Source organism: Achromobacter ruhlandii, from assembly GCF_902859695.1.
GTDB lineage: Bacteria > Pseudomonadota > Gammaproteobacteria > Burkholderiales > Burkholderiaceae_B > Achromobacter > Achromobacter ruhlandii.
Window position 1 is genome coordinate 113752 of record NZ_CADIJL010000001.1, and the last position, 113910, is coordinate 227661.

General features: G+C 67.0%; 97 protein-coding genes (1 of these 97 only partly in view). 55 read left to right on the forward strand and 42 right to left on the reverse strand.

The genetic code is table 11. The features are described 5' to 3' along the window. The 3 genes from HV742_RS00495 to HV742_RS00505 form a co-directional block, all read left to right on the forward strand. Window positions 1-1133: the 3' portion of an ABC transporter ATP-binding protein gene (locus HV742_RS00495; protein ID WP_175144285.1), read on the forward strand. The gene continues 523 nt to the left of window position 1, outside the view; 1133 of the gene's 1656 nt are visible here — the last part of the coding sequence; the start codon falls outside the window, past its left edge; its stop codon occupies window positions 1131-1133. A gap of 90 nt (window positions 1134-1223) precedes the next feature. After that, window positions 1224-1844, forward strand: a complete 621-nt coding sequence (locus tag HV742_RS00500; RefSeq protein WP_049071990.1) for a GntR family transcriptional regulator — start codon at window positions 1224-1226, stop codon at window positions 1842-1844. Window positions 1845-2033: 189 nt separating this feature from the next. After that, window positions 2034-3593, forward strand: a complete 1560-nt coding sequence (locus HV742_RS00505) for an ABC transporter substrate-binding protein (RefSeq protein WP_049071993.1) — start codon at window positions 2034-2036, stop codon at window positions 3591-3593. Between the two features lie 439 nt (window positions 3594-4032). Here the strand turns inward: HV742_RS00505 and HV742_RS00510 are convergent, their stop codons facing one another. The 5 genes from HV742_RS00510 to HV742_RS00530 form a co-directional block, all read right to left on the reverse strand. Continuing rightward, entirely contained in the window at window positions 4033-5595 is a 1563-nt protein-coding gene (locus tag HV742_RS00510; protein ID WP_175144286.1) for an ABC transporter substrate-binding protein, read from the reverse strand. Between the two features lie 73 nt (window positions 5596-5668). After that, window positions 5669-6805 carry a C45 family autoproteolytic acyltransferase/hydrolase gene (locus HV742_RS00515; protein WP_175144287.1) on the reverse strand — a complete coding sequence of 379 codons (1137 nt, stop codon included), beginning with the start codon at window positions 6803-6805 and terminating at the stop codon, window positions 5669-5671. Window positions 6806-7188: 383 nt separating this feature from the next. Continuing rightward, entirely contained in the window at window positions 7189-8712 is a 1524-nt protein-coding gene (locus tag HV742_RS00520; protein ID WP_175144288.1) for an efflux transporter outer membrane subunit, read from the reverse strand. A gap of 2 nt (window positions 8713-8714) precedes the next feature. After that, a complete protein-coding gene (locus tag HV742_RS00525) occupies window positions 8715-11888 on the reverse strand; it encodes an efflux RND transporter permease subunit (RefSeq protein WP_175144289.1) in 3174 nt (1057 codons plus the stop codon). Continuing rightward, the gene (locus HV742_RS00530; protein ID WP_081330254.1) at window positions 11885-13060 is read right to left on the reverse strand and encodes an efflux RND transporter periplasmic adaptor subunit; all 1176 of its coding nucleotides are present in this window, start codon (window positions 13058-13060) and stop codon (window positions 11885-11887) included. Before HV742_RS00530 ends, HV742_RS00525 begins: the two co-directional genes overlap by 4 nt. A gap of 165 nt (window positions 13061-13225) precedes the next feature. Between HV742_RS00530 and HV742_RS00535 the strand changes: the two genes are divergently transcribed. The 6 genes from HV742_RS00535 to HV742_RS00560 all read left to right on the forward strand — a co-directional run bounded on the left by HV742_RS00535 (window position 13226) and on the right by HV742_RS00560 (window position 22703). Beyond that, complete coding sequence (locus HV742_RS00535; protein WP_175144290.1) at window positions 13226-13849, forward strand: TetR/AcrR family transcriptional regulator; 624 nt, start codon at window positions 13226-13228, stop codon at window positions 13847-13849. A 187-nt stretch (window positions 13850-14036) separates the two neighbouring features. Beyond that, complete coding sequence (locus tag HV742_RS00540) at window positions 14037-16007, forward strand: BCCT family transporter (protein ID WP_063581973.1); 1971 nt, start codon at window positions 14037-14039, stop codon at window positions 16005-16007. Between the two features lie 234 nt (window positions 16008-16241). Continuing rightward, window positions 16242-17372: an efflux RND transporter periplasmic adaptor subunit gene (locus HV742_RS00545; protein ID WP_175144291.1), complete on the forward strand. Its 1131-nt coding sequence runs from the start codon at window positions 16242-16244 to the stop codon at window positions 17370-17372. Window positions 17373-17388: 16 nt separating this feature from the next. Further along, complete coding sequence (locus tag HV742_RS00550) at window positions 17389-20508, forward strand: MexW/MexI family multidrug efflux RND transporter permease subunit (RefSeq protein ID WP_175144292.1); 3120 nt, start codon at window positions 17389-17391, stop codon at window positions 20506-20508. Window positions 20509-20517: 9 nt separating this feature from the next. Continuing rightward, window positions 20518-21987, forward strand: a complete 1470-nt coding sequence (locus HV742_RS00555; protein WP_175144293.1) for an efflux transporter outer membrane subunit — start codon at window positions 20518-20520, stop codon at window positions 21985-21987. A 53-nt stretch (window positions 21988-22040) separates the two neighbouring features. Next, a complete protein-coding gene (locus tag HV742_RS00560) occupies window positions 22041-22703 on the forward strand; it encodes a helix-turn-helix transcriptional regulator (protein WP_175144294.1) in 663 nt (220 codons plus the stop codon). 43 nt (window positions 22704-22746) lie between these two features. On the opposite strand, the gene oprZ is transcribed toward HV742_RS00560, so the two are convergent. Genes oprZ through HV742_RS00575 form a run of 3 tightly spaced genes read right to left on the reverse strand, consistent with a single transcriptional unit; the run spans window position 22747 to window position 28454 of the window. After that, window positions 22747-24138: a multidrug efflux RND transporter outer membrane subunit OprZ gene (gene oprZ / locus HV742_RS00565; RefSeq protein WP_049072014.1), complete on the reverse strand. Its 1392-nt coding sequence runs from the start codon at window positions 24136-24138 to the stop codon at window positions 22747-22749. Further along, the gene (axyY, locus tag HV742_RS00570) at window positions 24135-27272 is read right to left on the reverse strand and encodes a multidrug efflux RND transporter permease subunit AxyY (RefSeq protein WP_068949909.1); all 3138 of its coding nucleotides are present in this window, start codon (window positions 27270-27272) and stop codon (window positions 24135-24137) included. Before axyY ends, oprZ begins: the two co-directional genes overlap by 4 nt. Before the next feature lie 6 nt (window positions 27273-27278). Then, entirely contained in the window at window positions 27279-28454 is a 1176-nt protein-coding gene (locus HV742_RS00575; protein WP_175144295.1) for a MexX/AxyX family multidrug efflux RND transporter periplasmic adaptor subunit, read from the reverse strand. 233 nt (window positions 28455-28687) lie between these two features. Here HV742_RS00575 and axyZ point away from each other — a divergent pair, with 233 nt between their 5' ends. From axyZ to HV742_RS00610, 7 genes are all read left to right on the forward strand, one after another. Then, a complete protein-coding gene (gene axyZ / locus HV742_RS00580; protein WP_059269501.1) occupies window positions 28688-29326 on the forward strand; it encodes a multidrug efflux transcriptional repressor AxyZ in 639 nt (212 codons plus the stop codon). An 83-nt stretch (window positions 29327-29409) separates the two neighbouring features. Then, on the forward strand, window positions 29410-30306 hold the full coding sequence (locus HV742_RS00585; protein WP_049072021.1) for a LysR family transcriptional regulator: 897 nt from the start codon (window positions 29410-29412) through the stop codon (window positions 30304-30306). Window positions 30307-30550: 244 nt separating this feature from the next. Then, window positions 30551-32053, forward strand: a complete 1503-nt coding sequence (locus tag HV742_RS00590) for an ABC transporter substrate-binding protein (RefSeq protein ID WP_175144296.1) — start codon at window positions 30551-30553, stop codon at window positions 32051-32053. A gap of 96 nt (window positions 32054-32149) precedes the next feature. Then, on the forward strand, window positions 32150-33949 hold the full coding sequence (locus HV742_RS00595; RefSeq protein ID WP_175144378.1) for a gamma-glutamyltransferase family protein: 1800 nt from the start codon (window positions 32150-32152) through the stop codon (window positions 33947-33949). A 76-nt stretch (window positions 33950-34025) separates the two neighbouring features. Next, window positions 34026-34997 carry a diacylglycerol/lipid kinase family protein gene (locus HV742_RS00600; protein ID WP_054419758.1) on the forward strand — a complete coding sequence of 324 codons (972 nt, stop codon included), beginning with the start codon at window positions 34026-34028 and terminating at the stop codon, window positions 34995-34997. After that, window positions 34994-35788, forward strand: coding sequence for a metallophosphoesterase family protein (locus tag HV742_RS00605; RefSeq protein WP_100505139.1), 795 nt, complete (start codon window positions 34994-34996; stop codon window positions 35786-35788). The genes HV742_RS00600 and HV742_RS00605 overlap by 4 nt, the downstream gene beginning before the upstream one ends. Window positions 35789-35818: 30 nt before the next feature. Then, entirely contained in the window at window positions 35819-36586 is a 768-nt protein-coding gene (locus tag HV742_RS00610; RefSeq protein ID WP_059269502.1) for a phosphatase PAP2 family protein, read from the forward strand. On the opposite strand, the gene HV742_RS00615 is transcribed toward HV742_RS00610, so the two are convergent. From HV742_RS00615 to HV742_RS00625, 3 genes are read right to left on the reverse strand one after another with little or no spacing between them, the layout of a single operon-like run. Further along, the gene (locus HV742_RS00615) at window positions 36557-36991 is read right to left on the reverse strand and encodes an NAD(P)-binding domain-containing protein (RefSeq protein ID WP_049072030.1); all 435 of its coding nucleotides are present in this window, start codon (window positions 36989-36991) and stop codon (window positions 36557-36559) included. The two genes, HV742_RS00610 and HV742_RS00615, sit on opposite strands and share 30 nt — an antisense overlap. After that, window positions 36988-37434, reverse strand: a complete 447-nt coding sequence (locus tag HV742_RS00620) for a PaaI family thioesterase (protein WP_175144297.1) — start codon at window positions 37432-37434, stop codon at window positions 36988-36990. Before HV742_RS00620 ends, HV742_RS00615 begins: the two co-directional genes overlap by 4 nt. Further along, complete coding sequence (locus HV742_RS00625; RefSeq protein ID WP_175144298.1) at window positions 37431-38045, reverse strand: TetR/AcrR family transcriptional regulator; 615 nt, start codon at window positions 38043-38045, stop codon at window positions 37431-37433. Before HV742_RS00625 ends, HV742_RS00620 begins: the two co-directional genes overlap by 4 nt. Before the next feature lie 443 nt (window positions 38046-38488). On the opposite strand from HV742_RS00625, the gene HV742_RS00630 reads away from it, so the two are divergent. From HV742_RS00630 to HV742_RS00710, 17 genes are all read left to right on the forward strand, one after another. Next, window positions 38489-39652 (forward strand): porin, encoded by a 1164-nt coding sequence (locus tag HV742_RS00630; protein WP_175144299.1) that lies wholly within the window; start codon window positions 38489-38491, stop codon window positions 39650-39652. A gap of 325 nt (window positions 39653-39977) precedes the next feature. Continuing rightward, window positions 39978-40337 (forward strand): NADH-quinone oxidoreductase subunit A, encoded by a 360-nt coding sequence (locus HV742_RS00635; protein ID WP_006217959.1) that lies wholly within the window; start codon window positions 39978-39980, stop codon window positions 40335-40337. Between the two features lie 42 nt (window positions 40338-40379). Further along, complete coding sequence (locus tag HV742_RS00640) at window positions 40380-40856, forward strand: NuoB/complex I 20 kDa subunit family protein (RefSeq protein ID WP_006217960.1); 477 nt, start codon at window positions 40380-40382, stop codon at window positions 40854-40856. Window positions 40857-40938: 82 nt separating this feature from the next. Next, on the forward strand, window positions 40939-41565 hold the full coding sequence (locus HV742_RS00645; RefSeq protein WP_175144300.1) for an NADH-quinone oxidoreductase subunit C: 627 nt from the start codon (window positions 40939-40941) through the stop codon (window positions 41563-41565). 3 nt (window positions 41566-41568) lie between these two features. After that, window positions 41569-42825 (forward strand): NADH-quinone oxidoreductase subunit D, encoded by a 1257-nt coding sequence (locus HV742_RS00650; RefSeq protein ID WP_049072040.1) that lies wholly within the window; start codon window positions 41569-41571, stop codon window positions 42823-42825. Between the two features lie 48 nt (window positions 42826-42873). Next, window positions 42874-43368 (forward strand): NADH-quinone oxidoreductase subunit NuoE, encoded by a 495-nt coding sequence (nuoE, locus tag HV742_RS00655; protein WP_006389212.1) that lies wholly within the window; start codon window positions 42874-42876, stop codon window positions 43366-43368. Next, window positions 43365-44732 (forward strand): NADH-quinone oxidoreductase subunit NuoF, encoded by a 1368-nt coding sequence (nuoF, locus tag HV742_RS00660; protein WP_006393405.1) that lies wholly within the window; start codon window positions 43365-43367, stop codon window positions 44730-44732. Before nuoE ends, nuoF begins: the two co-directional genes overlap by 4 nt. Before the next feature lie 15 nt (window positions 44733-44747). Then, window positions 44748-47075, forward strand: coding sequence for an NADH-quinone oxidoreductase subunit NuoG (nuoG, locus tag HV742_RS00665; RefSeq protein WP_054419747.1), 2328 nt, complete (start codon window positions 44748-44750; stop codon window positions 47073-47075). Further along, window positions 47075-48148: an NADH-quinone oxidoreductase subunit NuoH gene (gene nuoH / locus HV742_RS00670; RefSeq protein WP_049072044.1), complete on the forward strand. Its 1074-nt coding sequence runs from the start codon at window positions 47075-47077 to the stop codon at window positions 48146-48148. The genes nuoG and nuoH overlap by 1 nt, the downstream gene beginning before the upstream one ends. A 21-nt stretch (window positions 48149-48169) precedes the next feature. Further along, the gene (nuoI, locus tag HV742_RS00675; protein ID WP_006389216.1) at window positions 48170-48658 is read left to right on the forward strand and encodes an NADH-quinone oxidoreductase subunit NuoI; all 489 of its coding nucleotides are present in this window, start codon (window positions 48170-48172) and stop codon (window positions 48656-48658) included. Between the two features lie 17 nt (window positions 48659-48675). After that, a complete protein-coding gene (locus HV742_RS00680; RefSeq protein ID WP_049072046.1) occupies window positions 48676-49317 on the forward strand; it encodes an NADH-quinone oxidoreductase subunit J in 642 nt (213 codons plus the stop codon). After that, window positions 49314-49622: an NADH-quinone oxidoreductase subunit NuoK gene (gene nuoK, locus HV742_RS00685; RefSeq protein WP_006217969.1), complete on the forward strand. Its 309-nt coding sequence runs from the start codon at window positions 49314-49316 to the stop codon at window positions 49620-49622. The genes HV742_RS00680 and nuoK overlap by 4 nt, the downstream gene beginning before the upstream one ends. A 17-nt stretch (window positions 49623-49639) precedes the next feature. Continuing rightward, a complete protein-coding gene (nuoL, locus tag HV742_RS00690; RefSeq protein WP_049072048.1) occupies window positions 49640-51682 on the forward strand; it encodes an NADH-quinone oxidoreductase subunit L in 2043 nt (680 codons plus the stop codon). Further along, window positions 51679-53181 carry an NADH-quinone oxidoreductase subunit M gene (locus HV742_RS00695; protein WP_059269506.1) on the forward strand — a complete coding sequence of 501 codons (1503 nt, stop codon included), beginning with the start codon at window positions 51679-51681 and terminating at the stop codon, window positions 53179-53181. Before nuoL ends, HV742_RS00695 begins: the two co-directional genes overlap by 4 nt. Window positions 53182-53190: 9 nt before the next feature. Continuing rightward, on the forward strand, window positions 53191-54675 hold the full coding sequence (nuoN, locus tag HV742_RS00700; protein ID WP_049072054.1) for an NADH-quinone oxidoreductase subunit NuoN: 1485 nt from the start codon (window positions 53191-53193) through the stop codon (window positions 54673-54675). A gap of 12 nt (window positions 54676-54687) precedes the next feature. Continuing rightward, a complete protein-coding gene (locus HV742_RS00705; protein ID WP_049072056.1) occupies window positions 54688-55017 on the forward strand; it encodes a DUF2818 family protein in 330 nt (109 codons plus the stop codon). A gap of 194 nt (window positions 55018-55211) precedes the next feature. Beyond that, window positions 55212-57461 carry a TonB-dependent receptor gene (locus HV742_RS00710; RefSeq protein ID WP_175144301.1) on the forward strand — a complete coding sequence of 750 codons (2250 nt, stop codon included), beginning with the start codon at window positions 55212-55214 and terminating at the stop codon, window positions 57459-57461. A gap of 66 nt (window positions 57462-57527) precedes the next feature. Here HV742_RS00710 and serB read toward each other — a convergent pair whose 3' ends face one another. After that, on the reverse strand, window positions 57528-58385 hold the full coding sequence (serB, locus tag HV742_RS00715) for a phosphoserine phosphatase SerB (RefSeq protein WP_049072061.1): 858 nt from the start codon (window positions 58383-58385) through the stop codon (window positions 57528-57530). A gap of 23 nt (window positions 58386-58408) precedes the next feature. Continuing rightward, window positions 58409-61891: a transcription-repair coupling factor gene (gene mfd, locus HV742_RS00720; RefSeq protein WP_175144302.1), complete on the reverse strand. Its 3483-nt coding sequence runs from the start codon at window positions 61889-61891 to the stop codon at window positions 58409-58411. A gap of 29 nt (window positions 61892-61920) precedes the next feature. On the opposite strand from mfd, the gene ispD reads away from it, so the two are divergent. From ispD to HV742_RS00735, 3 genes are all read left to right on the forward strand, one after another. Beyond that, a complete protein-coding gene (ispD, locus tag HV742_RS00725; protein WP_049072066.1) occupies window positions 61921-62604 on the forward strand; it encodes a 2-C-methyl-D-erythritol 4-phosphate cytidylyltransferase in 684 nt (227 codons plus the stop codon). Then, complete coding sequence (ispF, locus tag HV742_RS00730) at window positions 62595-63089, forward strand: 2-C-methyl-D-erythritol 2,4-cyclodiphosphate synthase (protein WP_049072068.1); 495 nt, start codon at window positions 62595-62597, stop codon at window positions 63087-63089. Before ispD ends, ispF begins: the two co-directional genes overlap by 10 nt. Window positions 63090-63391: 302 nt before the next feature. After that, window positions 63392-65443, forward strand: a complete 2052-nt coding sequence (locus tag HV742_RS00735; RefSeq protein ID WP_236749521.1) for a DUF4344 domain-containing metallopeptidase — start codon at window positions 63392-63394, stop codon at window positions 65441-65443. Between the two features lie 101 nt (window positions 65444-65544). On the opposite strand, the gene HV742_RS00740 is transcribed toward HV742_RS00735, so the two are convergent. From HV742_RS00740 to risA, 4 genes are all read right to left on the reverse strand, one after another. Then, complete coding sequence (locus HV742_RS00740) at window positions 65545-66063, reverse strand: carboxymuconolactone decarboxylase family protein (RefSeq protein WP_049072072.1); 519 nt, start codon at window positions 66061-66063, stop codon at window positions 65545-65547. A gap of 74 nt (window positions 66064-66137) precedes the next feature. Beyond that, window positions 66138-66686, reverse strand: a complete 549-nt coding sequence (locus HV742_RS00745) for a peroxiredoxin (protein ID WP_006389231.1) — start codon at window positions 66684-66686, stop codon at window positions 66138-66140. A 59-nt stretch (window positions 66687-66745) separates the two neighbouring features. Further along, a complete protein-coding gene (risS, locus tag HV742_RS00750) occupies window positions 66746-68140 on the reverse strand; it encodes a sensor histidine kinase RisS (protein WP_054419436.1) in 1395 nt (464 codons plus the stop codon). 34 nt (window positions 68141-68174) lie between these two features. Next, complete coding sequence (gene risA, locus HV742_RS00755) at window positions 68175-68909, reverse strand: response regulator transcription factor RisA (protein WP_003813882.1); 735 nt, start codon at window positions 68907-68909, stop codon at window positions 68175-68177. 131 nt (window positions 68910-69040) lie between these two features. Between risA and tsaB the strand changes: the two genes are divergently transcribed. Both tsaB and HV742_RS00765 read left to right on the forward strand, forming a co-directional pair. Beyond that, window positions 69041-70309 (forward strand): tRNA (adenosine(37)-N6)-threonylcarbamoyltransferase complex dimerization subunit type 1 TsaB, encoded by a 1269-nt coding sequence (gene tsaB, locus HV742_RS00760; RefSeq protein ID WP_054419440.1) that lies wholly within the window; start codon window positions 69041-69043, stop codon window positions 70307-70309. Then, on the forward strand, window positions 70306-71250 hold the full coding sequence (locus HV742_RS00765; protein WP_175144303.1) for a uracil-DNA glycosylase: 945 nt from the start codon (window positions 70306-70308) through the stop codon (window positions 71248-71250). The genes tsaB and HV742_RS00765 overlap by 4 nt, the downstream gene beginning before the upstream one ends. Before the next feature lie 63 nt (window positions 71251-71313). Here the strand turns inward: HV742_RS00765 and lplT are convergent, their stop codons facing one another. After that, complete coding sequence (gene lplT / locus HV742_RS00770) at window positions 71314-72630, reverse strand: lysophospholipid transporter LplT (protein WP_049072079.1); 1317 nt, start codon at window positions 72628-72630, stop codon at window positions 71314-71316. 312 nt (window positions 72631-72942) lie between these two features. Here lplT and smc point away from each other — a divergent pair, with 312 nt between their 5' ends. From smc to ligA, 3 genes are read left to right on the forward strand one after another with little or no spacing between them, the layout of a single operon-like run. Then, the gene (gene smc, locus HV742_RS00775) at window positions 72943-76476 is read left to right on the forward strand and encodes a chromosome segregation protein SMC (RefSeq protein ID WP_059269513.1); all 3534 of its coding nucleotides are present in this window, start codon (window positions 72943-72945) and stop codon (window positions 76474-76476) included. A gap of 46 nt (window positions 76477-76522) precedes the next feature. Continuing rightward, the gene (locus HV742_RS00780) at window positions 76523-77587 is read left to right on the forward strand and encodes a cell division protein ZipA C-terminal FtsZ-binding domain-containing protein (protein WP_049072083.1); all 1065 of its coding nucleotides are present in this window, start codon (window positions 76523-76525) and stop codon (window positions 77585-77587) included. Then, window positions 77587-79686 (forward strand): NAD-dependent DNA ligase LigA, encoded by a 2100-nt coding sequence (ligA, locus tag HV742_RS00785; RefSeq protein ID WP_175144304.1) that lies wholly within the window; start codon window positions 77587-77589, stop codon window positions 79684-79686. Before HV742_RS00780 ends, ligA begins: the two co-directional genes overlap by 1 nt. A gap of 171 nt (window positions 79687-79857) precedes the next feature. On the opposite strand, the gene HV742_RS00790 is transcribed toward ligA, so the two are convergent. The 4 genes from HV742_RS00790 to msrB all read right to left on the reverse strand — a co-directional run bounded on the left by HV742_RS00790 (window position 79858) and on the right by msrB (window position 81964). Beyond that, complete coding sequence (locus HV742_RS00790; RefSeq protein ID WP_006389239.1) at window positions 79858-80634, reverse strand: peptidylprolyl isomerase; 777 nt, start codon at window positions 80632-80634, stop codon at window positions 79858-79860. 17 nt (window positions 80635-80651) lie between these two features. Beyond that, entirely contained in the window at window positions 80652-80921 is a 270-nt protein-coding gene (locus HV742_RS00795) for a BolA family protein (RefSeq protein ID WP_054419473.1), read from the reverse strand. A gap of 81 nt (window positions 80922-81002) precedes the next feature. Next, entirely contained in the window at window positions 81003-81569 is a 567-nt protein-coding gene (locus tag HV742_RS00800) for a septation protein A (protein WP_049072089.1), read from the reverse strand. Then, entirely contained in the window at window positions 81566-81964 is a 399-nt protein-coding gene (gene msrB, locus HV742_RS00805; RefSeq protein WP_054419447.1) for a peptide-methionine (R)-S-oxide reductase MsrB, read from the reverse strand. Before msrB ends, HV742_RS00800 begins: the two co-directional genes overlap by 4 nt. A 52-nt stretch (window positions 81965-82016) precedes the next feature. Here msrB and HV742_RS00810 point away from each other — a divergent pair, with 52 nt between their 5' ends. From HV742_RS00810 to HV742_RS00840, 7 genes are all read left to right on the forward strand, one after another. Next, complete coding sequence (locus HV742_RS00810) at window positions 82017-82694, forward strand: energy-coupling factor ABC transporter ATP-binding protein (RefSeq protein ID WP_063584795.1); 678 nt, start codon at window positions 82017-82019, stop codon at window positions 82692-82694. Then, window positions 82691-83287, forward strand: a complete 597-nt coding sequence (locus HV742_RS00815) for an energy-coupling factor transporter transmembrane component T family protein (protein WP_054474946.1) — start codon at window positions 82691-82693, stop codon at window positions 83285-83287. The genes HV742_RS00810 and HV742_RS00815 overlap by 4 nt, the downstream gene beginning before the upstream one ends. Window positions 83288-83340: 53 nt before the next feature. Beyond that, a complete protein-coding gene (locus tag HV742_RS00820; RefSeq protein ID WP_175144305.1) occupies window positions 83341-83898 on the forward strand; it encodes a biotin transporter BioY in 558 nt (185 codons plus the stop codon). Window positions 83899-84143: 245 nt separating this feature from the next. Next, window positions 84144-85307, forward strand: coding sequence for an ABC transporter substrate-binding protein (locus HV742_RS00825; RefSeq protein ID WP_049072095.1), 1164 nt, complete (start codon window positions 84144-84146; stop codon window positions 85305-85307). A gap of 130 nt (window positions 85308-85437) precedes the next feature. Next, entirely contained in the window at window positions 85438-86475 is a 1038-nt protein-coding gene (locus HV742_RS00830; RefSeq protein ID WP_026382592.1) for a branched-chain amino acid ABC transporter permease, read from the forward strand. 5 nt (window positions 86476-86480) lie between these two features. Beyond that, window positions 86481-88319 (forward strand): branched-chain amino acid ABC transporter ATP-binding protein/permease, encoded by a 1839-nt coding sequence (locus tag HV742_RS00835; protein WP_006389248.1) that lies wholly within the window; start codon window positions 86481-86483, stop codon window positions 88317-88319. Next, the gene (locus HV742_RS00840) at window positions 88316-89080 is read left to right on the forward strand and encodes an ABC transporter ATP-binding protein (protein ID WP_006389249.1); all 765 of its coding nucleotides are present in this window, start codon (window positions 88316-88318) and stop codon (window positions 89078-89080) included. The genes HV742_RS00835 and HV742_RS00840 overlap by 4 nt, the downstream gene beginning before the upstream one ends. A 22-nt stretch (window positions 89081-89102) precedes the next feature. On the opposite strand, the gene HV742_RS00845 is transcribed toward HV742_RS00840, so the two are convergent. The 14 genes from HV742_RS00845 to fdxA form a co-directional block, all read right to left on the reverse strand. Next, window positions 89103-89510 carry an ASCH domain-containing protein gene (locus HV742_RS00845; protein ID WP_054419457.1) on the reverse strand — a complete coding sequence of 136 codons (408 nt, stop codon included), beginning with the start codon at window positions 89508-89510 and terminating at the stop codon, window positions 89103-89105. Beyond that, window positions 89507-91657, reverse strand: coding sequence for a phosphocholine-specific phospholipase C (locus HV742_RS00850; RefSeq protein ID WP_059269520.1), 2151 nt, complete (start codon window positions 91655-91657; stop codon window positions 89507-89509). Before HV742_RS00850 ends, HV742_RS00845 begins: the two co-directional genes overlap by 4 nt. 71 nt (window positions 91658-91728) lie before the next feature. After that, complete coding sequence (locus HV742_RS00855) at window positions 91729-92574, reverse strand: branched-chain amino acid aminotransferase (protein ID WP_175144306.1); 846 nt, start codon at window positions 92572-92574, stop codon at window positions 91729-91731. Window positions 92575-92649: 75 nt separating this feature from the next. Beyond that, window positions 92650-93660 (reverse strand): ABC transporter substrate-binding protein, encoded by a 1011-nt coding sequence (locus HV742_RS00860; protein ID WP_175144307.1) that lies wholly within the window; start codon window positions 93658-93660, stop codon window positions 92650-92652. A gap of 112 nt (window positions 93661-93772) precedes the next feature. Next, on the reverse strand, window positions 93773-94756 hold the full coding sequence (locus tag HV742_RS00865; RefSeq protein WP_049072110.1) for a branched-chain amino acid ABC transporter permease: 984 nt from the start codon (window positions 94754-94756) through the stop codon (window positions 93773-93775). Further along, window positions 94753-95640 carry a branched-chain amino acid ABC transporter permease gene (locus tag HV742_RS00870; protein WP_049072112.1) on the reverse strand — a complete coding sequence of 296 codons (888 nt, stop codon included), beginning with the start codon at window positions 95638-95640 and terminating at the stop codon, window positions 94753-94755. The genes HV742_RS00865 and HV742_RS00870 overlap by 4 nt, the downstream gene beginning before the upstream one ends. A 98-nt stretch (window positions 95641-95738) precedes the next feature. After that, entirely contained in the window at window positions 95739-96953 is a 1215-nt protein-coding gene (locus HV742_RS00875) for an ABC transporter substrate-binding protein (protein ID WP_059269523.1), read from the reverse strand. 61 nt (window positions 96954-97014) lie between these two features. After that, window positions 97015-97725 (reverse strand): ABC transporter ATP-binding protein, encoded by a 711-nt coding sequence (locus HV742_RS00880; protein WP_006389258.1) that lies wholly within the window; start codon window positions 97723-97725, stop codon window positions 97015-97017. After that, complete coding sequence (locus HV742_RS00885) at window positions 97722-98495, reverse strand: ABC transporter ATP-binding protein (RefSeq protein ID WP_049072117.1); 774 nt, start codon at window positions 98493-98495, stop codon at window positions 97722-97724. The genes HV742_RS00880 and HV742_RS00885 overlap by 4 nt, the downstream gene beginning before the upstream one ends. A 366-nt stretch (window positions 98496-98861) precedes the next feature. Next, on the reverse strand, window positions 98862-99497 hold the full coding sequence (nth, locus tag HV742_RS00890; RefSeq protein WP_049072120.1) for an endonuclease III: 636 nt from the start codon (window positions 99495-99497) through the stop codon (window positions 98862-98864). Beyond that, complete coding sequence (rsxB, locus tag HV742_RS00895) at window positions 99494-100135, reverse strand: electron transport complex subunit RsxB (RefSeq protein WP_175144308.1); 642 nt, start codon at window positions 100133-100135, stop codon at window positions 99494-99496. The genes nth and rsxB overlap by 4 nt, the downstream gene beginning before the upstream one ends. A gap of 63 nt (window positions 100136-100198) precedes the next feature. Next, window positions 100199-101425: a polyhydroxyalkanoate depolymerase gene (locus HV742_RS00900; RefSeq protein WP_049072123.1), complete on the reverse strand. Its 1227-nt coding sequence runs from the start codon at window positions 101423-101425 to the stop codon at window positions 100199-100201. A gap of 232 nt (window positions 101426-101657) precedes the next feature. Next, window positions 101658-102458, reverse strand: coding sequence for a ferredoxin--NADP reductase (locus tag HV742_RS00905; RefSeq protein ID WP_049072126.1), 801 nt, complete (start codon window positions 102456-102458; stop codon window positions 101658-101660). Window positions 102459-102504: 46 nt separating this feature from the next. Then, window positions 102505-102828, reverse strand: coding sequence for a ferredoxin FdxA (fdxA, locus tag HV742_RS00910; RefSeq protein ID WP_006389264.1), 324 nt, complete (start codon window positions 102826-102828; stop codon window positions 102505-102507). Between the two features lie 157 nt (window positions 102829-102985). Between fdxA and pncB the strand changes: the two genes are divergently transcribed. The 4 genes from pncB (at window position 102986) to HV742_RS00930 (ending at window position 107082) form a co-directional block, all read left to right on the forward strand. Further along, window positions 102986-104161, forward strand: a complete 1176-nt coding sequence (pncB, locus tag HV742_RS00915) for a nicotinate phosphoribosyltransferase (RefSeq protein WP_049072128.1) — start codon at window positions 102986-102988, stop codon at window positions 104159-104161. A gap of 78 nt (window positions 104162-104239) precedes the next feature. Continuing rightward, a complete protein-coding gene (locus HV742_RS00920) occupies window positions 104240-104593 on the forward strand; it encodes a RidA family protein (RefSeq protein ID WP_006389266.1) in 354 nt (117 codons plus the stop codon). A gap of 228 nt (window positions 104594-104821) precedes the next feature. Next, window positions 104822-106021, forward strand: a complete 1200-nt coding sequence (locus tag HV742_RS00925) for a tyrosine-type recombinase/integrase (protein ID WP_023121658.1) — start codon at window positions 104822-104824, stop codon at window positions 106019-106021. Continuing rightward, the gene (locus HV742_RS00930) at window positions 106018-107082 is read left to right on the forward strand and encodes a PDDEXK nuclease domain-containing protein (protein ID WP_023121657.1); all 1065 of its coding nucleotides are present in this window, start codon (window positions 106018-106020) and stop codon (window positions 107080-107082) included. The genes HV742_RS00925 and HV742_RS00930 overlap by 4 nt, the downstream gene beginning before the upstream one ends. Before the next feature lie 161 nt (window positions 107083-107243). Here HV742_RS00930 and chrA read toward each other — a convergent pair whose 3' ends face one another. Genes chrA through HV742_RS00960 form a run of 6 tightly spaced genes read right to left on the reverse strand, consistent with a single transcriptional unit; the run spans window position 107244 to window position 111499 of the window. Beyond that, window positions 107244-108446, reverse strand: coding sequence for a chromate efflux transporter (gene chrA, locus HV742_RS00935; protein ID WP_023121656.1), 1203 nt, complete (start codon window positions 108444-108446; stop codon window positions 107244-107246). Then, entirely contained in the window at window positions 108446-109183 is a 738-nt protein-coding gene (gene arsH / locus HV742_RS00940; RefSeq protein WP_023121655.1) for an arsenical resistance protein ArsH, read from the reverse strand. Before arsH ends, chrA begins: the two co-directional genes overlap by 1 nt. After that, window positions 109161-109583, reverse strand: coding sequence for an arsenate reductase (glutaredoxin) (gene arsC / locus HV742_RS00945; RefSeq protein WP_023121654.1), 423 nt, complete (start codon window positions 109581-109583; stop codon window positions 109161-109163). Before arsC ends, arsH begins: the two co-directional genes overlap by 23 nt. A gap of 9 nt (window positions 109584-109592) precedes the next feature. Beyond that, complete coding sequence (arsB, locus tag HV742_RS00950) at window positions 109593-110669, reverse strand: ACR3 family arsenite efflux transporter (protein WP_023121653.1); 1077 nt, start codon at window positions 110667-110669, stop codon at window positions 109593-109595. Between the two features lie 7 nt (window positions 110670-110676). Further along, entirely contained in the window at window positions 110677-111171 is a 495-nt protein-coding gene (locus HV742_RS00955) for an arsenate reductase ArsC (protein WP_023121652.1), read from the reverse strand. Between the two features lie 4 nt (window positions 111172-111175). Beyond that, complete coding sequence (locus tag HV742_RS00960; protein WP_023121651.1) at window positions 111176-111499, reverse strand: ArsR/SmtB family transcription factor; 324 nt, start codon at window positions 111497-111499, stop codon at window positions 111176-111178. Window positions 111500-111878: 379 nt separating this feature from the next. Here HV742_RS00960 and radC point away from each other — a divergent pair, with 379 nt between their 5' ends. The 3 genes from radC to HV742_RS00975 all read left to right on the forward strand — a co-directional run bounded on the left by radC (window position 111879) and on the right by HV742_RS00975 (window position 113359). Next, window positions 111879-112388: a RadC family protein gene (radC, locus tag HV742_RS00965; protein ID WP_023121650.1), complete on the forward strand. Its 510-nt coding sequence runs from the start codon at window positions 111879-111881 to the stop codon at window positions 112386-112388. Window positions 112389-112664: 276 nt separating this feature from the next. Next, complete coding sequence (locus HV742_RS00970) at window positions 112665-113015, forward strand: DUF2958 domain-containing protein (RefSeq protein ID WP_023121649.1); 351 nt, start codon at window positions 112665-112667, stop codon at window positions 113013-113015. 65 nt (window positions 113016-113080) lie between these two features. Then, complete coding sequence (locus tag HV742_RS00975) at window positions 113081-113359, forward strand: hypothetical protein (RefSeq protein ID WP_023121648.1); 279 nt, start codon at window positions 113081-113083, stop codon at window positions 113357-113359. The last annotated feature ends 551 nt before the right edge of the window (window positions 113360-113910 follow it).

Sequence of the window (113910 nt, forward strand, 5' to 3'; positions counted from 1 at the left end):
TGATCGCCGACGAGCCCACCACCGCGCTCGACGCGGTGGTGCAGCGCGACGTGCTGGAACTGATGGTCGACCTGACGCGCGAGCACAACACCGCCGTGCTGATGATCAGCCACGACCTGCCGATGGTGGCGCGCTATACCGAACGCATGGTGGTGATGCAGCATGGCAAGGTGCTGGAAACCGGCACCACCGCCGGCATCCTCGAGCGCCCGCGGCATCCCTACACCCGCAAGCTGCTGGACGCCATGCCGCGCCGCCTGCCGGCGCGTCCGCCGATCCAGGAAGCGCCGATCGTCGAGGTCAGGAACCTGGTGGTCGACTACGCCGGCCACCAGCGCCTGTTCTCGCGCACCGGCGCCAAGCGCGCCCTCAATGGCATCGACCTGCAGGTCAAGCCGCGCGAAGTGGTGGCGGTGGTGGGCGGCTCGGGGTCGGGCAAGACCACGCTGGGCCGCGCCATCGCCGGCCTGCTGGCGCCGACCTCCGGGCAGATCCTGTTCCGTGACCAGCCGGTCAGCCGCCGTTCGCCGGCCTGGCGCGACTACCGCCTGAACTGCCAGATGGTGTTCCAGGACCCGTATTCGTCGCTCGACCCGCGGATGACCATCGGCGAGCTGGTGGGCGAGGGCCTGCGCATGCTGGTCGACATGCCGGCCGCCGACAAGCGCCGTCGCGTCGACGAAGTGCTGGCCGAAGTCGGCCTGGGCTCGGAATACGCCAAGCGCTTTCCGCACGAACTGTCCGGCGGCCAGCGCCAGCGCGTGGCCATCGCCCGCGCGGTGGTGCGGCGGCCGTCCTTCGTCATCGCCGACGAGCCGGTGTCGGCGCTGGACGTGACGGTGCGGGCGCAGGTGCTGGACCTGTTCGCCGACCTGCAGGAACGCCACGGATTCTCGTGCCTCTTCATCAGCCACGACCTGGGCGTGGTGGAGCAGGTGGCCGACCGCGTGGTGGTGATGCGCGACGGCGGCATCGTCGAGCAGGGCACGCGCGACACGGTGTTCGACCAGCCACGCGAGGAATACACCCGCAGCCTGCTGTCGGCGATTCCCGCGCTGGAGTCGACCGAAACCGGCGGCGTGCGCCTGCGCTGGCGGCTGGACCAGCCGGAGCCGACGCGGGCCACCGCTTGAGGGGACGGGTCCACGCCGGGCGGGAGTTCCGTTGCGGCGCGGACTTATGCATAAAATACGCGGTTTGGATTTGATTCACGGGAGTGGTCCATGCCGAAAGCGGCGGCGACACAGCCGGGCCTGGTTGACCGTATTGCCCTGGATATTCAGTCGGGGGTATACGGCCCCGGCGCGTGGCTGAAACAGATCGATCTGCAGGAACGTTACGGCGCCAAGCGCCTGGACGTGCGGCGGGCGCTTGACCAATTGACCGCCAAGCGACTGATCGCACACATCCCGAACCGGGGCTATCACGTCTATACGATGGACCCCGATCAGCACCTGCAGATCCGCGACATCCGCGTGCTGCTGGAAACCGGCGCGGCGGCCGACCTGATGCCCAACGTCACGGCGGCCAAGGTGCGCGCCCTGCGCGCGCTGGCCGAGCGGTTTTCCAAGCTGCTGCAGGACGGCACCCTGCTGGAGCAGTACGAGGTCAACCTGGCGTTCCACGCCGGGATGTACGACATGTGTTCCAACCGCGAATTGGCGGCGCTGATCCAGGAAACCCGGGCGCGCGGCCCGGCGGCCCCCGCCAAGGAATGGGTGACGCGTTCGCGCATCGAGATCTCGGCGCGCGAGCACTTCGACATGGTCGAGGCGCTGGAAGCGCGCGACGTCAAACGCCTGCAGAAGATCATCGCCCAGCACGTCGGGCAGGACATTTCCTGACTCGCCCCGCCTGATCGTCACCCCCCACGCGGCGGCCTTCCTGAAAAGGAGGCCGCCGCGGTCATTTCGGGGCCGCTTTCAGGGATACCCCGGATACCGCCCCAGCCGCAAGTCTTCATAATGGGCGGCTATTTTTGGCGCCAATATAGTTATGAATCCGGCGCCGCATGCCCCCGGGGGATTTCCACAATGCACCACCTTCCTGTTTCCCGAGCGCTCGCGCTCAGCCTGGCCCTGGCCGCCGCGGGCGCGGCCCAGGCCGCCACCCTGACCATCGCCCAGCCGGCCGACATTCGCTCGACCAATCCCGGCGTGAACCGCGACAACACCACCGACGGCGTGGTGCTGAACATGGTCGAGGGCCTGGTTGGTTACCGGGAGAACGGCACGGTGGCGCCGCTGCTGGCCAAGTCGGTCGACCTGTCCGAAGACGGCCTGACCTATACCTTCAAGCTGCGCGACGGCGTCAAGTTCCACAATGGCGCCACGCTGACATCGGCCGACGTGCTGTGGAGCTGGCAGCGCTACATGGATCCGAAGACGGACTGGCGCTGCCGCAGCGACTTCGACGGCCGCAACGGCCTGAAGGTCACGGACGTGACCGCGCCGGACGCGCAAACGGTCGTCATCAAGATCGACCGCAAGTCGGCGGTGTTTCTCGATTCGCTGGCGCGCACCGACTGTGGCATGACGGCGATCCTGAGCAAGGATTCGGTCAACGCCGATGGCTCCTGGAAGCAGCCGGTCGGCACCGGCCCGTACCAGTTCAAGGAGTGGAAGCGCGGCGAGTACGTGTTGTTGACGGCGTTCAAGGACTACGTGTCGCCCGGCGCGGGCGACAAGCCGGACGGCTACGTCGGCGCCAAGCGTCCGCTGGCCGACGAGGTCCGCTTCCTGGTGGTGCCGGACCCGTCGACCGCCAAGGCCGGCCTGGTGTCGGGCGCGATTGACGCGAGCCAGATCACCATCACCGACGTGGCCGAGCTGAAGAACAATGCGGCGGTGTCGGTGATGAGCCCGCACGACGCCACCAAGCACACGCTGCTGTTCCAGACGCAGGATCCGGTGCTCAAGAACGTCAAGCTGCGCCAGGCGATCGCGGCGGCGCTGGATATTCCGCAGGTGGTGGCGGCGGCTTCCGAGGGCCTGGGGCAGTTGAACAACTCCGCGGTGTACGCGGGGTCGGCCTACTACCAGGAGGCCGAGAAGCGCACCTACAAGTACGATCCGGCGCGCGCGCAGCAGTTGCTCAAGGAAGCGGGCTACAAGGGCGAGCCGATCGTGATCTACGCCAACAAGCGCGCGCATGTGCCGAGCTATCAGGTGGCGGTGATCGCGCAGGCGATGATGCAGGCGGTGGGCATCAACGCCAAGATCGAGGTGCTGGAGTGGGCCACGCAGCTGGACCGCTACAACACGGGCAAGTACCAGATCAGTTCGTTCACGTTCTCGTCGCGGATCGATCCGGCGTTGAGTTTCGAGCAGTTCGCGGGCGACAAGAGCAAGCAGCCGCGCAAGGTCTGGGATGATCCCGAGGCGCAGAAGCTGATCGACGAGAGCTTCCTGGAGTCGGATCCGGCGAAGCGGCAGAAGCTGTTTGACCAGCTGCATGCGTTGATGCTGGAGCAGACGCCTTTGTTGGTGCTTTATAACGGGGCGGATGCTTGGGCGACCAACAAGCGGGTGCAGGGGTTTTCGGTTTGGGAGGGGAAGCCGCGGGCTTGGGAGACTAAGATCGTTGGCAAGTAAGTCGCTTTTTTCGGGCGGTCTCTTTTTGGTGCCGTCCGGGGCGGCGTTGGCCTGGCGTGCGCGGGGCTACGATTGCGGTCCGGAGCGTTCGCTCCGGACTTCCCCGTTGTCATCTTCGTCACAGCCTGCGGCTGTTCCTTCAGATTCCCTCGGGCGCATCTACACGCCCCGCGCACGCCAGGCCAACGCCGCCCCGGACTCGACCGTTGAAGCTTGACGGTTGCCGGGGCGGTTTTTTTTGCTTGGGGTACCTGGATGCAACGGAGGGTGGGGGCGAGTCTTGCGGGGCCCGCGCAAAGGCGGCCGCGCGGGCGGCCTTTTTGAGCTTGCGTGGTGTCTTGCGGTTGGGGTTGGCGCTGCGCGTGGGCTGGGGCTGCCGCTGTTTATTTGCAATGCAAAGAGGCCGCTTTCGCGGCCTCTTTGCTTGGCGTTGCGCGGGTTACTTCGCCACGCGCTCCACTTCCCAGGCGCGCGGCTTCTTCACGGCCCAGGGGGTGTAGCCCTTGATATCGCTGCGGAAGGCGCCGATGTCCAGGCCGTTGTAGAGCGGGATGCTGGGGACGTCGGCCAGGAACAGCTTGTGCAGCTGGTCGAAGGCGGCCTGGCGCTTGGCGTGGTCGGTGTCGACCGAGGCGGCGTCCAGGAGCTTCTGGGCGTCGGGGTTGTCCCAGACCTTGCGCGGCTGCTTGGCCTTGTCGCCGGTGACCATTTCGTAGTTCAGCGCCGCGTCCAGGCGGGCGGAGTACGGGAAGGTCATCATCTGGTAGGTGCCGGCGTTGTAGCGGTCGAGCTGGGTGGCCCATTCGGACACGGACAGCTTGGCGTTGATGCCGACGGCCTGCAGCATGGCCTGGATGATGACGGCGGAGTTGTACGACTGCGGGTAGCGCTTGGTGGTGATGAGCTCGATCTCCTGGCCCTTGTAGCCGGCTTCCTTGAGCAGCTTCTGGGCCAGCGCCGGGTCGTATTTCCAGCCTTCCTTCTGGGTGGCGTCGTGGTACGGCGAGACCAGCGGGACGATGGAGTTGTTGGGCTTGGCCAGGCCTTCGGTGACGGCGGCGGCCAACTGGTCGTAGTCGATGGCGTGGGCCAGGGCCTGGCGGATCTTGGGATTGGACAGCAGCGGGTCCCTGGTCTGCAGCAGCAGCGCGGTCATGCTCATGACGGGCGCGTAGGCGACCTTGACGTTGGGGGTGCCTTGCAACACCGGCACGTCGTTGTTGGAGACGTCCTCGATGATGTCGATGTTGCCGCGTTGCAGGGCGGCCTTGGCGGTGGAGTCGTCGGGCACGATGACGAAGCGCACTTCATCGACCAGGGGGCGCTTGGAGCCGGTGTAGCCGTCGCGCTTGCCGTCGCGGTTGGCGTAGTCGGCGAACCTGGTCAGGCGCACGTATTCGCCGCGCTTCCATTCGGCGAAGGCGAAGGGGCCGGTGCCGATGGGTTTGTCCCAGCTGCCGTCGGCCTTGACCGAGGCCTTCTGCAGGATGCCCGTGCCGCCACAGTCGGCGCGCGCCAGCGAGGCCAGGAACAGGCTGCTGGGTTTTTCCAGGTGGTAGACCACGGTCTGGGCGTCGGGCGCCTCGACGCCGGTGACCTTGACGGTGCCGCGGCCATCGAATTCGCTGGCGCAGCGCCAGCCGGCGTTGGCGGCGGTGTAGTGCTGCCAGGTCCAGAGCACGTCGGCCGAGGTCAGCGGCGCGCCGTTGTGGAACTTGACGCCCTGGCGCAGCTTGAAGGTGTAGGTCTTGCCATCGGGGCTGATGTCGATGGACTCGGCCAGCAGCGGGCGGACCTCGGCATCCTCGCCGTAGGCCACCAGGCCCTCGACGACGTGCAGCACCACCGCGTCGCTGTTGCTGTCGCGGTTCACGCCGGGTTCGGTCGAGCGGATGTCGGCGGTGAACGAGATGCGCAGCGGCGCGGGCGCCTGGGCCCAGGCTGATCCGCTCAGCGCGCCCAGCGCCAGGGCAATCGCGGTGTTCAGGAGTTTGATTGTCATCGATGCGTTTCCAGGGAGGGCGCGGGCGGCCGGGCATCCGGCCGCCGCCAACAGTTCAGGGGACTGGCAGAGATCAGGCCGCGGCCAGCAGTTCGGGCTCGGCGTCCAGGCTGTAGCGGGTAAACGTGCGATTCAGCGCCGGCAGCGGCGCCACTTCCATCAGGCCGGCGGCCGGCTCCATGACGACCATGGCGACGGTGGCCGACAGGTTGTCGTGGCTGCCCGGGCGCGGCGGGCGGCAGACCGAGTAGGGCGTGCCGAAGTCGTCGAACAGCGCGCGCTTGAGGTCTTCGCGCGTCAGCTTGTCCTTCTCGTTCAGCAGGCGGCGCACGCGCCAGTCGCGGTAGGCGCTTTCCGGGGTGCTGGCGCGGCCGGTGTCGCGCAGCTTGCCCAGCGCGACTTCGCTGACCCAGTGGTTGGCGTGCACGATCAGGTCGTCGGCGCCCGGGTAGATCGGGAAGGCTTCATCGGTGGTGCACTCGTAGTCCACGCCGAAGCCGGCGGCCATGCCGATCATGATGTTGTTCGAGCACGACTTCTGGGTGGTGCTGACGGCCTTGATGGCCAGCGCGAAGTGTTCCTGCTCCAGCACCTTGCGGCGGATCAGCGACAGCGGCACGCCCAACTGGCGGAAGTCGCGGTCGGATTCCAGGTAGTTGGCGGTGATCGACACGCCGGCGCTGTTCAGGCCGCTGCGGGCCAGTCCGCCGGCCTCGACGAAGGTCAGGATGTCCGGGCCGTTGTCGTTGCGCACGCGCAGCACGATGGCGGTCTCGGCGCATTCGGCGCGCCAGTCCCAGTTCTGCCCATGGATCAGGCGGCCGTTGGCCGAGCGGGTCGGCAGGATCAGGGCGCCGGTGCAGCCGTCGCCCGGTTCGAGTTCGGCGGCTTTCTTCTTTTCGGCGCGGGCCTTGGCGATGACTTCGGTGCGGGCGTTGACCATCACGATGTCTTCGAAGGGCACCTTGGCGCCGGCGGCGATGCCGCGCATTTCCTCTAGATAGTGCGGTGCGAAGTTCTCGATCTCGCGGGCGAAGCTTTCGATGAGGCGGGTGCGCGCCATGGCGTCGTAACCCAGATCGACCAGCGTCTGGCCGTACATGGCGGCGCTCTTGCGCACGCGGTCGGCGGCCTGCTGGCCATAGGCGCGGCCACGGGCCTCGGGGGTACCGGAGACCGATACGAACGGGAATTGGGTGATCTGGGTCATGGACGGATAGCGGCGCGCGGCGCCGTGAGGTCGGGGAAGGGGAGAATGTTGCAAAAATATTAGCTTATTTTGGCGCCAATATTACCGAGGGTTTGCCCGGAGATGGAGCGCAGACGCGGACCTGGCTCGCGGCGGCTGCCCGGCACGGACACCGTCCGCGTCCGGTGGGACACTCGGGGGCTTCGGGGGGCGCCTTGGGCGCGCTGCCGGTGACCTTCCCGGCGATCGGGCTCAACAAGACCGGGCAAGGACGGGTACGGCGCTGTTGCGGGGGAGAGCGGCGCATCGACCCCGTGGTGCTCGCTTCCCGCATCAAGGAACAGGCCCCCGCGCCGTAGGCGTCGGGGGCCTGTGGGCGCCGCGCGGGCAGCGCGGCGTAGCGGTCACTGCTGCTGCTGAGCTTGAGCCGCTTGCGGACTGGCCGCCGCACCTTCGTTGGCCCGGTGCCCCGGCGCCTGCGGCGCGCGCACCGGCGAACCCATCGCCTGGAACAGCGCCGCCGTCTCGGTCAGGCGGGCATTGGCGTATTCCACTTCCCGCACCCGCGCCGCGACGTAATGCTGTTCGCTGGCGTACGCGGTGTAGGGCGCCAGCGCGCCCAGGCGCACGCGGTTGGCGGTGTTGCGGTGCGACTGCTCCGCGGCCCGGCGCGAGGCCTCTGCCGAGGCCAGCGCCTGCCCGTCCGCCTCCAGTTGCGCCAGGGTGTCGGCCACGTCGCGGAAGGCGGTCAGCACGGTCTGCTTGTATTGCAGCACCGCCGCCTCATAGCGCTCCTTGGCGGCGCTGCGTTCGGCCAGCAGCGCGCCGCCGTGGAAGATCGGCTGCGTCAGCGACGCGCCCACCGCCCAGATCGAGCCCGCGCCCGACAGCGCCGTTGGCCAACTGAAGCCGCCTTTGCCCATCGACGCCGACAGCGACAGGCTGGGGAACAACTGCGCCGTGGCCACGCCGACGTCGGCCGCCGCCGCGCGCAGCACGGCCTCGGCGACGTGGATGTCGGGCCGCGCCGCCAGCAGTTCGGACGGCACCAGCACCGGCACCTCCTCGGGCACCGCGATCATGGCGAAGGCCAGGTCCGGCGGGGCCTGATCCGGGCTGCGGCCCATCAGCACCGCCAGCGCGTGGCGCGTGGCCTGCCATTGCGCGCGCAGGCCCGGTAGCGAGGCTTCCAGCGTGGCGGCGTCCTGGTCGGCCTGCAGCGCGTCGTTCTGCGAGGCCGAGCCCAGTTCGTAGCGGCGCTGGGTGTCGCGCGCCACCTGGCGCGCCAGCACCACCTGCTTTTCGGTCAACGCCACCCGCTCGGCCAGCGACGCCGAGGTGATGGCGCCGGTGACGATGTTGCCGGCCAGGGAACGGCGCGCCGATTCGAGCTGATAGGCCTGCTGTTCCACCTGGGCCGCGCGCGACACGTTCTCGAAGCGCGCCGCGCCGAACAGGTCGAGGTCGTACTTGGCCTGGACCTGGCCGGTGAAGACGTTGTAGAGCGCCGTGGGTTGCGGCAGGTTCGGCATGGTCAGCGCGCGCTTGCGCGAAACGTCGGCGCCGGCATCCACCGATGGCAGCAGCGACGAATTGACCTGTCCGCGCAACTGTTCGCGCGCGCCGGCCAGATTGCGCTCGGCCGCGGCCAGGTCCGGGCTGTTGGCCAGGCCTTCTTCCACCATGGCGTTGAGCGCGTCCGAGCCAAAGCGTTTCCACCATTCGGGCACCGGACGGCCGTCGCGCGCATAACGCTGCGCCACGCCCTGCGCCGGCGCGCCGGCGGCGGGCAGCGCTTCGACGCCGTATTGCGCGGGCTGCGCCATCGCCGGCGGCTTGCTATCGGGGGCGAAGGCGCAGGCGCCCAGCGCCAGCAACAGCGGCAGGGTGGCCAGGCGCCAGGCCGGGGTCGGGAGACGGAGGGACATCGTCAGGCTCCTCGTTCTACGTTGTCGCCGGCGTGGGCGCCGGGCGGCACGCCTTCGGGTTCCTCGCGCTCGTCGTGGCGCACGCGGAACCAGGCCGCGTACAGCGCGGGCAAAAAGAACAGCGTCAGCACCGTGGCGCTGGTGATGCCGCCCATCAGGGCCGTGGCCATGGGACCGAAGAAGTTGCTGCGCAGCAGCGGGATCAGCGCCAGCACCGCGGCCGCGGCCGTCAACGTGATGGGGCGGAAGCGCCGCACCGTGGCGCCGACGATGGCGTCCACGCGCTTGTGCCCGGCGCTGATGTCCTGCTCGATCTGGTCGACCAGGATCACCGAGTTGCGCATGATGATGCCGAACATCGCGATCACGCCCAGCATGGCGACAAAGCCGAACGGCTTGCCGAACAGCAGCAGCGCGGCCACCACGCCGATCAGGCCGAGCGGCGCGGTCAGCACCACCATCAGCACGCGGGCGAAGCTCTGCAACTGCACCATCAGCAGCGTCAGCACCGCCACGATCATGATGGGCATCTGCGCGTTGATGGACGACTGGCCCTTGGCGCTTTCCTCGACCGGGCCGCCGACCTCGATGCGGTAGCCCACCGGCAGTTCGGCGCGCAGCGCGTCCAGCTTCTTGTCGATGGCGTGGGTCACGTCAATGCCCTGCGCGCCGGCCTTGACGTCGGCCTGCACGGTGATGGTGGGCTGGCGGTCGCGTTCCCAGATCACGCCGTATTCCAGGCCGTAGCGCACCTGGCCCAGGCTGCCCAGCGGCACCGGGCCGTTGGGCGTGGGCATGGCCAGCGTGGCCAGGCGGCCCGGATCGACGCGCTCGCTGTCGGGGGCGCGCAGGCTGACGTTGATCAGCTTGTCGCGCTCGCGGTACTGCGTCACGGTGTAGCCGGACAGCGTCATCGCCAGGAAGCTGGAGATGTCGTTGGAGCTTACGCCGACCTCGCGGGCCTTCTGCTGGTCGATGTCAAAGCGCACCGAGCGCTCGGACGGTTCGTCCCAGTCGAACTGCACGTTGACCGAGCGGCTGTCGGCGCGCACTTCGGCGGCCACCTTCTCGGCCACCTGGCGCACCTCGGGGATCTTGTCGCCGCTGACGCGGAACTGCACCTGGAAGCCCACGGGCGGGCCATTTTCCAGCCGCGACAGGCGGCTGCGGATCGCCGGGAACTGCTCGCGCAGCACCGGCTCCAGCCAGTGCGCCAGCTTCTCGCGGTCTTCCACCGAGTTGGCGGTGATGACGATCTGCGCGAAGTTGGGCGTGGCCAGCTGCTGGTCCAGCGGCAGGTAGAAGCGCGGCGCGCCAGTGCCGACGAAGCTCACCGAATGGGCGATCTCGGGCCGGCCGTCCAGCACTTTTTCAAGCCGCTCGACCTGGCGCAGCGTGGCCGCGAACGAGGCGCCTTCCTGCAGCCGCACGTCCACCAGCAGCTCGGTGCGGTCCGAGCTGGGGAAGAATTGCTGCGGCACCAGGCCGAAGCCGGCCATCGACAGGATGAACACCAGCACCGTTGCCAGCAGCACGCGCCAGCGGCGGTCCACGCACCACGCCACCCAGCCGCGCAGGCGCTGGTAGAAGCGGGTGTTGTAGATGTCGTGCTCGTGGTCATCGGGCAGGTGCGCCTCGCGCTTGCGCTCGGGCAGCATGCGGTAGCCCAGCAGCGGGATCAGCACCACCGCGGCGAACCACGAGGTGATCAGCGCGATCGCCGACACCTGGAAGATCGAGCGGGTGTATTCGCCGGTGCTGGACTTGGCCAGCGCGATCGGCAGGAAGCCGGCCACCGTCACCAGCGTGCCGGTCAGCATCGGGAAGGCGGTGCTGGTGTAGGCGAAGGCGGCGGCGCGCGCGCGGCTCCAGCCCTGTTCCAGCTTCACCGCCATCATCTCGACCGCGATGATGGCGTCGTCCACCAGCAGGCCCAGCGCCAGCACCAGCGTGCCCAGCGAGACCTTGTGCAGGCCGATGCCGAACATGTCCATGAACAGCGCGGTCACCGCCAGCACCACCGGAATCGAGATCACCACCACCATGCCGGTGCGCAGCCCCAGCGACACCAGGCTGACGATCAGCACGATGGCCACGGCCTCGGCCACCGAGCGCAGGAATTCGTCCACCGAGAACGACACCGCCTTGGGCATGCTCGACACCTCGGTCAGCGTCAGGCCGGCCGGCAGCCGCGCCTTGAGCTCGCCGAACTTGGCCTCCAGGGCCTTGCCCAGGTGCACCACGTCCTGACCTGGCTGCATTGTGATGCCGATGCCCAGCACCGGCTGGCCGCGCGTGCGCATCTGCTCGGCCGGGGGATCGTCGTAGCCGCGATGGATGGTGGCGATATCGCCCAGCCTGATCGACTTGCCGTTGACGCGGATCAGCGTCTCGGCCAGCGCCCGGGTGTCCTGGAACTGGCCGCTGGGCCGCACGAAGATACGGTCGTCGGCGGTGGTCAGGGTGCCGGCGCTGGACACCGCGTTCTGGCTGTTGATGGCCTCGGCGATCTGCTGCGGCGACACGCCCAGGCGCGTGAGCTGCGTGTTGCTGATCTCGATGTAGACGTGCTCGGGCTGTTCGCCGAAGTAGTCGACCTTGGCCACGCCCGGCACGCGCAGCAGCACCGTGCGCAGATTGTCGGCGTAGTCGCGCAACTGCGCCGGCGAGAAACCGTCGCCGGCCAGGGTGTAGATGTTGGTGTAGACGTCGCCGAACTCGTCATTGAAGAATGGCCCCTGCACGCCTTGCGGCAGGGTGGCGCCGATGTCGCCGACCTTCTTGCGCACCTGGTACCACTCGTTGGCCACCTCGCTGGCCGGGGCCGAGTCCTTCATGGTGAAGAAGATCAGCGATTCGCCCGGGCGCGAGTAGCTGCGCAGGAAGTCCGTGGATGGCGTTTCCTGCAGCTTCTTGGCGATGCGGTCGGTGACCTGTTCCTGCACCTGCTGCGAGGTGGCGCCGGGCCACAGGGTCTTGATGACCATCACGCGGAAGGTGAAGGGCGGGTCTTCCGACTGCGCCAGGCGCGAATACGACAGCACGCCGAACAGCGTCACCAGCGTGATCAGGAAGATCACCAGCGGCTGGTGCCGCAGGGCCCAGGCCGACAGGTTGAACTTGCCTTCCTCGTGGCGGTGCGCGGCGTTCTGATTCTCGGGAACCGGCGCGCTCATGATGCGAAGTCCTCGGGGTGCAGCGGCGGCACCGCGCGGACCTTTTCGCCGGCCGACACGGCGTGCACGCCTTGCCACACCACGCGCTCGCCGGCTTGCACGCCCTGCGACAGGGTGACGCTGCGCGCGTCATAGCGCAGCACCTGCACGCGGCGCAGCTCCAGCGTGTCTTCCTGCGGCTTGACGATCCAGACGGCGGGCTCGGTGCCGTCATGGAACAGCGCCGTCGCCGGCACCGTGTAAGTGGTGGCGCCGTTGGCCTGGCGGTTGTCGAAGCTGATGTTGGCGGTCATGCCCAGCCGCACCTCGGGCGAGGGCGACTCCAGCGTCAGCTTGGCGCGATAGGTGCGGCTCTGCGGATCGGCGGCCGGCGCGATCTCGCGCAGCACGGCGCTGAAGGTCTTGCCGGGCAGCGGCGCCAGGGTGACGGTGGCGCGCTGGCCGATGGCCAGTCCCGCCAGCACGCTTTCAGGCACGTCGCAGAGCGCGTCGACGTCGCCCGACCAGGCCAGGTTGTAGACCGCCTGGCCGGCCGCCACGTTCTGGCCGGTGTCGGCCTGTTCGGCGGTGATGACGCCGGCATGGTCGGCCACGAGGGTGGTGTAGTTGAGCTGGTCGGCCGACAGCGCGGCTTGTTGCGCCGCCTGGTCGCGTTGCGCCAGCGCCGAGGCGTAGGCGTTGCGCGTCTGTTCGAGCTGGTTGGCGGCGATCAGGTTTTCGCGGGCCTGGGCGCGGTCGCGGTCCAGTTGCTGCTTGGCGTAGTCCAGCTGGTGCTGGGCGGCCGACAGCTGGGCGCGGGCGGCGGCGGCGTTCTTGGTGGCGTCGGCGGGATCGAGCCGGGCGACCACCTGGCCGGGCTTGACCGTGTCGCCCAGGCGCACCTTGCGTTCGATGATCTTGCCGCCCACGCGGAACGACAGCGGCGTGCTGTAGCGCGCCTGCACTTCGCCCGGCAGGGTCCAGGCCGGCAGCGCGGCGTCGGCCTTGGCCGGCATGGCCACCACCGGGCGCGGCGGCGGCGCCTCGGCTTCCTTGCTGCCGCAGCCGGCCAGCGCCAGCGTCAGCGCCAGGGCGAGCGCCGGCCAGCGGCGGCGCGGGGAAAGGCGGGAAGACGCCGCGGCGGCGGCGGGATTGCGCGCGGCGACGGGCGCGCAAGAACCTGAAGAATTCACGAAACACCTCGCGACGCGGGCAGGAGGAGGGGGCGGGACGCGAGGGGGCAGGCCGTTCCAGGCCGGCGGTCACCCTGGCAATCCGATACGGGATGGATTCTAATGCGGCCATGTATTCAAATACAAGTGTGAATCTGAAATCGTTCCAGATGATAGAATCGGCGCATGTCAAAAGTCCGCCTTACCCGAGAGCAAAGCCGTGACCAGACGCGCCAGCGTCTGCTCGATGCCGCGCAATCGATCTTCCTGACCAAGGGCTTCGTGGCGGCCAGCGTCGAGGACATCGCCGAGCTGGCCGGCTATACCCGCGGCGCTTTCTATTCCAATTTCGCAAGCAAGTCCGAACTCTTCCTGCAGCTGCTCAAGCGCGACCACGAAAACGTCATGGGCGACATGCGCGCCATCTTCGAGGCCGGCGAAACCCGCCAGCAGATGGAAGACAGCGTGCTGCACTACTACAGCAACCATTTCCGCGACAACGAGTGCTTCCTGCTGTGGATGGAAGCCAAGCTGCAGGCCGCCCGCGACCCCGAGTTCCGGGTCGGGTTCATTGCCTGCATGGGCGAGCTGCGCGACGCCACCACCGAATACATCCGCCAGTTTTCCGAGCGCGTCGGCACGCCACTGCCGATGCCCGCGCGTGAACTGGCCATCGGCCTCTTGGCGCTGTCCGACGGCATGCAGTTCAGCTTCGCCTTCGACCCGCAGAACGTCAGCGCCGAGACCACCGAATCGGTGCTGGCGGGCTTTTTCCGCCGCGTGGTGTTCGGCGAACGCGACCCCGGCTAGGGCCGCCCGGCCCGACGACGACCCGCGCGGCCGGTCCGGGACCGAATGCCGGGCGCCGCGCGCTCAGGGCCATGCGGGCATTGTCACCGCCAGCGGCGGCATGATAGTAATAACGGCGGCGCGCCGGCTGGACTGAGGGGGCCAGCGCCGTTGCCTTCGGCATCCCTCGGGCGAAAGGAGCGGCAGCATGTCTTCAGAAACCCGACCATCCACCATCAATCGCCCGGTCTTTTATACGGCGGCGCTGTTCACGCTGCTGCTGGTGGGCTTCGCCATCGCGACGCCCAGGACCGCGCAGAACCTGTTCGAATCGATCCAGGCCTGGATCCTGGGCAACGCCAGCTGGTTCTACATCCTGGTGGTCGCCATCATCCTGCTGTCGGTGGCGTTCCTGGCCATCAGCCGCTATGGCGACATCAAGCTGGGGCCCGACCACAGCGAGCCCGACTACCGCAACTTCACCTGGTTCGCCATGCTGTTCTCGGCGGGCATGGGCATCGGCCTGATGTTCTTCGGCGTGGCCGAGCCGGTCATGCACTTCATGTCGCCGCCGGTGGGCGAGGGCGCCACCGCGGCCGCCGCGCGCGAATCCATGAAGATCACCTTCTTCCACTGGGGCCTGCACGCCTGGGCCATTTACGCCGTGGTGGCGCTGACGCTGGCGTTCTTCAGCTTCCGCCACGGGCTGCCTCTGACGCTGCGGTCGGCGTTGTATCCGCTGATCGGCAACCGCATCCACGGCCCCATCGGCCACGCGGTCGACGTGTTCGCCATCATCGGCACGGTGCTGGGCGTGGCCACCTCGCTGGGGCTGGGCGTGGCGCAGATGAACAGCGGCCTGAACCATCTGTTCGGCATTCCCGTGGGCGTGATGCCGCAGATCATCCTGATCGTCATCACCTGCGGACTGGCCACGCTGTCGGTGGCCAGCGGCCTGGACAAGGGCATCCGCATCCTGTCCGAAGCCAACATGGTGCTGGCGGTGATCCTGCTGCTGTTCGTGCTGGTGGCCGGCCCCACCGTGTTCCTGCTGCAGACCTTCGTGCAGAACACCGGCGCCTACCTGTCGGACATCGTCAACAAGACCTTCAACCTGTATGCGTATGAGCCGACCGACTGGATCGGCGGCTGGACCCTGTTCTACTGGGGCTGGTGGATCGCCTGGTCGCCGTTCGTGGGCCTGTTCATCGCCCGCATCTCGCGTGGCCGCACCATCCGCGAATTCGTCAGCGGCGTGCTGCTGGTGCCGGCCGGGTTCACGCTGTTCTGGATGACCGTATTCGGCGACACCGCCATCCACTTCATCCTGGTCGACGGCATCAAGGGGTTCGCCGACACCGTCAAGGACGACAACTCCCTGGCCCTGTTCGCGTTCTTCGAGCTGTTGCCGTGGAGCGGTGTGATATCGATCTTCGCCATTGCCATGGTGGCGGTGTTCTTCGTCACTTCGGCGGATTCGGGCGCGCTGGTGGTGGACCTGCTGGCCTCGGGCGGCGCCGACCGCACGCCCGTGTGGCAGCGCATCTTCTGGTCACTGTCGATGGGCGCCGTGGCCATCGCGCTGCTGCTGGCCGATGGCCTGACGGCGCTGCAGACGGCGACCATCGCCAGCGCGCTGCCGTTCTCGGTCATCCTGCTGCTGTCGCTGTGGGGGTTGTTCAAGGCCCTCAAGCTCGATGCCACCAAGCGCGGCATCCGCTACCAGTCGCTGACGCTGTCGCGCCCGGCGCGCGGCGGCCAGTCGTGGGAACGGCGGCTGCGCAACATGGTCATGATGCCGCGCCGCGCCCATGTGCTGCGCTTCATCGCGGACGTGGTGACCCCGGCCCTGGAAGACGTGGCCGATGAACTGCGCAAGCAGGGCTACGCGGTGGCGGTCAAGGAAGGCGACGGCGAGGGCGGCGTGGTGCTGGAAGTTAACCACGGCGAACACCTGGACTTCTTCTATTCGGTGCAGCCGCAGGCCTTCGTGCGGCCCAGCCTGACGCCCGAGGAGGCCGCCGACGAAGAGGAGCGCAAGTACTTCCGCGCCGAGGTCCACCTGCGCGAGGGCGGGCAGGACTACGACATCATGGGCTGGAGCCGTGATGCCGTGATCGGCGACATCCTCGACCAGTACGAGCGCCACCGCCACTACCTGCACATGGTGCGCACGTAGACATAGCGCCCGCCTGTCACGTGGCGCCGATCCCTGGCGCTGGCGGTGCGCGATACCCCGCGCCCCAGGCGCCAACCCGTTTTCCCGCAAACCGCCGGCTTTCGCCGGCGGTTTTTTCTTGCCCGTTTGCGTCGATAGATTTCCTCAATCCTCAACATTACTTTAGGTTTTTTGACTTCGTCTGATTTTTCTAGGATTATCCAAGCCATTCCTTTGATAAATAGCGAGAGAATCATGAAGGCGAAATCGGGTGCATGGGTCGCCGGGGTGCTGGCCCTGGCGGTGGTGGCGGGGGGCGGGCTGTACTGGAAATTCGGCGGCGCGCAGCACAAGGGTGGCTGGGCCATGGCGCCGGCCAAGGTGGCGGTGGCGCCCGTGTTGCAGGCCGACTTCCCGGCGGCGCTGTCGGGCATCGGCTCGATCGAGGCGACGCGGCAGGTGCTGGTGCCGGCCGAAGTCGATGGCAGGGTGGCGCAGATCCTGTTCACGCCCGGCGAGCGGGTACGCGCGGGGCAACTGCTGGTCCAACTGAACGACGCGCCCGAGCAGGGCGAACTGGCGCGCCTGCAGGCCCAGGCCAGGAACGCCCGGGCGTTGCTGGAGCGCACCCGCCGCCTGGTGCCGCTGCAGGCCGCGACCCGCGAACAACTGGACCAGGCCCAGGCCGACTACGACCAGGCCGCCGGCGAAATCAAGCGCATCCAGGCGCTGATCGAACAGAAGCGCGTCAAGGCCCCGTTCGACGGCGTGCTCGGCGTGCGCCGCATCAATCTGGGCCAGTTCGCCCGCGCCGGCGATCCGCTGGTGTCGCTGACCGACGCGGCCAGCGTCTACGCCAACATCACCCTGCCGGAACAGGCGCTGGGCGCGCTGCGCGTCGGCCAGCCGGTGACCGTGACGGTCGACGCCCACGCCGGACGGGTTTTCGAAGGCGCCGTCACCACCATCGAGCCGCAGGTGGATCCTGGCTCGCGCACCGTGCGCGTGCAGGCCACGCTGGCCAATGCCGACGGCGCGCTGGCGGCGGGCATGTTCGCCCACGGCCAGGTGGTGCTGCCGCCGCGGCCCGGCGTGCTGACCGTGCCGGAAACCGCAGTCAGCTACAGCGCCTATGGCGACTCGGTCTATGTGGTGACGCCGCCCAAGGCCGGCGACGCATCGGCGCCGCCGACCGTGACCCAGGCCTACGTGCAGACCGCCGAGCGCGCCAGCGGTCGGGTGGTGGTGACCAAGGGCCTCAAGCCCGGCGACCGCGTGGTGACCTCGGGCCAGTTGCGCCTGCACAACGGCGCGCCGGTCGAGATCAGCGCCCAGGACACCGTGGCGCTGGACGCCGCGCCGCACTCCGTGGCGCAAGCCCGCTGAACCCACGGAGCCGATCATGAAGTTCACCGATCTGTTCGTGCGCCGGCCGGTGCTGGCGCTGGTGGTCAGCACACTGCTGCTGCTGATGGGGCTGCGCGCCCTGAGCGGCCTGCCGATCCGCCAGTACCCGCTGACCGAAAGCACCACCATCACCATCACCACGCAGTACCCGGGCGCCTCGCCCGACCTGATGCAGGGCTTCGTCACCCAGCCCATCGCGCAATCCGTCGCCACGGTCGAAGGCATCGACTACCTGTCGTCGTCCTCGACCCAGGGCCGCAGCGTGATCACGGTGCGCATGAAGCTCAACGCCGATTCCAACAAGGCTATGACCGAGGTCATGGCCAAGGTCAACGAAGTCAAATACCGCCTGCCGCAGGACGCCTACGACCCGGTGCTGGTCAAGTCCGCCGGCGAGGCGACGGCTGTGGCCTACGTGGGGTTCTCCAGCTCGACCATGTCGCTGCCGGCGCTGACCGACTACCTGTCGCGCGTGGTGCAGCCGCAGCTGTCGTCGATCGACGGCGTGGCCAGCGTGGAACTGTACGGCGGCCAGAAGCTGGCGATGCGGGTCTGGCTCGATCCCGACCGGCTGGCCGCGCGCGGCCTCTCGGCCGGCGAACTGGCCGAGGCCCTGCGCCAGAACAACGTGCAGGCCGCGCCCGGCCAGGCCAAGGGCCTGTACGTGGTGTCCAACATCAACGTCAACACCGACCTGGTCAACGTGGCCGAGTTCCGCGACATGGTCATCAAGCGCGAGGGCGACGCCATCGTGCGCCTGGGCGACGTGGCGACCGTGGAGTTGGGCGCGGCCTCGACCGACTCCAGCGGCCTGATGGACGGCGAGCCGGCCGTGTATTTCGGCCTGAACGCCACGCCGGTCGGCAACCCGCTGGTGATCGTCAAGCGCCTGAACGAACTGCTGCCCAACATCAAGCAGAACCTGCCGCCGGGCACCAGCGTGCAGGTGCCGTTCGAGCTGGCGCGCTTCATCAGCGCCTCGATCGACGGCGTGGTGCACACGCTGTTGGAAGCCATCGTCATCGTGGTGGCGGTGATCTTCCTGTGCCTGGGCTCGCTGCGCGCGGTGCTGATCCCGGTGGTCACCATTCCGCTGTCGATGCTCGGGGGCGCTGCCATCATGGCGCTGTTCGGCTTCAGCGTGAACCTGCTGACGCTGCTGGCCATGGTGCTGGCCATCGGCCTGGTGGTGGACGACGCCATCGTGGTGGTCGAGAACGTGCACCGCCACATCGAGGAAGGCAAGTCGCCGGTGCGTGCGGCGCTGATCGGCGCGCGCGAAGTGGCCGGCCCGGTCATCGCCATGACCATCACGCTGGCGGCGGTGTACGCGCCGATCGGCCTGATGGGCGGCCTGACCGGGTCGCTGTTCAAGGAATTCGCCTTCACGCTGGCGGGGGCGGTGGTGGTGTCGGGCGTGATCGCGCTGACGCTGTCGCCGGTGATGAGTTCGTTCCTGCTCAACAGCCACGTCTCCGAGGGCTGGATGGCGCGCCGCGCCGAACACTTCTTCAATCGCCTGGGCCAGGCCTACGGCCGGCTGCTGGATGTGTCGCTGCATCACCGCTGGGTCACCGGCCTGCTGGCGGTGGCGGTGATGGCCAGCCTGCCGTTCCTGTACAACGCCGCCCAGCGCGAACTGGCGCCGGTCGAGGACCAGTCCACCGTGCTCACCGCGATCAAGTCGCCGCAGCAGGCCAACATCGACTACGTCGAGAAGTTCGGCAAGAAGTGGGACGACGTGATGGCGACGCTGCCCGAGCAGAAGGGCCGCTGGCTCATCAACGGCTCGGACGGCGTCTCCAACAGCATCGGCGGCGTCAATTTCGTCGACTGGCACGAGCGCAAGCGCTCGGCCGACCAGATCCAGGCCGACATGCAGTCGATGGTCAACCAGATCGAGGGCAGCAACATCTTCGCCTTCCAGTTGCCGCCGCTGCCGGGCTCGACCGGCGGCCTGCCGGTGCAGATGGTCATCATGAGCGCGGCCGACTACCCGGTGGTGTACGAGGCCATGGAAAACCTGAAGCAGGCGGCGCGCGCCAGCGGCCTGTTCATGGTGGTCGACAGCGACCTGGACTACAACAACCCGGTGGTGCAACTGAAGGTGGACCGCGCCAAGGCCAACAGCCTGGGCGTCACCATGAAGGCGGTGGGCGACACGCTGGCGGTGCTGGTGGGCGAGAACTACGTCAACCGCTTCGGCATGGACGGCCGCTCGTACGACGTGATCCCACAGAGCCTGCGCCAGCAGCGCATCTCGCCCGAGTCGCTGGCGCGGTATTACGTCAAGAGCGCCAGCGGCGCGCAGGTGCCGCTGTCGAACTTCGTGTCGGTGTCGATGGGCGTCGAGCCCAACAAGCTGACCCAGTTCAACCAGCTCAACGCCGCCACCTTCCAGGCCATCCCGATGCCGGGCGTGACCATGGGCGACGCGGTCCAGTTCCTGACGCGCCAGGCGCAGCAGCTGCCGGCCGGCTTCAGCTACGACTGGCAATCGGACGCGCGCCAGTTCAGCCAGGAGGGCTCGGCGCTGATGATCACTTTCATCTTCGCCATTATCGTCATCTACCTGGTGCTTGCGGCGCAGTACGAAAGCCTGCGCGACCCGTTCATCATCCTGGTGAGCGTGCCGTTGTCGATCTGCGGCGCGCTGATCCCGCTGGCGCTGGGCATGGCGACCATCAACATCTACACGCAGATCGGGCTGGTGACGCTGATCGGGCTGATCAGCAAGCACGGCATCCTGATGGTGGAATTCGCCAACGAGATGCAGGTCAGCCACGGCCTGGACCGGCGCAGCGCCATGGAGCACGCCGCCCGCATCCGCCTGCGCCCGATCCTGATGACCACCGCGGCCATGGTGGTGGGCCTGATTCCACTGCTGTTCGCCAGCGGCGCCGGCGCCCACAGCCGCTACAGCCTGGGGTTGGTGATCGTGGTCGGCATGCTGGTCGGCACGCTGTTCACGCTGTTCGTGCTGCCCACCGTCTACACCGTGCTGGCGCGCGACCACCGCGCCGCCAACGACACGCCGCGCGCCCGCGAACTGGCGCAGGCCCAGGCCGAGGACACGTTGCCGGTCGCGACCTCGCGGCCTGCCGCCACGCATTGAGGAACCATCATGAAACATCCTGACCTCTCCAAACGCCTGCGCCGCGGCGCCACGGCGCTGCTGGCCGCGCTGGCCACAGCCGGCTGCGCGGTGGGCCCCGACTATCAGAAACCCCAGGCCGCGCCGGTGGCGCTGGCCAGTCCCGAGCAGGCGCTGTTCTCCACCGACCGGCTGCAGCAGGACTGGTGGAAGCAGCTGCAGGACCCGCAGCTGGACCGGCTGATCACGCTGGCGCTGCAACGCAACCACGACATCCGCATCGCCCAGGCCCGCCTGGCCGAGTCGCGCGCGGTGCTGGACGAGAAGGAACTCGACCAGCTCCCCACCGTGACGCTGGGCGGGCGCTTCGAGCGCAGCCTGTCGCAGGCCAACCCCGGCATCGCGGGCGAGCGCAACCTCGCCAAGAGCTACCGCGCCGGCTTTGACGCCACCTGGGAGATCGACCTGTTCGGCCGCCTGCGGCGCGCGGCCGAGGGCGCGGCGGCGCGCAGCGAGGCCCAGGCCGCCGACCTGGCGCAGGCCCGCATCGTGGTGGTGGCCGAGGTGGCGCGCAACTATTTCGAGCTGCGCGGCGCCGAACAACGCCTGGCGGTGGCGCGCGCCAACCTGGACAGCCAGCGCGACAGCCTGCGCGTGATCCAGGCCATGGTGTCGGCGGGCCGGGGCGACGAGGGCGATCTTGCCAGCGCCCGCGCCGACCTGGAAACCGTGCAGGCCAGCGTACCGCTGCAGGAAACCGCGCGGCGCCTGGCGCTGTACCGCCTGGCGGTGCTGGCAGGCCTGCGGCCGGTGGAGCTGGGCGAACTGGACGCGGCCACGCCGCGGCCGCCGCTGGCGGCGCGCCTGCCGATCGGCGACGTCGGCGCCTTGCTGTCGCGCCGTCCCGACATCCGGGCGGCCGAGCGCAACATGGCGGCGGCCAATGCCGACGTGGGCGTGGCCACCGCCGAGCTGTACCCGCGCATCGACCTGGGCGGCTTCCTCGGCTTCGTGGCCTTGCGCGGCGCCGATTTCGGCAGCGCTTCCAGCCGCGCCTTCAGCGTGGCGCCCGGCGTCAACTGGCCGGCCTTGCACCTGCCCACCGCGCTGGCGCGTAAGCGCGCCGCCCAGGCGCGTTCGCAGGGCGAGGTGGCGCGCTATGAACAGACCGTGCTGCAGGCGGTGGAGGAACTGGAGGGCGCGCTGACGCAGTACGGCCAGACCCAGCAGCGGCTCGGCAACCTGGCGCAGGCGGCCGCCCACAGCGCCCGGGCGGCGGAACTGGCGCGCCTGCGCTACCGCGAAGGCGGCACGCCGTACCTGACGGTGCTGGACGCGCAGCGCACGCAGCTGCGGGCGCAGGACGCGGTGGCGCAGGCCGAAACGGCCTCCTACACCAGCCTGGTCGCGCTCTACAAGGCGCTGGGCGGCGGCTGGGAGGCGCCTTCGGAAACGGAGACCCCGCGAGCGCAGTCGCCCGCGCCCGAGCCGGCCGGCTGACTGACGGGCCCGGTTCGTGGCACCATAAGGGCCTGGCGCCTTTCCGACCTTCCATGTCCGACGACACCCTGTCCCATCCCATTTCCTGGCAACCGCACCAGCCGGCGGACCGCGTGCTCATGACGCTCAAGACGCGCGGGCCGCAGTCGGTGGCGGTCATCGCCAAGGCGCTCGAGGTCACGGCCGAGGCGGTGCGCCAGCAGATGGCGCGCCTGCACGCGGACGGCCTGGTGGATTCGGAAAGCCGCAGCGCGGGGCGCGGCCGGCCGACGCAGATCTGGTTCCTGACCGATGCCGGCCAGCGCCGCTTCCCCGACACGCACGCCGACATGACGGTGCAGATGATCAACGCCGTGCGCCAGGTGTTCGGCGAGGACGGCGTTGACAAGCTGATTGCGGTGCGCGAGACCGCCATGCTGGCGACCTACCGGCAGGCGCTGGAAGGCGCCCGCGATCTGCCGCGGCGGCTCGAATGCCTGGCGCGGGTGCGTTCGGCCGAGGGCTACATGGCCGAGATGCGCCGCGACGGCGACGACTTCCTGTTCATCGAGAACCACTGTCCCATCTGTGCGGCGGCCCAGGCCTGCATGGGCTTTTGCCGCAGCGAGCTGGAACTGTTCCGACAAGTGCTGGGCGAAGGCGTGCGGGTCGAGCGCGAAGAGCACATCCTGCTGGGCGCGCGCCGCTGCGCCTACCGCGTCAGCGCGCGCGCCTGATCCTTCCCGCCGACGTACCCCGTAGCGTGAGGGCCGGGCCGCGTCAGGACGCCGGCGATGCGCCGTCGTCCCATCCCCCCAGCGCCTTGTACAGATCCACCGCATTGACCAGCCGGCGCTGCTGCAGCCGGATGTACTCCTGCTCGGATTCGAACAGGCTGCGCTGGGCCTCCAGCGTCTCCAGGTAGTTCGCCACCCCGCGCGCATAGCGCCGCTCGGCCAGCCGCTGGCGCTCGCGGTCGGCGTCGCGCACCTTGCGCTGGGCCTCGATCTGGTCGCGCAGCGCGTCGCGCGCCGACAGGGCGTCGGCCACGTCGCGGAACGCCGCCTGGATGCTGCCCTCGTACTGCGCCACCGCGATGTGCTTGCGGGTCTCGGCCAGCGACAGGTTGGCGCGGTTGCGGCCGGCGTTGAAGATCGGCAGCGTCAGGCGCGGCGCGAAGCTCCAGCCGCCGGTGCCGCCGCTGAACAGGTCCGAGAAGCGGTCGGCGGTGGTGCCGATGTCGGTGGTCAGCTGCACCGACGGGAAGAATGCCGCGCGCGCCGCGCCGATGTCGGCATTGGCCGCGCGCAGCGCCTGTTCCGCCTGGCGCAGATCGGGGCGGCGCGTCAGCAGCTCGGACGGCAGGCCGGCCGCCAGCGGCGTCAGGCTCTGGCTCTCCAGCGGCGCCGGATCGACGCCGAGCGGCAGCGCGAAATCGCCCGCCAGCAGGCCCAGCGCATGCCGCGCGAGGCTGGCCTCGCGGGTCAGCTCGGCGCGCGTGGCGCGCGAGCTTTCCACCAGCATCTGCGCGGTGCGCAGGCCGATGGCGGTCTCCAGTCCGGCGTCGTAGCGGCGCTGGGTCAGCTTGAGAGAGGTCTCGCGCAGCGCCAGCGTGTCGTCGGTCAGGCGCAGTTGCTCGGCCAGCGAACGCTGGTTGAAGTAGGCCGTCGCCGTCTCTGCCACCAGCGCCAGCGTGGCGGCGCGGTGCGCCTCCTCGCTGGCCAGGTAGCGCGCCAGCGCGGCATCCGACAGGCTCCGCACCCGGCCGAAGAAATCCAGTTCGAAGGCGGTAATGCCGACGGCGGCGCGATAACGGCTGGACACCGCCGTGCCGGACTGGCCCGGTTCGGTGGCGCGGCCGCGGCTGAACTCGCCGCTGGCGTCGATCGACGGCAGGCGTTCCGATTGCTGCACGCCGTACAGCGCGCGCGCCTCCTCGATGCGCAATGCCGCCACCCGCAGGTCGCGGTTGTTGGCCAGCGCGGCCGTGATCCAGGCCTGTAGCGCCGGGTCGTTGAAATAGGCACGCCAGTCCTGTGGCGCGGCCGCCTGGCCGGGCTGCGCCGGCGTGTCGTATTGCGCCGGCACCGGCGCCGCGGGGCGCTCATGGGTGGGCGCCAGCGAGCAGCCGGACAGCGCCAGCGCCAGCAGGGTCATTGCCACGGGTTTCATGGCGTCGTCTCCAGCGATTCGCGGCCCTCGGGGCGCGCGGGGCGGGCGCGCATGCCGACCATGCGCCCCACGATAAGAAAGAACAGCGGCACCAGGAACACCGCCAGCACGGTCGCGGTAATGATCCCGCCCAGCACGCCGGTACCGATGGCGGCCTGCGCGCCGGAGGCGGCGCCGCTGGCCAGCGCCAGCGGCAGCACGCCCACGCCGAAGGCCAGCGAGGTCATCACGATCGGCCGCAGCCGCAGCCGCGCGGCTTCCAGCGTGGCGGACAGGATGCCCTGGCCATCGCGCACCAGGTCCTTGGCCACTTCCACGATCAGGATCGCGTTCTTGGCCGACAGGCCGATGGTGGCGATCAGGCCGACCTTGAAGTAGATGTCATTGGGCATGCCGCGCACGGTCACGCCCAGCAGCGCGCCGATCACGCCCAGCGGCACCACCAGGATCACCGCCAGCGGAATCGACCAGCTCTCATACAGGGCCGCCAGCGCCAGGAACACGATCAGCACCGACAGCGCGAACAACACCGGCGCCTGGTTGCCGGACAGCCGCTCTTCGTATGACTGGCCCGACCAGTCGAAGCCGATGCCGCGCGGCAGCTCGGCCGCCAGCGCCTCCATGGCGCGCATGGCCTCGCCGCTGCTGTGGCCCGGCGCCGCCGAGCCGTTGATGGTGAACGACGGGAAGCCGTTGTAGCGGTTCAGCTGCGGCGGCCCCATCGACCACTTCAGCGTGGCGAACGCCGATAGCGGCACCATCTGGCCTTGCAGGTTGCGCACGTGCAGGCGCGAGATGTCATCCACGTCCACGCGGCGCTTGCCGTCGGCCTGCACCGTCACGCGCCGCACCTGGCCGTTGAGCATGAAGTCGCCGATGTAGTCCGAGCCATACATCACCGCCAGCGCGGTGTTGATCTCGTCGATCGGCACGCCCATGGCCTGCGCCTTGTCACGGTCGATGCGCAACTGCAGCTGCGGCGCCTCTTCCTGGCCGGCGAACACCACGTCCGTCAGCGCCGGATGCTCGGCCGCCGCCGCCAGCAGTTTTCGCCGCGCCTGCGTCAAGGCCTCATAGCCCAGGCCGCCGCGGTCCTGCAGCCGGAAGTCGAAGCCCGAGGTCGAGCCCAGGTCCGGCAGCGGCGGCGAGTTCAGCGCGAACACCATCAGGTTCTTGCGGTCGGCAAAGGCCTCGTTGATGCGCTTGACCACCGCATCGACGTGCAGCGAGGCATCGCGCCGCGCCTTCCAGTCCTTGAGCGTGACGAAGAACATGGCCGAGTTCGGGCCGCTGCCGTACTGGCTGAAGCCGTTGACCGAATACACGTACTGTACCGGCTCGTGTTCCATCATGTAGCGCTCGACGTCCTTGACCACGGCCATGGTCTCGGCCTGCGGCGAACCTTGCGGCAGGATCACCATGGCCATGAAGCTGCCCTGGTCCTCGTCCGGCAGGAACGACGACGGCAGGCGCGCGAACAGCAGCGCCGCCACGCCGATCACCAGCGCGTAGGCCAGCCCGAAGCGCGCCGGCCGCGCCAGCACGCCGGCCACGCGCGCCGTATAGCGCGTGGTCAGGCGCGCAAAGGCGCGGTTGAACCAGCCGAAGAAGCCGCGCTTCTCGTGGTGGCCGGCCGGGATCGGTTTCAGCAGGCTGGCGCACAGCGCCGGCGTCAGCGACAGCGCCAGGAAGGCCGAGAAGGCGATCGACACCGCCAGCGTCACGGCGAACTGGCGGTAGATGTTGCCCACGGCGCCGTCGAAGAACGCCATCGGCACGAACACCGACACCAGCACCACGGTGATGCCGACGATGGCGCCGCTGATCTGGCCCATGGCCTTGACCGTGGCGTCATGCGGCGACAGGCCTTCCTCGGCCATGATGCGCTCGACGTTCTCGACCACCACGATGGCGTCGTCCACCAGGATGCCGATGGCCAGCACCATGCCGAACATCGTCAGCACGTTGATCGAATAGCCCAGCCCCAGCATCACCCCCAGCGTGCCCAGCAGCGCCACCGGCACCACCAGCGTCGGGATCAGCGTGGCGCGCAGGTTCTGCATGAACAGGTACATCACGCAGAACACCAGCGCCACCGCCTCCAGCAACGTCATCAGCACCTTCTGGATCGATATCTCGACGAAGGTGGAGGTTTCATACGGAATGTCCCAGCTCACGCCCGGCGGGAAATACTGCGCCAGTTCGCGCATGGTTTCGCGGATGCGGCGGGTGGTCTCGACCGCGTTGGAGCCGGGCGCCAGCTTGATGCCCAGGCCGGTGCCCGTCATGCCGTTGACGCGCGACAGGTACATGTAGTCGGTGCCGCCCAGCTCCACCCGCGCCACGTCCTTCAGGCGCAGCGTGGCGCCGCCCGGCAGCGCCCGCAACGGGATGTTGGCGAACTGTTCCGGCGTGTGCAGCGATTCCCCCGCCACGATGCTGGCGTTCAGCGGCGCGTCCTTCGGCACGGCCTGGTTGCCCAGTTCGCCGATGGTGACGCGCGCGTTGTGGCTGCGCAGGGCCGAGACGATGTCGCCCGGCGTCAGCGACAGGGCGGTGAGCCTGGCCGGGTCCGGCCAGATGCGCATCGCCGCTTCCGCGCCGAACAACTGCACCTTGCCTACGCCCTCGACCCGCCGCAGTGCCTGCAGCACATTGGAGGCCGCCAGTTCGCCCAGCTGCATGTCATCGAGGCTGCCGTTGGACTTCAACGACACCACCAGCTGGATGTTGTCCGCCGCCTTCTCTACGCGCACGCCGTCGCGCCGCACGGATTCCGGCAGGCGCGGCTCGACCGCCTTCAGGCGGTTCTGCACTTCCACCGCCGCGATGTCGGGGTTGGTGCCTTGCTTGAAGGTCAGGTTGATGCTGGCCCAGCCGGTCGAATCGCTGCTGGACGAGGTGTACATCAGCCCCGGGGCGCCGTTCATCTCGCGTTCGATGATGGCCGTGACGGCTTCCTCGACCACCTTGGCCGAGGCGCCGGGATAGCTGGCGCCGATGTTGACGACGGGCGGAGCGATGTCCGGATACTGCGCCACCGGCAGCGCGCGGATCGACAACAGGCCGATCAGCGCGATCAGCAGCGAGATCACCCACGCGAAAACGGGGCGATCGATAAAGAAACGCGCCATGGCGGTTTACCTTTTTTCGTTATTTCCCGCGGTCGCCGCGGGCGCGCTCGGCGCGGCCCGCTCGACCGGTTTGATTTTCTGGCCGGGGGCCAGCTGCGCGGCGTTTTCCACCACCACGCGCTCACCGCCTTTCAGGCCCTCTGTGACGACCCAATTCGGGCCCAGCAGACGATGCGCGGCCACTGGCGCACTGCGCAGTTCGCCGTCGTCGCCAGCCACCAGCAGGTGGGCGCCGTCGGCATTACGCAGCAGGGCGTCGCGCGGCACCAGGTAGGTGTCGCGGTTGACGGCCTGCTCCAGACGCACTCGCACATACATGCCCGGCAGCAGCGCGCGGTCCGGGTTGTCGAACAGCGCGCGCATGGTCACGTTGTCGGTGCCGGGATCGACCGCCAGGTCGGCGAACGACAGCGTGCCGTCCTGGCCGTACTCGGAACCGTCCGGCAGCAGCAGGCGCACCCGCATCTTGTCGGGCGCGACGCCTTCCACGGCCCCGGCGCGGATCTGCTTCTGCAACTGCATGACCTCAGCCGCGGGTTGGGCGAAATTGACGTAGATCGGGTCGAGCTGCTGCACCACCGTCAGCGGGGTGGCCTGGCCTTCGCCCACCAGCGCGCCCTCGGTGACCAGCGCGCGGCGCGCGCGGCCGTCGATCGGCGAGGTGACCCGGGCGTATTCCAGCCGCAGCCTGGCGCTTTGCAGGTTGGCCTTGGCCAGCGCCACCTCGGCGCGGGCCTGGCGTTCCTCGGCCACGCTTTCGGCGTGGTCGCGTTCGCTGATGGCGCGGTCGGACACCAGGTCGGCGTAGCGGCGCAGCTTGTCGGCGGCGGCGGACAGGTTGGCCTGGGCGCGCGCCAGCGAGGCGGCCTCGGAATCGTAGGTGGCCTGCAGCGGCGCCGGGTCGATCTGGAATAGCGGCGTGCCGCGCGCCACTTCCTGGCCTTCTTCATACAGGCGGCGGGTGACGATGCCGGCCACGCGGGCGCGGACCTCGGCCTCGCGGTAGGGCTCCAGCCGGCCAGGCAGTTCGCTGGCCACGGAAGTGGGCGTGGCCCGGGCCACGATGACGCCGATTTCGGCGGGGACGTTGGCGGCTGCAGGAGGCTCCTGCTTCGAGCATGCAGAAACGAGAACCAATACGGATGCGAATGCGAGCGTTCTGAAGGGAACTTGGTGCGTCATTTTCTAAAAATTATTGTTGGGCGCCCGTTGCGGGCGAGAGAGGGAAATTCGCGGGTTTTCCCTGTGGGGTCCGCAGTCTATCATTTAATCCGTCATGCTTGATTAATTGTTTTGTTCGAAAGTATGCTGGCGGCTGCACACTTCTTCACAGTGCGCAGACGGCGGCCCCCGCAAGGCGGGCCGCCGTTTTCATATCCATCCCTTCAACCCATTTTCCACAAGGAGATCCCTGTATGGCCCGCAAGACGAAAGAAGAATCCCAACGCACCCGCGACCGCATCCTGGACGCCGCCGAACACGTGTTCCTGTCCAAGGGCGTGGCCAGCACCACCATGAGCGATATCGCCGATTTCGCGGGCGTGTCCCGGGGCGCCGTCTACGGCCATTACAAGAACAAGATCGATGTCTGCATCGCCATGTGCGACCGGGCGCTGGGCGAGGCGGTGTCGTTGACGCGGGTCTCGACCGATGGCGCGGCGCTGGAAGCGCTGTACGCCTCGATGCGTCAGTACGTGCAGATCTACGCGGAGGAAGGCTCGGTGCAGCGCGTGCTGGAAATTCTCTACCTGAAATGCGAGCGCAGCGACGAGAACGCGCCCCTCCTGCGCCGCCGCGACCTGTGGGAACGCCACGCCCTGCGCACGTCTGAAAAACTGCTGCGCGCCGCCGTCAGCCGCGAGGACCTGCCGCCCGCGCTCGACGTGCGCCTGTCCAATGTCTACCTGCACTCCCTGATCGAAGGGGTGTTCGGCACCATCTGTTGGTCCGATCGTCTCAAGGGCGATATCTGGCCGCGCGTCGAGCGCATGCTCCGTGCCGCCATCGATACCCTGCGGCTGTCGCCGCAACTGCGCTTGCCGCAGGCCGCCTGACCCCGTCGACGCGGACGCCGCCGTCACGGCCGTCCGCGTGGCCATGCCGCGCCGGGGGCGCCGCGCGCCCCTACAATCCGGGCATGACCCTCAAGCAACTCGAAGCCTTCTACTGGGCCGCCACCTGCGCCAGTTTCGCCGTGGCGGCCGAGCGCCTGCACCTGTCGGTGTCGTCGCTGTCCAAGCGCATCGCCGAACTCGAGGAGGCGCTGGGTCAACGGCTGTTCGACCGCAGCGGCCACAAAGCGGCGCTGACCGACGCCGGCCAGCGGCTGCTGCCGCAGGCGCGCGAACTGCTGGCCGCGGCCGATCAGATCCGCGCCTCCCTGGCTGAAACGCCCGGCCTGCGCGGCCGCTGCCGTTTCGGCGTGGGCGAACTGACCGCGCTGACCTGGCTGCCGCGCCTGATCGGCGTGGTGCGCGCCGCCTATCCCGACCTGGTGCTGGAACCCTACGTCGATATCGGCCAGGTGCTGGAGCAGCGCGTCGCCGACGGCGAGCTGGACTTCGCGGTCATCGCCGGACGTTCATCGCGTCCCGGCATCGCCTCCGCGCCGATCGGAGAAGCCGCGTTCGCCTGGGTCGCGGCGCCGGCCGTGCTCGCGGGCGACACCCGCCTGACGCCGGCATTGCTGGCGCGGCTGCCGCTGGTGACCTTGCCCGCGGGCGCCGGCACCACCCGCATCATCGACGACTGGCTGGCCGGACGCGACGCGGCGGGCGAACGCCTGTGCTGCAACAACTGGGGCGCCATCGCCGGCCTGCTGATCGAAGGCACCGGGGTCGGGCTGCTGCCGCGCCATTGGGCCCAGGCGCTGCAGGCCGAGGGCAGCCTGCGCGTGCTGCACTGCGATCCCGAACCGGCGGCGCTGCCGTATTCCTTCCAGTACCGCCGCGACGATGCCCGGCCGCTGGTCGCCAGGCTGCGCGAGTCGGTGCGGGCGGCGGTGGATTTCTCGGCGCCGTGCCGGCTGCCCTGAGGCATTGACGGCCGGGAATGCGTTCCCGCGTCCGCAAGGCGGTCGTCTGGCGCGTGGTTCGAGCGCCTGAATGCCGCCGCTCTATACAATCGCCGCGCGCCTGGCGCAGAATCCAACAAGAACGTGCGCAACGGGGGGATGGGCCCGGCGATGCAGCACGGCTCGGGGTCTGTTCCCTCACCGCCAGGCGGCGCGCCGTCCGGCGCGGGGGGAAGCAGGCCGCCTGAATCGACGGAGATCATTCATGCGTAAACTCTGCCTCGCCATGGTCATGGCGGGAATGCTGGCCAGCGGGCTGGCCCAAGCCCAGTCGACCCTGCGGGTCGGCCTGCAGGACGACCCGGACGTGCTCGATCCGACCCGCGCCCGCACCTTTGTCGGCCGCATCGTGTTCGCCTCGCTGTGCGACAAGCTGGTCGATATCACGCCGGACCTGAAGTTCGTGCCTCAGTTGGCGCAGTCCTGGAGCACCAGCCCGGACAACAAGACGCTGACCTTCAAGCTGCGCACCGATGCCGTGTTCCATGACGGCACGCCGATCGACGCCGCCGCGGTCAAGGCCAACCTGGATCGCGCCCGCACGCTGCCCGACAGCAACCGCAAGAGCGAGCTGGCCACCGTGGCCAGCGTCGACGCGCCGGACGCCAGCACCGTGGTGCTGCACCTGTCCGAGCCCGACGCCTCGCTGCTGTCGCAGCTGTCCGACCGCGCCGGCATGATGATCTCGCCCGCCTCGTTCGACAAGGATCCCGGCGGCAAGCCGGTATGCTCGGGCCCGTACCAGTTCAAGGAACGGGTGCAGAACGACCGCATCGTGCTGGAGAAATTTCCCAAGTATTGGGACGCCGCCAACTATCACTTCGACCGTGTCGTCTTCACGCCGATCCCCGACAACACCGTGCGCCTGAACAACCTGCGCGCCGGTGACCTCGACATCATCGAGCGCGTGGCGCCCAGCGACGCCAAGGCGGTCAAGGACGACGCCAACCTGCGCCTGGCCCCCGTCACGGGCCTGGGCTTCCAGTCGATCTCGGTCAACCTGGGCAATGGCGCGCGCGCCAACAACCCGCTGGCCAAGGACAAGCGCGTGCGCCAGGCGCTCGACCTGGCCATCGACCGCGACGTGCTCAACCAGGTCATCGGCGAAGGCCAGTACCAGCCGGCCTACCAGCCGTTCCCGCCGGCCAGCTTCGCCTACAACAAGTCGTTCGAGCACGCCGGCCGCGATCCCAAGAAGGCCCAGGCCCTGCTCAAGGAAGCGGGTTTCGACCGCGTCAAGTTCGAGATCACCTTCGGCAACAACACCACCATGCAGCAGGTGTTCGAGCTGGTGCAGGCCATGGGCGCCGAAGCCGGTTTCGACATCACCCTGCGTCCGGTCGAATTCGCCTCGCTGCAATCGTCGCTGGCCCGCGGCGATTTCGAAGTCGGGCAGAGCGGCTGGTCGGGCCGGGTCGATCCCAGCGGCAACATCCACCAGTACCTGAGCTGCAAGGGCAACCTGAATGACGGCAAGTTCTGCGACGCGCAGGCCGACAAGTTGCTCGGCGAGGCTCGCGCCGAGCCGGATACCGCCAAGCGCCGCGCCCTGTACGACCAGGTGCTGTCGGTGATGCAGGAGCAGCGTCCCATCATCTACCTGTTCTACCTGCCGTGGACCTTCGGCACGCAGAAGAAACTGGAAGGCTTCGTGCCGTATCCCGATGGCCTGATCCGCCTGAAGGGCGTCAGCCTCGCCAGGAAGTAGGCATCGAGCCAGACGCGGGACCCGGTGGCGGGTCCCGTTTTTACTTGTCTCTCGCGGCCGCCGGCCTCGCGCCGTCCGCAACAGGATCGCACCATGATGTTTACGACTCGCCCGGAAATCCTCGGCACCTTCGGTGTCGTGACCTCCACCCATTGGCTGGCCAGCTCGGCCGGCATGTCGCTGCTGGAGCGCGGCGGCAACGCCTTCGACGCCTGTGTCGCCGCGGCCTTCGTGCTGCAGGTGGTCGAACCCCACCTGGTCGGCCCGGCCGGCGAAGTGCCGGCGGTGTTCTATTCCGCCCGCACCGGCCGCGTCGACGTGCTGTGCGGCCAGGGCACCACGCCCGCCGCCGCCACCCTCGAGCGCTACCGCGCCGAAGGCCTCGGTCTGATCCCTGGCAACGGTCTGCTGGCCACCGTGATCCCCGGCGCGTTCGACGCCTGGATGCAGTTGCTGCGCGACCACGGCACGATGCGCGTGCGCGACGTGCTGGAACCGGCCATCTACTACGCCGAGCACGGCCACGCGCTGATGCCGCGCATCTCCAACACCATCGCCGGCCTGAAGGACTTTTTCCAGGCCCACTGGCCCACCACCGCGCAGGTCTACCTGCCCGGCGGCAACGTGCCCGAGGCCCGCAAGCTGTTCCGCAACCCGGCGCTGGCCGCCACCTGGACCCGCGTGCTGCGGGAAGCGGAACAGGCCGGCGCCGACCGCGAGCGCCAGATCGAGGCCGCCCGCGACGCCTTCTACCGCGGCTTCGTCGCCGATGCCATCGACAAGTTCGCGCGCGGCACCGAGGTCATGGACGAGAGCGGCCAGCGCCATCGGGGCGTGATCACCGCCGACGACCTGGCCGGCTGGTCCGCCAGCTACGACCAGCCCGCCACCTATGACTACCACGGCTACACCGTGGCCAAGGCAGGCGCCTGGAGCCAGGGGCCGGTGTTCCTGCAGACCCTGGCGCTGCTCAAGGACATGGACCTGGCCGGCGTCGGCCCGACCAGCGCCGAGTTCGTGCACCGCGTCACCGAGGCCATGAAGCTGGCCTTCGCCGACCGCGAGGCGTACTACGGCGATCCCGCCTTCGTCGACGTGCCGCTGGCCCAATTGCTGTCGGACGACTACAACGACGCGCGCCGCGCGCTCATCGGCGAGCAGGCCTCGCAGGACCTGCGGCCCGGCGTGATTTCCGGCTTCGAGGCGCAGGTGGCTCGGGTCATGGACACGCTGCAGCGCCTGTCCAAGGTGTCGGCCCCCGGCAGCGCGACCAACGAACCGACGCTGGCCGACATGCGCGCCTCGGTCAAGCGCGGCGACACCACCCACGTCGACGTCATCGACCGCTGGGGCAACATGATCTCGGCCACGCCGTCGGGCGGCTGGTTCCAGTCCTCGCCGGTGATCCCGGAACTGGGTTTCGGCCTGAATACCCGCGCCCAGATGTTCTGGCTGGAAGAGGGCCTGCCGGGCACGCTGGCGCCGGGCAAGCGTCCACGCACCACGCTGACGCCGTCGCTGGCGCTGCGCGAGGGCCGGCCCTATCTCGCCTTCGGCACGCCGGGCGGCGACCAGCAGGAGCAATGGCAACTGCTGTTCTTCCTGCGCCACGCGCACCATGGCCTGAACCTGCAGGAAGCCATCGACCTGCCGATGTCGCACACCATGCATTTCCCCACCTCGTTCTACCCGCGCGACCGCAAGCCGGGACACCTGGCGGTGGAAAGCGGCTTCGGCGCCGAGACCATTGCCGCGCTGCGCGCCCGCGGCCACCACATCGAGGAAGTGCCGCAATGGTCGGTAGGCCGCCTGACCGCCGCTTCGCGCGACGCCGACGGCCTGCTGCACGCGGCCGCCACGCCGCGCCTGATGCAGGCCTACGCGGTCGGCCGCTGAGCCGCGTGCCGGCGCGCCCGCCCGGCGCGCGCCGGCACGGTTGCGGCGATTTGCCGCCATGGGCTATCTTTTGCCCATGACGCCTATCCAGCAGAGCCCGGCGACCGGGGCTCGTCCCCTCGCGGGACACGAACCTCTCTTCATCGTCCTGAACACCGGCTCCGGGCGCGGCGACGCGCAAGTGCTGCAGGACATCATCCGCCGCGTGCTCGACGAGGCCGGCCGCCGCTTCCAGCTGATGCCGGTCGACGATCCGTCGCGCCTGGTGGCCACCGCCCGCGAGGCCGTGGCCCTGGCGCGCGAGGCCGGCGGCATCGTGGTCGCGGCCGGCGGCGACGGCACGCTCAATGCCGTCGCCGGCCAGGTGCTGGGGCAGGGCGTGCCATTCGGCATCCTGCCGCAAGGCACCTTCAATTACTTCGGCCGCCGCTACGGTATCTCGCAGGACACCGAGGCCGCGCTGCGCGGCCTGCTGGGCGGTGAGCTGCGGCAGGTGCAGGTCGGCCTGCTCAATGGCCGCCTGTTCCTGGTCAACGCCAGCCTCGGCCTCTACCCGCAGTTGCTGGAAGACCGGGAGGCCTACAAGCAACGCTTCGGCCGCAGCCGCCTGGTGGCGTTGTGGTCCGGACTGGTGACGCTGCTGCGCGCGCCGCGCCAGCTCAGCCTGCGCCTGGACTACGAAGGCCGTCCGCGCGACCTGCGTACCCCGACCCTGGTGGTGGGCAACAACCGCCTGCAGCTGGAGCACATCGGCATCGACCCCACCGAGCTCGATCGCAACCGCCTGGTGGCCATGGCCACCAGGCCGGTTGGCACGCTGGCGTTGTATGGCCTGCTGCTGCGCGGCCTGTTCAGCCGCCTCGGCGATGCCGAGCACGTCGTCAGCTTCGCCTTTGATCGCCTGATGGTCTCGATTCGCGGCCGCCGCCGCGTCAAGGTTGCCATGGACGGCGAGATCTCCTGGATGGACACCCCGTTGGAATTCAAGGTATCCGACACGCCCCTGCCGCTGGTGGTGCCGGTCGATGCCCAAGAGGAGCGCCCATGACGCGCATCCTGCAATTCTCGGACACCCACTTCGGCACCGAGCGCAAGCCGGTGGTCGAGGCCGCGCTGGACCTGGCGCGCGCGCTCGCGCCGGATCTGGTGGTGATCAGCGGCGACATCACCCAGCGCGCCCGCCGCGGCCAGTTCGCCGCCGCCCGCAAGTTCATCGAGCGCCTGTCGCTGCCGGTGCTGGCGGTCCCCGGCAACCATGACATTCCGCTGTTCAATGTGTTCGCGCGCGCGCTCAACCCCTACGGCAACTACAAGCGCGCGCTCGGCGCGGTGCTCGAACCGGTCTATGAAACCGCCGGCCTGCTGGCCATCGGCGTCAACACCACGCGGCCCCGCCGCCGCAAGGATGGCGAGATCTCCGACGCCCAGATCGCGCGGGTGGCACAGCGGTTGCGCCAGGCCCGGCCCGGCCAGTTGCGGGTAGTGGTGGCGCACCATCCGGTGCGGGCCAAGGTCGAATCCGACCGCTTCAATCTGCTGATCGGGCGCGAACGGGCGCTGGCGGCCTGGGCCCAGGCCGGGGTCGACCTGATCCTCGGCGGCCACATCCATCTGCCCTACGTGTTGCCGGCCAGCGCCGATCCGGCCGTGGCGGCCGGCTGGGCAGTGCAGGCGGGCACCACCTGCTCGCGGCGGGTGCGCGGCAATATTCCCAATTCGGTCAATGTGATCACGCGCGAGGGCGAAGGCGACACCCGGGTCTGTCATGTCGAGCGCTGGGACTACGCCGCCGCCACCCACGCCTTCGCGCCGGTCGACAAGACCCTGGTCGCTGGGTAGGGCGATGCGGATCGTGAGGGAGCCTGCGCGATGACCGACGCCTGCGCGGCCTGGGTTGCTTCCCACGCGCTGCCGCTGTTCCTGTTGTTGCCGCTGTGCGCGGCGGCGCTGGCGGTGGCCCTGGCGCGCGCCTGCGCGCGCGCCACGCCGGCCTGGCGCCTGGCCGGCGTGGCCGGGAGCATGATCCTGGCTGGCGCGCTGTTCCTGGCGCTGGCCGCCGCCGTGACGCGCCCGGGGAGGGTGGTCGAGTTCGACAGCGCCCTGGCCAGCGCCCTCAGCATGTCGATGGGCGATTCCTTGTTGTGGCTGCTGTCCTGGTTCACCACATTGGGCGACCGCGACTTCCTGGCCGTGATCGCGGTGCTGATGACCGCCACGCTGCTGGCGCGGCGCCAATGGGGGCTGGCGGCCTTCTGCGCGGCCGCCACCGCGGGCGGCGGCCTGCTCAACCGTCTGCTCAAGCACGCCTTCGAGCGCGTGCGGCCCGAGCACGACCATGGTTTCGTCACCGCGCTGGGCTGGAGCTTTCCCAGCGGCCACGCGTCGGCCGCGATGGCGGTCTACGGCGCCGCCTGCTACCTGGCGTGGCGCCTGGCGCCGGCCTCGTGGCGCTTGCCCGGCGTGGCCCTGGCGGCGGCGCTGGTGATGGCGATCGGCCTGAGCCGCGTCCTGCTGCAGGTGCATTTCGCCAGCGACGTGGTGGCGGGCTTCGCCATCAGTTTCGTCTGGCTGGCGCTGTGCGTGGTCGCGGCCGAACGCCTGGGCGGCTCAGCGCGGCGCGATCAGGGCATTCAATAGCCGCGCATCCGGCCCGGCGCCGGCCGTTGGCCGCAGCGGCGCGCAGGCGTAGCGTCCGCCGGCGGTGGCGATCGCCTGGTCCAGCCGGCGCGCCCGCTCGGGCGGCGGCGGCTCCAGGTCGACGATCAGCTTGCCCGCCACCGGCGCGGTGACCTCGCCGTCGCTGAAGCGCTCAAGGGTCCGGTCGATTTCGCGTTCGCGCGGCAGGGCCAGCACGATAGTGTCGGACTCCGCCAGCGCTTCGCGCGCCGAGGTTGCCAGGGTGGCGCTGCCGCGGAAGTCCTCGCAACGGTCCGGGTCGATGTCGTAGACCGTCAGCGCGATGTCCGGCTCGGCCGCGAGCAGCCGCCGCGCCGCCTGGGTGCCGGTGCGGCCCATGCCGACGATGCTGATGCGCAGGCTCATGGCTTCGGCACCGACCAGGTGCTGACGATATGGGCCAGCGGCTCAGCCGAACCCGCGGCGGTCAGGGTGACCTCGCCCGCGGACAGGCGGCCCACCTTGAGCAGCCGCGCCTCGGCGTGGATCGCGCCGGCCGGGCTCTTGCGCAGGAAGTTGATGGTCAGGCTGGCGGTCACCGCGTGGGCCTGGCCGGTGGCGCCGACCACGGCCGCGTACATGGCCAGGTCGGCCAGCCCCATCAGCATCGGGCCGGCGACGATGCCGCCGAGCCGCTGGTGGCTGTCGCGCGCGGGCAGCACGGCCAGCGCGGTGCCGCGGCCGATGCGCTCCACTTCGATTCCCAGCAGTAGCGAAAACGGATGCTGCTCGGCCAGCAGCTGGCGGAAATCGGCCAGGCTGATCAGCGGCGCGTCGGTGTCGGCGCAGGGCAGGGTCGTGGCGGTCATCGTTGTTCCAGCGCGTGGCAGTAGTGATCCAACAGGACGTCGGCCTGCTGGCCCAGGGATTTCAGGCGGCGGGTGTGCAACAGCAACAGCAGCCCGATCAGATAGGTGAAGACATTCATCTGCTCGACCCGCGCGGTCTCGGCCGTCCAGGGCTTGGTGCGGACCAGGGCCTGGCCGAGCACGTCGACGCACTGCCGCAGCCGGCCGTTGAGCCGCTCGTCCATGTCGCGCCCCAGCCCGCGCGGCCCCAGCCCCTGGAACAGGTACAGCCCCAGCGAGAAATCGGTGCGGCGCTCGGCGTAGTAGCCGAAAAAGGCCAGGATGGCCTGGCGCGCGGCCGACTCGGGGGCGCCGCCAGAGGTCGCGCCCAGCAGGTGGCTGTGCAGGCGCTGCAGCGATTCGTCCAGCAGGGCGCCGTACAACGCCTCCTTGCCCGCGAACCAGGGGTAGATCGCGCCGGTGGTGCAGCCGGCCTCCTTGGCGATGGCGCGCAGCGTGGTTTTTTCCAGCCCGTCGCGCTCGAATACCCGCTGGGCGGCGTCCAGGATCATTTGCCGGCGCAGCGCGCTCAGGCGTTCGTTGCGGTCGCTGCGAGGAGTGACGGTGGCCATGGGTAGGGAAGCCAATGAGTGACTACGTTGCGAAATAATATCGCTGCTTTATTTAAATAACAACGTTATCCAAGCTGACGGTGTCAACGTGGGGAGGCGCGTCCGGACAATCTCGGGAGCAGCCCCGCCGAGGAGGTTATTCAGTCTGGAAAGGCATATGAAAGAAACCCGGCGCCATCCCTTCAATTATTAGGGCCAGGGCTGAAAGTCGCATGGATACGTGGTCATTCGCAAAACGCAGGGTTAGCCCTATGGGGAGTTGGTCTGATGTTGCAATATCCCAACAGGGCTGTCGCAAACCTGCACTTTTCTGGTGTCGACCATAGCCAGCCCCCCTGATTTTTGATGCAATAGCGTCAACTTCCCTTCGCGGAGTTAGGGGGGCGGCAGGCTGGTTTGCTGGATTGCTGCTCTTGTCACTCAAATCAACGGAGATTTCTTAAATGAAAAAGACTCTGCTCGCTGCCGCCCTGCTCGCCGGTTTCGCCGGTGTCGCCCAGGCAGAAACGTCTGTCACCCTGTACGGCATCATCGACACGGGTATCGGCTACAACAAGATCAGCGGTGCTGGCGATGCCAAGAACGGCAGCAAGATCGGCATGATCAACGGCGTCCAGAACGGTTCGCGCTGGGGTCTGCGTGGCTCGGAAGATCTGGGTGACGGCCTGCGCGCTGTTTTCCAACTGGAATCGGGTTTCGACTCGGGTAACGGCAAGTCGGGCCAAAACGGCCGTCTGTTCGGCCGTCAAGCCACCGTCGGTCTGGCCAGCGACAGCTGGGGTCAACTGGACTTCGGTCGCCAAACCAACATCGCGTCGAAGTACTTCGGCTCGATCGATCCGTTCGGCGCCGGCTTCAACGTCGCCAACATCGGTACCGGCATGAGCGCTGCCAACACGCAACGCTACGACAACATGGTCATGTACCAAACCCCGTCGTTCAGCGGCTTCCAGTTCGGCGTTGGCTACTCGTTCAGCGCTGACGAAGGCAATGCCGACAGCTCGACCAAGGCTGACCCGACTCGCGTTGGCTTCAAGACCGCCGACAACGTCCGTGCCATCACGACCGGCCTGCGCTACGTCAATGGTCCCCTGAACGTCGCTCTGTCGTACGACCAGCTGAACGCTTCGCACAACCAAGCTCAAGGTGAAGTCGACGCGACGCCCCGTTCGTACATGATCGGCGGTTCGTATGACTTCGAAGTGGTCAAGCTGGCCCTGGCCTACGCTCGCACCACCGACGGCTGGTTCGCCACGTCCAACCCGGCCGGCGCTTCGGGCTCGATTACCGTTGACGGTACGTCGCGCAAGCTGGGCTTCGGTGCCAACCAGTTCGCTGATGGCTTCAAGGCCAACTCCTACCTGCTGGGTCTGTCGGCTCCGATCGGCGGCGCTTCGAGCCTGTTCGGTTCGTGGCAGCGCGTTGACCCGTCGAACAACAAGCTGACTGGCGACGATGCCACGATGAACGTGTTCTCGGCCGGCTACACCTACGACCTGTCCAAGCGTACCAACCTGTACGCCTACGGTTCGTACTCGAAGAACTACGCGTTCAACGACGGCGTCAAGGCGACCGCTGTTGGCGTGGGCCTGCGTCACCGCTTCTAATCGAAAGCAGGGCGCAAGTCCTGCCTAGATTCTTAGTGCATGAGCGGGCTTCGGCCCGCTCATATGAAACCACCCTTCGGGGTGGTTTTTGTTTGCGGTCAGTCTGTTTTTTTACGGTAATTCGCGACCGCTGTGCGGGCGTTTTGCCCTGCCGGCGCGCCATATCGGCGCGCGTGGCGGTAAGCTTGCGGGTCCCCTTTGAATACTGCGATTGTTCCACTGGAGAAATGCAGTCTTTCACCCGCTGTTCACGCTACAGAGTTCAGCCGGAAGTAACCGCGCGAATGCTACAATCCTAAGGTTTGCGCATTTGACGGACGCCTGAATGAACCTGCAACAGTATTTCCCCGTCCTGCTGTTTATCGTAGTGGCCACCCTTATCGGGTTCGCGCTTCTGACGGCCGGCTCCCTCCTTGGCCCGCGGCGTCCCTACGCCGAGAAGCTATCCCCCTATGAGTGCGGCTTCGAAGCGTTCGAAGACGCGCGCATGAAGTTTGACGTGCGCTACTACCTGGTGGCGATTCTGTTCATTCTTTTCGACCTGGAAATCGCGTTCCTGTTCCCGTGGGCCATCGCCCAAGGTACGGTCGGGCTCGTCGGCTTCTGGACGGTCATGGTTTTCCTCGCCGTGTTGACCGTCGGCTTCATCTACGAATGGAAAAAGGGCGCGCTGGACTGGGAATGACCCGCCGGGTTATTTCATCACCGCACGCTATCAGAGACGAATATGGCTATAGACGGCATTCTCAAGCAAGGGTTCATCACAACCAGCGCCGATAAGTTCCTTAACTGGGCGAAAACCGGCTCCATGTGGCCCATGACCTTCGGCCTGGCCTGTTGCGCGGTCGAGATGATGCACGCGGGCGCGGCCCGCTACGACCTAGACCAGTTCGGCATCATCTTCCGCCCCAGCCCGCGTCAGTCCGACCTGATGATCGTCGCCGGCACGCTGTGCAACAAGATGGCGCCGGCGCTGCGCAAGGTCTACGACCAGATGCCCGAACCGCGTTGGGTGGTGTCGATGGGCTCCTGTGCCAACGGTGGCGGTTACTACCACTACTCGTATTCCGTGGTGCGCGGCTGCGATCGCATCGTACCGGTAGACGTCTACGTGCCGGGCTGCCCGCCCACGGCCGAGGCGCTGGTCTACGGCTTGCTGCAGATGCAGAACAAGATCCGTCTGACCAACACGATTGCGCGCTGAGTTTGCGCTCCGGTCCGCGGCCGCCGCAAACGCCGCCGCAGGACCCCGCGAAACAGCGTATCGGTTCACCTAAGCGTACAAGATGATGACCAGGCTCGAAACCCTGAAAAACAATTTGCAGACCACCCTCGGCGCGGACATCGCGCTGACCGAGGCGCTGGGCGAGCTGACGCTCGAAGTGCCCGCGGAGCAGTGGTTCTCCGTCTGCAACAAGCTGCGCACCGAAGCCGGCCTGCGCTTCGAAATCTGTATCGACCTCTGTGGCGTCGACTACCTCACCTGGGGCAACGGCACGCGCCAGCTGCCCGAGGAAACCAACGCCAAGGTGCACCGCGCGCGTTTCGCCGTGGTCGCGCACCTGCTGTCGGTCGAGAACAACTGGCGCCTGCGCGTGCGCACCTGGGCGCCGGACGACGAGTTCCCGATGGTCGCCTCGCTGATGGACTGCTGGCCGGCCGTGGGCTGGTTCGAGCGCGAGGCGTTCGACCTGTACGGCATCGTCTTCGAAGGCCACCCGGACCTGCGCCGCATCCTGACCGACTACGGCTTCATCGGCCACCCGTTCCGCAAGGACTTCCCGCTCTCCGGCACCGTCGAAATGCGCTACGACCCGGAACAGAAGCGCGTCATTTACCAGCCCGTCACGATCGACCCGCGCGAGATCACGCCGCGCGTGGTGCGCGAAGACACCTACGGCTTGGGACGTTGAATCATGGCAGAAATCAAGAACTACACGCTCAACTTCGGCCCGCAGCACCCGGCCGCCCACGGCGTGCTGCGCCTGGTGCTCGAGCTGGACGGCGAAGTCATCCAGCGCGCCGACCCGCACATCGGCCTGCTGCACCGCGCCACTGAAAAGCTGGCCGAGCACAAGACCTACATCCAGGCGCTGCCGTACATGGACCGCCTGGACTACGTGTCCATGATGTGCAACGAGCACGCCTACGTCATGGCCATCGAGAAGCTGCTGGGCGTCGAAGCCCCGCTGCGCGCGCAATACATCCGCGTCATGTTCGACGAGATCACGCGCCTCCTGAACCACCTGATGTCGCTGGGTTCGCACGCGCTCGACGTGGGCGCCATGGCCGTGTTCCTGTATGCCTTCCGTGAACGCGAAGACCTGATGGACTGCTATGAAGCGGTCTCGGGCGCCCGCATGCACGCGGCCTACTATCGTCCGGGCGGCGTCTACCGCGACCTGCCGGACACCATGCCGCAGTACGGCGACACCAGCAAGTATCGCGGCGAGAAGGAAGTGCGCGCCATGAACGACGCGCGTTCGGGCTCGCTGCTGGACTTCATCGAAGACTTCACCAACCGCTTCCCCGCCTGCGTCGACGAGTACGAAACCCTGCTCACCGACAACCGCATCTGGAAGCAGCGCCTGGTCGGCATCGGCGTGGTCGATCCCGACCGCGCCAAGGCGCTGGGTTTCACCGGCCCGATGCTGCGTGGCTCGGGCGTGGCCTGGGACCTGCGCAAGATGCAGCCCTACGAAGTCTACGACCTGCTCGATTTCGACATCCCCGTCGGCGTCAACGGCGACTGCTACGACCGCTACCTGGTCCGCATCGCCGAAATGCGCGAGAGCAACCGCATCATCCGCCAGTGCGTGGAATGGCTGCGCAACAACCCGGGCCCGGTCATGATCGAGAACCACAAGATCGCCCCGCCCAAGCGCACCGCCATGAAGACCAACATGGAAGAGCTGATCCATCACTTCAAGCTCTTCACCGAAGGTTTCCACGTGCCCCCGGGTGAAGCGTTCGCCTCGGTGGAGCACCCCAAGGGCGAGTTCGGCATCTACCTGGTGTCGGACGGTGCCAACAAGCCGTACCGCCTGAAGATTCGGGCCCCCGGCTTCGCCCACCTGCAATCGCTGGACGAAATGTCGCGCGGTCACATGATCGCCGACGCCGTCACCATCATTGGTACGCAGGACATCGTTTTCGGCGAGATCGATCGCTGATCCGCCCAGAACCGTCACGAGCACGCCCGCATAACCCGGATTCAAACTATGCTGCTTTCCGAACAGGCCTACCAGAAAATCGACCGAGAACTCGCCAAGTTCCCGGCCGACCAGCGGCAGTCCGCCATCATGGCCTCTCTTGCCATCGCGCAGGAAGAGAAGGGCTGGTTGGCTACCGACATCATCGAAGATGTGGCCAACTACATCGGCGTCCCGCCCATCGCGGTCCAGGAAGTCGCCACCTTCTACAACATGTTCGACGTCAAGCCCGTCGGCAAGACCAAGATCGCGGTCTGCACCAACCTGCCCTGTGCCTTGCGCGACGGCGAACGCGCCGGCGACTACCTCAAGCGCAAGCTGGGCGTGGACTACCGCGAAACCACCGCTGACGGCCAGTTCACCCTGGTCGAGGGCGAGTGCATGGGCGCCTGCGGCGATTCCCCCGTGCTGATCGTGAACAACAAGCATATGTGCGTGCGCATGACCGAAGAGAAGCTGGACGCGCTGGTCGCGGCCCTCAAGGCGCAAGGAGAGTCGGCATGAACGCGCCCGACATCTACAAGCAGTTCGCGCAGGGCCTGGAGCCCAACCCGCTGAACGACCTGTCCAACTCGATGTGCCTGCACGGCCGCCACATCAAGCCGCAGATCATGGCCGACGTCGACGGCGCCAACTGGCGCCTGGCCGACTACGTCAAGCGCGGCGGCTACGAAGCCCTGCGCAAGATCCTCACCACCGGCATGAAGCCGGAAGACGTCATCGCCGAAGTCAAGGCGTCGGGCCTGCGCGGCCGCGGCGGCGCGGGCTTCCCGACCGGCCTGAAGTGGAGCTTCATGCCGCGCGCCTTCCCGGGCCAGAAGTACCTCGTCTGCAACTCGGACGAAGGCGAGCCCGGCACGTTCAAGGATCGCGACATCCTGCGCTTCAACCCGCACATCGTGATCGAAGGCATGGCGATCGCCGCCTACGCGATGGGCATCAGCGTAGGCTACAACTACATCCACGGTGAAATCTTCGAAGTCTACGAGCGCTTCGAAGAGGCCCTGGAAGAGGCGCGCGCCGCCGGCTTCCTGGGCGACAAGATTCTGGGTTCGGAATTCAACTTCCAGCTGCACGCGTTCCACGGCTACGGCGCCTACATCTGTGGCGAGGAAACCGCGCTGCTGGAATCGCTGGAAGGCAAGAAGGGCCAGCCGCGCTTCAAGCCGCCGTTCCCGGCCAGCTTCGGCCTGTACGGCAAGCCCACCACCATCAACAACACCGAAACCTTCGCGGCGGTGCCCTGGATCATCCGCAACAGCGGCCAGGCCTACCTCGAAGTCGGCAAGCCCAACAACGGCGGCACCAAGCTGTTCTCGATCACCGGCGACGTCGAGCGTCCCGGCAACTACGAGATCCCGCTGGGCACCCCGTTCTCGACCCTGCTGGAACTGGCGGGCGGCATGCGCGGCGGCAAGAAGCTCAAGGCCGTGATCCCCGGCGGTTCGAGCGCCCCGGTGCTGCCGGCCGACATCATGATGGAAACCACGATGGACTACGACGCCATCGCCAAGGCGGGTTCCATGCTGGGTTCGGGCGCGGTGATCGTCATGGACGAGACGCGCTGCATGGTCAAGTCGCTGCTGCGCCTGTCGTATTTCTATTTCGAGGAAAGCTGCGGCCAGTGCACGCCGTGCCGCGAAGGCACCGGCTGGCTGTACCGCATGGTGCATCGCATCGAGAACGGCCACGGCCGTCCGGAAGATCTGGACATGCTGGACAACGTGGCCGGCAACATCATGGGCCGCACCATCTGCGCCCTGGGTGACGCCGCCGCCATGCCCGTGCGTGGCTTCCTCAAGCATTTTCGCGACGAATTCGCGCACCACATCGAGCACAAGTCGTGTGTGGTTCCGCAATATCTGTAGGTCTCAGGAACAGCAATGGTTGAACTAACCGTCGACGGCAATACGGTAGAAGTGCCCGAGGGCAGCATGGTGATGCATGCGGCCCAGAAAGTCGGGCTTTACGTGCCGCATTTCTGCTACCACAAGAAACTGTCCATCGCGGCCAACTGCCGCATGTGCCTGGTCGAAGTGGAAAAGGCGCCCAAGGCGCTGCCCGCCTGCGCCACCCCCGTGACGAACGGCATGGTCGTGCACACCTGCTCCGAGAAGGCTCGCGCCGCTCAGAAGTCGGTGATGGAATTCTTGCTCATCAATCACCCGCTCGACTGCCCGATCTGCGATCAGGGCGGCGAATGCCAGCTGCAGGACCTGGCCGTGGGCTACGGCGGCTCTTCCTCGCGTTACCAGGAAGAAAAGCGCGTGGTGTTCCACAAGGACCTGGGCCCGCTGGTTTCCGCCGAGGAAATGAGCCGCTGCATCCACTGCACCCGCTGCGTGCGCTTCGGCCAGGAAATCGCCGGCGTCATGGAACTGGGCATGCTGGGCCGTGGCGAGCACTCCGAGATCACCTCGTTCGTGGGCCGCTCGATCGAGTCCGAACTGTCGGGCAACATGATCGACATCTGTCCGGTGGGCGCGCTGACCTCCAAGCCCTTCCGCTACAGCGCCCGCACCTGGGAACTGGCCCGTCGCCGTTCGGTCAGCCCGCACGACAGCCTGGGCGCCAACCTGGTGGTCCAGGTCAAGGGCGACCGCGTGATGCGCGTGGTGCCGTTCGAAGACGAAGCCATCAACGAATGCTGGATCAGCGACCGCGACCGCTTCTCGTACGAAGGCCTGAACAGCGAAGACCGCCTGTCCGCCCCGATGATCAAGGGCGCCGACGGCAAGTGGCAGGAAGCCTCCTGGGCCGACGCCCTGGCCGCCGTGGCCCAAGGCCTGTCGCGCGTGCGTGACAGCTTCGGCGCCGGCCAGATCGGCGCCCTGGCGTCCGAATACGCCACCACCGAGGAATACGCGCTGCTGGGCCGCCTGGTCCGCGCGCTGGGTTCCGAGAACATCGATTTCCGCCTGCGCCAGACCGACCCGGCCTTCGACGCCGCGCTGACCGGCGCGCCGTGGCTGGGCATGCCGATCGCCGAACTCGACAACCTGGACCGCGTCCTGGTGGTCGGCTCGTTCCTGCGCAAGGACCACCCGCTGATGGCCCAGCGCCTGCGCCAGGCCGCCAAGCGCGGCACGCAGATCCTGATGGTCGACAGCGCCGCCGACGATCCCCTGATGCCGGTCGCCGGCCGCCTCACCGTGGCCCCGTCCGAGCTGCCGCGCGCCCTGGCCGAAGTGGCCGTGGCCCTGGCGCAAGCCAAGCAAGCCGCGGTGCCGGCCGAGTTCGCCTCGGTCACCCCGGGCGAGAACGCCAAGATCATCGCCGCCAGCCTGGCGTCGGGCGCCAACACCGCCGTGCTGATGGGCAACCTGGCCGTGGCCAGCGCCCAGGCCTCGACCCTGGCCGCCAACGGCCGCGCCGTGGCCGACCTGGCCGGCGGCAAGTTCGGTTTCCTGACCTCCGGCGGCAACACCGTCGGCGGTTACCTGGCCGGCGCCATCCCGGGCAAGGGCGGCAAGAACGCCGCCGCCATGCTGGCCGAGCCGCTCAAGGCCTACGTGGTGCTGCACGCCGAGCCGCTGCTGGATGCCGATAACGGCCAGCAAGCGATTGCCGCGCTGCGCGGCGCGCAATTCGCCGTGGCCCTGACGCCTTACCGTTCGGCCGCGGCCGAATGGGCCGACGTCATGCTGCCGGTGGCGCCGTTCACCGAAACCTCGGGCACGTTCGTCAACGCCCAGGGCCTGGCCCAGAGCTTCAAGGGCACGGTCGCGCCGTTCGGCCAGACCCGTCCGGCCTGGAAGGTCCTGCGCGTGCTGGGCAACGTCCTGCACCTGGCCGGCTTCGATGATGAAACCTCCGAGTCCGTGCGCGATGCCGCGCTGGCCGGCGGCGTCGAAGGCCGCCTGTCCAACGACATCAAGGCCCCGCTGGGCCTGGGCCAGCCCCTGACCGGGCTGGAGCGCGTCGCCGACGTGCCGATCTACCGTACCGACGCCATGGTGCGCCGCTCGGAGCCGCTGCAGGCCGCGCCGGCCTCGAAGCTGCCCGCCGCGCGCATGAACGGCAACACGCTGACCAGCCTCGGCCTGACCGCCGGCGTCAAGGTGCGCGTGACGGGCGGGCAGGGCGCTGTCGAGCTCGAAACCGTGCAGGACGACGCCGTGGCCGATCGCGCCGTGCGCATCGCCGCAGCCTTTGAAAATACCGCAGCCCTGGGTGGCGCATTTGGTCAACTCAGCGTGGAGCGTGCCTGATGGAATGGCTCAATGTTCTTGAAAGCCACGGAACGGCATTGCTCGGTCCGACGGTCTGGATGGTTCTCTGGACGATCATCAAGATCGTGGTCATCGCCGTGCCCATCATCCTGTGCGTCGCCTACCTGACGTACTGGGAGCGCAAGATGATCGGCGCCATGCACGTGCGCATGGGCCCGAACCGCGTCGGTTTCAAGGGGCTGCTGCAGCCGTTCGCCGACGTGTTCAAGCTGCTGACCAAGGAAGTCGTGGTCCCCAGCCAGGCCAACAAGGTGCTGTTCATCGTGGCTCCCGTGGTCACGCTGATGCCGGCGCTGGCCGCCTGGGCGGTGGTGCCGTTCGGTCCCGACGTGGTCCTGGCCAACGTCAACGCCGGCCTGCTGTACATCATGGCCATCACGTCGATCGGCGTGTACGGCGTGATCGTCGCCGGCTGGGCCTCGAACTCGAAGTACGCGTTCCTGGGCGCGCTGCGCGCCTCGGCCCAGATGCTGTCGTATGAACTGGCCATCGGCTTCGTGCTGGTGACGGTGCTGCTGGTGTCCGGCAGTCTGAACATGTCCGAGATCGTGCATGTGCAGAACCGCGGCTGGTTCGCCGACAAGGGTCTGACGTTCCTGTCCTGGAACTGGCTGCCGCTCTTGCCGCTGTTCGTGATCTACGTGATCTCGGCCGTGGCCGAAACCAACCGCCACCCGTTCGACGTGGTGGAAGGCGAATCGGAAATCGTGGCCGGCCACATGGTCGAATACTCGGGCATGGCCTTCGCGCTGTTCTTCCTGGGCGAATACGCCAACATGATCCTGCTGTCGTGCATGGCGTCGATCATGTTCCTGGGCGGCTGGGCTTCGCCGATCGACATCGCGCCGCTGACCTGGATCCCGGGTTGGATCTGGCTCGGTCTCAAGACGTTCGTCGTGGTTTCGTTGTTCGTGTGGTTCCGTGCGTCGTTCCCGCGTTACCGCTACGACCAGATCATGCGTTTGGGCTGGAAGATCTTCATCCCGCTGACCGGCGTTTGGCTGGTCGTTGTGGCGATCTGGATGCAGACGCCCTGGAACATTTGGCGCTAAGCCGCCAGGCAGAGGCAGGATATGGAAGCGATCAAAGATTTCTTCGGCAGCTTGATGCTGGCCGAACTGCTCAAGGGCATGCGCCTGACGGGCAAGTATTTCTTCAAGCGCAAGGTCACCTTGCGCTACCCGCAGGAAAAGACGCCGACCTCGGCGCGATTCCGCGGCCTGCACGCGCTGCGCCGCTACCCCAATGGGGAAGAGCGCTGCATCGCGTGCAAACTGTGTGAAGCCGTGTGCCCCGCGCTGGCCATCACCATCGAGTCGGACCAGCGTGACGACGGCACCCGCCGCACCACGCGCTACGACATCGACCTGACCAAGTGCATTTTCTGCGGCTTCTGTGAGGAAAGCTGCCCCGTGGACTCGATCGTGGAAACGCACATCCACGAATACCACGGCGAAAAGCGCGGCGACCTGTATTTCACCAAAGACATGCTGCTCGCCGTGGGCGACCGCTACGAAGCCGAAATCGCCCGCCGCCGGGCCGAAGACGCTCCCTACCGTTGAGCCCAGGGTCCTGATCCATGACTTTTACCACTGTCCTGTTTTACATACTGGCCGCCGTGCTGGTGATCGCGGCGTTCCGCGTGATCACCGCGCGCAGCCCTGTCACCGCCGTCCTGCACCTGATCCTGGCGTTCGCCAACGCGGCCATGCTGTGGATGCTGCTGGGCGCCGAGTTCCTCGCGCTGCTGCTGGTGCTGGTGTACGTGGGCGCCGTGATGGTGCTGTTCCTGTTTGTCGTCATGATGCTGGACATCCGCATGGATGCGCTGCGCCAGGGCATGAAGACCTACCTGCCGCTGGGCCTGGTGATCGGCCTGGTGATGGTGCTGGAAATGGCCTTCGTGCTGGGGTCGACCTGGTACGGCTCGGGCCCGCAAGCCCCGGTCGCCGGCGACTACAACAACGCCCGCGCGCTCGGTGAAGCGATGTACACGCACTACATCTACGCCATCGAAGTCGGCGCCGCGCTGCTGCTGGTCGGCATGGTCGCCGCCATCGCGCTTACCCTGCGCCGCCGCCGCGACGTGAAGTACAACGACCCGGTCGCCGCGGTTCGCGTGCGCGCCAAGGACCGCTTCCGCATGGTGAGCATGCCCGCCCAGAGCGAGCGCGCCCAGGCCCAGAACGGCACCGCCGCGCCCCAAGGAGAAAAACAATGACGCTGACGCTGGCCCATTATCTGATCCTGGGGGCGATCCTGTTCGCCATCGGGATCTTCGGCATCTTCCTGAACCGCCGCAACCTGATCATTCTGCTGATGTCCATCGAGCTGGTGCTCCTGGCCGTCAACATGAACTTCGTGGCGTTCTCCAGCTGGTTCGGCGACACCGCCGGCCAGGTGTTCGTGTTCTTCATCCTGACCGTGGCCGCCGCTGAAGCGGCGATCGGCCTGGCCATCCTGGTGCTGCTGTTCCGCAACCTGAACACGATCAACGTTGACGAACTCGATCGCCTGAAGGGCTGACGGGGTATTGGAAGAAAATGTCTAGCTCACCCAATCTCTACCTGCTCATCGCGCTGGCGCCGCTGGCCGGAGCAATCCTCGCGGGCCTTTTCGGCACCGGGTTCCTGGGCCGTCCGATCGGCCGCCGCGCCTCGCACGTCATCACCATCCTGGGCGTGCTCATCTCCGCCATCGGTTCGGTGGTGGTGCTGGGCGACGTGCTCAACGGCCTGCGCTTTGATGGCGCGGTCTACACCTGGAGCCTGATCGGCCAGACCAAGCTGGAAATCGGCTTCCTGATCGATCCGCTGTCGGCCATGATGATGGTCGTGGTGACCTCGGTGTCGCTGATGGTGCACATCTACACCATCGGCTACATGGCCGACGATCCCGGCTACCAGCGCTTCTTCTCGTACATCTCGCTGTTCACGTTCTCCATGCTGATGCTGGTGATGTCGAACAACATGGTGCAGCTGTTCTTCGGCTGGGAAGCGGTGGGCCTGGTCTCGTACCTGCTGATCGGTTTCTGGTACACCCGCCCGACCGCGATCTTCGCCAACATGAAGGCGTTCCTGATCAACCGCGTCGGCGACTTCGGTTTCGTCCTCGGCATCGGCCTGCTGTTCGCCTACGCCGGCACCATGCACTACGGTGAAGTGTTCGCCCAGGCCGACAAGCTGTCCAAGCTGACGCTGCCCGGTTCGGACTGGATGCTGCTGACCGTGGCCTGCATCTGCCTGTTCATCGGCGCCATGGGCAAGTCGGCGCAGGTTCCCCTGCACGCCTGGCTGCCCGACTCGATGGAAGGCCCGACCCCGATCTCCGCGCTGATCCACGCCGCCACCATGGTGACGGCCGGCATCTTCATGGTCGCGCGCTTCTCGCCGCTGTTCGAGCTGTCGGACACCGCGCTGTCGTTCATCATCGTGATCGGCGCCATCGGCGCGCTGTTCCTGGGCATCCTGGGCATCATCCAGAACGACATCAAGCGCGTGGTGGCGTATTCGACGCTGTCGCAGCTGGGCTACATGACCGTCGCGCTGGGCGCCTCGGCCTACTCGGTGGCGATCTTCCACCTGATGACGCACGCGTTCTTCAAGGCGCTGCTGTTCCTGGGCGCGGGCTCGGTCATCATCGGCATGCATCACGACCAGGACATCCGCAACATGGGCGGCCTGCGCAAGTACATGCCCATCACCTGGATCACCTTCCTCCTGGGCACGCTGGCCCTGGTCGGCACGCCGTTCTTCTCGGGTTTCTACTCGAAGGAACACATCATCGAGGCCGCCGGCGCCGCCCACGTCTGGGGCGCCAGCTTCGCCTACTACGCCACGCTGATCGGCGTGTTCGTGACCTCGCTGTACTCGTTCCGCGTGTACTTCCTGGTCTTCCATGGCAAGGAACGCTTCGACACCAGCGACCACGGTCATGGCCACGGCCACGACGCGCACGGCCATGACGACCACGGTCACGACGACCATGGCCACGGCCACCACGGCGGCAAGCCGCACGAGTCGCCCTGGGTCGTGACCCTGCCGCTGATCCTGCTGGCGATCCCGTCGGTGCTGATCGGCGCCTGGGCGGTGGATCCGATGCTGTTCGGCAAGTTCTTCAACGGCGTGATCACGGTGCTGCCGCAGCATCCGGCCATGCACGAACTGCACGAAGAATGGCACGGCTGGGTCGCCTTCGGCCTGCACGCCTTCCAGACCCTGCCGTTCTGGCTGGTCGTGGCCGGCGCGGTCATCGCCTGGTACTGCTACCTGATCAACCCGAAGGTCCCGGCCGCGATCAAGTCGAGCCTGTCGGGCGTGAACAAGGTGCTTGAGAACAAGTACTACGTTGACTGGGTCAACGAGCAGATCATCGCCCGCGGCCTGCGCTGCCTGGGCCGTGGCCTGTGGCAGACCGGCGACCGCGGCATCATCGACGGCCTGCTGATCAACGGCAGCGCCCGCGTGGTGGGCTGGGTGTCGGCGATCAGCCGCCACCTGCAGTCCGGCTTCATCTATCACTACGCGTTCGCGATGATCATCGGCATCATGGCGCTGGTGACTTTCTTTGTGCTGATTCCCCAATGATGGCAAGCGAGATGGCATCCAACACTTTCCCCTGGCTTACGCTTGCGATCTTTGTCCCGATCGTATTCGGCCTGCTGGTGCTGGCGGTGGGCCGTGACGACCGTCCCGGCCTGACGCGCGGCCTGTCGCTGATCGGCTCGATCGCCGGCTTCCTCGTCACGATCCCGCTGTACACCGGGTTCGACTCCAAGACGGCTGCCATGCAGTTCGTCGAGAAGACCTCCTGGATCGAAGCCTTCAACGTCAACTACCACCTGGGCGTGGACGGCATTTCGCTGTGGTTCGTGCTCCTGACCGCGTTCATCACCATCATCGTGGTGCTGGCCGGCTGGGAAGTCATCACCAGCCGCGTGTCCCAGTACATGGCCGCCTTCCTGATCCTGTCGGGTCTGATGGTGGGCGTGTTCTGCGCGCTGGACGGCATGCTGTTCTACGTGTTCTTCGAAGCCACGCTGATCCCGATGTACATCATCATCGGCGTCTGGGGCGGACCGAACCGGGTGTACGCGGCCTTCAAGTTCTTCCTCTACACCCTGATGGGCTCGCTGCTGACGCTGGTGGCCTTCGTCTACCTGTGGAACGCCTCGGGCGGTTCGTTCGACATCCTGACCTGGCAGCAGACCAAGCTGGGCTACACCCCGCAGATCCTGATCTTCGTGGCGCTGCTGGCGGCCTTCGCCGTCAAGGTGCCGATGTGGCCGGTGCACACCTGGCTGCCGGACGCCCACGTCGAGGCACCCACGGGCGGCTCCATCGTGCTGGCCGCGATCATGCTGAAGCTGGGCGCTTACGGTTTCCTGCGCTTCTCGCTGCCGATCGCGCCCGACGCCTCGCACAGCCTGGCCGGCCTGATGATCACGCTGTCGCTGATCGCCGTGATCTACATCGGCCTGGTGGCGATCGTGCAGGACGACATGAAGAAGCTGGTGGCCTATTCGTCGGTCGCCCACATGGGCTTCGTCACCCTGGGTTTCTTCATCTTCAACACGGCCGGCGTCGAAGGCGCCATCGTGCAGATGATCTCCCACGGCTTCGTCTCGGGCGCCATGTTCATGTGTATCGGCGTGCTTTACGACCGCATGCACTCGCGCCGCATCGCCGACTACGGCGGCGTGGTCAACGTGATGCCGCGCTTCGCCACGTTCTTCATCCTGTTCTCGATGGCCAATAGCGGCCTGCCGGCCACCAGCGGTTTCGTCGGCGAGTTCATGGTGATCATGGGCGCGGTCGAGCACAACTTCTGGATCGGCCTGCTGGCGGCCACCGCGCTGATCCTGGGCGCTTCGTATTCGCTGTGGATGGTCAAGCGCGTGGTCCTGGGCGATATCGCCAATGATCATGTGCGCGAGCTGACCGATATCAACCGCCGCGAATTCGTGATTCTTGGCGTGATGGCGATCGCCGTGCTGTACATGGGGATCTATCCCAAGCCCTTCACCGACGTGATGCACGTGTCGGTCGAGGCCCTGCTGCAACACGTTGCCGTCTCGAAACTGTAAGACAAGACAATGATGCAATCCCAAATCGATTTCGCCCTGGCGACACCGGAAATCCTCCTGCTGGTTTTCGGCCTGGCTATCCTGCTCGTCGACGCGGTCAGCAATCACCCCGAGCGCAAGCCGACGTTCCTGCTGACCATGCTGGCGCTGGGCGTGCTGACCGTGGTGTCGGCGCTGCAGTGGAAGAACGGCGTCACGGGTTCGACCTTCAACGGCCTGTACGTCACCGACGAGCTGTCGCACCTGCTCAAGATCGCCTCGTACATCGCGGTGGCGGTGACGCTGGTCTACGGCCGCGTCTACGCCCAGCTGCGCGACATGATGCGCGGCGGCGAACTGTACGTGCTGACGCTGTTCGCCCTGCTGGGCCAGATGGTGATGATCTCGTCGGGCAACCTGATCTCGATCTACCTGGGCCTGGAGCTGATGTCGCTGGCGCTGTACGCGCTGATCGCGCTGCGTCGCGACAACGTCGTCGCCACCGAAGCCGCCATGAAGTACTTCGTGCTGGGCGCGCTGGCCTCGGGCTTCCTGCTGTACGGCATGTCGATGGTCTACGGCGCCACCGGTCACCTGGACCTGGCCGAAGTCTCCAAGGTCATCGCCGCCGGCAAGGCCGAGAAGCTGGCCCTGGTGTTCGGCATCGTGTTCCTGGTTTCGGGCCTGGCGTTCAAGCTCGGCGCCGTGCCGTTCCACATGTGGGTGCCGGACGTCTACCAGGGTTCGCCGACCGCGGTCACGCTGATCCTGGGCGGCGCGCCCAAGCTGGCGGCCTTCGCCATCACGCTGCGCCTGCTGGTCGACGGCCTGCACGGCCTGGCGGCCGACTGGCAGCCGATGCTGATGATCCTGGCGGTGCTGTCGCTGGCCATCGGCAACCTGACCGCCATCGCGCAGACCAACTTCAAGCGCATGCTGGCCTACTCGACCATCTCGCACATGGGCTTCGTGCTGCTGGGCCTGATGTCGGGCTCGGTGGTCGGCAAACCGGAACTGGCCTCGTCCGCCTACGGCGCGTCGCTGTTCTACATGCTGACCTACGTGCTGACCACGCTGGCCAGCTTCGGCATCGTGCTGCTGCTGTCGCGCCAGGGTTTCGAGTGCGAGCACATCGACGACCTGAAGGGCCTGAACCGCCGCAGTCCGTGGCATGCCGCCATCGTGCTGCTGCTGATGTTCTCGCTGGCCGGCATCCCGCCGCTGGTGGGCTTCTACGCCAAGCTGGCGGTGCTGCAGGCGCTGGTCAGCGCCGGCCACGTCACGCTGGCGGTGGTCGCGGTGGTGTTCTCGCTGATCGGCGCGTTCTACTACCTGCGCGTGGTCAAGGTCGTGTACTTCGACGAGCCGGCGGCCGATGCCGCGCCGATGGCGGCCACCTGCGGCCAGCGCGGCGTGCTGTCGGTCAACGGCCTGCTGATCCTGGTGCTGGGCCTGTTGCCGGGCGGCCTGATGGCCCTGTGCGTGCAGGCCATCCGCAGCTCGCTCAGCCTGTAAGCGAAGCGGGCCATGAACCAGACCCTGGCGGTATGGCTCCTGATCGCGCTGGCCCTGGTCAGCGCGAACCTGCCCTTCCTGACGGAGCGCGTGTTCGCCGTGCTGCCGTGGAAGCAGGGTGGGGCCGAAGCCGTCAAGCCGTTCTGGATGCGCCTGGTCGAAGTGCTGGTGTTCTACCTGATCGTGGGCGCCCTGGGCTTCACGTTCGAGTCCGCGCTGGGCAACCGCTTCGCGCAGACCTGGGAGTTTTACGCCATCACCTTGAGCCTGTACCTGGTGCTGGCCTATCCCGGTTTCGTGTACCGCTATCTGTTCAAGCGGCATCCCCGCCTGCGGACCTGAACCGGCCGCCCCACGCACCGCATAAACGCCCCGCAAGGGGCGTTTTGTTTTGAGGCCGTGTCATCGCCGATTGCGGATTCTGTGGTCAAACGCCATCAAGTCACGGCATCGTTGCGTTATCGCGTCCGATTTCACCCGCGTGGCCGAACCCGATCAACTTTCACGTACAGAATCGCAGGCTGTCATAAACAGGAATGGTTTCCATTCCCGTCCAGGAGAGCCTCATCTTGAAACTCGAAGATTCGTACGCGCTGAATTCATTGGCCGGATCGCTGGCCGCCGCGGTGGCGGTGCCCGCGCTGTTCATCAGTCCTTATGCAATGGCGCAATCGGGTGCCGGCCACGTTCCGCAGCTGGCGCCGGTGCAGGTGGAAGGCGAAAGCTCGCCCTACCAGCCCGACAGCGTCCAGTCTTCCAAGATGACCGCGCCGCTGCTGGACACGCCGCGTTCGGTGCAGGTGGTGCCCAAGCAGGTCATGTCCGACCAGTCCGCGACATCGTTGCAGGATGTGCTGCAGAATTCGCCGGGCATCACCTTCGCCGCAGGCGAGGGCGGACGCGCTGGCGGCGACCTGCCCATCATTCGCGGCCAGAACGCCGCCAGCAGCCTGTTCCTGGATGGCGTGCGCGACGTCAGCATGCAGGCGCGCGATACCTTCAACCTGGAGCAGGTGGAGATCATCAAGGGCCCGGATTCCGTCTACGCCGGCCGTGGCGGCGCGGGCGGCAGCATCAATCTCGTCAGCAAGGCGCCCAAGGCCAAGGATGCGATCGAGGCCACTGGCCAGATCGGCACCGATCACAACTATCGCGGCACCCTGGACAGCAACTGGCGGCTGGGCGAAAAATCGGCGTTTCGCCTGAATGTCATGGGCGCCAAGGGCGACGTGCCGGGCCGCGACAAAGCGGTGAACTTCGAGCGCTGGGGCGTGGCACCGTCGCTGACGCTGGGCATGGGCACGCCGACCCGCATCACGCTGAGCTACTACCACTATCAGAACGACAGCATGCCGGACTACTCCATTCCCTACGACCCGCAGTCGGGTCTGCCGGCCACGGAGACGCTTGGTGTCAGTCGTCACAACTTCTACGGACTCGCCGGCCGCGATTACATGAAGACGCGCGATGGCACGGCCACCGTCGACTTCCAGCATGATTTCTCCGACAGCCTCAAGCTGCGCAACGTGGCGCGGTATGGCCGGGAAACCGCCGATTACCTCGCCACCCAACCCGACCTCACGCTCGCGAACCTGCCCGCCGGGATCGTCAACCGGCCGGCCTACGGCCGCTACTACACCACCCACGCATTCGCGAATCAGACCGACCTGAGCGGCGAATTCCTGACGGGGGTTGTCAAGCATGGGTTCGACCTTGGCTTCGAATACACCAGTGTCAAGCAGACCATGGCCTATACCAACGACCAGGTGCTGGCCTCCGATGGCGTGACCAAGTGCCCGGCCGATCTGACGCGGACGTCGCTGTACGACCCCGATCCGAACGTGGCCTATCCCTGCCGCACCGTCCTCAGTTGGCCGGCGCCCTATGCCACGGACACCCTGGCGCTGTACGGCTTCGATACGCTCAAATTCAGCGAGCAATGGCAGGCCAGTGTCGGCCTGCGCTGGGACAACTATCGCACCAGCGGCCATGACCGAAAGGAGAACAGCTACAGCCGCTCCGACAACCTGTTGAACTACCAGTTGGGCGTGGCTTACAAGCCCGTGCCGCAAGGCACGATCTACGCCTCCTTTGGCACTTCGTCGACGCCCTCCGCGGCCTCGGGTGCCACAGCATCCGACATCCTGCGGAAAAGCTCCGATGAGGAGGCGGCGCCGGAACAGAGCCGCTCGGTCGAGGCGGGCGTCAAATGGCTGGTGTTCGATGAGCGCCTGACGCTCTCCGGCGCGGTTTTCCAGGACACCCGAAAGCACACCAACATCGAGGTGATGCCCAACGAATACGAGCAGGCGGGCGAAACGCGCGTGCGCGGGCTCGAACTGGGCTTCTCCGGCGCCATCACACCCGCCTGGAACGTTTATGGCGGCTACACCTTCCTGAACAGCAAGCTCATCCGCGGCGGGCGCAAGGATAGCGGCTCCGAGGGCCAGGTCTTGCCGAACACGCCGCGCAACGCATTCAGCCTGTGGTCTTCCTACAAGGTGCTGCCTGCTCTGACGCTGGGCGGTGGCGCCTACTATGTCAGCAAGGTCTATGGCAACACGGATGCGGGCGTCGATGCCAGCGGTGCGCCCAAGGCGCGCTGGGTGCCTTCGTATTGGCGCTTCGACGCGATGGCCAAATATAAATTCAGCCCGCGTCTTTCACTACAGCTGAACGTGCTGAACGTGTTTGACACGACCTACTACACCCGGGCCAGGCCGAAGAACCACGCCGCGCTCGGCACGGGCAGGGCAGCGCTGCTGTCAGTGAGAATGCGCTACTGATCGACGCTGGCAGACAGGAAAGCCACCTTCGCGGTGGCTTTCCCGGGTGGCGCGGCTGTGCGGCGATCAGCCTTCGAACCAGTTCAGCACGCCGTCCAGGCCCGAGACGTTCAGCGCGTAGCGCGTCTGCTGCCGCACCAGCGGCTTGGCGTGGTACGCCACCGGAAAGCCGGCGGCGCCCAGCATCTTCAGGTCGTTGGCGCCGTCGCCCATGGCGATGACCTGCTCCTTGGTCGCGCCGTGGGTGCGGGCGAACTCGCGCAGGTAGACGGCCTTGGCGTCGGCGTCCAGGATGTCGCCCAGCACGCGGCCGGTCAGCACGCCGTTGTCGATCTCCAGCGTGTTGGCGTGGGCGCTGTCCAGCCGCAGGCGCTCGCGCAGGCGGTCGGTGAAGAAGGTGAAGCCGCCCGACACCAGCAGCACCTTGATGCCGGCCGCCTGGGCGGTGGTGATCAACCGTTCGGCGCCCGGGTTCAGGCGCAGCTTCTCGGTGTAGACCTGTTCCAGGGCTTCGGCCGGCACGTCCTTGAGCAGCGCCACGCGGCGGCGCAGGCTTTCAGCGAAGTCCTTGATCTCGCCGCGCATCGCGGCCTCGGTGATCTCCGAGACCTTGTCCTTGACGCCGGCCACGCCGGCGATCTCGTCGATGCACTCGATGTTGATGAGCGTCGAGTCCATGTCCATCGCCAGCACCTTGCAGTGCGACAGCTTCAGGCCGGCGGGCACGAAGGCGGTGTCGACGCCATGGCGTTCGGCCCAGGCCACCACGTCGGCTCGGGTGGCATCGTCGTGCTGCACGTCAAGCAGACGGGCCGCGGTGGCGCTGATGCGGGCCACGCCCTGCGCCTGCGCGAGCGCGGCGATCTGTTCGGCGTGTTCGACCGTCAGGCCGGGGGATTGGACGACGAGGTGATGGATAGTCATAAAAATGCGAAGGTCGGGGCGGGTTACTTCAAGGCGCGCAGCACGGCGCGCACGGCGTCGGCGCGGGCCGGGATCTGCGCGGCCTTGATCTCAACCCGCAATTTATCCTGTCCTGCGAGTTTGATGTGGCGTTGCCGCTGCACCAGTTCGATGATTTTGGCCGGATCGACGCTGGTCTTGGGGCCGAACTGCAGCAGCGCCTGGGTTTCGCTGGCGTCGATCTTGACGATGCCCAGCGGTTGCGCGGCCAGGCGCAGGCGGTGCGTGGTCAGCAGCGTCTGCGCCGCCTCGGGCAGCTTGCCGAAGCGGTCGATCAGTTCTTCCTGGATCTGGATCAGGTCGTCCTCGTCGGCGGCGTGGGCCAGGCGCTTGTAGACGCTCAGGCGCGCATGCACGTCGGCGCAGTAGTCGGACGGCAGCAGCGCCGGCGCATGCAGGTTGACCTCGCAGGCCAGGTTGAAGGGGGCGTCCAGGTCCGGCTCCTCGCCGGCGCGCAGGGCGCGCACCGCTTCGTTCAGCATCTCGTTGTACATCGAGAAGCCGACTTCCTGGATATTGCCGGACTGCGAATCGCCCAGCACTTCGCCGGTGCCGCGGATCTCCAGGTCGTGCATGGCCAGGTAGAAGCCCGATCCCAGTTCCTCCATGGCCTGGATCGCCTCCAGCCGCTTCTTGGCGTTGCTGGTGATGGCGTCCTCGCCCGGCGTCAGCAGGTAGGCGTAGGCCTGGTGGTGCGAGCGACCGACGCGGCCGCGCAGCTGGTGCAGCTGCGCCAGGCCGAAGCGGTCGGCGCGGTGGATCACGATGGTGTTGGCGCTGGGCACGTCGATGCCGGTTTCGATGATGGTGGTGCACAACAGCACGTTGTAGCGCTGCTGGTAGAAGCCCTTCATCACCTGTTCCAGGTCGCGCTCGGGCATCTGGCCGTGGGCCACCGCGATGCGGGCCTCGGGCACCAGCTCTTCGAGACGGGCGCGGCGGTTGTGGATGGTCTCGACCTCGTTGTGCAGGAAGTAGCACTGGCCGCCGCGCTTGAGCTCGCGCAGCAGCGCCTCGCGCAGCGTGCTGCCGTCCTCGCGCCGCACGAAGGTCTTGATCGCCAGGCGCTTTTGCGGCGCGGTGGCGATGACCGAGAAATCGCGGATGCCTTCGAGCGACATGCCGAGCGTGCGCGGGATCGGCGTGGCGGTCAGGGTCAGCACGTCGACCTCGGCGCGCAGCGCCTTGAGCGCCTCCTTCTGGCGCACGCCGAAGCGGTGTTCCTCATCGATGATGACCAGCCCGAGGCGCTTGAACTTCACGTCCTTGGACAGGATCTTGTGGGTGCCGATGACGATGTCGACGCGGCCGTCGTTGATGCCCTCGATGGCCGCGGACACTTCCTTGGCCGAGCGGAAACGCGACAGTTCCACCACCCGCACCGGCCAGTCGGCGAAGCGGTCGGAGAAGGTCTGGGCGTGCTGTTCGGCCAGCAGCGTGGTGGGGCAGAGCAGGGCGACCTGCTTGCCGTTGGCCACGGCCAGGAACGCGGCGCGCAGCGCCACCTCGGTCTTGCCGAAGCCGACGTCGCCGCACACCAGGCGGTCCATCGGCCGGCCCGAGGTCATGTCGGCGATCACGGCCTCGATGGCGGCGGCCTGATCGGCGGTTTCCTCGAAACCGAAGCCCTCGGCGAAGGCCTGGTAGTCGTTGAGCGGCAGGTTGAAGGCGAAGCCCTCGCGCGCGGCGCGCTGGGCATACAGCGCCAGCAGTTCGGCGGCGGTGTCGCGCACCTGCTTGGCGGCCTTGCGGCGCGCCTTGTCCCACTGGCCCGAGCCGAGCTGGTGCAGCGGCGCGGCTTCCGGATCGGCGCCGCTGTAGCGGGCGATCACGTGCAGTTGCGACACCGGCACGTACAGCGTGCTGCCGTTGGCGTATTCGAGATGCAGGAACTCCATCTCGCCTTCGCCCATGTCCATGTTGACCAGGCCGTGGTAGCGGCCGATGCCGTGCTGCGCGTGCACCACGGGGTCGCCGGCGCGCAGTTCGGACAGGTCGCGCACCATCGCTTCGACGTTGCTGGCGCGTTCCTGGTCGCGCTTGCCGCGCCGGCCGGTGCTGGCCAGCCCCGGATAGAGGTCGTTCTCGGTCAGGAAGGCCAGGTTGGCCTGCGGCAACTCGAAGCCGGTGGCCAGGGGCGCGGCGACGATGCCGAAGTGGGCGTCTGAAGCCAGGAAGGCTTCGATGCTGTCCGGCTGCGCGTCGGGGGTGACGCCGAACTCGTTCAGCATTTGCACCAGCGTCTCGCGGCGGCCGGCCGAGTCGGCGCACAGCAGCACACGGCCTTGCGGCTTGCCGATATGCGTGCGCAACTTGGCGATCGGGTCTTCGGCGCGGCGCGCCACGCTCACGTCTGGCGCGGCGCGGAAGTCGGGATGGGGCTGGCCCGCGGCCAGCGCCAGGCGGCGGAAATCCTTCAGGCGGGCGTACAGCGTCTGCTCATCCAGGAACAGCGCCGACGGCGGCAGCACCGGACGCTCGCGGTCGCTTTTCAGGAAGCCGTAGCGGCTGCCGGTGTCCTGGTGAAAGCGCATCATGGCGTCGTCGATGTCGCCGACGGTGACGGTGATGGCGTTGTCGGCCAGGTAGTCGAACAGCGTCGCGGTCTCGTCGAAGAACAGCGGCAGGTAGTACTCGACCCCGGCGAAGGGGATGCCGTTGCCGATGTCCTTGTAGGGAAGGGCGCGCGACGGGTCGCCTTCGAACACTTCGCGGAAACGCGCGCGGAAGCGATTACGCGAATCCTCGTCCATGGGGAATTCGCGGCCCGGCAGTAGCTGAACCTCGCGCACCGGATACAGGCTGCGCTGGGTGTCAACGTCGAAGCTGCGAATGGTCTCGATCTCGTCGTCGAACAGGTCCAGCCGGTAGGGCAGCGCCGATCCCATCGGGAACAGGTCGATCAGGCCGCCGCGCAGACAGAACTCGCCGGGCGCGGTGACCTGCGTGACGTGGTTGTAGTTGGCCAGCGTCAGCTGTGCGCGCAGCGCCGCCTCGTTGAGCTTGTCCTTCTGCTTGAAGGAAAAGGTATAGGCCGCCAGGAACGACGGCGGCGCCAGCCGGTACAGCGCCGTGGTGACCGGCACCGTCAGCACGTCCACCGTCTTCATCATCAGCGAGTGCAGGGTGTGCAGGCGCTCGGAGATCAGGTCCTGGTGCGGCGAGAAGGCGTCGTACGGCAGCGTTTCCCAGTCGGGTAGCTGGCGCACGCGCAGGCCGGGCGCGAACAGCGCGATTTCCTCGGCCAGGCGCTGCGCTTCCAGCGGCTCGGCGGTCAGCACCACCAGCGGCGCGCCGGCCTGGCGGGCCAGATCGGCCAGCAGCCAGGCGTCGCCCGAGCCGGGCGGGCGCGGTTGCGCATAACGCGTGCCGGGCTTGAGCGCGGCGAGAGTGGGGGCGGTCGCGGGAACGGGCGGCGCTGCCGTGGCGGAGGAGGTGGGAGCGGGCATCAGGCTGGGAGCAGGCATCAAGCGGAAGATTATAAAATCACCGCACCATGTCTGACTCAATCATCGCAATCGTTCCCGCCGCCGGCGTCGGCGCCCGTGCCAGCCACCCCGGCGCCGAGAGCGTGCCCAAGCAATACCGTCCGTTGGCCGGACAGCCCATGCTGCGCCACGCCGTGGCTGCCCTGCTCGCGGACGACCGCGTGTCGCAGGTGCGGGTGGCGGTGACGCCGGGCGACGGCTGGGTCGACCAGGCCGTGGCCGGCCTGCCGCGCACGGTCTGGCGCGCCTGCGGCGGCGCCACCCGGGCCGATACCGTGGCCGGGGCGCTGGCCGAAAGCGGGGTGTCCGACGATACCTGGGTGCTGGTGCACGATGCCGCCCGCCCCGGCCTGCCGGCCGCGGCGCTGGCGCGCCTGATCGACGCCTGCCTTGCGGATCCCGTCGGCGGCCTGCTGGCGCTGCCCGTGGCGGACACCGTCAAGGCCGGCCATGAGCGTGTCGAGCGCACCCTGGACCGCAACGGGCTGTGGCTGGCGCAGACGCCGCAGATGTTCCGCGCCGGCGTGCTGCGCGACGCGCTGACGGCCGCCGCGGTGAATGGCATCGCCGTCACCGACGAGGCCTCGGCCCTCGAGGCCGCGGGCTATGCGCCGCTGCTGGTGCCCGGCGCCCTGCGCAATTTCAAGGTGACCTGGCCGGACGATTTCGAACTGATGGAAAAATGGCTATGAGTAGTATTCCTTTCCGTGTCGGACAGGGTTTTGACGTGCATGCGCTGGTCGAAGGCCGGCCGCTGATCATCGGCGGCGTGACCATTCCGCACAGCCACGGCCTGCTGGGCCATTCGGATGCCGACGTGCTGCTGCACGCGATCACGGATGCGCTGCTGGGCGCGGCGGGCCTGGGCGACATCGGCCGCCATTTTCCCGACACCGATCCGGCCTTCAAGGGCGCCGACAGCCGCGTGCTGTTGCGCGAGGCCGTGGCGCGCGTGCGCCAGGCCGGCTGGGCGCCGGTGAACATCGATGCCACCGTGCACGCACAGGCCCCCAAGATCGGCCCGCATGCGCCGGCCATGGTCAGCAATATCGCCGCCGATACCGGCTTGGCCGAGACCGAGGTCAACATCAAGGCCAAGACCAACGAAGGCCTGGGCTACCTGGGCCGCAAGGAAGGCATTTCGGCCACGGTGGTGGCGTTGTTGGCGCGGATCTGACCGCCGCCCCGGGGCCTTGCCTGAATCGATGGCGCGGGTGTTCACCGCGCCATTTTTTTGGCGTGCCGGCGTTGTTTTATTCGCACGGATACATGTCCACAACTAATTAACAAACCGCAAAAAAGGGCGCGGACCGCGTGGCTGCTATGGTTTGGCGCGAATCCCGCGTCATTTGGGGCGCGCAGCCCGAAAATGCCCCGTGTTTTCGTCTTGCCGGGGCATTTGAACTGGAATATTCTGCGGCTACTTAACGTCTGGATAATAGGGACACTAGGATGCATGTACGTGGCGCTGCCTTATTCGTGGCTCTCGTCGCCTTTGGTTCGCCTGCACATGCAGAATTCGAGCAGCAGCTCGGCCCGCTCGCGGGCGCTGTCCGCACGCAGCTGCTGCAGGGCTGGACCGCGGGGGTCGAGGATGGCTGGTTCACGCTGCGCAACAAGGCCACGGCCGGCAGCGAACAGACGCTCTACCTGAACGTTGGACAACCGCCCGAAGGCGGCCGTATCACCGACGTGAACGTGGTCCTGAATTCGAAGAATCCCAAGGCTTCCATCGGCCTGGCGCTGACCAACCGTGCGCGCAAGGGCCTGTGCCTGCTCGAACTCACGGCCGCCAAGCAGACCTTGCTGTTCTGTCTGGATGGCGACAAGCGCCGCGATATCGCCAACGTGCCCAACGTGGCGAAGCTGGACGGCTCCGACCGCATCAAGGTGGTCGAGGTGCCGGGCGCGGCGCGCTTCATCGTCAACGGCCAGAAGATCGGCGATATCGAGAACGAACCCGCGCTGGGCTCCGAACTGGGCATCATGGCCTACGAGGTCGGCACCTTCGGGATCGCGGACTTCACCATCAACACGAACGTCAACGCCAACACCGGGCAGGGTGGCGGGCAACCGCAACAGCAGCCGACGCGCGCGCCGCAGGCCTCGCCGGATTCCGGCGCCAGCAGCGGCTTGCCGGGTTCCGGTCCGTATCCGCGTTTTGGCGGCGACTCGCTGCGCATCGTGGCGGTGTACATCGGCATCATGCGCAGCATTTTCATGCATGAGTTCGGCCACGCCCTGATCGGCGAACTCGAGCTGCCTTCGACCGGCGCCGAGGAAGACGCGGTCGATATCTATTCGGCGCTGCAGATCGTCGAACCCACCATGTACCCGTCCAGCGACAAGGACACCAACGCCATGGCCCAGGGCGCGGCCAAGTACGCGGCCCTGCAGTGGTACTACAGCGGCAAGCTGGCCGAGGCCCAGGGCGCCGGCAATTCGCCCTGGCAGGACGAGCACACCGGCGACCTCAAGCGCTTCCGCAACATGCTGTGCATCATGTACGGCGGCAACCCGGGCGTGTTCGAATCGCTGGTCGAGCAGGTTGGCTTCGAAGACCGCACCAAGTCGCGTTGCGCGGACGAGTTCACCAAGCAGAACCGCGCCTGGCGCCGGATCCTGGCGCCGCATACCCGCGTCGGCACCTGGTCGCCCGACGGCCAGCAGCCAGCGAACGCGCCCGGCGCGCCGGTGAACGTGACCTTCGAGCCGTCGTCGCGCCGCATCGGCAACCTGTTCGCCAACAACCTGTCCGAAGCCATCTCTAAAGACATCAAGCTGCTGGGCCAGACCTACGTCCTGCCGCGGCCGGTCAACGTGGTCTTCAAGGACTGCGGCAAGCTCAACGCCTGGTACAGCCCGCGCGAAGGCTCGATCACGATGTGCTACGAGCTGATCGAGAACATCGCGGTGATGATCTCCGACATCGAGATGGGCACGGTCGGCGGCGAGCCCAAGCAGGGCGGGGCGGCGCCGCAGCGGTCTCCGCAACAGGCGCCGCAACAGCCGCGCCAGCAGCCGCCCGCCGGCCAGCCGCAGCGCGCGCCCGGCAACGGCGGCTTCGACGAACTGCAAGATAGCGGCGTGCCGCCGACGACGCTGCTGTTCTCGGCGCCCTACAAGGGCCCGACGCCCAACACCCATCCGCGCGCCAAGGTGATCACCACCAAGGACGTGGTGGCCCTGCTGACAGATGAAAAGAACAAGAATTTCCTGGTGATCGATACCAGCGGCCTGCGCGAGACCATCCCGGGCGCGTTCCCGCTGAGCGACGCGGGTTCGGACGGCGCCATTACGGACCAGATGCAGGAAGCCTTCGATGGCTGGCTGCACAAGAAGACCGGCACCGAGAAAGAGCACAATGTGCCCTTGATCATCATGGGCGCCGGCATGAATGACCGCTCGTCCTATAACGCCGCGCTGCGCGCCGGCATGATGGGCTGGCCGGTCTACTGGTACCGCGGCGGCATGGAGGCCTGGGTTGCCAATGGCCTGCCGACGACCGCCGTGAAGTCGCAGGGGCAATAAGAAGGATCGCCGGGCGGCGCAACGACCGCCCCGCCAATGCAAAAGCCCGCCTGTTCGCACAGGCGGGCTTTTTCATTGTTTCGCGCGAAGGCGCGCCAGGCTTACTTGCCCTGCGCGGCCAGCGCCAGGGCGGCGGCGTTGACCACCGAGGCGATGCGGCCGGCGTCGCGCAACTGTTCGGTCGACAGGCCGTCCTTCTTCAGGTTCTCGTAGTGCGAGCCGACGCAGAAGTGGCACTTGCCGATGATCGAGGCCACCAGCGCGAACAGCTCGAAGCGCTTCTTGTCGACGCCGCCGTGGGTGGCGTAGGCGTTCATGCGCAATTGGGCCGGCAGGCTCTTGAGCTGGGCGTCGCCGCTCATCTCGACATACGGGTACCAGGTGTTGTTCATGCCCATGAGCGCCGAGGCGGTCAACGCGGCATTGGCGTCGGTTTCGGACAGGCCGCTCTTGAAGGCTTCGATCAGCACCGGGCTGCGCGCGGCGTAGGCGGCCGACAGGGCAGCGCCGACGGCGTCTTCGGGGGCCAGGGTCGAGCGGGCGATCACGGCGTCCAGATTCAGGCGGATGTCCTTGGCCCAATCCGGCAGCTGTTCCTTAATGGTCGTCAGAAATTCCATAGTTTTTACCTATAATCTAGCGCAGTTAAAGCCCGGCGAAGGACCTGCGGACAGGTCCCCGGCCGGGCTGGAAATTACAGCGTGGCGCCGCCAACCGTACGGTTGCACGGGCACAGCTCGTCGGTTTGCAGGCCGTCGAGCAGACGCAGGACTTCTTCCGGGTTACGGCCGACGTTCAGGTTGTTCACCGAAACGTGCTGGATCGTGTTGTCCGGGTCGACGATGAAGGTGGCGCGCAGGGCCACGCCAGCGCCCTTTTCACGCACGCCCAGCTGGTCGATCAGGGCGCCGGTGGTGTCGCCGAACTGGTAGTGACCCAGCTTGTTCAGGTCCGGGTGCTCACGGCGCCAGGCCAGCTTGACGAATTCGTTGTCGCTCGAGCCACCCAGCAGGACGGCGTCGCGGTCTTCGAAATCCTTGGCCAGCTTGTTGAAGCCGACGATTTCGGTCGGGCACACGAACGTGAAGTCCTTCGGGTAGAAGTAGATCACCTTCCACTTGCCGGGGAACGAGCTTTCGGTGATGTCTTCGAAAGCCGAGACGCCGTTTTCTTCGTGCTGGTTGAAGCCGGGCTTGACGCCGGTAACCTTGAAGGGCTCGAGTTTGTCGCCAACAGTTTTCATGTTTACTCCCAGTAGTTGTTGGTGGAATTAAGGCGGTGCCTCAAACCATAAATTCTACGCTATGGATTATCGTTGTCTAATTGATAATTCCTAAACTTCGCTTTGGGCAGCTCTATGCGCGCGGTCAGGCCGCCGCCTTCGCGCGGCAGCATGCGCAGGGCGCCGCCGACGTGCTTGAGCAGGCGCTCGACGATCGCCAGCCCCAGGCCGGCGCCGCTGACGCCGGTGCGCGCGGCTTCCCCGCGGGAAAAGGGACGCAACAGGCGGTCGACGTCTTCGGGCGCGATGCCGGGGCCGCGATCGGACACCTCGATGACGATCATGCCGCCCTCAGCTTGCAATGTCATGACCAGATGGGCCATGCCGTCGGTCGAGCGTCCATAGCGGCGCGCGTTCTCGATCAGGTTGCTGACGATGCGCTTGAGGTCCAGCGCCGTGATGCGGGCCCGCAGGCCGGGTTCGAGGGTGGCCTCCAGCTCGCCGCCCAGCGACGAGGTGTGGCTGCGCTCGCGTTCGTACAGCTCGGCCAGCACGGCGGAAATGTCGGTGGCCAGTTGCGGCAGGGTGCCGGCGGGACGGGCGTATTCCATCAACTGGCCGATGCTGTGGTCGATCTGGCCGAGGTCCTCGTCGATGGCCTGGCGCGCGTCTTCCGACACGCCGCTCAGCTCGATTTCCAGGCGCATGCGCGCCAGCGGCGTTCGCAGGTCATGGGAAATGCCCGCCAGCATCAGCTCGCGGTCGGCCTCGGCCTGCCGCAAGTCCTTGGCCATGCGGTTGAACGAGGCGTTCAGGTCGCGGATTTCCAGCGGGCCCTGCTCGGGAAGCGGCGCCGGGGTCTCGCCGCGCGACAGCACCTGGGCCGCGCGCGCCAGCCGCGACAGCGGCCGGTTCACGAAACCGACGCTGACCGCCGCGCCCACCAGGGACAGCAGTAGCGCCGTGGCGCCCCATCCCAGCCATTCGATGCCGCCCGTCAGCCCGATCTGCTCGCGTTCGAACACCAGCCAATATAGGTCTTTCTCGATCTGGAAACTGACCCAGAAACCCGGCACCTGGTTCACGCCCCAGGCGATCTGGGTCTCGGGGCCGAAGCGCGTGCGGATATGTTGCGCCACGCGCTGCCAGTAATCGTCGTCGGGGAGGGCTTCGGCGAAGTCGGTGACTTCGCGCGGATAGACCTGGATGCCTTCATTGGTGGCCAGGTCGAGCAGGAGCTTGCTGCGTTCGCCGTTGTGCGAATAGATCAGCGCGGTGCGCGTGATATTGACGGCCGTGATCACCCGCTGCGCCATCTGATTGGCGCGCGGTCCCAGCTCCATGCTGAAGAAGACTTGTAGCCACGCCCCCAGGCTGACCAGCATGAGCGCGGCCAGCAGCAGGAACGTGCGGCCGAACAAGCCGAGCCGCAAACGTGAAGTCAGGTTCCTGAAGGTTTTGCGCAAGCGGGGCACGAGGCTGCGCTCCTGCCCGGGGCGGGCGTGTCGATCAACTACCACCGTCCGGCACAAACACGTATCCGAGACCCCAGACGGTCTGGATGAATACGGGCTTGGACGGGTTCGGCTCGATCAGCTTGCGCAGGCGCGAGATCTGCACGTCGAGGCTGCGGTCGAAGGCTTCGTATTCGCGGCCGCGGGCCAGTTCCATGAGCTTGTCGCGCGACAGCGGAATCTTCGGGTGGCGGGCAAACACCTTGAGCACCGAGAATTCGCCGGTGGTGATGGGCACCTGTTCGCCGTTGCGCGTGAGCGTGCGGGTCGACAGGTTCAGCACGTAGGGGCCGAAGGCGATGGATTCGTTTTCCTGGCTGGGGGCGCCGGGATGTTCCTCGGTACCGCGGCGGCGCAGGATCGCGTTGATCCGGGCCAGCAGCTCACGAGGGTTGAACGGTTTGGACAGATAGTCGTCCGCGCCCATCTCGAGACCGACGATGCGGTCGATTTCTTCCGCCTTGGCCGTCAGCATGATGATGGGGGTATTGTCGTGCCCACCGCGCAGCCGGCGACAGATGGACAGGCCATCTTCGCCGGGCAGCATCAGATCCAGCACGAGCAGGTCGAAGTGCTCGCGTTGCCAGAGTTTGCCCATCTCTTTGGCGTCTTCGGCAACGAAAACGTTGAATCCCTGCTCGGACAGATACCGGCGCAGCAGATCGCGCAAGCGCGGATCATCGTCAACGACGAGGATTTTTCGGGTGGGGGTGGTGTTTTGCGTATTCATGGCCGGAAATGTAACAGTGACAAGAACCAGCGGCTAGTGGGCGTTCACAAGATATTACACATTGCGAACCATGGTTGAAATCCCCCTTACATACGGGGCCAATCCCCCGGTATTTCGTACAATCTGCATCTATGGAACTAAACCTGCTGGCTCTGGAAACCTCTTCGTCGCGCTGCGGCGTGGCCCTTTTGCGCGCCTCTGGCGGGCGGCTGGAGGTTGCCGTCCGCGAACATGAAGGCTCCCAGGAGCACGCCGAACGCCTTTTGCCGATGGCCAACGAGCTGCTGGCCGAGGCCGGCCTGGCGCCCGGCGCCCTGCAGGCGGTGGCGTTCGGCCAGGGGCCGGGCGGCTTCACCGGGTTGCGGGTGGCCTGCGGCGTGGCCCAGGGGATGGCGATGGGCCTGGGCATCCCGGTGCTGCCGGTCGTATCGCACCAGGCCGTGGCCGCCCAGGCGGGCGGCACGGCGGACCAGGCCATCGTGGTGGCGCTGGACGCCCGCATGAATGAAGTCTATCTGGCGGTCTATCGGCAGGTGGCGGGCGCCTCCGGCGAGTCCGCCTGGGACACGCTGCAGGCCCCGTTGCTGATCGCGGCGGCCGAAGTGGTGCCCTGGACGGCGCATCATCTGTCCGCCTGGTCGCGCGCCGCAGGCCGCCCGCTGACCCCGCTGCTGGCGGGCGATGCGTGGGAGGCCTACGCGGCCGACATGCCCGTTCCCGCCGACTGGCGCCGCGCCGTCGAGGCGCAGCGGCCCGAGGCGGCCAGCGTGGCGCGGCTGGCCAGCCAGGCCTGGCTGCGGGGGGAGGCGCTGCCGCCGGAGCAGGCCGCGCCGCTCTATGTGCGCGACAAGGTCGCATTCACCACCGCCGAGCGTCAGCGCGGCGAGGGCGGCAATCCCAAGGCCCGCTCGACGCTGGCGCCGCTGGTGCCACAGGCGCTGACCGACGCCGACCTGGACGACGTGGTGGCGCTGGAAGCCAATGTCCAGTCCTTTCCCTGGACCCGCGGCAATTTCGCCGATGCGCTGGCGGCTGGCTATGGCGCCTGGACATTGCGGCGTGATGGCCGGCTGGCCGGGTTCTGTATCTTGATGTTTGCGCCCGACGTGGCCCATCTGCTGGTGATCGCCGTGGCGCGCGACCTGCACCGCCAGGGCCTGGGCAGCCTGCTGCTGGACTGGTGCGAGCAGCAGGCGCGCGAGCGCGGCCTGGATGGCGTGCTGCTGGAAGTGCGTCCGTCCAATACCTCGGCGGTCGCGTTCTACAAGGACCGCGGCTATCTGCAGATCGGCCTGCGGCGGGGCTACTATCCGGCCGAGAAGGGCGGGCGCGAGGATGCGCTGGTGATGCAGAAGCGCCTGGACACGGCGGCGGCCGCGCCCCTGGGAGCGGCGGCGTGACGGCGCCGCATTCCCCGCCGGCATCGGCCGCGCCCCGCGTCAATCCGCTGCAGCGCCTGTGGCTGCGCGAGCTGGGCATGGAGCGCCTGTGGCTGCGGCCCGCGCCCCAGCCGCAGGCCGCGCCCGCTGCCATGCCCCAAGTGCCTGTTCCCAAACAGGAATCGCCCGCCGCGCCGCCCCAGGTGGCTGTTTCCAAACAGGAGTCTCCGGCACCGGCGGTGCCGGCCCGTGATGCCGCTGCGCCGCCGGCGGCCTCGGCGGTTCGCCTGGCCGGCCCTGGCCCGGGCCTGCGCAATGGCCCTCCGCCCAAGCCGGCGCCCAAGGCCGAGGTGGTCACGGACGCCGCCCCGGCGGTGATTCCGGTGGCCGAAGCGGTCAAGAACGCCACCCTGGACGAACTGCGCGAACAGGTGGTGGCGTGCACCGCATGCGGCCTGTGCGGCGGCCGCCGCCACGCGGTGTTCGGCCATGGCGGCCAGCCCACGCGCTGGCTGGTGGTCGGCGAGGCGCCCGGTGAACAGGAAGACAGGCAGGGCCAACCTTTCGTGGGCCGCTCCGGGCAGTTACTGGATTCGATGCTGTCGGCGGTGGGCATGAGCCGCGAGCGCGATGTCTTCATCGCCAACGTCATCAAGTGCCGCCCGCCCGGCAACCGCAATCCCAAGCCCGAGGAAATCGCGGCCTGCAGTCCGTACCTGATGCGCCAGATCGCGCTGCTCAAGCCGGAGCGCATTCTGGTGCTGGGTCGCTTCGCTGCCCAGACGCTGCTGGGCACGGACGCGACCATCGGCAGCCTGCGCGGCCGGGTACACCAGATGAAGACGGAAGAGGGGCGCGAGATCCCGGTGATCGTGAGCTATCACCCGGCCTATCTGTTGCGCAGTCCGGCCGAGAAGGCGCGGGCCTGGCAAGACCTGAAGCTGGCCTCCCGCCAGCTGTAGGCGGGAAAGCCTTTTCCCGACGGCGCCGCCGGCCAGGGCCGCGAGGGCGGCCCCGGCGGGCGATCAGCGGGTGTGCGAGTCCAGCGCGTGGCCGTGGCCTTCCTGGCCGATCTGGTCGTGCAGTTCGGGATTGGCCGCCAGGTTGCGCCGGCTCCAGCGCATGAACACCACCATCAGCACGGCCACCACGGTGCCGAAGATCACGATGATGATGTTGATCGGCAGTTGCAGCCACAGCAGCAGCGTGTACATGGCCACCATCAGCAGGATGTTGAGCTGCTCGTTGAAGTTCTGCACCGCGATCGAATGGCCGGCCGACAGCAGCACGTGGCCGCGGTGCTGCAGCAGGGCGTTCATGGGCACCACGAAGAAGCCCGCCAGCCCGCCCGTGATCAGCAGCAGCAGGTAGACGCTCCAGGGCGCATAGACCAGCGGCATCAGCAGCACCACCAGGCCCATGGCGGCGCCCACCGGCAATACCGACAGGGCGCGGCGCAGCGGGATGCGGCCGGCCAGGATCGAGCCCACCACCGTGCCCAGCGCGGCCACGCCCATCAGCATCGAGGCCTTGTCCAGCTGGTAGCCCAGATGGCTGCGGCCCCATTCGATGACGATCAGTTGCAGCGTCGCGCCGGCGCCCCAGAACAGGGTGGTGACGGCCAGCGAGATCTGGCCCAGCTTGTCCTTCCAGAGCACGCGCACGTAGCCCCAGAAGGTGCGCATCAGCTTGACCGGGTTCTTCTGCTGCGGCGGATAGCGCACGTGCGTGTGCGGGATCAGCAGGTTGCACAGCGCCGCCAGCAGGTAGACGAAGGCGATGACCAGGATGGCGGCTTCGGCCGGCGTATGCACCAGCTTGCCGATGAAGGAGTGCTGCAGCAGCGCGGTGGATACCGTGGTCGAGATCAGCAGGCCACCCAGCACGGTGCCCAGGATGATGGAGAAGACGGTCAGGCCCTCGATCCAGCTGTTGCCCTTGACCAGCATGGTCGGCGGCAGCATTTCCGTGACGATGCCGTACTTGGCCGGCGAGTAGGCGGCGGCGCCGATGCCCACCACGCCGTAGGCGGCGCAGACCAGGTAGGTCTGGTATTCAGGGGCGACGCCGATGCTGGCGTACGAGAACATGAGCAGACAGCCGGCCACTTTCAGGGCGTTGGTCGAGAACATCACCCGGCCCTTGGGGTACGAGTCGGCGATGGCGCCAACGAAGGCGGCCAGCACCACGTAAGCCAGCGCGAAGGACCATTTCATGATCGGGGCCAGCCAGTCCGGGCCGTGCAGTTCCTGTATCAAGGCGATCGCGGCAATGAATAGCGCGTTGTCCGCCAATGACGAGAAGGCCTGCGCGGCCATGACCAGATAGAAACCTCGTTTCAAGAATGTCCCCGTACTTTGACCTGAGCCCGGTCGGTCTGCGTGAAAATTATGCGTCTTGCGAAAAAGTGTCAGCGAGTATAGCCCGTGGCGCGGGTAGGGCTATTCAGCGTTTGCCCGCGGGTTGCGGCAGGTCAGGTGGCGGACGGCAAGGGGGCGGGCTGTCCCCGGCTTGACCGTTGTTCACGTTTGGGGACAGACTGCCTGCGGTATCATACGACCCATCCGCAAGCCGGCCCTCCGTGGGCCGGTTTGCAATGTGTGCGGCAGGTCCGTTAACGCCTTTCGTTCAACCCACCCCGTCGTCATCGTACTGTGCGTCTTACTCAGCTCAAACTCGCCGGCTTCAAGTCCTTCGTCGATCCCACCGTGATTCCCGTGCCCAGCCAGCTGGTGGGCGTGGTGGGACCCAATGGCTGCGGCAAATCGAACATCATCGATGCGGTGCGCTGGGTGCTGGGCGAAGCCAAGGCCTCGGAACTGCGCGGCGAGTCCATGCAGGACGTGATCTTCAACGGCTCGGGCAACCGCAAGCCGGCGGCCCGGGCGTCGGTCGAAATGGTGTTCGACAACAGCGAGGGCCGCGCCGCCGGGCAATGGAGCAGCTACGCCGAGATCGCCGTGCGCCGCGTGCTGACGCGCGACGGCACCAGCAGCTATTTCGTCAACAACCAGCAGGTGCGGCGCCGCGATATTCACGACATCTTCCTGGGCACCGGCCTGGGCGCGCGCGGCTACGCCATCATCGGCCAGGGCATGATCAACCGGCTGATCGAGGCGCGTCCGGAGGAACTGCGGGTGTTCCTGGAAGAGGCCGCCGGCGTGTCGCGCTATAAAGAGCGCCGCCGCGAGACCGAAAACCGCCTCTCCGACACGCGCGAGAACCTGACCCGCGTCGAAGACATCCTGCGCGAACTGAACAGCCAGCTGGAAAAGCTGGAGGCCCAGGCCGAGGTCGCCACCCGCTACCGCGAGCTGCAGGCCGATGGCGAAAAGAAGCAGCACGCGCTGTGGTTCCTGAAGGAAACCGGCGCGCGCGAAGAGCGCGCCAGGAAGGCCCAGGAAATGGCCCAGGCCCAGAACGAGCTGGAAGCCGCCATTGCCGGCCTGCGGGCCGGCGAAGCCGCGCTTGAATCCCGGCGCCAGGCCCACTACGCCGCCAGCGACGCGGTCCACACCGCCCAGGGCGCCCTGTACGAGGCCAACGCCCAGGTCAGCCGCCTGGAAGCCGAAATCCGCCACGTGGTGGATTCCCGCAACCGCCTGCAGGCGCGCCGCGACCAGCTGCAGCAGCAGATTGCCGAATGGAACAGCCAGCGCGAGCACTGCGCCGAGCAGATCGCGCAGGCCGAGGAAGACCTGGCCGCCGGCGCCGCCCGCACCGAAGAGGCGCGGGCCGCCGCCGAGGACGCCCAGGCCGCGCTGCCGTCGGTTGAGCAGCGCGTGCGCGAAGCCGCCTCCGGCCGTGACGAAATGCGTGCCGCCCTGGCCCGCGTGGAACAGAACCTGGCCCTGGTGGCGCAGACCCAGCGCGACGCCGACCGCCAGATGCAGGCGCTGGAGCAGCGCCGTGAGCGCCTGCAACAGGAACTGCGCGAATTGCACAGTCCCGACCCGGTGCGCCTGGAGCAACTGGCCGGCGACCGCGTTGCCGGCGAGGAGCAGCTCGAGGAGGCCCAGGCGGAACTGGCCACTTTGGAAGGCAAGGTGCCGGACGCCGACGCCGAGCGCAGCCGCGCCCAGGCGGCCGCCCAGACCGACGCGCAGAACCTGGCCCGCCTGGAAGCCCGCCTGTCGGCGCTGGTGAAGCTGCAGGAAGACGTGCAGAAGCAGGGCGCGCTGGAACCCTGGCTGGCCAAGCACGAGCTTGCCGGCCTGGCGCGCCTGTGGCAGAAGCTGCATATCGAACCGGGCTGGGAAACCGCCCTGGAAGCCGCCCTGCGTGAACGCATGGCGTCCCTTGAAGTGCGCAGCCTGGACTGGGCCCGAGCCTTTTCCGACGACGCGCCGCCCGCCCGCCTGGCGTTCTACCAGTTGCCGCCCGCGGCGCCCGCGCCGGCGGCGCCGGCGGGGCTGACGCCGCTGGCGAGCCTGCTGCGCATCACCGATCCCGATCTGCGCACGCTGCTCAATGACTGGCTGGCCGGCATCTACACCGCCACCGACCTGGCCCAGGCCCTGGCGACCCGCGCCACGCTGCCCGCCGGCGCCGCCTGCGTGGTCAAGGCCGGCCACCTGGTGGATGCGCACAGCGTGCGCTTCTACGCTCCCGATTCCGAGCAGGCCGGCCTGCTGGCGCGCCAGCAGGAAATCGAGAACCTGCAACGCGAGATCAAGGCGCAGCAGCTGATCACCGACCAGGCCCGCGCCGCGGTTGCCCGCGCCGAAGTGGCCTGGCAGCAGGTGACCCAGGCGATCGCGCCGGCCCGCCAGCGCGTCGCCGAAGTGACCCGCCGGGTGCACGACATCCAGCTGGAACACTCGCGCCTGCAGCAGCAGGCCGAGCAGTCCGGCCAGCACGCCGCGCGCCTGCGCCAGGATCTCGAAGAGATCTCCGCGCACGAAGAAGACCTGCGCGCCACCCGCGAAGAGGCCGAGGCCCGCTTCGAGGCCCTGGACGAGGAACTGGCCGAGCACCAATCGCGTTTCGCCGACGCCGAGATGGACGGCGAGACCCTGGCCGCCCAGGCCGAGGCTGCCCGCGCCCGCCTGCGCGAGCTCGAGCGCGCCGCCCAGGAAGCCGAGTTCGCTGAACGCGGCATCCAGGTCCGCATCACCGACCTGCAGCGCAACCAGCAACTGGCGGCTGACCAGAGCCAGCGCGGCAGCGTCGAACTCGAACAACTGCTGGCCGACCTGGTCGACCTGGACGCCTCGGCCTCCCAGGCTGGCCTGCAGGACGCCCTGGAAGTGCGCGCCGAGCGCGAAGAGGCGCTGTCGCGCGCCCGCCAGGAAATGGAAAACCTGTCGGCGCTGCTGCGTGGCGCCGACGAAGACCGCATGCAGCAGGAGCGCACGCTCGAACCGCGCCGCGCCCGCATTACCGAATTGCAGTTGCAGGAACAGGCCGCGCGCCTGGCCGAAGAACAATTCACCGAGCAGCTCAATGCCCGCGAGGTCGACCGCGAGGCCCTGGCCCAGGAACTGGCCAACCAGCCAGACGAATGGCGCCGCGCCAGCTGGCTGCAATCCGAAGTGACCCGCATCTCGCGCCAGATCGAGTCGCTGGGCTCGGTCAACCTGGCCGCGCTGGACGAATTGAACACCTCGCGCGAACGCAAGGGCTTCCTGGACGACCAGCACCAGGACCTGATGACCGCCATCGAAACCCTGGAAGACGCGATCCGCAAGATCGACCGCGAAACCCGCGACCTGCTGCAAGAGACCTTCAACGTCGTCAATGGCCACTTCGGCGAGCTGTTCCCCAAGCTGTTCGGCGGCGGCGAGGCCAAGCTGACCATGACCGGCGAGGAAATCCTCGATGCCGGCGTACAGGTCATGGCGCAGCCGCCGGGCAAGCGCAACAGCACCATCCACCTGCTGTCGGGCGGCGAAAAGGCGCTGACGGCCACCGCGCTGGTGTTCGCGCTGTTCAAGCTGAACCCCGCGCCGTTCTGCCTGCTGGACGAGGTGGACGCGCCGCTGGACGACGCCAATACCGAACGCTACGCCAACCTGGTCGCCAACATGAGCGAGCAGACCCAGTTCCTGTTCATCTCGCACAACAAGATCGCGATGCAGATGGCCAAGCAACTGATCGGCGTCACCATGCAAGAGCAGGGGGTTTCGCGTATCGTTGCGGTAGACATAGATTCGGCCGTCCAGATGATGGCCTCCGAAGCGGCATAAACCCAATATTCAGAATGGCGCCGGCTTCCTGGCGCGGGATTTACACATGAGTGATTTGCAGATCGGGCTGATTGCCCTGGGCGTCTTGCTGATACTGCTGGTGCTGGGCTTCAACTGGTGGCAGGACCGCCGTGTCCGCCGCAAGATGCAAAGCCATTTCCCCACCTCCGAGCAGGATCCGCTGCTGGGCGCGGGCGCGGCCGCCGCCACGGGGGGCGCGGCCACGCGCCGCGAGCCGGGCATCGGTGATGCGCCCAAGGCGCATCCGGAGCAGCCCAAGCCGGTCGATCCGGGCAGCGACGCCGATGATGCCGAGGAACCCGATCCCGCCTGCGAAGTGGTCATCGAGATCAACTTCGCCGAACCGGTGCGCGGCGCCGACCTGCTGCCCTACATGCAAAGCCTGCGCCACGTGGGCCGCAAGCCCATGCGGGTGTTCGCCGAGACCGACCAGCGCCGCCACCGCGCGCGCGTGCATGCCGGCGAGTCGTATGCCTCGATGCAGCTGGCCGTGCTGCTGGCCAACCGCAGCGGCCCGCTGACCGCCATCGAGTGGTCGCAGGCCTGGGCCCGCGCCCAGGACATGGCCGAGCGCTTCGACGCCACCATCGAGGGCCCCGACCAGCAGGCGGTCCTGGAACAGGCCGCGCGCCTGGACGACACCTGCGCCGCCCTGGACACGCAGGTCGGCCTGACCCTGCTGCTGGGCGCCGCCCAGCCTGCCGCCGAGGTGCTCAACGTGGCCCGCGACGCCGGCTTCGTCGCCGATGGCAACCGCCTGGCCTGGCCGGCCGAGAACGGCGTGGCCCGCTTCACGCTGGCGCGCGCCGACGGCGCCGCCTTCGACGCCGGCATGGGCGGCATCGAACGCCTGTACCTGTTGCTGGACGTGCCGTGCAGCCCGGCCGACAGCCGCGCCTTCGGCCGCATGGTCGACGTGGGCCGTGAACTGGCCGCCCGCCTGCGCGCCGACCTGGTGGATGACCAGGGCAAGCCGTTGGCGGATGGATCGGAAAGCGTCATCGACGAACGGCTGCAGGTGCTGTTCGGCCAGCTCGAGCAGGCCGGCCTGCCCGCTGGCAGCGAGCGCGCCCAGCGGGTGTTTGCATAATGAGCAAGGCCGAAGGGACCCCCGCGGCGGAAACCGCGGCGCGCCTGCGGGCGGAAATCGAGCAGCACAACGTCCGCTACTACGTCTACGACGACCCGTCGATCTCGGATGCCGAGTACGACCGGCTGATGCGTGAGTTGCAGGATCTGGAAGCCGCGCATCCGGAACTGGTCACGCCCGAATCCCCCACGCAGCGGGTCGGCGCGGCGCCGGTTTCGGCCTTCGGCAGCGTGCGCCATGCGGTGCCGATGCTGTCGCTCGGCAACGCCTTCGACGAAGAGGACGTGGTGGCATTCGACCGCCGCGTTACCGACACGCTGCGCGGCGCCGGCCTGCTGGGCCCGGCGCAGCAGGCGGAATATTTCTGTGAACTGAAGCTCGACGGCCTGGCGATCAGCCTGCGCTACGAGGACGGCCGGCTGGTCCAGGCTGCCACGCGCGGCGACGGCCAGACCGGCGAGGACGTCACGTCCAACATCCGCACGATCAAGGCGATCCCGCTGCAACTGAGCGGCCCGGCGCCCAAGGTGCTGGAGGTGCGCGGCGAAGTGCTGATGAACCGCGCCGATTTCGAGAAGCTCAACGCGGCGCAGGCCAAGCGCGACGAAAAAGTCTTCGTCAACCCGCGCAACGCCGCCGCCGGCAGCCTGCGCCAGCTCGACCCGCGCATCACCGCCAAGCGGCCGCTGCGCTTTTTCGCCTATGGCTGGGGCGAGGTGCGCGGCCTGCCGGGCACGCAGAGCGGCCTGTTCGACGAAGCGTCGGCCGGCGCGGCGGATGCCTCGACCCTGCCCGAGAAATCGCATGGCGCCATGCTCGACTGGCTGGCATCGCTGGGCCTGCCGGTCAACGTGAAGCACAACCACCGTGCCACCGGCGCCGAGGGGCTGATGGCCTTCTACGCCAAGGTGGGCGCCCTGCGGCCCGAACTGCCCTACGACATCGACGGCGTGGTCTACAAGGTGGATTCGCTGCCGGCGCAGAAGCTGCTGGGGTTCGTGGCGCGCGCGCCGCGCTTCGCGCTGGCGCACAAATTCCCGGCCGAAGAGGCCACCACCACGCTGCTGGACATCGAGGTGCAGGTCGGCCGTACCGGCGCCATCACCCCGGTCGCCCGGCTCAAGCCGGTGTTCGTGGGCGGCGTGACCGTCACCAACGCCACGCTGCACAATGAAGACGAGATCCGCCGCAAGGACGTGCGCATCGGTGACACCGTTATCGTGCGTCGCGCCGGCGACGTGATCCCGGAGGTGGTGGGCGCGGTGCTCGAAAAGCGTCCCGCCGACGCGCGCGAGTTCGTCATGCCCAAGGCCTGCCCGGTCTGTGGCTCGGCGATCGAGCGCCTGGAGGATGAAACCATCGCCCGCTGCACCGGCGGCCTGTTCTGCGCCGCGCAGCGCAAGCAGACGCTGTGGCACGCCGCCAGCCGCAAGGCCCTGGATATCGAGGGCCTGGGCGAGAAACTGGTGGAGCAACTGGTGGACAGCGGCCGCGTCAAAACGCTGGCCGATCTGTTCAGCCTGCGCCCGCTCGAGCTGGTCGGGCTGGACCGCATGGGCCAGAAGTCGGCCGACAACCTGGTCGAGGCCATCGACAAGGCCCGCGCGCCGGCATTGGGGCGCCTGCTGTTCGCGCTGGGTATCCGCCACGTGGGCGAGACCACGGCGCGCGATGTCGCGCGGCACTTTGGCACCATCGAGGCCATCATGGACGCCGATGAGGACGCTTTGTCCTCGGTGCCCGACGTGGGGCCGGTGGTGGCGGGATCGATCCGCCGCTTCTTCGCCGAGCAGCACAACCGCGATGTGATCGATCAGCTCAAGGCGCAGGGCGTGCAGCCGGTGGCCGAGGCGGTGCCCGAGGACACCACGCTGGCGGGCAAGACGTTCGTGTTGACCGGCACGTTGCCCAACTGGACGCGCGAGGAAGCCTCCATGCGCATCCAGGCCGCGGGCGGCAAGGTCAGTGGGTCGGTGTCCAAGAAGACCGCCTATCTGGTGGCGGGCGAAGACGCCGGCAGCAAGCTCACCAAGGCCCAGGAACTGGGTGTCACGGTACTGGACGAGGACGGGCTCAAGGAACTGCTGGGTTCGTCCTGATCGTGCGGGCCGCGCTGCCGGCCCGCCGCCTGGCCCTGTCGAACAGGCCGTCCGCCCCTGGCGTGCGGCCTGTTTTCATTTCCGGCGCGGCCTTGAGCGTCTCTTGGGCTTGGCGCGCACAAAAAAAACTGCCCGCGCAGGGCGGGCAGTTCTTGGAGGCGGGAACCAGATTTACTGGATCTTGGCCTTTTCGCGCAGTTCCTTCTGGTAGTCGGCCAGGGTTTGCTGGCGCAGCATTTCTTCCAGTTGGGTGCGGACCTGGTCCAGCGGCGGGAATTCGACCGGACGGGTGTCGTCGACCATGATGATGTGCCAGCCGAACTGGGTCTGCACCGGCTTGTCGACCAGTTGGCCCTTCTTGAGCTGGGTCACGGCCTGGGCGAACGGCTGGACGTAGTTGGTGGGAGGAGCCCAACCCAGGTCGCCACCCTTTTCGGCGCTGCCGGGGTCCTTCGAGTTCTTCTTGGCCAGGTCGTCGAACTTGCCCTTGTTGCTCTTCAGCTGGGCCAGCAGGTCGTTGGCGGTTTTTTCGTCTTCGACCAGGATGTGACGGACCTTGTATTCCATCTTGCCGGCCTGTTCTTTCTTGATCTTCTCGTACTCGGCCGTGACCTTGGCGTCCGACACCGGGTGCTTGGCCAGGTAGTCGGCCATCAGGGCGCGGACCAGGATGCCTTGGCGGGCCAGTTCGATTTCGGTCTGGACGTCGGCCTGCTTGGCGATGCCGCCGGCTTCGGCCGCTTGCACGAAGACCTGGCGGTTGATCATTTCCTGCTTGACCTGTTCACGCAGTTGGGGCGAATCGGTGGCGCCCTGGCTGACCAGCAGCTTGACGAATTGATCCAGGCTCTTCTGCGGAATGGCCTTGCCATTGACCGTGGCGACGTTCTGGGCGAAAGCGGGCACGGCGATGACGCAGGCGGCGGCCAGCATGACGATGCGTTTCATGAATATCCTTTTACTTTCTATTTGGGAGCCTGGGCGTCGAGCGCCAGCGCATGAATCGGATAGGGGATCAAATCTTGCAGATGATGATACACCAGCCGATGTCGCGCCACGGCAGTCAGTCCTGTAAAACAGGACGCTACGATATGGACGCGATAATGGCCGGCGCCGTTTTTACTGCCTTCGTGACCGGCATGCAAATGCGAGTCGTCCTGGATGTCCAGGGAAACCGGTTCCAGGACGGCCAGGCGCTCCCGGATCAGGGTGATGCGGTCGGTGGTCTCTGACATGGCGTCGATCGTAAAAGTTCCGGCGCGCGCAGGGCGCGCCATGGGGAGAAAGGGCCGGACACCGTGGCCCGGCCGAGTACGTCAGGCCTTGGGCGGGGTGCCCGCGCCGTCGTCGGCCTGGATGTGCTTGCCGAGCCAGAGGGACTGGCCGATGACGAAGACGATCATCAGGCCCATCAGGCCGAAGGCCTTGAAGCTGACCCACTGGGATTCGGTGAAATGCCCCGAGAACGCCACGTAGAGATTGATGGCGCCGGCGAACAGGAAAAAGCCGGCCCAGATCAGGTTGAGCTTGTCCCAGGCGGCGTCCGGCAGCTGGATCTGCTTTTCCATCAGGCGGCGGATCAGGTTGCGGCCGAACAGCAGGCGCGCGAACACCAGCGCGCCGCCGAACAGCCAGTACAGCACCGTCGGCTTCCACTTGATGAAGACGTCGCTGTGCAGCCAGATGGTGGCGCCGCCGAACACCAGGATCACGGTCAGGTTGATCCAGTGCATGGCTTCGGTCGGCCGGCCGGTGACCTTGAGCCAGACGATCTGCAGCACCGCCGCCGCCATGGCCACGCCGGTGGCCACGAAGATGTCCGTGAACCGGTAGGCCAGGAAGAACAGGAACAGCGGAAAGAGGTCGAACAGGAACTTCTTCATTCTTCTGTGGGTTCGAACGTCATCGACAGGGAATTGATGCAATAGCGCAGCCCGGTGGGCTCGGGCCCGTCGGGGAAGACATGCCCCAGGTGCGCGTCACAGACGTTGCACAGCACCTCGGTGCGCACCATGCCGTGGCTGGTGTCGCGTTCTTCGCGCACCAGTTCCGGGTCGAGCGCCTGGAAGTAGCTGGGCCAGCCACAGCCAGCGTCGAACTTGGTGTCGGACGCGAACAGCGCGGTGCCACAGCCCACGCAGCGGTAGATGCCCGGGGTGAAGGTATTCCAGTAGCGCCCGGTGAATGCGCGTTCGGTACCCTTTTCGCGGGTGACGACGTATTCTTCCGGGGACAGCTGGGCCCGCCATTCGGCGTCGGTTTTGCGTACTTTGTCCATATCAGCTCTTGGAGTCCCGATGCCCGAAATGGTTCGGGCATAATCCCGCCCCATGTTAATCGAGTTTGACCAGGCGATTGTATCGACGCCCCAGGCGGAAGTGTTGCGCGGGGTGAGCGTGGCGCTGGCCGGACGCCGGGTCGGCATCGTCGGTCCCAATGGCGCCGGCAAGAGCACGCTGGCGCGGCTGGTCAATGGGCTGGTGCTGCCGACCTCCGGCTGCGTGCGGGTTGGCGGCCTGGATACGCGGCATGAATTGAAGGCGGTGCGCCGCCAGGTCGGCTTCGTATTCCAGAACCCCGAGAACCAGATCGTCTTTCCGATCGTGCGGGAAGATCTGGCGTTCGGCCTGAAGCACCTGGAGCCGGATCGCGTCCAGCGGGAGGCCCGCATCGAGGCCGCGCTGGCGGCCCTGGGCGTGGCGCACCTGGCGGATCGCACCAGCCACACCCTGTCCGGCGGCGAGCGCCAGCTGGTGGCGCTGGCGGCGGTGCTGGTGATGCGGCCGGGGCTGGTGGTGTTCGACGAACCCACCACCCAGCTGGACCTGCGCAACCGCAACCGGGTGCGCGATGCCATCGCCGCCATGCCGCAGGACGCCATCGTGGTCAGCCACGACCTGGCGCTGCTGGAAGACTTCGAGCGGGTGCTGGTGATCCAGGACGGCGCCATTGCCGCCGACGACGAGCCGGCCGCCGCGCTGCGCTGGTACCGGAATCACTGCGCGTGATCGAGCCCCTATATATTCCCGGCGACTCGCCGCTGCACCGGCTGCCCGCCGGCCTGAAGCTGCTGGCGCTGGCCGCGGCCGGCGCCGGATTGTTCCTGGTGCGCGATCCCGCCCTATTGGCGGGCGCCTGCGCGGTCGCCGGCCTGCTGCTGTGGTGCGCCGGCGCCACGCCCGGCGGCGTCTGGCGCCAGGTGCGCGGCCTGGTCTGGGTGTTGCTGGCCGTCGGCGCGTTCACGGCCTGGTTCCAGGGCTGGCGCGAGGCGCTGGCGGTACTCCTGCGTATCGCCGCGATGGTCGGGCTGGCGCTGGCGGTGACGCTGTCGACCCGCAGTTCCGACCTGATCGCCGTGTGCGAGCGGGTGCTCATGCCGTTGCAGCGCATTGGCCTGCTGGACGCCGGCAAGGTGTCGCTGGCGCTGGCGCTGGCCCTGCGCTTCGTGCCCGAGATCTGGCGCAATTTCCACGAGATCCGCGAGGCCCAGGCGGCGCGCGGACTGGGCGCCAACCCGGTGGCGCTGATCGTGCCGCTGGTGGTGCTGACACTGAAGCGGGCGCAGGAAGTGGCCGAGGCCATCGACGCCCGCAGCCTGTGACTGTCCCTCTTCATCCCTGATTCCCTGTCCCACTAGATAGAAAGGGCATTGCCATGAAATCCAACAATACTGTGCTGGTGGCGCTGTTCGCCGCGCTGATCGTGGTGCTGAGCCTGATTCCGCCGATTCCGCTGCCGGGCATCCCGGTGCCGATCACGCTGCAGACGCTCGGTGCCATGCTGGCCGGCGCCATGCTGGGGCCGGGCCGTGGCGCGCTGGCCTGCCTGCTGTACCTGGCGCTGGCGGCCATCGGCCTGCCGGTGCTGCCGGGCGGACGCGGCGGTCTGGGCGCGTTCTTCGGGCCGACCGGGGGCTTCCTGGTCGGGCTGGTGGCCGGGGCATTCGTGACCGGCTGGCTGGCGCGGCGCCTCTCGGGTAGGGCGACGGGTTTCGGCGGCCAACTGGCCGGCGCCGCCATTGCCTGCGTGCTGGGCGGCATCGCGGTGGTCTACGCTTTCGGCGTGCCCTGGCTGGCAACGGTCACCAAGATGGGGCTGGCCAAGGCGGCGACGGCGGTGGTGGTGTTCGTGCCCGGCGACCTGATCAAGGCCGCGCTGGCCGCGTGGGTGGCGACGCGGGTCGAGCGGGTCTGGCCCATGCGCGGTCAGTGAGTTTCGCGCCGGGGCGGGGCCAAGGGAATCCCCCAACTGACGCCCGAAGGGCTTTCAAGTACAAGTTCGCCATTAACGAATGCGTTTGCTGGATCGCGGTTTCCGTAGCACATCAGGGATTTACCGTAGTTGCGCGAAGTCATCTGATACTGTTTTAACCCTATAATATTTTTTTCTGTATAACTTTAACTAGGCTCGCTTCCGCCTCGTCCGGGGCACAAAAGAGCCACCACAGGAGACAAAACATGCGCAAGCACTTCGGCTTGTCCGCGGCCGCCGCCGCCGTTGCCCTGACCCTGCCGCTGCTGGCCAGCGCCCAGGTCAAGGTGGGCGTCACGGTGTCCAGCACCGGCCCCGCCGCGTCGCTGGGCATTCCCGAGCGCAACACGGTCGCGCTGCTGCCCAAGGAAGTGGCCGGCCAGAAGATCGAGTGGATCGTCCTGGACGACGCCACCGATACGACCCAAGCCGTCAAGAACTCGCGCAAGCTGGCCTCCGACGACAAGGTCGACGTGCTGATCGGCACGTCGGTCACGCCGGGCTCGCTGGCCATGGTGGACGTGGCCGCCGAAGCCAAGGTGCCGATGATCAGCGTGGCCGCCAGCGCCAAGATCGTCGAACCCGTGGACGACAAGCGCCGCTGGGTCTTCAAGACCCCGCAGAACGATGCCCTGATGGCCGGCGCGCTGGCCGATGCCATGGCCAAGTCCAAGGTCAAGACGCTGGGCTTCATCGGCTTTGCCGACGCCTACGGCGACGGCTGGCTGGACGTGATGCAGAAGGCCGCCAAGGCCAAGGGCATCGAGATCGTCTCCATCGAGAAATACAGCCGCACCGACACCAGCGTCACGGGCCAGGTGCTCAAGCTGATCGGCGCCAAGCCCGACGCCATCCTGATCGCCGGCGCCGGCACTCCGTCCGCGCTGCCGCAAAAGGAGCTGAAGGCCCGCAACTACGGCGGCACCATCTACCAGACCCACGGCGCCGCCAACAACGACGTGCTGCGCGTCTGCGGCAAGGACTGCGACGGCATGTACCTGCCGGCCGGCCCGCTGCTGGTCGCGGCCCAGCTGCCCGACAGCAACCCGGTCAAGAAGTCGGCCCTGGCCTACGTCGAGACCTACGAGAAGGCCAACGGCGCCGGTTCGACCAACACCTTCGGCGGCCACATGTGGGATGCCGGTCAGTTGGTCGTTGCCGCGCTGCCCGCGGCCCTGAAGACCGGCGCCAAGCCGGGCACGCCGGAGTTCCGCGCCGCCATGCGCGACGCCCTGGAAAACGTCAAGGACCTGGCCGCCTCGCAAGGCGTGTTCAACATGTCGCCGACGGACCACGCCGGCTTCGACGAGCGTTCGCGCGTCATCGTCAAGGTCGAAGGCGGCAAGTGGGTCTACCAGCCCGGCCTGTAATCTCCCTGGATTGCCCGATCCAAGGGCGCCCCTTGCGGGCGCCCCATGCTTCGCACCGGCCTCTCCGGCCGGTGTGTCGTATCAGTGTTCCGGGCGGGGTCGGAACACCAAGAATCAATAAGGTTGTTAGATGGATTCCTCAATTGCGCTGATTCTGCTGCAAGACGGTATCGTCAACGGCGCCATCTATGCCCTGCTGGGCATGGCGCTGGTGCTGGTGTTCGCCGTTACGCGCGTCATTTTCATTCCCCAGGGCGAGTTCGTGGCGTTCGGCGCCCTGACGCTCGCGATGCTGGTGGACGGCAAGGTGCCCGGCACCGCCTATCTCCTGCCGCTGCTGGGCGTGGTGTGCCTGGCGCTCGAGCTGCTGCGCGCGCTGCGGACCCGCAGCGCGGCTGGCCTGCCCAAGGCCGTGTTGACCTGTCTCGTCGTGCCGCTCGCGTTGCTGTGGCTGACGACCACCTATACCGCCGCCGGCAATTCGCTGTGGCTCAACATGCTGCTGACGCTGCTGCTGGTGATCCCGATGGGCCCGATGGTCTATCGCATCGTCTACCAGCCGCTGGCCGAGGCCACCGTGCTTGTGCTGCTGATCGTGTCGGTGGCGGTGCACTTCGCGCTGACCGGCCTGGCCCTGGTGTTCTTCGGCGCCGAAGGCTGGCGCACGCCCGCGTTCGTGAGCGGCCAGGTCGACCTGGGCTTCACCACCTGGTCGGCGCAGAGCCTGTTCGTGGTCGCGACCTGCGCGCTGCTGATCATCGCGCTGTGGCTGTTCTTCGGCAAGACGCTGTACGGCCGCGCGCTGCGCGCCACCGCCGTCAACCGCCGCGGCGCGCGCCTGGTGGGCATCAGCACCACCATGTCGGGCAGCCTGACCTTCACGCTGGCCACCGCCATCGGCGCCATGTCCGGCATGCTGATCGCGCCCATCACCACGGTCTACTACGACACGGGCTTCCTGATCGGCCTGAAGGGCTTTGTCGGCGCCATCATCGGCGGTTTGGCCAGCTACCCCGTGGCGGCCGCCGGCTCGCTGCTGGTGGGCGTGCTGGAATCGTTCTCGTCCTTCTGGGCCAGCGCCTACAAGGAAGTGATCGTCTTCACCTTGATTATCCCGGTTCTGGTCTGGCGTTCGTTCAGCACCCATCACGTGGACGAAGAGGAGTAAACGCCATGAACCGCATTCTGCTTGCCGTCTTTATCGTCGTCCTGGCGGGGCTGCCGCTCTTGCCTGTCACGCCCGAGTTCTGGGTGACGCAATTGAACTACATCGGGCTGGCCAGCCTGGTGGTGCTGGGGCTGGTGCTGCTGACCGGCGTCGGCGGCCTGACCTCGTTCGGCCAGGCCGCGTTCGTCGGCCTGGGCGCGTACACCACCGCCTACCTGACCACGCAATACGATGTGTCGCCGTGGCTGGCGCTGCCCGCCGGCCTGATCCTGACCGCCGTGGTGGCCTACCTGCTGGGCGCGATCACGCTGCGCCTGTCGGGCCACTACCTGCCACTCGGCACCATCGCCTGGGGCCTGTCGCTGTACTTCCTGTTCGGCAACCTGGACTGGCTGGGCAAGCATGACGGCATCGCCGGCATCGAGCCCATCAGCATCTTCGGCATGTCGCTGGCCAGCGGCCGCCACATCTACTACCTGATCTGGGTGTTCGTGCTGCTGGCGCTGTGGGCGACCCGCAACCTGCTGAACTCGCGTCCGGGCCGCGCCATCCGCGCGCTCAAGAGCGGCGCCGGCATGGCCGAGTCGATGGGCGTGAACACGGCCGCCTACAAGGTCGTGATCTTCGTCTGGGCCGCGCTGCTGGCCTGCGTCTCGGGCTGGCTCTACGCGCACATGCAGCGCGCCGTCAGCCCCAGCCCGTTCGGCATCAACTACGGCATCGAGTACCTGTTCATGGCCGTGGTCGGCGGCGCCGGCTACGTCTGGGGCGCGCTGCTCGGCTCCAGCGTCATCCTGGTGCTGAAGGACCAGCTGCAGAACCTGCTGCCCAAGCTGCTGGACACCAACGCCAACTTCGAGATGATCGTCTTCGGCGTGCTGCTGATCCTGATGCTGCAATACGCCCGCAACGGCCTCTGGCCGATCCTGGCGGGCTGGTGGGGCAGCCTCACCGGCGCCGATGGCTCGCGCCGCAATCTGGCCCCGCCCAAGCCGGCGCCGGCGCTGCCGCTGCGCGCGCGGCCGCAAGCCGGGCAGGTGGTGCTGGAAGTGGATGCCATCCGCAAGGAATTCGGCGGCCTGGTCGCCGTCAACGACATCAGCTTCAAGGTCCGCTCCGGCGAGATCATGGGCCTGATCGGCCCCAACGGCGCCGGCAAGAGCACCACCTTCAACCTGATCAGCGGCGTGTTGCCGGTGACTCGCGGCAAAGTCACCTTCATGGGCGAGCGCATCGACAGCCGTTCGGCGCGCGAGATCGCCAAGCTGGGCGTGGGCCGCACCTTCCAGCACGTGCAGTTGCTGCCGGGCATGACGGTGCTGGAAAACGTCGCGCTGGGCGCACACCTGCGCTCCGACGTGGGCGTGTGGGCGGGCGCCCTGCACACCGACCGCGCACGCGAGGCGCAACTGCTGCACGAGGCCGCCGAGCAGATCAAGCGCGTCGGCCTGGGCGAATACCTGTACGAACAAGCGGGCAACCTGGCGCTGGGCCAGCAACGCATCCTGGAAATCGCGCGGGCCCTGGCCAGCGATCCGGTGCTGCTGTTGCTGGACGAGCCGGCCGCCGGCTTGCGCTACAAGGAAAAGCAGGACCTGGCGCGCGTGCTGGAACAGCTGCGCGCCGAGGGCATGAGCATTCTGCTGGTGGAACACGACATGGATTTTGTGATGCGCCTGACCAACCACCTGGTGGTGATGGATTTCGGCACCAAGCTGGCCGAAGGCGTGCCGGCCGAGGTGCAACAGAACCCGGCGGTGCTGGAAGCTTACCTGGGCGGCATCGACGACGACCTGCCCGAAGCCGACCAGGCCAAGCCGGTGTCCGCGGGAGGCGTGCAATGACGACGTCCAAACCCGTTCTTGAAGTCAGCAACCTGTCGGCCCGCTACGGCAAGGTCGGCGCGCTGGCCGGCGCCACGCTGACGGTTCCGGCCGGCAGCATCGTCACGGTGATCGGCGCCAACGGCGCCGGCAAGTCGACCATGCTGAACGCCATGATGGGATCGCTGCCGCAGACCGGCCACGCGGCCGGCTCCGTGCAGTACGCGGGCACCGATGTGTCGAGCTGGCCGGTCGAGCGCCGCGTCGCCGCTGGCATGTCGCTGGTGCCCGAGCGGCGCGAGCTGTTCGGCAGCATGTCGGTCGAAGACAACCTGCTGCTGGGCGGTTTCCGCCGCTACCGCGCCCGCGAAAGCGGCTGGCGCGACACGCTCAACGAAGTCTTCGACCTGTTCCCGCGCCTGCGCGAACGCCGCGCCCAGCAGGCCGGCACGCTCTCGGGCGGCGAGCGCCAGATGCTGGCGGTCGGCCGCGCGCTGATGGCCAAGCCGGCGCTGCTGATGCTGGACGAGCCCAGCCTGGGCCTGGCGCCGCGCATCGTGCGCGAGATCTTCCACATCATCGCGCGCCTGCGCGAGACCGGCGTGGCGATCCTGCTGGTGGAACAGAACGCGCGCGCGGCGCTGCAGGTGGCCGACTACGGCTACGTGCTCGAGACCGGCGAAGTCATCCTGCACGGTCCGGCGCGCGAGCTGGCCGGCGATCCCAAGGTGATCGAGAGCTATCTCGGCCTGGGCAAGGGCGCGGAGCAGGCCGAGGCCTGATCCCCGCCGCGAGGCGGACGTGTCAGTCCGCCTCGCGCTTGAACACCTCGACCACCCGGAAGCGCTCGCACACCAGCAGCATGTCTGGCGCGTAGCCGCCATTGCGGTCGAAGTAATCGATGTGTCCGGATCGCCAGGCGTCGTAAGGGCCTTCGCCCTCGGCCACGGCGAAGGCTTCGTCCACTTCGTCAAAACGCTGGATGACGACGCTGATCGTCTCGATGGCGCAGGCCGGGCGGCCGCGGCCATCCAGTACCACGTCGCGTCGGCCCGGCTCGGGCACCGGTTCCTTCTCGTCAAAGTCGCGCAGCGCGCCGCAGGTCGCGGTCTTGGCGCCCGACAACACCAATGCCAGCAATTCATCGGCCAGCTCGGGCGAATCGCCGAACTGGAAGGTCACGGCGTTCTCGTAAGGGGCGGGCGGTTTCATGCCGGCAGCGTCCAATGCAGAATCAATTCCTGGCCCATCGCGGGGTCGGAGGTGGAGGGAGCGCCGGTTTCGATGCGTCCTGCCAGGCGGCGCAGGAAGCCGGGCGCGTCGTCGGCGCGCACGCTGAAGTCGTACCAGCCGCCGCTGGCGGCCAGGTCCCAGGCCAGGGTGGCGCCGACGCCGGGTGCGAGCGCCGGTTCGTGGTGGCCGGCGTAGCCGTAGGCGTTGGCTTCGACCTGGAAGCCGCGCGGCAATGCGCCCGGGTTGTGCAGTTTCAGGCGCAACGTCGGCCCGGCGGCATCGCAGATGGCCTCGACCGATAGCGGCTCGGCGTCCGCGTGCAGCCGGCCCGCGACATGACGATGGAAGCCATTGGGGCCGAGCAGCCAAAGATCGTAGCGGCCGTCGTTGCCCGTCACCGGCCAGCTCGCTTCCAGATGCTTGCCTGCCTCGAGGGTGTAGCGGCGCGGGCCGTCCTCCAGGCGCAGGCGGTCGTACACATGCAGCACGGCGCCGGCGGCGCCGCTGTTGTCCATGCGCAGCGCGATGCTTTCCTTGCCGGCGCTGGCCTGCACCGACAGCGCATAGGGCAGCGCGCGCGACGGGCGGGTGCCGGCCGCCTGCCGCGCCAGGGCGGGCCGTTCGGGCGCGGGCGGGGTGACGGTGCCAGGCAGCGCGGCGGCCTGGGCCGCGCGCGTGGCGGTGGCCGGCAGGCCACGGGTCAGGTCGGCCTCATCGGGCGTGGCGAAATCGAAGATCGAGGTCAGGTCGCCGCAGACCGCGCGGCGCCACGGCGAGATGTTGGGTTCGGCGACGCCGAAGCGGCGCTCGACGAAGCGCAGCACCGAGGTGTGGTCGAACACCTCCGAGTTGACCCAGCCGCCCTTGGTCCAGGGCGACAGCACGTACATCGGCACGCGCGGCCCCAGGCCATAGACGCCGTGCAGGTGGGCGGCCGTATCGTCCTTTTCGGCGCCGGTGACGATCTCGTGGTATTCGCCGGCGGTGTCCACGGTGGACGCGCCCGCCAGCCTGCCGTCAGGGCCGCGCGAGGGGGGCGCCGGCGGCGGCATGTGGTCGAAGAAGCCGTCGTTCTCGTCGAACATCAGCAACAGGACGGTCTTGCTCCAGACCTCGGGATTGGCGGTCAGCGCGTCCAGCACCTTTGCCGTGTAGTCCGCGCCCTGCGCCGGGCTGGAAGGGCTGGGGTGCTCGGAGCCGGCTTTGGTGGCGCAGATCCACGACACCTGCGGCAGCGTGCCATCCAGCACGTCCTGGCGCAACTGGTCCAGGCCGCGGGTGGTCAACGCCTTGTCCTTGAGCGCGGCCAGCGAGCCCGGCACGCCGTGGTAGGCGTCGCGGTAGGCCTTGAAGCCCGCGGTCGGATTGAGCGAGTAGTTGTCCGCCATGTCCTGGTAGATGCGCCAGCGGATGCCGGCGCGTTCCAGCCGCTCGGGATAAGTGGTCCAGGTGTAGGCGCCGGCGGGATCGCCGCCGCCCAGCTTGTTGTAGGTGTTGCCCAGCGCCGGGCCGTGGCCGCGGCCCAGGCCGTCGTTGGTGCCGCTCCAGACGAACAGGCGGTTGGTGTTGGTGCCGCCGGTGAACGAACAGTGATAGGCGTCGCACACGGTGAAGGCGCGCGCCATGGCGTACTGGAACGGCATGTCGGCCTCGGTGTAGTACGCCATCGAATGGTTCTTCTTGGCGGCCGGCCATTGGCCCATGCGGCCGGCGTCCCAGGCGTCCTGGGCGTTGGACCAGGTGTGCGGCGTGCTGGCCACGCGCATGGCCTCGTAGGCCGCGCCGGTGTCGAGCCGGAATGGCAGCACGCTGCGCGGCGCGCCCTCGTCGGGGCGGCCGTTGTACTGCGCCCAGACCGTGCGGCGTTCGAAGTCGGGACTGGCGGGCACCGGGATCGGAAAGCGGTCGCCGAAGCCGCGCACTCCGGCGAGGCCGCCGAAGTAGTGGTCGAACGACCGGTTTTCCTGCATGAAGATGACGATGTGCTCGACGTCTTCAATCGTGCCCTTGCGGCGGTTGGCGGGAATCGCCAGCGCGCGGCGGATGGAGGCCGGCAGCAGCGCCAGGGCGCTGCTCGCGCCGGCGATCGCGGCGCCGCCGCGCAGGAACTCGCGTCGGGTTTGCATGCGGGATCTTCCTTGTCATGCGGCGCCGCCCGAAATGGGCGGCGTGCTCCGCCGCGCCGCGGCCGGAGGGGTTATTGCTTGCGCGTGCTTTCGGCGTAGTCCATGTACAGCTTGTGCGCGCGGCGCGCCAGCGGGCCGTATTCCAGCTTGCGGTCTTCGACGCGGTTCACGTGAACCACCTTGCCGTAGTTGCCGGACGAGAACACTTCGTCGGCGGCCTCGATGTCGGCGCGCGTCAGGCTGCGTTCCTGCACCTCGACGCCGTCGGCCTTGAGCAGCGCCAGCACGCGGCGGCGCGTGATGCCGTTCAGGAAGGTGCCGTTGTCCACCGGGGTCGAGACCACGCCGTCCTTGGCGATCCACAGGTTGCTGGAGGCGAACTCGGCGATGTTGCCGGCGCCGTCCAGCATGATGGCGTTGTCGAAGCCCTTGTCCATCGCCTCGCGGATGGCGCGCTGGCCGTTGGGGTACAGGCAGGAGGCCTTGGCGTCGGTCGGCGCCATGTTGGGCCAGGAACGCGCGAAGCTGGAGAAGCAGGCGGCAAAGCCCTGGTCGCCCGGCATCGGCACCTTGAACACGTGCAGCACGAACTGGGTCTTGTCGGCGTCGGGCAGCAGGAAGCCGTCGGCGCAGAAGAACATCGGCTTGATGTAGAGCTCGCTGCCCTCGGGGAACTTGGCCACCGCCTGCAGGCACAGCGCCTGGATTTCCTGCCAGGTGATCTGCGGCTTCATCAGCATCTTTTCGGCCGAGCGCACCACGCGCTGGCAATGCAGGTCCAGGTCAGGCGTCAAACCGCGGAACGCGCGCGCGCCGTCGAAGACCATGCTGGCCATCCAGAAGGCGTGGTCGGCGGGGCCGAGCAGTTTGGGGTTTTCGGTGGTCCAGTGACCGTTGTGCCAGAACAGGGCATCCATGGTGGTTTCCTTCGCGGGTATCGGGTGGCGCGATAATGGCGCCGAAACGTCAGGATACATGAGGCGCGGACCGTCTCACTCCTTGTCCAGCGCCGCCTGCACGCGTTCGGCCGCATCGGCCGGCATCCATTGCCGCCAGACCGGTCCGTACTGCTTGAGGAAGTAGCGCGCGGCCTCCTCGGGTTCCTTGCCTTCGTTCTCCAGCCAGCCGAGCGTGGCGTCGATGGCGTCGCTGGGAATGGTCAGCTTGGCCAGGAACGCGGCCAGCTGCGGCGCCTCCTTGGCAAAAGCGCTGTTCACGCCAGTCACCACGGGGTTGGGCTTGAACTCGGTGGCCACCGGCTTGGCGCACTTGGGATCGGTCAGGCAGGTATACGCGGTCTGGTCAAAGGCCGGCAGTTCCAGCTTGACCAGGTCTAGCGCGCCGATCAGCGCGGTGGGCGTCCAGTAGTAGAAGACGATGTCGCGCTTGCGCTTGTAGGCCGACAGGATGGCGGCCTTCTGCGCCGCGCCGGAACCGGGCGCGAACAGGCTGTAGTCGCGGTCCAGGCCGAGCGCGCGCAACAGGTTGTCGTTCAGCGTGCCGCAGGCCCAGCCGGCGGGGCAGCCGTAGATGCGGCCGCGGCCCGGGTCTTCCGGATCGGCGAAGACCTGCTTGAAGCGCGCCAGGTCCGCCGCCGATTTCAAGTCGGGATGGCGCTGCACGGTGTAACGCGGCACGTACCAGCCTTCGCCGGCGTCGTAGACATGCCCCAGGCCCTGCACGCGGCCGCTGGCCAGCGCCTTCTTCCAGGCCACCTCGATCTGCCCCGGCCACACCTCCGGCGTGACGTCGACGTCGCCGCGCTGCAGGGCGGCCAGCATGGGCAGCGTCTCGCCGATCTCGACGCTGGTCTTGCAGCCGTAGCCGTGTTCCATCACGTAGCGCTCGATGCCGGCCAGCACCAGGTTGGATTCCCAGTTCAGGCCGCTGAAACGGACCGGGCGGTCGACCTCGCAGACCGGCTTGGCGGCGTGGACCGCGGCGGGCGCCAGCAGGGCGGCGGACAGCGCCAGGGCGCCGGCGAGCAAAGGCTTCATGCGCATGATGGAGCACCTTTCTGATTGCGTGCCGGTCATTGTAAAGGTCCCATGCAATCGGGGCCGCGTTCAGCGGCCCCGAGGGTCAGGCAGGCGATGCGGCCGGCGGCCGCGCGGATCAGGCGCGCGCGGCGCGCCGCTTCTCGATCAGCGCGCCGATCTCGCCGACGATGCCGCGACGGAAGGCCAGCACGCAGATCACGAAGATCAGGCCGATCACGATGGTGACCGACTCGCCCAGGCGCAGGAACCAGTCGACGCCGGTCAGGCTGGCCATCATCTGGCCGAAGTCCCCCACCTTGTTTTCCAGCAGCACCACGATGAAGGCGCCGAGAATCGGTCCGGTCAGCGTGCCGAGCCCGCCGATCAGCGTCATCAGGATCACCAGGCCCGACATCTGCCAGGTCGCGTCGGACAGCGTGGCCGACACGAACACCAGCGTCTTGGTGGCGCCGGCCAGGCCGGCGATGGCGGCCGACAGCACGAAGGCCAGCAGCTTGAAACGGTCGACGTCGTAGCCCAGCGAGACCGCGCGCGGCTCGTTTTCGCGCAGTGCCTGCAGCACCTGGCCGAACGGCGAATGCACCGTGCGCCAGATGATGAAGTAGCCGATGATGAACACGCCCATCACCAGGTAGTACAGGTTCAGGTCTTTCGACAGGTCGATGATGCCCAGCAGCGTGCCGCGCGGCACGCTCTGCAGGCCGTCTTCGCCGCCGGTGAACTTGGCCTGCAGGAAGAAGAAGAACACCATCTGCGCCAGCGCCAGCGTGATCATGGCGAAGTAGATGCCGCTGCGGCGGATCGCCAGCGCGCCCATCGCCAGGCCCAGCAGCGCGGCCACTGCGACGCCGAACAGCAGTCCGATCTCGGTCGGCACGCCCCACACCTTGAGCGCGTGGCCGGTGGCGTAGGCGGCGCTGCCGAGAAAGGCGGCGTGGCCGAACGACAGCAGGCCGGTGAAGCCCAGCAGCAGGTTGAAGGCGCAGGCGAACAGGGCGTAGCACATGATCTTCATGGCGAAGATCGGATACACCCCGACGAAGGGAAGAATGGCCACCACGACGGCCAGGACCGCATAGCCCAGGAATTGACGATTCATTTCTCTTTTCCGAACAGCCCGGCCGGGCGGAGCAACAGGACAATGGCCATGATGATGAAGACGACCGTGCTGGACGCTTCAGGCCAGAACACCTTGGTCAGGCCCTCGATCACGCCCAGGCCCAGGCCGGTGACGATGGCGCCCATGATGGACCCCATGCCGCCGATCACGACCACCGCGAACACCACGATGATGAGGTTGGACCCCATCAGCGGCGAGATCTGCAGCACCGGCGCCGCCAGCACGCCGGCAAAGCCCGCCAGCGCCACGCCGAAGCCGTAGGTCAGCGTGATCATGCGCGGCACGTTGACGCCGAAGGCTTCCACCAGTCGCGGGTTTTCGGTGCCGGCGCGCAGCAGGGCGCCGAGGCGGGTGCGCTCGATCACGAACCAGGTCGCCAGGCACACCACCACGGATGCCGCCACCACCCAGCCTCGGTAGTTCGGCAGCACCATGAAGCCCAGGTTGGTCGCGCCGCGCAGGGCGTCGGGCGTCGGATAGGGCTGGCCCGACACCCCGTAGAAGCTGCGGAACAGGCCCTCGATGAGCAGCGTCAGGCCGAAGGTCAGCAGCAGGCCGTACAGGTGATCAAGCTTGTAGAGGTGCCTGAGCAACAGTTTTTCGATGATGATGCCGAACAACCCGACCACCAGCGGCGCCAGGATCAGCATGACCCAGTAGTTCAACCCCAGGTACGACAGCCCCATCCAGGCCAGGAAGGCGCCCAGCATGTAGAGCGCGCCGTGCGCGAAGTTGATGACGTTCAGCAGTCCGAAGATAACCGCCAGGCCGAGCGACAGCATGGCGTAGAACGAACCGTTGACCAGTCCCAGCAGCAACTGGCCGAACAAGGCCTGTATGGGGATGCCGAAAATATCAGTCATCTTGTGAAAATCCTGCGCGTACGAAGGGAAGCGGACAAATTCAGGACGCGACCCGGCCGCGCGGGCCAGGTCGCATCAATGGGTCGCATCGACGGGAATTACTTCTTGACCAGCTTGCAGGTCGATTCGGACAGCTTGGTGTAGACCTCGTCGCCCGGCAGCGTGGCCACGACCTTGTAGTAGTCCCACGGGCCCTTGGATTCGGCCGGCGTCTTCACCTGCATCAGGTACATGTCGTGGATCATGCGGCCGTCTTCGCGCACATAGCCGCCCTGGGTGAAGAAGTCGTTGATCTTGTTCGACTTCATCCACTTCATGAGGGTGTCGGCATCGTCGGTGCCGGTGGCCTTCACGCCGTTCAGGTAGAACGTCACCGATGAATAGTCGCCAGCCTGCAGCATGGACGGCTTGCGGCCCACCTTGGCTTCGAACTTCTTGGACCAGGCGCGCGAGGCGTCGGATTGATCCCAGTACCAGCCGTCGGTCAGGTACATGCCCTTGGTGGCTTCCAGGCCGAGCGAGTGCACGTCGTTGATGAACACCAGCAGGCCGGCCATCTTCATGGTCTTGGTGACGCCGAATTCATTGGCGGCCTTGATGGTGTTGATGGTGTCGCCACCGGCGTTGGCCATGCCCAGGATCTGCGCCTTGGACGACTGCGCCTGCAGCAGGAACGACGAGAAGTCGGAGGCGCCCAGCGGAGCGCGCACCTGGCCCTTGATCTCGCCGCCGGCGGCCTTGACCACGGCCATGGTGTCGCGTTCGAGCGCGTGGCCGAAGGCGTAGTCGGCGGTCAGGAAGAACCAGCTCTTGCCGCCATCCTTCACCACCGCCGAACCGGTGCCGCGCGCCAGCGCCACGGTGTCGTAGGCGTAGTGCACGGTGTACGGCGAGCACTGGGCGTTGGTCAGGTCGGAAGCGCCCGCGCCGATGGCGATGAAGGGCTTCTTCTTTTCAGCCGCCACGGCCGCCATGGCCAGGCTGGTGGCCGAGTTGGTGCCGGCGATGATGACATCGACCTTCTGCTGATCGAACCATTCGCGCGCGCGGGCCGAGGCCACGTCTGCCTTGTTCTGGTGGTCCGCGGACAGCACTTCGATCTTCTTGCCGTTGACGTTGCCGCCGAAATCCTCGATCGCCATGCGGACCGCTTCCAGGCCCGCCTTGCCGTCGATGTCGGAATACACGCCGGACATGTCGGTGATGAAGCCGATGCGGATGACATCGTCGGAGATGCCTTGGGCCTGGGCGGCTGCCCCGGCGAATCCCAGGCCCGCCATGGCCAGTGCAGCAGTGATGGTGTGCAGCTTCATGGGATGACTCCTCTTCCCTTCGGTATATGGGATGCCGGGAACCCGGCGGATGACAGGTTTTTCAAACGCCCAACAATTCGTTGAGCGTGTCCTGTTTTTCTGAAAGTTCTGCGGCTTCGAAATGTTCGACGATCTGGCCGTGCTCCATGACGTAGAAGCGATCGGCCAGCGGCGCCGCGAAGCGGAAATTCTGTTCCACCATGACGATGGTGTAGCCACGCTGCTTGAGCGCGGTGATCATGCGGGCCAGGGCCTGCACGATGACGGGCGCCAGGCCTTCGGAGATTTCGTCCAGCAGCAGCAGATTGGCGCCGGTGCGCAGGATGCGCGCCACCGCCAGCATCTGTTGTTCACCGCCCGACAGGCGCGTGCCGGGCGAATGCCGGCGTTCCTGCAGGTTGGGGAACATGTCGTAGATTTCGGCCAGCGACATGCCGCCGCCGAGCGAGCCGACCACGGGGGGCAGCAGCAGATTCTCTTCGCACGACAGGCTGGCGAAGATGCCGCGTTCCTCGGGGCAATAGCCCACGCCCAGGTGGGCGATCTTGTAGGTCGGCAGGTCGATGGCTTCGGTGCCATGGATGCGCACCGAGCCCTTGCGCGAGCCGGTCAGGCCGAGGATGGCGCGCAGCGTGGTGGTGCGGCCGGCGCCGTTGCGGCCCAGCAGCGTGACGACCTCGCCTTGCCCCACGCGCATATCCACGCCATGCAGGATATGCGATTCCCCGTACCAGGCCTGCAGGCCCGAGATTTCCAGTGCCGGGGTGCTCATGCGTGCGCTCCTTGGAGTTCGCCGTCGGTGGTGCCCATGTAGGCCTGCATCACGGCGGGATGGCGGGACACTTCGGCGTAGTTGCCCTCGGCCAGCACGGCGCCGCGCGCCAGCACGGTGATGGTGTTGGCAATGGAGGACACCACGTTCATGTTGTGCTCCACCATCAGGATGGTGCGGCCGGCGCTGACGCGCTTGATCAGCTGCGTGACGCGGTCCACGTCCTCGTGGCCCATGCCTTGCGTGGGCTCGTCCAGCAGCATCAGCTCGGGTTCCATCGCCAGCGTGGTGGCAATCTCCAGCGCGCGCTTGCGGCCATATGGCAGGTTCACGGTGGTCTCGTTGGCGAAGGCGCCCAGGTCGACCTGTTCGAGCAGGGCGCGCGCCGGTTCGTCCAGGGCGGCCAGGCGCTTGGTGCTTTGCCAGAAATGGAACGACAGCCCGGTCTTGCGTTGCAGGCCGATGCGCACGTTCTCCAGCACGGTCAGGTGCGGAAACACCGCCGAAATCTGGAACGAGCGGATCACGCCGCGCCGCGCGATCTGCGCCGGACGCTCACCGGTGATGTCGATGCCGTTGAACTTGATGGTTCCCGAGGTGGGAGAGAGAAACTTGGTCAGCAGGTTGAAGCATGTCGTCTTGCCCGCGCCGTTCGGCCCGATCAAGGCATGAATCTCGCCTCGCTTGATACGCAAATCGACCCCATTGACCGCGACAAAACCGCGGAATTCCTTGGTGAGGCCTTTTGTCTCCAGGATCGTGTCGTCCATGTCCGCTGCACCGGCGTTGTATTTATATGGACCCTGCCCGGCGTCATGCGCAGGGCCCCCGCAGGGTAAGGAAAATCATGCGGACGGCATGGTTTTCTATAAGAGTTGCCGGCGAGTATGCGCACCTCTGAATCAAAATTCCATGAGGGTTTGTCATAGGTTTTGCGGTGCGGAAAGGTGAATTGTCGGATAGCGGACAATTCGCATGGAGGCTGGGCGAAAACCCTATGCCGACATGCAATGCGTTGCAGCAAAACCGCATTGATCGTCATCAATCCGTCATCGTCGCGCGCATCGGGGAAAACCCGGTTTTGGCGATGCGCGAAGGAACATGCCGCGTCAATCGCCGCGTACGCGGCGCGTTTTTCAAGCGGGGGTTTTATCCTTGAATTCGCAGAGATCGGAAATGCCGCATTGCGGACATTTCGGTTTGCGAGCCACGCATATATAACGGCCTTGCAGAATCAGCCAGTGGTGCGCGTCCTGCATATATTCGCGCGGCACGAATTTCTCCAGCTTCAGCTCGACTTCCAGCACATTCTTGCCGGGCGCCAGGCCGGTGCGGTTCGAGACCCGGAAGATATGCGTGTCGACCGCCATGGTGGGCTGGCCGAAGGCGGTGTTCAGTACCACGTTGGCCGTCTTGCGGCCGACGCCGGGCAGCGCTTCCAGCGCCTCGCGGGTCCGCGGCACTTCACCGCCGTGTTGCTCGATCAGGATGCGGCAGGTGGCAATGGCGTTCTTGGCCTTGGTGCGATACAGGCCGATGGTCTTGATGTAGTCGGCCAGGCCTTCCTCGCCCAGCGCCAGCAGCGCCTGCGGCGTGCCGTACTTCGGGAAGAACTTGCGGGTGGCGATATTCACCGACTTGTCGGTGGCCTGCGCCGACAGCAGCACCGCGATCAACAGCTGGAAGGGCGTGTCGTATTCGAGTTCGGTGGTCGGGTGCGGGTTGGCCGCTTGCAGGCGGGCGAAGATCTCTCGGCGTTTGGCGGCGTTCATGGGCGCGGGGCGTTGCGGCGGGCGCGGGCACGGGCCAGCGCGGATTCAATGGCGGCGCGCTTGCGGTCTTCGCCTTGCGCGTCATCGGAAGGGGCGGGGGGCGCCGGCGTGGTGGCGGGCTCGGGCGCCATCAGGCGGGCGTTGTCGGCCGCCAGCCGCTCCATGCGCGCCTGGTGGTGGCGGTGGCGCTGGCGGCCGGCGGCGGCGTCAGCGGCGCTCCAGGCGCGGCCGGCGGGGACCATCTCGATGCAATCCACCGGACAGGGCGCCACGCACAGGTCGCAACCCGTGCACCAGTCGGGCAGCACGGTATGCATATGCTTGTTGGCGCCGACGATGGCATCGACCGGACAGGCCTGGATGCACAGCGTACAGCCGATGCAATGCGCCTCGTCGATGCGTGCCACCAGCAGCGGACCGGGTTCGCCGCGGCTCAGGTCCAGCGGCAGGGCGGGGGTTTCCAGCAGCGCCGCCAACGCGGCGATGCCTTCGTCGCCGCCCGGCGGGCAGCGGTTGATCGGGGCGGTCCCGGCGGCGATGGCCTCGGCATACGGCAGGCAGCCGTCGTAGCCGCACTTGGTGCATTGCGTCTGGGGCAGCAGGGCGTCGATGCGATCGGCGAGGGAGCGACTGGACATGGCGGACAACGAGCAAAAGCAAAGGGGCCCGCGCGGGCCCCCGTGGACGGACGGTGAAAGGCCTCAGGCCGATTGCCGGATGAATTCCGCGATTTTAGGACAGATCATTTCGCGCCAGCGGCGGCCCGAGAAAATCCCGTAGTGGCCGCAGTTGGGGGCGGTGTAGTGCATCTTGCGGTCGGCCGGGATGTTCTTGCACAGCTTGATGGCCGCGCGCGTCTGGCCCTGGCCGGAAATGTCGTCCAGCTCGCCTTCGATGGTGAACAGCGCCACTTTCTTGATGTCGGCCGGGCGCACCGCCTGGCCGTCGACTTCCCAGGTGCCGTTGGGCAGCGCGAACTCCTGGAACACCATGCGGATGGTGTCCAGGTAGAACTCGGCCGGCATGTCCAGCACCGCGTTGTATTCGTCGTAGAAACGGCGGTGGGCCTCGGCGTCGCTGTCGTCGCCGCGCAGCAGGTCCAGGTAGAAGTCGTAGTGCGACTTCATGTGGCGGTCGGGATTCATCGCCATGAAGCCGGCATGCTGCAGGAAGCCCGGGTAGACCTTGCGGCCCGACCCCGGGTAACGCGGCGGCACCGGGTGGATGACCTGGTTCTCGAACCACGAATAGGGTTTGGTGGTGGCCAGGCGGTTCACTTGCGTGGGCGACTGGCGTGGATCGATCGGGCCGCCCATCATGACCATGCTGCGCGGCTGGCAGGGATCGTTGGCCGAGGCCATCAGCGACACGGCGGCCAGCACCGGCACGGTGGGCTGGCAGACCGAGATCACATGCACGTCCGGCCCCAGGTGGCGGATGAAGTCCTGCACGTAGCGCACGTAGTCGTTCAGGTGGAACGGGCCGGCTGACAGCGGCACCATGCGTGCGTCGATCCAGTCGGTGACGTAGACGTCGTGCCCAGGCAGCAGGGCGCGCACGGTATCGCGCAGCAGCGTGGCATGGTGGCCCGACAGCGGCGCCACCAGCAGCACCTTGGGATCGTCCTGCGGCGCCTGCCGCACATCGCGGTGGAAGTGCACCAGGCGGCAGAAGGGCTTGTCCAGCACGACCGATTCAGTGACCCGGACCGACTTGCCGTTGATTTCCGTGGCGGGCAGGTTCCAGGCGGGTTTCTGGTATTCCTTGCCGATGCGCGTCATCAGCTCGTACCCCGCGGCCATCTGGCGCGAGATCGGGGTGTAGGCGAGGGGGCTGTAGGGGCTGGAGAACAGCTGGGAACCGGCATCCGTGAATGCAGCGAACGGAGTCAGGAAGGCGCGCTGCATTTCGTGCAATTGGTACAGCATTTGGGGAAGTCCTTCTGGGTCGTGCGTGTGCCCCGATTATTGCGCCGGGGAGTAACGGTATTTCCAATTCGTCTGACGAAAGCGTCGGAAAACCGGACTTTGTGTTGCAAAAATGCGACCCGTCATCCCTTGCGCACCAGTTTAGGGCGTAATCAGCGGCTGGCGGGGAAGTAAAACGGCGGATTTTCGGTCTAGGCCGGACGGGCCGGGGCGGTATCCGGGTGGGTGAGGCTTACCAGTAGTTTTCCACCGCCAGGTTGCCGGGGATGCCACGGCGGCCGGGCTTGAAACCGCGTTCCCCCAGCAGCTTGCGGGCATCGGCCAGCATGTCCGGATTGCCGCAGAGCATGATCTTGGCTTGCTCCGGGTCCAGCGGCAGGCCTGCCAGCCGCTCCAGTCCGCCGTCGGCGATCAGGGTGGTCAGGCGTGCCTGCGGCATGCCGGGCAGGGCCTCGCGGGTGGCGATGGGCAGGTACGTAAGCTTGCCTGGTTCGGCCGAGAACAGCTCGGCCAGGGACGGATCATTGCGCCAACCCTCGATTTCCTCGCGGTAGGCCAGCTCCGCCGCGGTGCGCACGCCATGCACCAGGATGATGCGGCGATAGGCGCGCCAGACGGCCGGGTCGCGCAGGATCGACAGGTAGGCCGAGAGCCCGGTGCCGGAGGCCAGCAGCCAGAGGTCGCCGCCGGGCGCGAAGCGTTCCAGCGTCAGGAAACCGTAGGGGGCCTTTTCGACGTACAGGGCGTCGCCCGGCCGCAGCCGCGCCATGCGCGGGCTGAACAGGCCTTCGGGCACCACGATGGAATAGAACTCCAGCCAGGGCTGGCGCGGGGCCGAGACCATCGAGTAGGCGCGCCACAGGGTGGGCGGACCTTCGGGATCCTCGGCGCCTGGCAGGCCGACCCGGGCGAACTGGCCCGGCTGGAAGGCATACGCGTCGTCGCGCGTGACGCGCACCGAGAACAGCTTGTCGGGCACCCAGGTATGGACGTGGGTGACGGTCTGGCGCGTGTATTTGGAATCGTCGGTCATCGGCACATCGCACGGCGCGGGCCGCTGGCGGCCGCGCGCTCGCGGATCATTTTTCCAGGTATTGCAGCTTGTCCTGCTTGCCGTTCCATTCGTCGGCGTCGGGCAGCGGCTTCTTGGCGCGGCTGATACTGGCGAATTCGGGCGACAGTTCGGCGTTCAGGGCGATGAAGTTGAGCTGGTCCTGCGGCACGTCTTCCTCGGCGTAGATGGCGTTGGCCGGGCATTCGGGGATGCACACGGCACAGTCGATGCATTCGTCGGGGTCGATCACCAGGAAGTTCGGACCCTCACGAAAACAGTCCACCGGGCATACGTCGACGCAATCGGTGTATTTGCACTTGATACAGTTTTCGGTGACTACGTGGGTCATTCTCAGGAACTCCGGGCTGGCGGCATATGTGTCTTGTTGGCCGGATTTTACCCAATGCGGCGCCAAACCGCCGCCAATACCCGTGTTGACATCGTGGCGCATTGGGGTATCGCGGGGCCCCGCTATGCTATGGTGTCGCGAAACGATACGCGCAATCATGATAATCACCTCGCTGCTCGACACCGACCTGTACAAATTCAGCATGATGCAGGTGGTGCTGCATCAGTTTCCCGCTGCCCAGGTCGAGTACCGTTACAAATGCCGGACTCCCGGGGTCAACTTGCGCCCCTACCTGGATGAAATCCGCGAAGAAGTGCACCAGCTGTGCCAGCTGCGCTTCACCGAGGACGAACTTAAATATCTGGGCGGCTTGCGTTTCATCAAAAGCGACTTCGTCGATTTTCTCGAACTGTTCCACCTGCCCGAGCGCTGCATCAGCATCCAGGAAGGCGAGGGACCGGGCGAAATCAGCATCGAGGTCAAGGGCCCCTGGCTGCACACCATTCTCTTCGAGATCCCGGTGCTGGCCATCGTCAACGAGGTCTACTTCCGCAACACGCGCAAGAACCCGGATTGGGCCGAGGGCCGCAAGCGCCTGCAATCCAAGATGCACCTGGTGCTGGACGACCCGGCGCTGGCCGATTTCCGCGTGGCCGAATACGGGACCCGGCGCCGCTTCTCCAAGGTCTGGCACGAAGAGATCGTCTCGACCATGAAGGCTCAGATGGGTCCGCATTTCGCCGGCACCAGCAACGTGCTGCTGGCCAAGCAGCACGAGGTGCTGCCGCTGGGCACCATGGGCCACGAATACCTGCAGGCCTGCCAGGCGCTGGGCCCGCGGCTGCGCGATTCGCAGGTGTTCGCGCTGGAGGTGTGGGCCAAGGAATACCGCGGCGACCTCGGCATCGCGCTGTCGGACGTCTATGGCATGGACGCCTTCCTGCGCGACTTCGACATGTATTTCTGCAAGCTGTTCGACGGCGCGCGCCACGACTCGGGCGATCCCTTCGTCTGGGGCGAGCGGCTGCTCGAGCACTACCGCAAGAACCGCGTCGACCCGCGCGCCAAGACCCTGGTGTTCTCGGATTCCTTGACCTTCCCGCGCGCCATCGAACTGGCGCGCCAGTTCGCCGGGCGCTGCAAGGTGTCGTTCGGCATCGGCACCAACCTGACCAACGACCTGGGCCACGAACCGCTGCAGATCGTCATGAAAATGGTCCGCTGCAACGGCCAGCCGGTGGCCAAGGTGTCCGACGCGCCCGAGAAGACCATGTGCGACGATCCCGCCTACCTGGCCTATCTGCGCCAGGTGTTCCAGCTGCCGCCCGCCTAGCGGGCCGTGGTCCGGGCAGGGTAAAGTTCGCCATTCTTCGCATTGTTCAACCCGCAACTCGTCATTAGGGGAATATTCATGAGCAGCATCAAGCGCTTCCACGTCGCCAAGCGCCTGTCGGACATGGCCGTCTACAACGGCGTCGCGTACCTGGCGGGCCAGGTGCCGGACGATTCCACGCTGGACATCACCGGCCAGACCGAGCAAGTGCTCGCCACCATCGACCGCCTGCTGGCCGAAGCCGGCACCGACAAGACCAAGATCCTGATGGCCCAGATCTACGTGGCCAACATGAAGGAATTCGACGGCATGAACAAGGCCTGGGACGCCTGGGTCGCCGACGGCAACTCGCCCCCGCGCGCCACCGTCGAGGCTCGCCTGGCCAACCCCGACTTCAAGGTCGAGATCGTCGTCACCGCCGCCGTCGCCTGATTGGCGCGCGCCTGATGAAAAGCCCTCCGGCATGCCGGAGGGCTTTTTTTTGTTTGACGATGACTCCAGCCCGGTAGTTCGCTGGACTGCGCAGCAGCTCGATACAGCAGGTTTATCAATAGCTTACGCGCGTCCATCATATGCCGGTGCTTTCTGAAATCTGACCCGGTTTGCCCTCGCGCCGCTCCTATCTGGCTCTTGGAATCCGGGTCGTTCCAAGGAGTCATCATGGCAAAAATCAAGCTCACCAAGACCGCCGTAGAGTCTGCGCAACCCCAGGCGAAGGACATCGAACTACGGGATACCGTTGTGCCCGGCTTCCTCTGCAAGATTACCCCGAAGGGCCGCCGGGTGTTCATGCTCCAGTACCGCACGAACTCCGGGCAGCCTCGCAAGCCCTCGCTGGGCCTGTTCGGGGAACTGACCGTGGAGCAGGCCCGCGTCATGGCGCAAGACTGGCTGGCCGAGGTTCGCCGGGGCGGCGATCCCGGCGGTGCCAAGGCCGAGGCGCGCAAGGCACCCACGGTCGAAGCGTTGTGCAAGAAGTTCATGGAGGACTACTCCAAAAAGCGCAACAAGCCCAGCACGCAGCGCGGCTATCAGGCGGTCATCGACCGCTGTATCGTCCCGCTGATCGGCCCTAAGAAGGTGCAGGACGTGAAGCGGCCCGACATTGCCGGGCTGATGGAGAAGCTGGCCTACAAGCCGGCCGAGGCGAACAATGCCTTTGGCGTGCTGCGCAAGATGTTCAACCTGGCCGAAGTGTGGGGCTTCCGCCCGGACGGCACGAACCCGTGCCGCCACGTCCCGATGTATCCGCCCGGCGAGGAAACCCGGCTCATCGTGGACGACGAGCTGGCGCTGATCTTCCGCCAACTGGAGAAGCTGGAGGCGGAAGGGCTGGAGAACTACGTCATCCCGCTGGCGATCCGCCTGCAATTCGAGTTTGCCGGTCGTCGCTCCGAAATCTGCACGCTCGAATGGAGCTGGATCGACCTGGAGAATCGGCGCGTGGTGTGGCCGGACAGCAAGACCGGCGGCCTTTCCAAGCCCATGAGCGCGGAAGCCTATCGGCTGTTCTCGACCGCACCGCGCCGGGACGGTTGCCCCTACGTCCTGCCGTCGCCCAACGACCCGACCAAGCACCTGACCTTTGGCGAGCACTATGGCGGCTGGTGCCGCGTGCTCAAGGCCGCCGGTGTTCCGCATGTCGGTACGCACGGCATCCGCCATCGCTCGACTACCGACATTGCCAATTCGGGCGTGCCGACCAAGGTAGGTATGAAGCTGACGGGCCACAAGACCGTGGCAATGTTCATGCACTACGTTCACACCGAGGACAAGCCGGTGCGTGATGCGGCCGAACTGGTGGCGAGCCGGCGGCAGGCCATCACGGGCGCGCGGCAGCCCCAGGAGGCCATCGCATGAACAGGCGCAAAGCATCTGTTCCTTCGCCCGCAGCGCCGACGGCGCTGCTGGGCGACATTCGGACATTGATCGAAGCGGCGCGCAAGCGCGCCGCTTCGGCGGTGAATAGCGAGCTGTCGATGCTCTACTGGCGCATCGGCCAGCGCATCCATACGCAGGTCTTGGAAGGTCGGCGGGCCGACTACGGCGAGGAAGTCGTGCTGACCTTGGCAGCGCAACTGGTGAAGGAGTACGGCAGCAGTTTTTCGGTCAAGAATCTGCGTCGGATGGTGCAGTTCGCCGTCGCTTACCCGGACGAGCGAATTGTCGTATCACTGATACGACAATTGAGCTGGACGCACTTCATCGCCCTGATCCCGCTGAAAGACCCGCTCCAGCGGGACTACTACGCGCAGATGGCGAGCGCCGAACGCTGGAGCGTGCGGACGTTGCGCGAGCGCATCGACTCGATGCTGTACGAGCGCACGGCGCTGTCCCAAAAGACGGAAGCAACCATCGCGCAGGAACTGGCGACCCTGCGCGATGCGCAGCGCATGACCCCGGCGCTGGTCATGCGCGATCCGTACATCCTCGACTTCTTGGGCCTGCGGGATAGCTGGCAGGAAGGCGACTTGGAAGCCGCGATCATCCGCGAAATGGAAGCCTTCCTGCTGGAGCTTGGCGCGGGCTTTTCCTTCGTTGCCCGGCAGAAGCGCATCCCGATTGACGACGAGGATTTTCACCTTGACCTGCTTTTTTACAACCGCAAGCTGCGGCGGCTGGTGGCCGTCGAATTGAAGATCGGCGAGTTCAAGGCAGCGTACAAGGGGCAGATGGAGCTTTATCTGCGCTGGCTGGACAAGCACGAGCGGGAGCCGGAAGAAGCCTCGCCGCTGGGAATCATCCTCTGCACGGGCAAGAAGCGCGAGCAAATCGAACTACTGGAATTGGACAAGTCGGGCATCCACGTCGCCGAGTACCTGACCACCTTGCCGCCGCGTGCGGTGTTGGGCGAACGATTGCAGCAGGCGACCGAGCGGGCGCGCTTACAGATCGAACAGCGCACGCAGGACACGGAGTAGGCCAAGCAGCATTTGTGCGTCCTGTCGTGCCGCCGTCGGGTTCGCGGGCTGCACCCCGCGTTTCGCTCCGAATCACACTCATCCCGTTTGCCTACCCGCATGCGCCTGATGCCCAGCACACCCAGGTGCATGACGTAGCGCCCTCCTGATTCTGCGCAGGATCAGGCAGACAGGATTTGCCCCGCTATGGCGGCCAGCACAACCACCAGCACCGGCGGCAAGCGTCCATAGACCAGCAGGCCGAAGGCGGCCAAGGCCAGAGCGAAATCGGTGCGTCCGTGGATGGCGCTTGTCCATACGGGGTCGTAGAGCGCGGACAGCAGGATGCCGACCACCCCTGCGTTAATGCCCGCCATTGCAGCCTGGATGCTCGGCCGGTGGCGCAACCGCTGCCAGAACGGTAGCGTGCCGATCAGCACGAGGAAGGCTGGCACGAAGATCACGATCAGCAGCACCAGCCCGCCAAGCCAGCCGTGCAAGGGCCAGTCGGCCACAGTGCCGAGATAGGCCGCGAAGGTGAACAGCGGCCCCGGTACGGCCTGCGCCGCACCGTAGCCGGCCAGGAAATCGGCATTGCCGACCGCGCCGGTCGAGCCGGTGACTGCTTGCAGCAGCGGCAACACGACATGGCCGCCACCGAACACCAGTGCGCCGGCGCGGAAGAAGCCGTCGATCAGCGCAGCCATCGTCGAGCCGCTGGCCGCCGCCCACAACGGCAGACCGAGCAGCAACGCGGCCAGCAAGCCCAACGCTATCGCGCCAGTACGGCGCGACACCGCATACGAGGCCAGATGCGCTGCCGGCAGCGGCGGCAGTTGCAGCCACCAGCGACCGATCAGGCCCGTCATGACGATGGCCGCGACTTGCACCCAGGCCGACGGCAGCAATAGTGTCAGCAACGCGGCCAGGATCGCTAGCGCGGCGCGGGGCCGGTCGGGGCACAGCGTTTTCGCCATGCCCCACACCGCTTGCGCCACCACGGCGACGGCAACCACTTTCAAGCCATGCACCCAACCGGCTTCAGCGAGCGGGTGGTATTCGGAAATGCCGTAGGCGAACAGGATCAGTACGAGCGCTGAGGGCAACGTGAATCCGACCCAAGCCGCCAGTGCGCCCCACCCACCAGCACGGCCCAAGCCAAGCGCCATGCCGACCTGGCTGCTGGCCGGCCCCGGCAGGAACTGGCACAGCGCGACCAGATCGGCGTAGCTGCGATCGTCCAGCCAGCGGCGACGCTCGACGAACTCCGTGCGGAAGTAGCCCAAGTGCGCGATTGGCCCGCCGAAGGAGGTCAGCCCCAGCCGCAGAAAGACCAGAAAAACGCGCCCGGCGTTGTCGCGCTCTGCGGTGGCTGGCTCTGGCATCAAATCGACTCCTGTTTCATGCGCTTGGACAACGCTTCGGCGCTTTCCTTGCGCTCGCTGTACCGATCCACCAGATACGGTGCCGCGTCGCGCGTGAGCAGCGTGAACTTCATCAGTTCTTCCATCACGTCCACAATGCGGTCGTAATAGGCCGAGGGCTTCATGCGCCCGGTTTCATCGAACTCCTGATATGCCTTGGCGACCGAAGACTGGTTCGGGATGGTCAGCATCCGCATCCAGCGACCCAGCACGCGCATCTGGTTGACCGCATTGAATGACTGCGAGCCGCCTGATACCTGCATCACCGCCAGCGTCTTGCCCTGGGTCGGGCGCACCGCTCCGGAGGACAGCGGAATCCAGTCGATCTGCGTCTTCATCAGGCCGGTCATCGCGCCGTGGCGCTCCGGCGAGCACCACACCATGCCTTCCATCCATTGCGCCAGTTCGCGCAGTTCCTTTACCTTCGAATGATCGTCGCCGGCATCGTCCACCAACGGCAGGCCCGACGGGTTGAAGAACCGTGTTTCGCCGCCGAGCGCACGCAGGATGCGCGCCGCTTCTTCGGCGGCAAGGCGGCTGTACGAGCGGTCGCGCAGCGAGCCGTAGAGCAGCAGGAAGCGCGGCGCGTGCGTGGCGCGTTCGGGTGTCAGGAGCCGTTCCTTGTCCGGCTGCTGGAACAGCGTGGCATCGAGGTTCGGCAGGCCGATACGGGTATCAGACACGCTGCCCCTTTGCATCCACTACCGCCTCGCCGTCTTCCTTGTTGAACGCGCCGCGCTGCGGATTCGGCAGAATGTCCAGCACGGTTTCCGAGGGGCGGCACAGCTTCGTGCCCAGCGGCGTGACCACGATGGGCCGGTTCATCAGGATCGGATGTTGCCCGATGGCATCGAGCAACTGATCATCCGTCCATTTTGGGTTGGCCAAGCCCAACTCCGCATAGGGCGTGCCTTTCTCGCGCAGCACCTCGCGCGCGCTCAGGCCCACGTCCGCCAGCAGCTTGACCAGCGTTTCCCGCGTCGGTGGCGTCTTCAGGTACTCAATGACCGTGGGTTCCTCGCCGCTGTTGCGGATCAGGGCCAGCACATTGCGCGAGGTGCCGCAGTTCGGGTTGTGATAGATCGTGATGTTGCTCATGGGTTTCTCTCAGTTCGTTGCGTGGCCGCGCTCGTACCAGCGGCGCGAGCGGTTGACCACGCGCACCACCAGCAGCATCACCGGCACCTCGATCAGCACACCCACCACGGTGGCCAGCGCCGCGCCGGAATGGAAACCGAACAGGCTGATGGCCGCGGCCACGGCCAACTCGAAGAAGTTGCTCGCGCCGATCAGGGCCGACGGGCCGGCGACGCAGTGTTGCTCGCCTGTCTTGCGGTTGAGCCAATAGGCCAAGCCGGAATTGAAGAACACCTGGATCAGGATCGGCACCGCCAGCATGGCAATGATCAGTGGTTGTTGCAGGATGGCTTGGCCCTGGAAGGCGAACAGCAGCACCAGCGTCAGCAGCAGCGCGGCGATGGACAGCGGGCCGATGCGTTCAAGGGCGCGGTCAAATGCGGCCTGGCCCCGGCGCAGCAGCGCCCGCCGCCAGAGCTGCGCGACGATGACCGGGATGACGATGTAAAGCGCCACCGAGATCAGTAGCGTGTCCCACGGTACGCTGATGGCCGACAGGCCGAGCAGCAGGCCAACGATGGGCGCGAAGGCGAACACCATGATGGTGTCGTTGAGTGCGACTTGCGAGAGCGTGAATACGGGGTCGCCGCCGGTCAGCCGGCTCCAGACGAACACCATCGCCGTGCAGGGCGCGGCGGCCAGCAGGATCAGGCCGGCCACGTAGCTGTCGAGTTGGTCGGCCGGCAGCCACTCGGCGAAGACGTGCCGAATGAAGATCCACGCCAGCAGTGCCATTGAGAACGGCTTGACTGCCCAGTTGACGAATAACGTCACACCGATGCCGCGCCAGTGCTGTTTGACCTGGCCGAGCGCACCGAAATCCACCTTGAGCAGCATTGGGATCACCATGACCCAGATCAGCACGCCGACCGGCAGATTGACTTGGGCGACTTCTATGCGGCCGATGGCCTGAAACATGCCGGGCGCGAACTGGCCGAGCGCGATGCCGGCGACGATGCACAGCAGCACCCACACGGTCAGGTATCGCTCGAACACGCTCATGGCGGAAACAGTCGGTGCGCGGCTGGCGGATGCACTGGCGGTCATGGTTGCCTCACTTGCGTCCAATGTCGTGCAGCTCACGCTGCAAGGACATGGCATCGAGGCGCTGGAGCGGCAGCGACAGGAACAGTTCTATGCGCCGGCGCAGCGTGATGGCCGCGTCCATGAACGCCTTGCGCTGTTGTTCCTCGGTGCCTTCGACGGCGGCCGGGTCGGGCACGCCCCAATGCGCCGAGACGGGCTGGCCCGGCCACAGCGGACACGCCTCGCCGGCGGCGTTGTCGCAGACGGTGAAGATGAAGTCGAACACCGGCGCACCGGGAACCACGAATTCGTCCCAGCTCTTGCTGCGGTAGCCCGTGGTCGGCAGGCGCAGGCGTTCCAGCGTGGCGAGTGCCAGCGGATTCACTTCGCCTTTCGGGTGGCTGCCGGCCGACCAGGCACGGAAGCGGCCTTGGCCCAGCTCATTGAGCAAGCCTTCGGCGAGGATGGAACGGGCCGAATTTCCCGTGCAGATGAACAGTGCGTTGTAGGTGGTGTCGGTCATGGCGTCAGCAGTTGCAGTTAGGGGATTCGGAAACCTCGCAGACGCCGCCCTGGCAGCAATGCTCGGTCAGGTAGCCGATCAGGCCGTTCATGTGACCGTACTCGGCGCGGTAGATCAGGTTGCGGCCCTGCTGCTCGATGGAAACGAGGCCAGCGTGGGCCAGTTCCTTCAAGTGGAAGGACAAGGTATTGCGGGCCACGTCGAGCTGATCGGCGAGGACGCTGGGCGTGCGTCCTTCCGGCCCGGCGACGACCAGGGCGCGGAATACACGCAGTCGTTGCGTGTGGGCCAGCGCACTCAGGGCGGAAACGGCTTGATCTTCATTCATTATTCGATGATACAACAATTATAGAATTAATAGAAAGAAGAAAGGAAAACACCGCTTGGTGGCGTCCCGGCGTACCGCCGTCGGGTTCGCGGGCTGCGCCCCGCGCTTCGTGCCGAATCGCGGCCATCCGGCTTTGACCCCTGACGCCTTCGGCCCTGGCGGGCCTGCGCGCTCCGCTTGCACAAAGGCGAGTGTGTGCATTGGGCGGGTGTGGGCGGTCTTGCTGTTCCCTTCACCGTATCACGGCGTTTTCGCCGTCAAGGGCTGCGCGTGCTTGCACGCTTGCGGCCTGGCAGCCGTCCTCGACCCCTGACTGCTTGCGCTGCGCCGTGCTCTCCACGGTTCCGGGCAATTCCGCCCGAGCAACCGGAGCACGATCATGTCGCAACTGTCCTTTTCCTCGTTCGATTCCTCGCTGATGGTGCGTGACGCACAGGGCCGCTACCTGCTGGCGACTGCCGAGCAGATTCTGGAGGCCGCGCGCCAGGCCATCGAGCGCAAGATGCAACGCGGTACGTCGTTCACGTCGCCGGCGGCGGTCAAGGAGTACCTGCGCGCCAAGCTGGCCGGCTTCGAGCATGAGGTGTTCGCGGTGCTGTTCATGGACACGCAACATCGGCTGATCGAATACGCCGAAATGTTCCGCGGCACCATCGACGGCGCATCGGTGTATCCGCGCGAGCTGGTCAAGGAGGCGCTGCGGCTCAATGCGGCGGCGGTCATCATTTCGCACAACCATCCGAGCGGCAATCCCGAGCCGAGCGGTGCCGACCGGGCGCTGACCCAGCGGCTCAAGGAGGCGCTGGGGCTGGTGGACGTGCGCGTGCTGGATCACGTCATCGTGGCGGGCACCGACACCACATCGTTTGCCGAATGCGGCTTGATCTGACCAAGGGGCTTCGGCCCCTTTTTGCTGCGCCCGGCGCGGGCCGGGCGAAAACGCTGCCTCGGATTTCCGAGACAGCGTTTCGGAAATTCATGGCCTGCATGGAGGTATGGGGCGGTCTTGCTGTCCCCTTCATCGTGCCACGGCGTTCTCGCCGTCAAGGGCTGCGCGCGATGGCGCTTGCGTCCTGGCGGCCGTCTGCGACCCCTGACTGCTTGCGCTGCGCCGTGCCCCGGAAGGGTCGGGCAATTCCGCCCGGCAACCTTTCAGGAGTTCACCATGAACAACGCACTCATCACTGCCGAGCAGCGCATCGTGCTGCAGGCCAACGGCCGCGCATCGCTGGAGAACCCGGACTTCGATCCGGCCCCGGTGGTCAAGCTGTTCACGCCGGACGGTGGCGCGACCTGGCTGCTGACCGAGATTGATCCCGACAACCATGACCACGCCTTTGGTCTTTTCGACCTGGGCCTGGGCGAGCCGGAAATCGGCTGGGTCAGCTTGAACGAGCTGGCGACCGTGCGCGGCGGGCTGGGCCTGCCGATCGAGCGTGACCTGTATTTCCGGGCCGAGAAGCGGTTGAGCGGCTATGCGCGCGATGCGCGGCTGGCTGGGCGGATCGTTCTCTGACCTCGCACCTGGAGCGCCGCAAGGCGCTCCTTGCGCTTTCTCGACCATCACAGGAGATCAATGCCATGAGCAGCCATCACGACTACATCATCGAAATCACCGCGCAGCACGATGCGCTCAAGCCGTTCGCGCCGGAAAACGGCCAGCCGCTGCGCTTCAAGATCGGCGACGCGGTGATCTTCACCAACGAGTACGGCGCACAGTTCCGGCTCCGCGTCACCGGGTTCTATCAGCCCACCGGGCTTTCAGGTATGTACGCCCGCGGTGCGCGCTACCTGCTGGACTCGGCATCGCCGTGGATGCCGGTTGCGGAATCCAGCCTGCGTCCTGATGGCTCGGCCTGATGCCTTCGCGCCCCTTCCGGGGCGCTGCGCGCTTCGCTTGCCTCTAGGGGAAAGCCCTGCGGGCTATCCCCACCGCGCGATGCTTGGCACCCCTAAAGACCGCCGAACCGGCTGCGTCGGCTCGGCCAGAAATCCGCAGCCACAGCAGAACCCGCTTCCCGATGCGTGGGGCGTAGTGCGCCTGGTGCTCATCGAACCTTGAAGGCTGGGCGTCCCCGGCCAAGAAACATGGCCGGTCGCGCTGTCGTGCGCGTAGCGCATCGAGCCGCCTGCGGCGTCTCGCCCCTGTCGGGCTTCCATCGTTCCCTCGCTCCGCTCGGCTGACGCCTTCGGCCCGGCTTCCAGATCCGGGCCTGCGCGCTTCGCTTGCCGTGCAGTCAGCGCAAGGGGAAGGCCGTTGCCATGTCCAGCCGTCTCCCCTGACTTCATCACCTTGTCCGCGACTGTAGCCCGCTCCCGCGTGCCATCAAGGCGCGCAGGGCCGTGTCCTCGGCTACGCCTGCGGGCCGCACCACCCCCTGCGCTTGTTTCCTTGACGGCCCCCGTCCGCG

What these genes read in the sequence shown, in the direction of transcription:
- HV742_RS00820 (WP_175144305.1), top strand. Translation starts at nt 83,341, where the DNA reads ATGAAATCCAACAATACTGTGCTGGTGGCGCTGTTCGCCGCGCTGATC.
- chrA (WP_023121656.1), bottom strand. Translation starts at nt 108,446, where the DNA reads ATGCCAGAGCCAGCCACCGCAGAGCGCGACAACGCCGGGCGCGTTTTT.
- HV742_RS00620 (WP_175144297.1), bottom strand. Translation starts at nt 37,434, where the DNA reads ATGACCGCCACGACCCTGCCCTGCGCCGACACCGACGCGCCGCTGATC.
- HV742_RS00640 (WP_006217960.1), top strand. Translation starts at nt 40,380, where the DNA reads ATGGCTATAGACGGCATTCTCAAGCAAGGGTTCATCACAACCAGCGCC.
- HV742_RS00905 (WP_049072126.1), bottom strand. Translation starts at nt 102,458, where the DNA reads ATGACCGACGATTCCAAATACACGCGCCAGACCGTCACCCACGTCCAT.
- HV742_RS00575 (WP_175144295.1), bottom strand. Translation starts at nt 28,454, where the DNA reads ATGACGCACCAAGTTCCCTTCAGAACGCTCGCATTCGCATCCGTATTG.
- risA (WP_003813882.1), bottom strand. Translation starts at nt 68,909, where the DNA reads ATGAATACGCAAAACACCACCCCCACCCGAAAAATCCTCGTCGTTGAC.
- arsC (WP_023121654.1), bottom strand. Translation starts at nt 109,583, where the DNA reads ATGAGCAACATCACGATCTATCACAACCCGAACTGCGGCACCTCGCGC.
- nuoF (WP_006393405.1), top strand. Translation starts at nt 43,365, where the DNA reads ATGAACGCGCCCGACATCTACAAGCAGTTCGCGCAGGGCCTGGAGCCC.
- HV742_RS00645 (WP_175144300.1), top strand. Translation starts at nt 40,939, where the DNA reads ATGATGACCAGGCTCGAAACCCTGAAAAACAATTTGCAGACCACCCTC.
- HV742_RS00870 (WP_049072112.1), bottom strand. Translation starts at nt 95,640, where the DNA reads ATGACTGATATTTTCGGCATCCCCATACAGGCCTTGTTCGGCCAGTTG.
- pncB (WP_049072128.1), top strand. Translation starts at nt 102,986, where the DNA reads ATGATAATCACCTCGCTGCTCGACACCGACCTGTACAAATTCAGCATG.
- HV742_RS00740 (WP_049072072.1), bottom strand. Translation starts at nt 66,063, where the DNA reads ATGGAATTTCTGACGACCATTAAGGAACAGCTGCCGGATTGGGCCAAG.
- HV742_RS00520 (WP_175144288.1), bottom strand. Translation starts at nt 8,712, where the DNA reads ATGTCCCTCCGTCTCCCGACCCCGGCCTGGCGCCTGGCCACCCTGCCG.
- HV742_RS00835 (WP_006389248.1), top strand. Translation starts at nt 86,481, where the DNA reads ATGAACCGCATTCTGCTTGCCGTCTTTATCGTCGTCCTGGCGGGGCTG.
- HV742_RS00930 (WP_023121657.1), top strand. Translation starts at nt 106,018, where the DNA reads ATGAACAGGCGCAAAGCATCTGTTCCTTCGCCCGCAGCGCCGACGGCG.
- HV742_RS00900 (WP_049072123.1), bottom strand. Translation starts at nt 101,425, where the DNA reads ATGCTGTACCAATTGCACGAAATGCAGCGCGCCTTCCTGACTCCGTTC.
- HV742_RS00680 (WP_049072046.1), top strand. Translation starts at nt 48,676, where the DNA reads ATGACTTTTACCACTGTCCTGTTTTACATACTGGCCGCCGTGCTGGTG.
- nth (WP_049072120.1), bottom strand. Translation starts at nt 99,497, where the DNA reads ATGAACGCCGCCAAACGCCGAGAGATCTTCGCCCGCCTGCAAGCGGCC.
- rsxB (WP_175144308.1), bottom strand. Translation starts at nt 100,135, where the DNA reads ATGTCCAGTCGCTCCCTCGCCGATCGCATCGACGCCCTGCTGCCCCAG.
- HV742_RS00920 (WP_006389266.1), top strand. Translation starts at nt 104,240, where the DNA reads ATGAGCAGCATCAAGCGCTTCCACGTCGCCAAGCGCCTGTCGGACATG.
- HV742_RS00600 (WP_054419758.1), top strand. Translation starts at nt 34,026, where the DNA reads ATGACGCCTATCCAGCAGAGCCCGGCGACCGGGGCTCGTCCCCTCGCG.
- HV742_RS00560 (WP_175144294.1), top strand. Translation starts at nt 22,041, where the DNA reads ATGTCCGACGACACCCTGTCCCATCCCATTTCCTGGCAACCGCACCAG.
- HV742_RS00500 (WP_049071990.1), top strand. Translation starts at nt 1,224, where the DNA reads ATGCCGAAAGCGGCGGCGACACAGCCGGGCCTGGTTGACCGTATTGCC.
- oprZ (WP_049072014.1), bottom strand. Translation starts at nt 24,138, where the DNA reads ATGAAACCCGTGGCAATGACCCTGCTGGCGCTGGCGCTGTCCGGCTGC.
- HV742_RS00845 (WP_054419457.1), bottom strand. Translation starts at nt 89,510, where the DNA reads ATGAAACCGCCCGCCCCTTACGAGAACGCCGTGACCTTCCAGTTCGGC.
- axyZ (WP_059269501.1), top strand. Translation starts at nt 28,688, where the DNA reads ATGGCCCGCAAGACGAAAGAAGAATCCCAACGCACCCGCGACCGCATC.
- HV742_RS00975 (WP_023121648.1), top strand. Translation starts at nt 113,081, where the DNA reads ATGAGCAGCCATCACGACTACATCATCGAAATCACCGCGCAGCACGAT.
- ispD (WP_049072066.1), top strand. Translation starts at nt 61,921, where the DNA reads ATGTCTGACTCAATCATCGCAATCGTTCCCGCCGCCGGCGTCGGCGCC.
- HV742_RS00615 (WP_049072030.1), bottom strand. Translation starts at nt 36,991, where the DNA reads ATGAGCCTGCGCATCAGCATCGTCGGCATGGGCCGCACCGGCACCCAG.
- HV742_RS00605 (WP_100505139.1), top strand. Translation starts at nt 34,994, where the DNA reads ATGACGCGCATCCTGCAATTCTCGGACACCCACTTCGGCACCGAGCGC.
- HV742_RS00650 (WP_049072040.1), top strand. Translation starts at nt 41,569, where the DNA reads ATGGCAGAAATCAAGAACTACACGCTCAACTTCGGCCCGCAGCACCCG.
- HV742_RS00780 (WP_049072083.1), top strand. Translation starts at nt 76,523, where the DNA reads ATGAGTGATTTGCAGATCGGGCTGATTGCCCTGGGCGTCTTGCTGATA.
- HV742_RS00550 (WP_175144292.1), top strand. Translation starts at nt 17,389, where the DNA reads ATGAAGTTCACCGATCTGTTCGTGCGCCGGCCGGTGCTGGCGCTGGTG.
- nuoK (WP_006217969.1), top strand. Translation starts at nt 49,314, where the DNA reads ATGACGCTGACGCTGGCCCATTATCTGATCCTGGGGGCGATCCTGTTC.
- HV742_RS00510 (WP_175144286.1), bottom strand. Translation starts at nt 5,595, where the DNA reads ATGACAATCAAACTCCTGAACACCGCGATTGCCCTGGCGCTGGGCGCG.
- HV742_RS00860 (WP_175144307.1), bottom strand. Translation starts at nt 93,660, where the DNA reads ATGCGCATGAAGCCTTTGCTCGCCGGCGCCCTGGCGCTGTCCGCCGCC.
- HV742_RS00875 (WP_059269523.1), bottom strand. Translation starts at nt 96,953, where the DNA reads ATGAAGCTGCACACCATCACTGCTGCACTGGCCATGGCGGGCCTGGGA.
- HV742_RS00880 (WP_006389258.1), bottom strand. Translation starts at nt 97,725, where the DNA reads ATGAGCACCCCGGCACTGGAAATCTCGGGCCTGCAGGCCTGGTACGGG.
- HV742_RS00545 (WP_175144291.1), top strand. Translation starts at nt 16,242, where the DNA reads ATGAAGGCGAAATCGGGTGCATGGGTCGCCGGGGTGCTGGCCCTGGCG.
- axyY (WP_068949909.1), bottom strand. Translation starts at nt 27,272, where the DNA reads ATGGCGCGTTTCTTTATCGATCGCCCCGTTTTCGCGTGGGTGATCTCG.
- arsH (WP_023121655.1), bottom strand. Translation starts at nt 109,183, where the DNA reads ATGCAAAGGGGCAGCGTGTCTGATACCCGTATCGGCCTGCCGAACCTC.
- HV742_RS00825 (WP_049072095.1), top strand. Translation starts at nt 84,144, where the DNA reads ATGCGCAAGCACTTCGGCTTGTCCGCGGCCGCCGCCGCCGTTGCCCTG.
- HV742_RS00865 (WP_049072110.1), bottom strand. Translation starts at nt 94,756, where the DNA reads ATGAATCGTCAATTCCTGGGCTATGCGGTCCTGGCCGTCGTGGTGGCC.
- serB (WP_049072061.1), bottom strand. Translation starts at nt 58,385, where the DNA reads ATGACTATCCATCACCTCGTCGTCCAATCCCCCGGCCTGACGGTCGAA.
- HV742_RS00885 (WP_049072117.1), bottom strand. Translation starts at nt 98,495, where the DNA reads ATGGACGACACGATCCTGGAGACAAAAGGCCTCACCAAGGAATTCCGC.
- nuoL (WP_049072048.1), top strand. Translation starts at nt 49,640, where the DNA reads ATGTCTAGCTCACCCAATCTCTACCTGCTCATCGCGCTGGCGCCGCTG.
- HV742_RS00830 (WP_026382592.1), top strand. Translation starts at nt 85,438, where the DNA reads ATGGATTCCTCAATTGCGCTGATTCTGCTGCAAGACGGTATCGTCAAC.
- nuoG (WP_054419747.1), top strand. Translation starts at nt 44,748, where the DNA reads ATGGTTGAACTAACCGTCGACGGCAATACGGTAGAAGTGCCCGAGGGC.
- HV742_RS00710 (WP_175144301.1), top strand. Translation starts at nt 55,212, where the DNA reads ATGGTTTCCATTCCCGTCCAGGAGAGCCTCATCTTGAAACTCGAAGAT.
- nuoE (WP_006389212.1), top strand. Translation starts at nt 42,874, where the DNA reads ATGCTGCTTTCCGAACAGGCCTACCAGAAAATCGACCGAGAACTCGCC.
- HV742_RS00555 (WP_175144293.1), top strand. Translation starts at nt 20,518, where the DNA reads ATGAAACATCCTGACCTCTCCAAACGCCTGCGCCGCGGCGCCACGGCG.
- msrB (WP_054419447.1), bottom strand. Translation starts at nt 81,964, where the DNA reads ATGGACAAAGTACGCAAAACCGACGCCGAATGGCGGGCCCAGCTGTCC.
- nuoN (WP_049072054.1), top strand. Translation starts at nt 53,191, where the DNA reads ATGATGCAATCCCAAATCGATTTCGCCCTGGCGACACCGGAAATCCTC.
- HV742_RS00625 (WP_175144298.1), bottom strand. Translation starts at nt 38,045, where the DNA reads ATGGCCACCGTCACTCCTCGCAGCGACCGCAACGAACGCCTGAGCGCG.
- HV742_RS00535 (WP_175144290.1), top strand. Translation starts at nt 13,226, where the DNA reads ATGTCAAAAGTCCGCCTTACCCGAGAGCAAAGCCGTGACCAGACGCGC.
- HV742_RS00855 (WP_175144306.1), bottom strand. Translation starts at nt 92,574, where the DNA reads ATGGATGCCCTGTTCTGGCACAACGGTCACTGGACCACCGAAAACCCC.
- HV742_RS00745 (WP_006389231.1), bottom strand. Translation starts at nt 66,686, where the DNA reads ATGAAAACTGTTGGCGACAAACTCGAGCCCTTCAAGGTTACCGGCGTC.
- HV742_RS00585 (WP_049072021.1), top strand. Translation starts at nt 29,410, where the DNA reads ATGACCCTCAAGCAACTCGAAGCCTTCTACTGGGCCGCCACCTGCGCC.
- HV742_RS00635 (WP_006217959.1), top strand. Translation starts at nt 39,978, where the DNA reads ATGAACCTGCAACAGTATTTCCCCGTCCTGCTGTTTATCGTAGTGGCC.
- HV742_RS00610 (WP_059269502.1), top strand. Translation starts at nt 35,819, where the DNA reads ATGACCGACGCCTGCGCGGCCTGGGTTGCTTCCCACGCGCTGCCGCTG.
- fdxA (WP_006389264.1), bottom strand. Translation starts at nt 102,828, where the DNA reads ATGACCCACGTAGTCACCGAAAACTGTATCAAGTGCAAATACACCGAT.
- HV742_RS00525 (WP_175144289.1), bottom strand. Translation starts at nt 11,888, where the DNA reads ATGAGCGCGCCGGTTCCCGAGAATCAGAACGCCGCGCACCGCCACGAG.
- tsaB (WP_054419440.1), top strand. Translation starts at nt 69,041, where the DNA reads ATGGAACTAAACCTGCTGGCTCTGGAAACCTCTTCGTCGCGCTGCGGC.
- radC (WP_023121650.1), top strand. Translation starts at nt 111,879, where the DNA reads ATGTCGCAACTGTCCTTTTCCTCGTTCGATTCCTCGCTGATGGTGCGT.
- HV742_RS00595 (WP_175144378.1), top strand. Translation starts at nt 32,150, where the DNA reads ATGTTTACGACTCGCCCGGAAATCCTCGGCACCTTCGGTGTCGTGACC.
- HV742_RS00515 (WP_175144287.1), bottom strand. Translation starts at nt 6,805, where the DNA reads ATGACCCAGATCACCCAATTCCCGTTCGTATCGGTCTCCGGTACCCCC.
- HV742_RS00540 (WP_063581973.1), top strand. Translation starts at nt 14,037, where the DNA reads ATGTCTTCAGAAACCCGACCATCCACCATCAATCGCCCGGTCTTTTAT.
- arsB (WP_023121653.1), bottom strand. Translation starts at nt 110,669, where the DNA reads ATGACCGCCAGTGCATCCGCCAGCCGCGCACCGACTGTTTCCGCCATG.
- mfd (WP_175144302.1), bottom strand. Translation starts at nt 61,891, where the DNA reads ATGCCTGCTCCCAGCCTGATGCCCGCTCCCACCTCCTCCGCCACGGCA.
- HV742_RS00505 (WP_049071993.1), top strand. Translation starts at nt 2,034, where the DNA reads ATGCACCACCTTCCTGTTTCCCGAGCGCTCGCGCTCAGCCTGGCCCTG.
- ispF (WP_049072068.1), top strand. Translation starts at nt 62,595, where the DNA reads ATGGCTATGAGTAGTATTCCTTTCCGTGTCGGACAGGGTTTTGACGTG.
- HV742_RS00695 (WP_059269506.1), top strand. Translation starts at nt 51,679, where the DNA reads ATGATGGCAAGCGAGATGGCATCCAACACTTTCCCCTGGCTTACGCTT.
- HV742_RS00590 (WP_175144296.1), top strand. Translation starts at nt 30,551, where the DNA reads ATGCGTAAACTCTGCCTCGCCATGGTCATGGCGGGAATGCTGGCCAGC.
- HV742_RS00810 (WP_063584795.1), top strand. Translation starts at nt 82,017, where the DNA reads ATGTTAATCGAGTTTGACCAGGCGATTGTATCGACGCCCCAGGCGGAA.
- HV742_RS00790 (WP_006389239.1), bottom strand. Translation starts at nt 80,634, where the DNA reads ATGAAACGCATCGTCATGCTGGCCGCCGCCTGCGTCATCGCCGTGCCC.
- nuoH (WP_049072044.1), top strand. Translation starts at nt 47,075, where the DNA reads ATGGAATGGCTCAATGTTCTTGAAAGCCACGGAACGGCATTGCTCGGT.
- HV742_RS00705 (WP_049072056.1), top strand. Translation starts at nt 54,688, where the DNA reads ATGAACCAGACCCTGGCGGTATGGCTCCTGATCGCGCTGGCCCTGGTC.
- HV742_RS00955 (WP_023121652.1), bottom strand. Translation starts at nt 111,171, where the DNA reads ATGACCGACACCACCTACAACGCACTGTTCATCTGCACGGGAAATTCG.
- HV742_RS00970 (WP_023121649.1), top strand. Translation starts at nt 112,665, where the DNA reads ATGAACAACGCACTCATCACTGCCGAGCAGCGCATCGTGCTGCAGGCC.
- HV742_RS00800 (WP_049072089.1), bottom strand. Translation starts at nt 81,569, where the DNA reads ATGAAGAAGTTCCTGTTCGACCTCTTTCCGCTGTTCCTGTTCTTCCTG.
- HV742_RS00925 (WP_023121658.1), top strand. Translation starts at nt 104,822, where the DNA reads ATGGCAAAAATCAAGCTCACCAAGACCGCCGTAGAGTCTGCGCAACCC.
- HV742_RS00630 (WP_175144299.1), top strand. Translation starts at nt 38,489, where the DNA reads ATGAAAAAGACTCTGCTCGCTGCCGCCCTGCTCGCCGGTTTCGCCGGT.
- HV742_RS00795 (WP_054419473.1), bottom strand. Translation starts at nt 80,921, where the DNA reads ATGTCAGAGACCACCGACCGCATCACCCTGATCCGGGAGCGCCTGGCC.
- HV742_RS00850 (WP_059269520.1), bottom strand. Translation starts at nt 91,657, where the DNA reads ATGCAAACCCGACGCGAGTTCCTGCGCGGCGGCGCCGCGATCGCCGGC.
- HV742_RS00960 (WP_023121651.1), bottom strand. Translation starts at nt 111,499, where the DNA reads ATGAATGAAGATCAAGCCGTTTCCGCCCTGAGTGCGCTGGCCCACACG.
- HV742_RS00840 (WP_006389249.1), top strand. Translation starts at nt 88,316, where the DNA reads ATGACGACGTCCAAACCCGTTCTTGAAGTCAGCAACCTGTCGGCCCGC.
- ligA (WP_175144304.1), top strand. Translation starts at nt 77,587, where the DNA reads ATGAGCAAGGCCGAAGGGACCCCCGCGGCGGAAACCGCGGCGCGCCTG.
- nuoI (WP_006389216.1), top strand. Translation starts at nt 48,170, where the DNA reads ATGGAAGCGATCAAAGATTTCTTCGGCAGCTTGATGCTGGCCGAACTG.